Source organism: Nonomuraea marmarensis (assembly GCF_043197025.1).
In the GTDB taxonomy this organism is placed as follows: Bacteria; Actinomycetota; Actinomycetes; order Streptosporangiales; family Streptosporangiaceae; genus Nonomuraea; species Nonomuraea marmarensis.
Genome location: NZ_JBICRM010000019.1, coordinates 1 through 113,095, shown reverse-complemented (window position 1 = coordinate 113,095; position 113,095 = coordinate 1). Strand labels below are relative to the sequence as shown.

Genomic DNA, 113,095 nt, shown 5'->3' with positions numbered 1-113,095 from the left:
CGGGCCGACACGCTGACCGTCGACTGTGACGGGCCCGCGTTCCGGATCGGCGACGAGCACGCGTTGTGGGGCGGCGAGAGCCTCTACCGGCTCTACGAACGTGCCCACACGCCCTGGGAGTGGCACGAGCCGATCTTCGACCGGGCGCGTTCCCATGGGCTCGTCGCCTTCTCCTCGCCCTTCGACCCGACCGCCGTCGAGCTGCTGGAGAAGCTCGGCGTGCCGGCGTACAAGATCGCTTCTTCGGAGATCGTGGACCTGCCGCTGATCAGGCTGGCGGCGGCCACGGGCAAGCCGCTGATCATCTCCACGGGGATGGCATCGGCCGGTGAGATCCACGCCGCCGTGACCGCGGCCAGGGAGGCGGGTTGCAGCCGGCTCGCCGTGTTGTCGTGCACGGCCTCCTACCCGGCCTCGCCCGCCGAGAGCAACCTGCGGGCGTTGCCGCTGCTGGCCGCGCTCACGGGGGAGGTCGTCGGGATCTCCGACCACACGCCGGGGCTGGGCGCCGCGCTGGCCGGGGTGGCGCTGGGCGCCTGCCTGATCGAGAAGCACGTCACCAGGTCGCGGGCGGAAGGCGGGGTGGACGCGGCCTTCTCGCTGGAGCCGGACGAGCTGGCGGCACTGGTGGTGGAGAGTGAGCGGGCCTGGCAGTCGCTGGGGAGCCCGGTGATCGGGCCGCGCGACTCGGAGCGCGAAGGTCTGCGCTTCCGCCGGTCCCTGTACGTGGTGCGCGACGTGCGCGCGGGCGAGCCGGTGACCCCGGACAACGTACGGTCGATCCGGCCCACGGGTGGGTTGCCGCCCGATGCCGCCGCCGACGTGATGGGCCGGCACTTCATCCGGGACGTGCCTTTCGGCACCCCGCTGACCTGGGATCTGATCTAAGGAAGCTTGAGGAGCGCGTCGGCGACGCGTTCCCTGCCCTTGCCGTCCACCAGGCCGCCGCCCCGCCTGCCGTGCTCCTCGCGGACGGCGGGATGGGTGAGCAGACGGGCGAGCAGGTCGACGGCGTCCGCTCCGGGCGCGCGCCCGAGCCCGGCCGCCGCCCCCCGGCCGACGAGCTCCCGGTAGCCGATGAGCTGGTTGTCCGCCACCCAGCTCAGCGCCGTCGGCACGCCCAGGTAGAGCAGCTCCCAGACGGCCGATCCGGCCGCGGTGACCACGAGGTCGGCGCCGGCCATGAGCTCGGGCAGCCGGTCGGTCGGCGGGATCACGGTGATCGGGCCGCCCGCCGCGAACGGCGCCGGGCTGACCACCGTGCCCTGGAACGGCACCCCGGTCGCCCGCAGCGCCTCGGCCCAGGCGGGGGCCACGCCGGCACTGTCGGTGCCGCCGAAGAAGCACAACACGCGTGGCACCGGGCCTGCTCGCGGCGCCCGCCTGCGCCGCCGCACACTGTCACGCAGCAACACGTAACGCGCCCCCGCCAGGCGCCGGCTCAATGGCAAGTCGCGGTGCTCGGCACCGAGGTTCTGGTCGAGGTAGAGGTCGGCTTCCTGGCCCAGCGGGTCGCCGTCGACGATCGCCAGCACCGGGAACCCCGCGTCCCTCAGCACCGCCCCCGTGTCCTGCGGCAGGTGGTAGGAGTCGAGGACCACGGCGTCCAGGCGGAGCTCGCGAGCCAGCGCGGCCAGCCGTACCGGTGCTGGAGGGGCGGCCACCAGCGGGAACCCGCGCTCCCGCAACTGCGCCCGCGCCCACTCCGAGCCGGACACATCGCCGAGGAAGACCACCTCGACGCCCCGGGCCCGCAGCTCCTCGGCCAGCGCCACGCAACGCACCAGATGCCCGGCCCCGCTCGCGGCCCCGGCATCGCACCGGAATCCGACTATCACGCCTCTTGCAGTGCTTTCTGCCGCACGTGGGCGTTGAGCTCGCGCACCTCGGGCCGGGCCCGCAGCCAGCTCACCAGCGTCCTGACCGGCACGCACCGGTCGCCCAGCCCGTCCACCACCCGGGAGATGAGCCGCCAGTCGTCCTCGGTGTCGAGCGTGACCCGCAGATCGTCGGCGACCGGCAGGTACGCCAGCCCGAGCAGCCGCGTGTCACCGGGATTCCGGTAGACGTAGGAGGTCACGTGCGTGCGATGGTAGGCGACCGCCTCCACGTCGGCCCGCTCCAGCGCTCCCCGGCTGACGATCTCCACGTCCAGCCCGCGCGGCAGCGTGCGCGCCAGGCTGGTGCTCAGGTAGCCGAGCCCGGGAACGGCGCGGAAGACCAGCGCCGCCTCCCTGATCACGGCGGGGTCGAGCAACGGGCAGTCCGCGGTGAACCTCATCACCGCCTCCCCCTCCCGCCCCGCCATCGCCTCCATGAACCGCGTCAGCACGTCGTCCACGGGCCCCCGATACCACGCCACGCCGAGCCGGCGGCACTCGGCGACCACCGCGTCGTCGGCCGCCTCCGTCGTGGTGGCGACCACGAGGTCGTCGAGCGCGTGCGCCTCGCGTACGGCCCGGACCACCCACCCCAGCACGGAACGGCCGCCCAGCTCCCGCAGCACCTTCCCCGGCAGCCGCGTGGAGCCCATACGAGCTTGAATAATTCCGACAATACGCACCGAAGCCCCATTCCCCTGTGTGACCGTGCGTCGCTGACCGATCGCGCTATGCTACCGGCTGCTTGAACGACGACAGCGCGCAAGCGCGATTTCAGGGGGCCACGTGAGCATTCTCAGTGGATCGTCCATTCTGGTCACCGGGGGAACGGGGTCCTTCGGCAAGGCCTTCATCCGCCACTCGCTCGACTCGCTCGGGGTGCGCCGCCTGGTGGTCTTCTCCCGAGACGAGCTCAAGCAGTACGAGCTCAGGCAGCTCTTCGGCGACGACGAGCGGCTGCGCTGGTTCATCGGCGACGTCAGGGACCGCGACCGGCTGACCCGCGCCATGCACGGCGTCGACCACGTGGTCCACGCGGCGGCGCTCAAGCAGGTGGACACGGCCGAGTACAACCCGTTCGAGTACGTCCGCACCAACGTCGCCGGATCCCAGAACGTCGTGGAGGCCGCGATCGACTGCGGCGTACGCAAGGTGGTCGCGCTCTCCACCGACAAGGCCTCCAGCCCGATCAACCTGTACGGCGCCACGAAACTGGTCGCCGACAAGCTGTTCGTGTCGGCCAACCACTACGCCGCCGCGCACGAGACCCGCTTCGCCGTCGTCCGCTACGGCAATGTCGTGGGCAGCAGGGGCTCGGTGGTGCCGTTCTTCCAGCGGCTGGCCGAGCAGGGCGGCGGCCTGCCGATCACCGACAAGCGCATGACCAGGTTCTGGATCACGCTCGACCAGGCCGTCAGGTTCGTGGTCGACTCGTTCGACCTGATGCAGGGCGGCGAGCTGTACGTGCCGCGCATCCCCAGCATGCGCATCACCGACCTGGCAGAGGCCCTGGCACCGAACAACTCGATCTACGAGATCGGCGTCCGACCCGGCGAGAAGCTGCACGAGGAGATGATCGGGCCGGACGACGGCCGCAGGACGTTGCGCCTGGCCGACCGATACGTGGTCCAGCCGACGATCGCCACCTGGGGCTACGCGCCGCCGGGCACCGGCGAGCAGTTGCCCGAGGGCTTCGCCTACCGCTCCGACACCAACGACCAGTGGCTCTCGGTGGACGACCTGCGCGACATGGTGGCCGGCTGATGCTCCCCTACGGACGGCAGTCGATCGCGGACTCCGACGTCGAGGCGGTGGCCGAGGTGCTGCGCGGCGACTGGCTGACGACCGGGCCCGCGGTCGCCCGGTTCGAGGCGGAGCTGGCCCGGTGGACGGGCGGCGTGCCCTGCGTGTCGGTCACCTCGGGCACCGCGGCGCTGCACGTCGCCTACGTGGCGGCCGGGGTGCGGGCGGGCGACGAGGTGGTGACGTCGCCGCTGACGTTCGTGGCCACCGCCGCCACGGCCGCGCTGCTGGGCGCGCGGGTGGTCTTCGCCGACGTGCAGGACGACACCGGCAACCTCGATCCGGACGCCGCCGCGGCACTGATCACGCCCCGGACGCGGGTGATCACCGCGGTGGACTACGCGGGCCATCCGGCCGACTACGACGAGCTGCGCACGGTGTCGGAACGGGCCGGCGCGCTGCTGATGAGCGACGCGGCGCATTCGATCGGGTCGGCGTACAAGGACCGGCCGGTGGGGGCGCTGGCGGACCTGACGACGTTCTCGTTCTTCCCGACCAAGACCGTGACGACGGCGGAGGGCGGGGCGGTGGCGGCGGCCGACCCCGAGCGGCTCGGGCTGGCCGCTCGCTTCCGGAACCACGGCCTGGTCAGGGAGCCCGCCGAGCAGCGCCATCCCGGCGAGGGCGGGTGGCATCAGGAGGTGCACGAGTTCGGGCTCAACTACCGGCTGCCCGACGTGTTGTGCGCGCTCGGGCTCAGCCAGCTGCGGCGGCTGGAGCGGTTCAGGGCGCGCAGGACGGAGCTGGTCGCGCGCTACCACACGCTGCTGCGCGATGTGCCCGGCCTCAGGCTGCCTGCCCAGCGGGCGTACGTGGCGCCGAGCTGGCACCTGTATCCGGTCCGGATCCTCGGCGGTCGCCGACGCGAAGTTTACGAACGCATGCGGGCCGCCGGGATCGGGGTGCAGGTCAACTACCTCCCGGCGTACTGGCATCCGGTGTTCGAGGACCTGGGTTACCGGCGTGGGCTCTGCCCGCGGGCCGAGGCGTACTACGCCGAGGAGTTGTCGCTGCCGCTCTTCCCCGGCCTGTCCTATGTCGAGCAGGAGCAGGTCGTGGAGACGCTCGCAGGCATCCTTGCTTGATTCATCAGGGGCCTGATCAGCGTTCGGCGAGGAGCAGGCAGCCGTCCTCGGCCCGGTCGACCAGGAAGCGGCGGTCCGCGACGGTGGCGACCGGGCGGCCCCGGGTGCGTACCAGCGGGCGGATGGGTTTGCCCTGGTCGATGACGACCTCCCACCACGACTCCAGGCCGACGCTCTCGTCGATGTCGGCCAGCGGCACGCGGGCGTGGAAGTCCCGGCCCGCCAGCGCCACCGGGAAGTACATCTCCTCGCCGTCGCTCCTGCGTCTCAGCCTGAGCACCGGCTCGCCGTCGCCGACGTCGGAGATCTTCCCCGAGAACAGCAGGTCCCCGCCGTCCACCCGGCACTCGCCGATGACCGCCTGGGCCCGGCGCAGCCGTACGCCCCAGGCGCCCCTGGCATTGCGCACCGGCACCAGCCACACGCCCGACCTGCGCCGCGGCGCCGGAACCAGGGGCGGCGACCAGCGCGGCCCGGCCACCCTGCCGTCGAGCTTCAGCCCCTGGCTCCTGAGCTGGATCCGCAGGTCCCAGTGACCCCGCCGGGCGAGCTGCGCGCCCGACAACACGGCCGGATCGAACCCGAACCGGAACGGGAACGCGTGCTCCGGATGCGTGCCGCCGCCCTCCTGCTCCACGCTCTCCCAGGTGGCCGCGGTGTCCGCGTCGGAGAGCTGCACGGTCTCGCCGGTCCTGCGCTCCTCCATCCAGACGCGTACGCGCACCCGCCGCAACGCGCCCACGTCGAACCTGCCGACGGACACCCGGCCCGCGCCCCTGAGCACGCCGTCCCGCCAGTCGAGGCTCACCAGCCTGGCCGTCAGACCCAGCTCCTGGGAGATCTCGGACAGGTGGGCCGGCATCGACGGGTGCGTGCCGTACCAGCGTCTTCGCAGGAACCCGGCCGAACTGACCTGGGGTTGCAACCGCCCCGTGCGGGCCTGGTGGAAGACCTCGGCCAGCTCGTCCAGGCGGCGCTGGTGCAGCAGGTGCACCTGGAGGCGGTGCTCGAACGGGATGCTCTGCCACGCCTCGCGCGACACGCCGTCGAGATAACGGACGATCAGGTCGAGCAGCCCACGGTCCACCAGCGGTCCCATGGTGGCCATGGCCTCCACGGCCACGCCCATGTCGATGTCCAGAGTGTCGCGGTCGAAATCCGGCTTGAGCATGGGCGCTCCCCTGCTGAGCAGGGCGGACGTCTCCAGCACCGACAGCAGGCGGTCACGCAGGTTGCCCGGCTCCAGCCGGCGCTGGGTGATCGAGGAAGCCGGCTCGTCGCGTTGCCGCCAGTGGTAGACGATCCCGGCCAGCACGTCCACGGCGCGCGCACCGACGTGGGCGGCCATGGCGACGGGCTGGTCCTCGTACATGCGCTCGGGGAAGCTCAGGCCGAGCTCGTCCCAGAAGGAGCGGCGGTAGACCTTGTTCCACAACATGCGGTCGCGGATCAGCAGGCGGTGGCGGGTGATGTGGGTGCCCTTGATCGGCCTGGCGAACGCCTCCCGGTGCGCCCACGACGGGATGAGCAGGTTGTTGTGCAGGCGCATGACGTTTCCGCAGGCCAGATCGGAGCCGGTGGACTGGAGCGAGGACACCAGGTTCTTGAACGCGTTGCGCGGCACGGTGTCGTCACCGTCCACGAAGGCCAGGTAGTGGCCCATGGCGTGCCGTACGCCGACGTTGCGGGCCCGGCCGACGCCCTGGTTGTCCTGCCTGATGAGGCTGATCCGGGGGTCGGCCGACTGCCTGGCCGCGACCACGGCGGGGCCTCCGTCGCCGCTGCCGTCGTCCACGCAGATCACCTCCAGGTCCGCCAGCGTCTGGGCGGCGATGGAGTCCAGGCAGGGTCCGATGTACTTCTCGACGTTGTAGAACGGGACGATCACCGAAAGAACCGGCACATGCATTCACTCCTCATCTTGGTCAGCTCATCTTGGTCAGCCGGACAGGAGGCGGATGAATCGGCGGGCGACCTTGCGGGGCCGGGCCAGGCGGCGGGAGAGGCGGTATCCGAGGGTTCTGCGGTAGGCGGTGGCCTTGCGCTGGGTCCTTCTCAGCTTGGCCTTGGCCCTGACCAGCTCGCGTTCACGGTAGGAGAGCTTGGTCTCCAGCCGCGAGATCCGGGCCAGGGCGGCGGTGAGCTGGTCGGCCAGGCGGTCGCGGGAGCCGAGCAGGTCGCGGTAGGTGGGCGCCTGCTCGGCCAGCTCGGCGGGCTGGCCGAGCTCGGCGTCGAGCTTCCGGGCCAGGTCGAGGTCGCCCGGGTCGCACGGGCGGTCCGCCATGCCGCACAGGGTCAGCGTGAGCTGGTCGGCCTCCAGCGGCCACGGCCACGGGTGGTGGTGTCCGGCCGCCAGCAGTCTGACCGCGAACCGCCACAGGATCCGGCACAACACGACGCGCGGCTCCGGTGTCGTGGCCGGTGGCGCCGCCGGGCTGATGGCCGCGAACCGTTCGCCGTCGTAGACCAGGCTGTCGGTCGCGGCCGACACGCCGCCGCCCGCCTCCAACCAGGTGGCCAGGTCGGCCAGCAGCTCGCGTACCGTTCTGACGTCCTCGCGGGCGCACGCCTCGACCAGGATCTCCTCGACCACCCTGCCCGCGGGTATCGGGCGTTCCTCGCCGTCGGGCAGGCGTCTGGTGCCTGTGTGGGTGAGCTCGTACAGGGCCGCGCCCTCCTCGATGAGCCCGAGCGGCAACCCTTCTTCCTCGGCCGGGTCGTGGTGCGGCGGGCGGGTGGCCACGGCGAGCCAGAGCGGGGCGAGCTCCTCCCCCAGGCGGTGCCTGAACACCAGGCGGGTCAGCCGCAGCGGGTCGGCCACCAGCATCCGATCGCCGCCCCTCGCGCTCAGCGGGAACGTGAGCGCCTCCGGCAGGTCGAACGCCAGCGCCTCGCGGGCCAGCAACGCCCGCGGCGCCTGCCTGCCCGGGTAGGCCGCGTAGCACCGCTGCACGCTCAGCCCCGCGGACTCCAGCCCGCCGTCGAGCGCCCCGGGCCCGCTGGGGTAACTCGGGTCGAAGCCGTGCGGCGCCCACTGGTCGTCGGCGCCCTCCCTGTCTGCGGGCCTGGCCTCGAGGAACCGGTCGACACCCAGGTCGTTGCGTACGCCCAGGGCCAGCCGCCCGCCGGGCGCGACCAGGGCGGCCAGCGCGTCGAGCGACTCGATCCAGGCCGCGGCGGGCGCCTCGGCGGAATGGGTGCGCGACAGCCCGTCGAGCGCCAGCACCAGATCATACGGCTCCTCCGCGTGGAACACCTCCAGCCGCCCGCAGAACACCTCCAGCTCCGGATGCCGTTCGCCGAGAGCACAGGCGTCAGGGTAGGAGCGCAGCAGCACGGCGGCGGTAGGCGCCCGCGCGACCACGTCGTCCACCAGCAGCTGCGGATGCGGCCCGACCAGCAACACCCTGCCGCTTTCCGGGATCATCCGGTTGATCAGCTCCAGTGCCGCGCCCCGCCAGTCCGTTATGCCGCCCATATTGGACATGTCGGACCACAGCAGCATCTCCCCGCCGATCAACCGGACGTTCTCGGGTGCCTCATTCATGCGCGCACCCGCTTCCAACCGAACATTCGCCGTAGCTCCTCCGGTGTCGCCTGATATTCGAATCCCAGCTCGCGCCGCGCCACCTCCGCCGCCAGCCCGGGATCGACGCTCGTGCCGTGCAGTTCGGGCCAGAGCCGTTGCCGGCGCGCCGTGCCGCCGTACTCGGGACGCTCGTCCTCGAACTGCATCGGATCCCCGTACACGGCCACCTCACACCCCACCGAGGCGCCGTAGAACAGGGCGCTGCCGAGCCGGTTGGAGGCCACCTTCCGGTGGCGCCGCAACGCGGCCAGTTGCTTGCGCAGGAAGTCGCGTCCCGTTCCCTCCCAGCGGGAGCCGCGCTCGCCATGACAGATGACCCGGAAGCCCTTGGATTCGTACACTCGCCGAATGTCCGGATTCGCGAATTCCAGCCAATAAAGGCAGACCGTGACCGGACCAGTCTCGACATTTCCGATTTCGTCGGCGAGCCGAGTGTGGTCACCCCTGACGGAATGCTTCTCCCAGCCGTGGAAGGGATACCAGATCGTACCCTTCCGTTCGCGTACCGTGCCCAGCTCGGGCTCGAGGTAAAGGAGGTAAATCCAGGGCGCGCCGATGAGATAGTGCCCTCTCCTGCCCATCGACCAGCCTCGGCGGCGTAGCACGTCAGACCAGATGAAACGGGGATAGCCGGGGCTGCACCAGTGGTCGTTCGGGGGAAATCCGTGGAGATAGTTCCATCCGTGTTGGAGGAATCCTTGGATTCGTTTTGGCGCCTCGTCCAGGAGGCCACAGTATCTGCCGAGTATGCGCGAGTGCCCGTACCAGTGATTGGATTCGTCCATCATTCCCCCTGTACGGTTGACGTGTCCCATCCGACATTCCCAGCCATCAACGTTCGCCACGCGTCGTTATACGGTTCCATTACTCGGGACGGGGTCTTGGTTTCTCATCGCGCCCGATTGCCGCTACACTGCGTCGTGGTCTGAGGACAGAGAGTGAGTGATCATGAGTCATCTCGATCGCCTGCGGGCCGTCTTCCGCATGGCGCTGAACCTTCCGCCCGACACCGACGTCGACGGCCTCGAATACCGTGCCATCCCCCAGTGGGACTCCCTGGCGCACATGGCGTTGATCGCCGCGATGGAGGACGAGTTCTCCGTCATGATCGACACCGATGAGATGATCGACATGAGCTCGTTCGCGAAAGCGGCCGGGCTGCTGGAGAAGCATGGCATCGGCGCTGCCGCCGTCTGAGGCCAGGGTCGCGCTGGTCACGGGGTCGACTTCGGGGATCGGCCGGGCCGTCGCGGCCAGGCTGGCCGCGACCGGTCACGACGTCGTGCTGCACGGCCGCGACCAGGAGCGGGCCGCGAAGGCCGCCGCCGAGGTGGCGGCCGAGACCGGCGGTCTGACCGACTCCGTCCACGGCGACGTGGCCGACTACGGGGTGGTCTCGGCCATGATGCGGCAGATCTACCAGCGACACGGCCGACTCGACTCCCTGGTGATCAACGCCGGCATCCACGCGGCCGGCCTGCTCGGCATGATGCGCCACGACACGGTCAGCAGGCTCTTCGAGGTCAACGCCATGGGCGCCACGCACACCCTGCAGGCCTCGCTCAGGCTGCTGCGCCGGGGCACCGGCCCCGCCGTGGTGCTCGTCTCCTCGATCATGGGCCGCGCGGGCGGCCCCGGCCAGGCGGTCTACTCCGCCACCAAGGCGTCGGTCATCGGCCTCACCCTGGCCGCGGCCAAGGAGCTGGGGCCGACCGGGATCAGGGTCAACGCGGTGGCCCCTGGCTACATCCAGACCGACATGCTCTCCACGCTCGGCGAACAGGCCCGCACGGCCACGGTCGCGGCGACCCCGCTCGGCCGCCTCGGCAGGCCCGACGACGTCGCCCGCGCCACCGCGTTCCTGCTCTCGCCCGACGCGGATTTCGTCACCGGCCAGGTCATCGGTGTGGATGGCGGGCTGGTGTTGTGATGTTGTTCCCACACCCACAAGCCCGGCTCGTCGTCGCTGGAGAACCGGAGGGCCTCACCGGCGACGAGCTGGACGACCACATCACCCGCACCGCGGAGGCGCTGGCCCGGCTGCGGCCCGGGCCGCTGTTCTGCGGGATGCGCAACAACCTCACGTCGGTGTTGCGCTATCTCGCCGCGTGGCAGTCCGGCCGGTCGATCGCGCTGCTCGACCCCGACCTGTCCGCCGGGGCGCTGGCCGACCTGGCGGGGCGGTTCAGGCCTGCCGCGTTGCTCGGGTTCACGCACGCGACCGACGGCTCACCGCCGTCCCGCCGCGACGCTCCCGATCCGCATCCCGACCTGGCGGTGCTGCTGGCCACCTCGGGTTCGACGGGCAACCCCAGGCTCGTACGCCTTTCGCGCCAGGCCGTGCTGGCCAACGCCGCCGCCATCGCCACGGTGTTGTCCATCGTCCCCGGCGAGATCGCGCCCACGAGCCTGCCGTTGCACTACAGCTACGGCCTGTCGGTGCTCAACAGCCATCTGGCCGCGGGCGCGACCGTGGTGCTGACGGAGGCGGGGCTGCTGGAGCGGTCGTTCTGGACCCATCTGGACGCTCATCGGTGCACGTCGCTGGCCGCTGTGCCGTACCAGTACGAGATGTTGCGCCGCCTTCGCTTCGACCGCTCCGAGCACCCGACGCTCGCCACGCTCACGCAGGCGGGCGGGCGGCTCAGCCCGGTGCTGGCGACGGAGTTCGCGGGGCAGGCGGATCGGTTCTTCGTCATGTACGGGCAGACGGAGGCCACGGCCCGCATCGCCGTCCTGCCGCCGGACCGGCTCGCCGGCAAGCCCGGCTCGGTCGGGCCGGCCATCCCCGGCGGGCGGCTGACCGTCGACGACGGGGAGGTCGTCTACCACGGGCCCAACGTCATGATGGGCTACGCAGAAACGGCCGCCGACCTGGCCCGGGGGGATGACCTGGGCGGGGTGTTGCGCACGGGGGATCTCGGCCGGCTGGACTCGGAGGGGTTCCTCTACATCACCGGCCGGCTCAAGCGAATCGCCAAGATCTTCGGCGTGCGGGTCAACCTGGACGACGTCGAACGCCTGCTCCGCGACGCGGGCCCGGTGGCCGCCACGAGCGGGGACGACCGGGTGACGGTGTGGGCCGAAGGGCTGGACGCGGCGGGGTGCGTGGGGCTGGCCCGGCGGTTGGGGGCCGAGCTGCGGGTGCACTGGAGCGGGTTCGACGTACGCGGCATCGAACGCCTGCCCCTGCTGGCCACCGGCAAGATCGACTACCGCGCCCTGGAGTCCCGCACATGACCGGCCCTGCGGGGCGGGGCGTGAGCGTTTTCAGCTTGGCGGCGGCTGAGCGGGAAGCGGTGCTGGTCAGCGAGTTGGCGGCGTTGACCGAGCGGCACCGGGAGGCGTGCCTGCCGTACCGGAGGATTCTTGACGCCATCGGCGCGGCGCCCCCCTATGAGCGGGTGGTGGATCTGCCGTGGTTGCCGGTGCGGCTGTTCAAGACGCACGAGTTGCGTAGCGTGCCCGGCGAGCAGGTGTTCAGGGTGTTGACCTCCAGTGGGACCAGCGGGCAGCGGCCGAGCAGGATCTTTCTCGATCGGGAAGCGGCGGCGGCGCAGACGCGGATGCTGGCGGCCACGCTCAGATCGGTGCTGGGAGAGCGGCGGTTGCCGATGCTGGTCGTCGACAGCCGATCCGTGGTGCGCGACCCGACGTTGAGCGCTCGCGGGGCTGGGGTGCTCGGGATGATGAACTTCGGCCGGGATCACACGTTCGTGCTGGACGAGCAGGGGCGGGTGGACGCCGAGGCGGTCAAGGGGTTCCTGGCGCGGCACGGGGGCGAGCGGTTTCTGATCTTCGGGTTCACCTTCATGGCCTGGCTCTACCTGCGTGATCTCGGTGCGGATCTGTCGCACGGCGTGCTGATCCACTCCGGAGGGTGGAAGAAGCTGACGGAGCAGGCGGTGGACAATGCCGAGTTCCGGCGGCGGCTGGCGGCGGAGTGCGGGCTGGCCAGGGTGCACAACTTCTACGGGATGGTCGAACAGATCGGGACCGTGTTCCTGGAAGGACCCGATGGGGATGGGCTCTACTGCCCCGATTTCGCCAATGTCGTGATCCGTGATCCGGAGACCTGGCGGGAGGCGCCGCCCGGCGTGCCGGGGCTGATCGAGGTGGTCAGCACGTTGCCCACGTCATACCCGGGCCACGTGCTGCTGACCGAGGACCTGGGTGTGGTGCGCGGCGTCGACGACGGGTGCTGGCCGGGGAAGCGGTTCGAGGTGCTCGGCAGGCTGCCGCAGGCAGAGGCGCGCGGTTGTAGTGACACCTTTGGGCAGGGCTGATGCCGGACGACCGCAGCACGCCCGATGGCCCCGCGGTGGAGGTCCGGTTTCCCGCCGCCGCGGCCGTGCCCGTTGAGGTGCTGCTCGGGCAGGTGGGCGGTGGGCTCGCGATGGGTGATGAGCGGGTACGCGAGTTCCTGGCGGCCTTCGGGAAGCGGCTGCTGCGCCCCGCGCTGGCGCGGCGGCACCCCGAGCTCGGCTCGCTCGGCTTCTTCCTGCGGCCCAGCGAGCTGGCCCGGACGATCGAAGGGCTGGCCAACGAGCACGTACGCGTCCCGCGCGGCCTGATCTTCCACATCCCGCCCGCGAACGTGGACACCGTCTTCGTCTACTCCTGGGCCCTGTCGGCGCTGATGGGCAACCGCAACGTCGTACGCCTCTCGCCCCGCGCGGGTGCGGTCGCCAAGGTCATCCTGGAGACGCTGCACGAGGCGCTGGCCCATGCCGATCCGGTCATCGCGGCCACGCAGCGGATCGTCTCCTACGACCGTTCCGAGGCCGTCACCGCCGCGCTCTCGGCGGCCTGCGATCTGCGGGTGGTGTGGGGCGGCGACCGTACCGTGCACGAGATCCGGCGGCATCCGCTCTCGCCGCACGCCCGGGACCTGGTCTTTCCCGATCGTTCCTCGTTCGCCGTGGTGCGCGCGGCGGCGTGGCTCTGCGCGCCGCGTGCCCAGCGGGTCACCGTGGCCGAGGGGTTCGTCAACGACGCCTACTGGTTCGACCAGGCGGCCTGCTCCTCGCCGCGAACCGTGTTCTGGGTGGGGGCGCAGGGCGACTGCGAGACCGCCCGGGCCGACTTCAACGATCACGTCGAGCGGGTGGTGACCGTGCGCGGGTGGGGGGTCGATGCGGCGATGGCCGTGGAGAAGCGGGTCTCCACCTACGGGCTGGCCGCCGACGGGCTGGCGGAGAGTGTGGAGTTCCGGGGGAACGCGCTGGCCAACGTGACGCTGGCCGCCGCGGCCGCCGCACCGAGGCGGTGGCTGGGGGCGGGGACGTTCGCGCATGCCCGGCTGGAGGCGCTGGCGGAGCTGGTCGCGCTGGTCGAGCGGCGGGATCAGACGATGACGCATTTCGGGTTCGGCACGGCCGAGCTGGAGGAGCTGGCCAGGGGGCTGGCCGGACGCGGGGTCGATCGCATGGTGCCGGTGGGCAGCGCGTTGAGCTTCCATCGGGTTTGGGATGGGGTTGATCTTCCGGCCGAGTTCACACGGCTGGTCACCGTCATCAGATGACGCTCGCGCCACCCAAGCTCACGCCCGCCCGCCTGCCGATAGGGCGGAAGGGCTCCGGGTGGGTGCCTGCCGCAGTGGTTTGTGCCGGTGCCGTGGTCGTGTTCCTGTGGTGTGGGGTTTCCGTGCGCGATCTCGCCGCCTTCGGGGCGTATGCCGGGATCGGGGTGGCGCTGCCTGGGACGTTGTTGTGGCGGGCGCTGGCCGGGGGCGGGAGGTCGGCGGCCGAGGACGTCGCGGCGGGGCTGGCACTCGGGTACGCGGTCGAGGTGCTGGCCTACATTCCCGCGCGGGCGGCCGGGGTGCCGTTGCTCGTCCTGGTCCCACACATGATCGTCATCGGGACCTTCATCGCGGTGCCCGGGCTGCGGCGGCACTGGCGGGGTGACGTCGCCAAGGAGCGCATGCCAGGGTGGTGTGCCTGGGCGCTCGCGGGGGTGGTCGGTTATCTGATCACGTGGAGCACGCTCCACCTGTATCGGGTGCCGATCGCCGGTGCGTACGTGGACATGCCGTACCATCTGGCGCTGGTCGGCGAGATCAAGAACCACCTGCCGCCGACGCTGCCGACCGTGCTGGGTGAGCGGCTTTCGTACCACTGGTTCGTCTATGCCGAGATGGCCGCCACGAGCTGGGTCACCGGGATCGAGCCGACCACGCTGGTCTACCGGTTGTCCACGTTGCCCATGATGGCGGCCATGGTGGTGCTGGTCGCGGTGATCGGGCGGCGGCTGGGCGGGCGGTGGGGGGCCGGGGTCGCGGCGGTGGGGGTGACGTACTTCCTGTTCGGGCCGGTGCTTCAGGAGGGAGTGGTTTTTCCGTCGCGGTCGATGTTCACCGCTTGGGCCAGTCCTACGCAGACGTTCGGGGCCTTGTTGTTCGCTCCCGTGGTGCTTTTGCTTGCCGGCAGGCGGCGGGGCTGGGTGGTGCTGGCTCTTCTGCTACTGGCGTTGACCGGGGCTAAGGCCACATTCCTGCCGCTGCTGCTCGCCGGGTTGGTGTTGGTGCTGGTCGTGCGGGGGTTGCGGCGGGAGTGGGCAGTGCCCGCGGTGATCACGATGGTCTGTCTGCTGGTCGCGCATTTGGTGGTCTTCGGGCGGGGGGCTCAGGGGATGGCCGTCGCGCCGTTTGCGACGATGCGGGCGCTCTGGGGGGTGGTGGCGGGTGTCCGGATGCCTGAGTTGGCGTCCGTGTCGGTGGGGCCGCTGGTGGTGCTGACCGTGGTGCACCTGTTCTGCCTGGCCTGCGTGTGGGGCGGGGTGGCGGGGTTGGGGGCTCGGGTGCTGGATCCGCCCGTGCTGCTCCTGGTCGGGATCGGCCTGGCGGGGATCGGCGCGGTCGTGTTGCTGGGGCATCCAGCGGACTCGCAGCTGTACTTCCTGGAAAGTGCCCGGCCCTACCTGTCGATCGCCGCCGTGTGCGGCGTGCTGGCGGCGCGGCGGCAGCCGTTGGTGCTGGTCGGGTGCATGGTGGTGCTGGGCGCGGGTGCCGCCGTGGTCGCCTCGGCGGTCGAGGTCTCCGGTGGGGCGGTGGTGGTGCCGTACCTGGTGCTCGGGGTGGGGGCGCTGGTGTTGTGGCGGCGCGGGTTCGTGCTGGCCGTGGTGGCGTTGCTGGCGGGATACGGCGTTCCGGCCTCTGTACGGGAGGTGGTCGGGCATGTCATGCCCGACGAGGAGAGACGGGAGCGGCTGATCCCCAAGGGGGCGCTGGAGGCGGGGAGGTGGTTGCGCGAGCACTCGTCGCCCGGCGACGTGGTGGCCACCGACCTGCACTGCCGTTTCCCCGGATGGCGTCTGTGCGACAGCAGGCATTTCTGGGTGTCGGGGTTCAGCGAGCGGCGGGTGCTGGTGGAGGGGTGGGGGTACGCCGAGAGCACGCAGTCCAGGACCGAGCTGTTCGTGACGTCGTATCTGGGGGTGCCGTTCGCGGACCCGGCGCGGCTGGCGGCGAACGATGCGGTGTTCCGGGCGCCTTCGACGGAGAACGTCCGGCATCTCGCCCGGAAATATGGCGTTAAATGGCTTTTCACCGGAATAAATCCGGAACTGGGGGAATTTGCCCGGTTGCGGTTCCGGAACGCGACGTCCTCGGTTTATCAGCTCGCCGGACGGTAAAGGAATTCCCCGTTCGTGGAATGGTGAAGAGAAACAGCACGCGCCCCTCCGGACGTCCCCAGCACCATTTCCGTGGACCCACGGCCACGAGCGAGATCAGGGGATTCTATGGACACGCGTGCCGCCATGGAGCCGCGCCCCCGCGTTCTCGACACCGGCACCGGACTGGCGAGTGTCGACATCGTCATCCCCGTGCTCAATGAGGAGCGTGCGCTGCCGGGCTGCGTGCGGACGCTGGCGGGGTTCCTCGACGGCGCCTTCCCGCTGCCGTGGCGCATCACGATCGTGGACAACGGCTCCACCGACGCCACCTGGCCGGTCGCGACCACGCTGGCCGGGGAGTTCGAGCGGGTACACGCCCGCAGGCTCGACATCCGCGGCCGGGGCGCGGCGTTGCGGGCGGCCTGGCAGGACAGCCCGGCCGACATCGTCGCGTACATGGACGTCGATCTCTCCACCGACCTCGGCGCCCTGTTCCCGCTGGTCGCGTCGGTGGCCAGCGGACATTCCGAGATCGCCGTCGGCACCCGGCTGGCGCACAGCGCGCGCACCCGCCGCTCGCTGCGCCGCGAGGTGGTCTCGCGCGGCTACAACACCCTGCTCAGGTACGGCTTCGGCGTACGGTTCAGCGACGCCCAATGCGGCTTCAAAGCGGCCAGGACCGACGTGGTCAGGCCGCTGATGGCCAAGATCGAGGACGACTCCTGGTTCTTCGACACCGAGCTGCTCCTGCTGGCCGAGCACAACGGGCTGCGCGTGCACGAGGTGCCCGTCGACTGGATCGAGGACCTCGACTCCCGCGTGCGGATCGTCAGGACGGCGATCGACGACCTGAAGGGGCTGGCCAGGGTCGCCTGGTCGATGTCGCTGGGCCGGGCCCGCGTCGAGGTGGCCAGGTCCGAGCCGACGCCCACGCATCCGGACGCGATGGTCGCCAGGCGCCGGACGGTGTTTCCGCCGTTCGCCGCGGTAGGCGTTCTTTCCGGAATCCTGTACGCGCTCACTTACCTTCCGCTGCGTGAAATGTGGTCGCCGGAGATGACGAATCTCGGTGCGCTCGTACTGACCGGGATCGTCACCATCGAGGCCAATCGCCGGTGGGCCAGACGTACCGCGATGCATTTCCGCGCGGCGGCGCTTTTCGTGCTCACCTACGCGCTCACCACCACGGCCGTGCTCGCGGTGCCCGCCGGCGCCGGGCGATTGGTGGAGGTCGGCGCGGTCGTGGCCACGTACTGCCTGCTCACCCTGATCCGCTGGGCCTTCTCCCGGACGAGGAGCTATGGAAAGCACTGAGATCCGCCGCCTGATCGCGCTCGAGGACACCCACTGGTGGTACCGCGAGCGCCGGGCCATCCTGCGCAGGGAGCTGCGCGGGCTGGGCCGTCCCGGGCGGGCGCTGGACGTCGGCGCCGCGGGCGGCGGGAACACCAGGGTGCTGGTCGAGGCGGGCTGGGACGCGACGGCGACCGACAATTGCGAGACGGCGGTGGAGATGGCCAGGAAACGCGGGCTCAAGGCGGTCCGGGCGGATGCTCGGGCGCTGCCGTTCGAGCCGGGGAGCGTGGACCTGGTGACCGCTTTCGACGTGCTGGAGCACATTCGCGAGGACCACCTGGTCGCCGAGGAGATCGCCAGGGTGCTCGCGCCGGGCGGGCACGCGTTGATCGCGGTGCCGTGCGACATGGCGCTGTGGTCGGCCCACGACGACGCCGTCGGCCATGTACGCCGCTACGCCCGCGAGTCGCTGACCGTCGTGGTCGAGCGGGCCGGGCTGGAGGTCGATCACGTCTGGAGCTGGAACGTGCTGCTCCGCCCCCTCGTGGTACGCCACCGCCGCCGATCCCAGGGCAGCGACCTGCGCAAGACGCCGCTCCTGGTCAACGCGGGCCTGTCGGCGATCGTACGGGCGGAAAGGTACCTGCCGGTCAAGTCGCTCAAGGGCGTGACGTTGTTCCTGCGTGCCCGACTGGTGTCCGGAAAGAGACGTTAGGCCGTTCTGTTGGCTCTAGGCTGTCGGATGTGGTGATTCACGCCCTACTCGCGGCCTCGCTGGCCATGACCTCGCTGACCTCGCTGCCCGCCCAGGCGACCGTCGACTGCGCCCGGGTCAAGTGCCTGGCACTGACGTTCGACGACGGCCCGGGGGCCGGGACGCCCACCCTGCTCAAGGCGCTCAAGAAGGAGGGTGCCAAGGCCACCTTCTTCCTGGTGGGCAAGCAGGTGGAGAAGCATGCGGCGATCGCCAGGAAGACGCTCGCGCAGGGGCACGCGATCGGCAACCACACCTATTCTCACGCTCGGCTCCCGTCGCTGCTCGACGACGAGATCCTCGACGAGATCAAGACGACGCAGGAGATCATCGAGGACGCCACAGGGCTGCGGCCGAAGATGTTCCGGCCGCCCTATGGGGCCACCGACGACCGCGTGCTGGGGCTGGCCGATCAGACGGACCTCGCGCAGATCTTATGGACGGGCACGACGCTCGACTGGAGTCTGCGTGACGCCAAGAAGATCAAGGCGGCGGTCCTCAGGCTGGCCAAGCGCGACGGCGTGATCCTCATGCACGACACGGTTCCCGCCACCGTCAAGGCCATGCCTGGCATCCTCAAGGAGCTCAAGAAGCGCGGCTACCACCTCGTCACGGTGCCGACGCTGCTCCGCGGCAAGGGGCCGGCGTCCGGGGTGAGCTACTTCTAGCGCTTATCCCGGCAACTCGGGATTGGAACCATGGGCGACACCACAACCGTTGCGAAGCCCAGGCCGTGGGTCGCGCTCGCGACCTTCCTGATCGTCCAGGCGGTGCTCGCCTGCTGGTGGGCGGCGCTCTACCCCGGCCTGTTCAGCCGCGACTCGGTCCTCTACCTCAGCCACACCCTGGTCGGGCCGTGGGTGAGCGATCATTCGGTGGCCTACGACGCGCTGTTGTGGCTGAGCTTCACCAAGACCGGTGACCTGGGCGCCGTCACGTTCGCTCAGACGACGGCCATGGCGCTGGCGCTGACGTACCTGGCGGAGTCGCTCAAGAGGCTCGGCGCGCCGCGCCTGGCGACCACCGTCGTCGCGATGCTGATGCCGCTGGCGCCTCCGGTGGGGGCGTTCTCGGTGACGTTGTGGAAGGACGTGCCGTTCACGATCTGCGCGGTGGCGATCGCGGGGGTCTGCGCGCGGATCGCGGCTCGGCGGGCCGTCACCTTGCCCACGCTGGTCGGGCTCGGGGTTTTGCTGACGGCGCTCGGGTTGTTCCGCGCGAACGGCTTCCTCGTCGTGGGTGTCGCCGTCGTGGCGCTGCTGGTGATCGTCACGACCATGCGGGTACGGTTGCTGCTCGTCGGCACCTTCGCCGCCGCCCTTCCGCTCTTGCTCACCACTCTGGTGTTTCCGCAGTTCGGGATCATGGCGCCGTCCAAGACATACGTTTATCACACGACATTTGGCGATATAGCGGTCGCTTTCCGGGATCGTCCGGATTTGTTCAGCAAGCAGGACGAGGCTCTTCTGGCCTCCGTCGCGCCGTTGACGCGCTGGTTGGAAGGGGGGACCTGTTACACGGTCAATCCGCTGATCTGGCGGCGAGACTTCAGCTGGCAGGCGGCGGACGCGCATGCCGACCAGCTGTTGGAGCTATGGACGCGGCTGCTGGTGGCCGACCCTCGGATGATCGTGGACACCCGGTTGTGCCGGGGAGCGATCGCCTGGCGGCCGGTGCAGGATGCGCTGGCGGTCGGGGGGATGACGTACCGGTTCTCGCGGCAGCCGAACGCCGACTCGTATGTGGGGCCCGCGAAGGTGGCCGACTTCCCGGGGCGGTGGGTTTTTTCGCTGCGGCCGTTGTCGCTGGAGCTCAATGCGGTTGCCGATCCATGGCTGACTGGAGCTCTGGCTCCTGAGTACGACTGGGTGCTTTGGCGGGGGGCTGTGTGGTCGTACTTGTCTTATCTGGCTGTGGGCTTGGCTGCCTGGGCGCTGCGAAATCGGTATGTGGTGGGGGTGGCGGCTGTGGTGGCCGGGCAGCAGCTCGCCATTCTGGCCAACATCTCGGCGCAGGACTTTCGCTACATGGCCTCCCCGATCTTCATCGGGGTGCTGCTGGTGCCGTTGCTGATCGGGAGTATGGGGCGGGTGGTGGTCTCGCTGGTACGGGGGGTCGGTCGGCGGCCCGCACGATCTGCGCCGCCCGTACCGGAACCGGCGGGACCGGAACCGGCGGGACCCGAGCCCTCGTCCGAACCCGAGCCGGCGCAAGCCGAACCGGCGCAGCCATCGCGAGCCGAACCCCGACCGCCGGAAGCCGAACCCACCGAGCCCGAACCCACCGAGCCTGAGCTGCCGCCTGGGCGGGAGCAGGCCTGATGGTCAGACAGCGGCACGCTGGGCCAGGGCCGGCGTGCCCGCGGTGGCCTGGCGGGCGTCGTAGCGCTCCCGGGAGGCGGCGACGCAGGCGCTGTGCTTGCGTGACCAGTTGGTGAGCGTCTGTGGGGTACTGTCCGAGACGACTACGACTCTGCTGGCCGGTTGGATGCTTCAGGGGGCAGTCGTCGTGCTGAGCCGAGACGCGGTAGTTGGAACCTGGCCATGATTGTTGGCACTGCTCCCCGGCTAACCACCACACCGACCGTCCCAGCATGCCCGCGCTGTCCGCGTGGCGGCCACTACACAGTGTAAGCATGATGAATACTAAACGTTATGCGCGTCGACTTCGATCCCGAGGCCATGGGCGGGGCGGCTTTCTTCCGGTTCATGACCTCGGTTGTCGTTCCGCGTCCGATCGCGTGGGTCTCCACCGTCACACCCGACGGATCGGTGGAGAACCTCGCTCCGCACTCTTTCTTCAGCATCGCCAGTACTGATCCGCCGATCGTGCAGTTCACCTCGATCGGCCGCAAGGATTCCCTGCGCAATGTCGAGGACACCGGAGAGTTCGTCGTCAACCTCACCTCCGAACCGCTGCTGCACCTGATCAACGCCACCGCCACCGATTTCCCTCGGTCCGTCAGCGAATTCGGCTTCGCGGGAATCGAACGCGAAGCCAGCCGTCATGTGCGGCCGCCCCGGGTGGCCGCCTCTCCCGTTGTCCTAGAGTGCCGTTCGCACACCACTCTGCGCATGGGCAACTCCACCCTGGTTTTCGGCAGGGTCTTCCTTGCGGCAGTGCACGAGAACTACCTCGTCAACGGCCGGCCTGACGCCGAGCGGCTGCGCCCGTTGACCAAGCTCGGCAGCGACGAGTGGGGGACGCTGGGCGAGATCTTGCACCTGAACCGCATACCTTACGAGGAGCCGCAGGCCGAATAATTCATTGAGTCCAGGCCCTTTGCATGTCGTTCATCTGTCCCGCGGCGAGGCCGGCCATGAACCATATCCCCTGCACCCGGCTCTGCATATCAGGCAGCGACAGCGAACCAACGGGAAGCGCTCACAAAAGCCGCAGCTTACTGGGGCCGCTGCTTCAGCTGGGCGTTTTCGTCGTTGAACCTTCGCCACGTGCGGCGGTTGGCGCGACTTGGCTCCGCCGTACAGGATGGGTTTGTGCCCCATTGAACAGAGCCCACACGGGATCCGGGACGGTCACCCGCACGAACTCAAAGAATCTTATCGATGTGACCGTCAGGAAGCCTCACAGAGGAGCGGGAGGGCTGCCTAGACGTCCGTAGGCGAAGGCGGTGCTTCTCGAACAGCGAAGGCGACCAAGGAAAGCAACTCACCGCTTGTTCTGACCTCCCAGACATAGCGTCTGCCAGGCTCCAATGGGAGCTCCGGCACAGTGACGGCGAAGCTGTTGTGCACATCCACCAGCTTGGCGGCCGGATCCGTGTCGGCTGCGGACTCGTTGAGCTGGAGGGTGCCACCGTATTCGATCGGGCGTTCCTCTCCCGGCTCGCCTATGCGAACCTGCTTGCCCGTGTCATCCACAAGACGCAGGGTGAACGACCGTCCTTCAGTGGCCTCCTCCCAACTCAGTCTGATGAACATGGCGACTGCGGTCTGTGTCGGCCTGGCATCCGTGACGGACCAATCACCACCAAGAACGTTGATCTTCCCGCTTGCGACATCGTGTTGAGCTGCGTCGCACAGCACAATGAAGGCTTCCATCACGCACTTGCCCGGCGCGAGATGCGCCCTGAGCTGAGACGCGGCTTCTGTCGTTGGGTGCCACCGACAGTCACTCTCAGTGGGCCAGACACATGTTCGGTGATCGAAAGTATGCCTGGCAATGACGTGGCCGCCGCTTCCGGGAGTGGATATACAACACGGTAAATCAGCACTTCCGGGTCAATCCAGCCGCTTAGGCGAGCCTCCACAAGTCGCTCGACATCCGGCAGGCATCGCCCATGCTCTCGTAGGCGTCGGAGCTGTGGCGACGTAGCAGTCCAGGTCCCATCAGCGTTCTCACGGTAGGTGATCTCTACTGCGCGCCGCGGACGTTCCGGACACTGTGCCGTGCCTCTCTGGGCCAAGCGGTCAGCAGCCTGCCTGTATGTCAGTTCGTCGCTCACATCAGCCATCATGCCCAGAATCCCTTCCCATGCCTACGACTTGACGAAGGCAGTCCGGAGAACGAACGTCCCCTCATTTGGATCATTCGGATTGCGTGGATCAAGGTACGCCACGAACGGACGGCCGTTCCAGAACACGGCTTTCGCCTCAACGCGCTCGCCGTGTATATCGTCGTCGACCCACTCTGCGACGACGTCCATCCCGTAGATCAGGGCCTCGCGCACGTCATCACCGGTACAGTCGTGTTTCTTGCGGATCTTCTCCTCCTTCTCTGGAGGGATGATGACTTCGGCGATGTAGACCCGATCCACGGCTATGGAGTCTTCCAGACTGGAAACAGGCACGCAGCCCAACCACCTGCTGCGGTCCCACTCGAGCCGACCGTCTCGGTGGAGAGCGCTTTACCGCTCGGACGGTGAAGAAGGGCGCCGTTGCGGCGGCCGGCCACGTGCGGGTCAGCGGGCGTCACCCTGGAGGCCCTTCGCCACGTGCGGCGGTCGGCGTGACCTTGGCTCCGCCGTACAGGATGGAGGTTTTGTGCCGCGACCGGACCTGCGCGGGACCCCGAAGGGGAACCCGCGGCAGGCCCGGTTTTGGCCCGCACAACACATACGAGAGCGGCGAACGCGCCGGTGCGGGCCAGGCCCGCACCGGCGCGTTCGAGTGGTTTCTACCAGCCGCCCTTGTAGAGCTGGCCGCGGACCGCGCCGCCGGGGAACTCGGAGGTGTGCAGGTTGGCGTACCAGCCCTTGGGGTTGTGCCTGATGCCGCTGGCGACCTTGGCCGAGGCCTTGCCGGTGCCGGCGATGCCGTTGATGCCGGCGGGCAGGCCGTTCTTGGCAGCGAAGAAGTCCACCACCACCGGACCGTTCTTGCCCTTCACGCCGCGGTGGATGTGGCCGTTGGTCGGCGCGGCGATGTTCTTCCAGGCGGTGGCGAAGTGCACCTGGGTGCCGCTCACCCAGATGAGCCACGCCGCGCGCCCGTTCTTGTCGCCGACCTTCGTGCCGGGCGCCGGGACCTCCTGGCGACCGTCGGCCGACGCGGTGATCGTGGAGTGCGACCCGGTGGCCAGCACCGACTCGAGCGACACGGGGTGGATCCGGTGCAGCTGAGCGCGTACGGCGCCGCCGGGGAACTCACTCGTGTGCAGGTTGGCGTACCAGCCCTTGGGGTTGCTGCTGATCCCCCTGAGCAGCCCGGAGTCCTTGACCGTGACCGTGCCCTTGACGGCGCTGAGATTGCCGGGCAGCGCCTCGCCGAAGAACGGGATCTTGACGTCGCCGTTCTTGCCGGCCTTGCCCTGGTGGATGTGGAACGCCGTCGGAGCGGCCACCTTCTGCCACCGGATGGCGTAGTCGACCTGCTTGCCATGAATGCGGAACACGGCGATCGCGCTGCCGTTCTTGTCACCGACCTTCACCCCGGGGGCGGGCACTTCGTTCTTGCCCGAGAGCGTGGCCGCCAGGTACACGTCACTGCTCGTCTCCGTGCTCGCCTGCGCCATGGCAGGGGTGAAGGAGGCGGCGACCAAAGCTGTGGCAAGCGCGAGGCCGGGGACGGTGAGGATGCGCTTCGTCATGATTGACCCTTTCAGTGGCCTCGGGTTGTGAGGCCCAATGGCGGTGTTGACGCACTGTTGTACGGCATGAGTCTTGCGCCGAGTTCAATCCGGCAATATGGACAAATACGCATTCGATGAACAGGAAGTTGACCGTGGTGCCGTTGCGGCGGCCGGCCATGTGCGGGTCAGCGGGCGTCACCCTGGAAGTCACGCGCCACGTGCGGCGGGTGGGGTGACCTTGGCTCTGCCGTACAGGATGGGTTTTGCGCCACGAACGAGCCCGCACAGGCGCCACCCGCGGCACGACGCGGCGGCGCAGGCTTTCACTCACGGACGAGCCCGCACGGGAGCCACGAGGGCACTCCGCGCGGGCTCAAGAACCCGTTACTCCCACTCGATGGTGCCTGGGGGCTTGCTCGTCACGTCGACCACCACGCGGTTGATCTCGCGGACCTCGTTCGTGATCCGCGTCGAGATCCGTGACAGGACGTCGTAAGGCACCCGTGCCCAGTCCGCCGTCATCGCGTCCTCCGACGTCACCGGCCGCAGCACCACCGGGTGCCCGTACGTGCGCCCGTCCCCCTGCACCCCCACCGACCGTACGTCCGCCAGCAGCACCACCGGGCACTGCCAGATCTGCCGGTCGAGACCCGCACGCGACAGCTCCTCGCGGGCGATGGCGTCGGCCTCGCGCAGCAACGCAAGCCGGTCGCGGGTGACCTCCCCGACGATGCGGATCCCCAGGCCGGGGCCGGGGAACGGCTGGCGCCAGACCATGGCGGCCGGGAGGCCCAACTCCTCGCCCGCCCGCCGGACCTCGTCCTTGAACAGCGCCCGCAGCGGCTCCACCAGCTTGAACTGGAGGTCCTCCGGCAGGCCGCCGACGTTGTGGTGGGACTTGATGTTGGCGGTGCCGGTGCCGCCGCCCGACTCCACCACGTCGGGATAGAGGGTGCCCTGGACCAGGAACTCCACCGGGCCGTCGGCCATGATGGCGCGCTGCTCGTCCTCGAAGACGCGGATGAACTCGCGGCCGATGATCTTTCGCTTGTCCTCCGGGTCCGAGACGCCTTCGAGGGCCTTCAGGAAGCGGTCGGCGGCGTCCACGACGCGGAGTTTCACGCCCGTGACGGCCACGAAGTCGCGCTCGACCTGCTCGGCCTCGCCCTTGCGCAGCAGGCCATGGTCGACGAAGACGCAGGTCAGCCGGTCGCCGATGGCACGCTGGACGATCGCGGCGGCCACCGCCGAGTCGACCCCGCCGGACAGCGCGCAGATGGCGTGGCCGTCGCCGACCTGGCGGCGTACGGCCTGGACGGAGTCGTCGACGATGTTGAGCATCGTCCACGACGGGCGGCAGCCGGCCGCGTCGAGGAAGTGCTTGAGCACCACCTGACCGTGCTCCGAGTGCAGCACCTCCGGATGGAACTGCACGCCGTAGAGGCCGCGCTCGACGTGCTCGAAGGCGGCGACCGGGGTCTCCAGGGTCGAGGCGGTCACCTTGAAACCCTCGGGAGCGGCCGCGACGCTGTCGCCGTGGGACATCCAAACCGTCTGGTTGGCAGGCAATCCCGCGAAGATGACGCCCTCGTTGAGCACCTCCAGCGACGTGCCGCCGTATTCGGCGACGCCCGTGCGGGCGACCTCGCCGCCCAGCGCCTGGGCCATCGCCTGGAAGCCGTAGCAAATGCCGAACGTGGGTACGCCCGTGGCGAACAACCCGTGCGGCACGGGCGGCGCGCCCTCGGTGTAGACCGAGGAGGGCCCGCCGGACAGGATGATCGCCTTCGGCTTCTTCGCCATCATCTCCTCGACCGGCATCGTCGAGGGGACGATCTCGGAGTAGACGTGGCACTCGCGCACCCGCCTGGCGATCAGCTGCGCGTATTGCGCGCCGAAGTCGACCACCAGCACTGTGTCGAATTCAGACACCGAGAGAACCCCCCAAAGGCGAAATGCGGTGTACACAGTCTATCGACGCCTGGCCTGACACCGGCACTCGTGCTAACACAGAACGATGGATCTTGTCTGGCCGGCGACTGCGTGGGCGCTCTGGGTCGCCGCGCTGGCCGCCGCCTTCAAGTTGTCCAGCCGGGACAGCACGTCGGGGACGCCTGAGGCGCCCCCGCCCGTGATCGAGCTCTTACGCGGGATGCGGGCTCAGGACGTGTTCCATGCGGCGCTGTTCGACCTGGCCGGGCGCGGGTGGGCGACGATTGAGGGCGACCGCCTGTCGGCGGCCCAGCCAGGACAGGAGCCGTTGCTGCCGTACGAGCGGTGGGTGCTGGAACGGGTGACCGCACGCCTGGCAGGAGCCCAGAAGGCGCCGGTGATCACCCTCATGCCCGAAAGCGCCGAGCTGGAGGGCGGTTTCGTCCCCTTGGTCCGCCAGAGCGCCATCGACCTCGGTCTGGCTCGGCGGCGCTGGCCGACCATGATCGTGCCGGTGCTCCTGGCGGCCGGGCTCGTCATCCCCTGGTACGCCACCGTGTCCGCGGCCGGCCTGTCGTGGCCGGGGATGATCGCGACGATGGTGTCGTTGGTGGCGGGGCCGGGGCTGATCATGGCCGGGCGGGGGTTCCTGCCGACCGCGCGGGGCCGGGAGGTCGCCGGGCCGGGTCCTGCACCCCGGGAGGAGTGGATCTTCACGGGCAGCGGCTGGCAGGGCGAGCGGATCGAGCCCGCCGGCTCGTCAGGTCGCAGGCGGCAGGAGATCGCTGGGTACGTGGTCAAACGCTGGGTCGACGCCGAATCCTGGAAGTGCTACATCGCCGTTCACGACGGTCGTTCGGAGCAGGCCACAGCGTTCCAGGTCAAGCAGGGCCTCTATCAGGACGTGCTGCCGGGCGACTCCGTACGGCTGCTGGTCAAGCCCAGCGGCACGGTGGTGCGGGTGCTGGCCCACGAACGTCACTGGTGACCGGGGAGGTCGCCGGTGAGCAGGGTCTCGGTCTGCCGGCGTAACCGGGCGGCGTACTTGGGGTCGGTCAGCAGCAGGAACCGCTCCTCCCGGATGGCCTGCACGACCAGGTCCGCGACCTGGGACGGTTCGATGCCGCGCTCGGCGCCCCTGGCGACCGCAGCCAGGGAGTCCACCTCGTCCTGGGTCGGGGTGTTGACCAGGCCAGGAGGGCGTACGCGCGCCGGCTCCCCGATGCGGGTCCTGACCGCCCCGGGGCAGAGCGCGGTCACCCGCAGCTTGGCTCCCGTGGCGGCCAGGTCCTGGGCCAGCGCCTGGGAGGCGGCCAGCGCGGCGTGCTTGGTGACCGCGTACCCGCCCGCCCCCGGCGCCGCGAACAGCCCGGCCACCGACACCGTGTTCACGATGTGCCCCTCGGTGTCCTGCTCGATCATGCGTGGCACGAACGCGTGGATGCCGTGCAACACGCCCCACAGGTTCACGCCGAGCAGCCAGGCGAAGTCCTCCTCGCCGCGGGTCCACATGTGGCCGCCCTGGAAGACGCCGGCGTTGTTGCAGAGCACGTGTACGGCACCCAGCTCCCCGAAACACCGGTTGGCCAGATGCCGTACGGACGCCGCGTCGGACACGTCGGTCACCTGAGTGAGCACCTCGGCGTCCCCGGCCAGCGCGGCCGTCTCCGCGAGCCCGCCGGGATCGACGTCGGCGAGCATCAACGTCATGCCCTCGGCCGCGAACCTGACAGCCAGCGCCCGCCCGATGCCGCTGGCCGCGCCGGTCACCACGGCGACCTTCCCGGAGAGCTCGCGCACGGGGAAACCTCCCTACAGAATGTTCCCGATCAGGCCCAGGGGCGGCGAGCCCAGGTCGAGCAGCGCCTTGTGGAAGCGTTGCAGGCTGAAGCCCGCACCCCACTCCTTGCGCGCCTGCTCGCGCAGGTCGAGGATGAGCAGCTTGCCCCAGGTGTAACGCCCGTACGTCGGGTCGAACGACGCCCGCCTGGCCTCCGACAACGCCGCAGGGCCCGCCAGGTGCGTGTCGGACTCGAAGCGCCTGGCGCCGTCCTCGACCGTCATCTGCCCGGTGTGCACGCCGATCGCGCAGGCCAGCCGGGTGACCCGGATCAGGGCCTCCACCCAGACGCCGATCTCGAAGCGCGGGTCGTCGGCCTCGAAGCCCTCCTCGACGCACAACTCCTCGGCATAGTGCGCCCACCCCTCGACGAACGCCATCGACTGCAGCAGCCGCCGCACCTCCGACGGCGCCCGCCGCAACGCCCTGGCGTGCGAGAAATGTCCAGGAGCCACCTCGTGTACGTTGATCGCCGGCAACGTCGTACGGCTGAAGACCTCCAGCCATTCCTCCTGGTCCTGGGCAGGCCAGGACGGCTCGGGCGGCGTGATGTAGTACCAGGACGGGCCCTCGGGCTCGCCGGGCGAGTTCCACGCCATCATGGCCATCGCCCACCGGCGCGACTCCGGCGCCAGCCCGACCAGGCACTCACCGTCGTGGTAGGGCACGAGATCCTTCTCGCGGGTGAACGCGATGGCCTTCTCCGTGCCGATCCTGGCGGCCTCGATCACCCCGTCGGCGTCCGGATGATCCTTGACCAGCTCCCGTACCACCTCCAGCGGCGCCCTGCCCCGCTCCCCCAGCTTGGCGCAGGATTCGGCGAGCAGCGCCATCAGCCGGTCCCGCTCGGCGTCGGCCCGCTCCGCCAGCCTGCCCAGATCGACGGGCAGCCCCTCGGCCGTGCCCATCAGCCTGGCCAGCGCCGCGCCGCCGAGCGCCGCGTCGGGGTCGCCCTCGGCGGCGGCGCGCTCGATGTGGGCGACCAGCCGGCCGTGCGCCTCCAGCGCGGCCTCGTCCGTGATCCCGGCGGACAACCCCCTGACCGCGCCGACCAGGGATTTCGCGACGGGGGCCGCGACCTGGTCGAGCGAGTCGAGCGCGTCGCGTACGGCGTCGGGCCAGAGCGCGAGGTGGGCCGCCTTGGCCGCGGCGCGCTCCTCCTCGGGGCCGTAGTCGCGGTCGTAGCAGGCGAGGTCGAGGTTCGAGAGGTGGATCAGCGGGTTCTTGCGATGCAACTCCAGCTCGCCGAACTGGTTGCGCAGGCTCTCCTCGAACACCTGTAGGTGCTTCGCGTCATGCGCTTCCGCGGGCGGGATTCCCTCACCGAGCCGCGCCAGCCCGGCCCGTACGCCGTCGGGCGACAGGTCCTGGATCTGGCCGTCGTACTCGTGCCTGCCACCGCCCTCGCGCGCCTCGGCCACGGTCAGGTCGGTGATGGCCCGCAGCCTGGCGTCAAGTTCTGTCATGCCGCCGACGCTAGCGCACGGCTTTTCGGGGGGTTAATGACGCGCGTACCAGTCAACCGGAATGTGACAATGATCCACATGCCCCTCCAGATCACGACACTCGCGGAACGTCCGGAGTTCGCGGCGTCGTTGTGGGACATGGACCATACGTGGCACGAGTTCATGTTCAACGATCCGCTCGCCGACCTGTTCTACCCCTTCGCCACCACGACCTACTCCGAGTACGTGCTCGTGGCCGACGACGACGCGGATCCCGGTCGGCTGGTGGCGCGGGGCTGCATGATCCCGTTCCTCTCGAACGGCTCCGACCTGCCCGACGACGGCTGGGACGGGGCGATCCGGTCCGGCTGGCTGGCCCGCCAGCGGGGCACCCGGCCCGACGACATCTCCGCCCTGGAGATCAGCGTGCGCCGCGACCTGCAGGGCACGGGACTGTCCGCCCTGATGGTCGCGGCGATGCGCGACCACGCCACGCGCCTCGGCTACGCCAGGCTGGTGGCGCCGGTCCGGCCCAACGGCAAACACCTCGAACCACACACCCCCATGACCGAGTACGCCTTCAGGACCCGCTCCGACGGCCTGCCCCACGACGCCTGGCTACGGGTGCACGTGCGGGCCGGCGGGGAGATCGTCAAAGTGGCGCCGCGGTCGATGGTGGTCGCGGGCACGCTGGCGGAATGGCGGCGGTGGACGGACCTGCCGTTCGACCGCTCGGGGGCGATCGAGGTGACAGGTGCGCTCAGCCCGGTGCACTGCGACGTGGAGCACGACCACGCCGTCTACGTGGAGCCGAACGTCTGGGTCAACCACGCCTTGAGCTGAGCACTGGTGGCACGAGCAGCCGCTCAGAGGAGGCGCGCCCGCTCGCCGGGTCCCAGCAGGCGCAGCCGGTCGCCGTATCCGGCGAACGCCTTCTCCACCGTGTCCCTGCCCTGCGTGAAGTGCGCCCAGTGCTCGAAGTGCAGCGGCACCACGTACCGGGCTCCGAGGATCTCGGCGGCCGTGACGGCGTCGTCGCTGGGCAGCGTCAGATAACCGTCCACCAGCGGCGTCCTGGCCCCGCCCGCGAACAGCACCGCCACGTCCACGGGACCGACCCGCCCCGCCACGTGCGAGAGCAGCACGGCGTCAACCGCCACGACCGGTTATTCCGCGTGCTCTCTTCCATCCAGGGCCGCGACGACCTTCCGGACGCCATCAGCATCCGATATTGGCAGCTCAGCAAGGGTTTCGCCGGTAAAGGGGGCGATGATGCGCCGTGTCCTACCGGGGGATGCCAGAAGAATATTCCGCGCAACTACCCGCCGGTAATTTTTGCGGATGCGTGGCATAGGGCCAGAATCCCTTCATGGCATCCTTCGCTCCGCTACGACCCGGAGATCCACAGCGGCTGGGGGGCCTGGATATCCTCGGCCGGCTCGGCGAGGGCGGCCAGGGCGTCGTCTACCTCGCTCAAGGTCACAATGACACCCACGTGGCCATCAAGTGGCTGCGGCCGGACCTGTCGGGTGATCAGGTGAGCGTCGAGCGGTTCCTGCGGGAGGTCCAGGTGGCCCAGCAGGTGGCGCCGTTCTGCACCGCCGCCGTCCTGGGCACCGGAGTCGAGCTGGACCGGCCGTACATCATCAGCGAGTTCATCGAGGGGCCCTCGTTACACAGGGTCGTGCAGGAGGAGGGGCCGCGCACGGGGTCCGTCCTGCACCGGCTGGCCATCGGCACCGCCACCGCGCTGGCCGCCATCCACCAGGCCGGGATCGTGCACCGCGACTTCAAACCGGCCAATGTGATCATCGGGGCCGACGGGCCGCGAGTGATCGACTTCGGCATCGCGCGGGCGCTGAACGCCACCGCGACGATCAGCAGCATGGTCGTGGGGACGCCCGCGTACATGCCACCCGAGCAGATCATGGGCCACACCGTCGGACCGGCCGCCGACATGTTCGCCTGGGGCAGCGCGATGGTCTTCGCCGCCTCCGGCCGGGCGCCGTTCGGCAGCGACACGATGCCCGCGGTGATCAACCGGGTTCTCAACCAGCAGCCCGACCTGGGCACGCTGGAGGGGCAACTGCGTGACGTGGTGGCCGCCTGCCTGTCCAAGGACCCGGCGCAGCGGCCGACGGCCGAGCAGGTGATCATGCGCCTGCTGCAGCACCCCGCCCCCAACTCCGGCATCCTCGCGCAGGCCGCCGCCGAGGCCGCCCCCAGCCCGCCCTTCACGCCACCCTCGGGCCCGCCTTCCGGCCCTGTCCCCTATTCCGGTCCTGTCGCGCATTCCGGTCCTGTTCCGCATTCTGGGCCCGTTCCGCACACCGGCTCCGTCGCCCCGCATCCCCAGGCGCATTGGCAACCCCCGGCGCCGCCCTACGGGCAGGCCACATATCCCAGCACATACGGCCGGCCGCCGCAGAAGCGCAGCAAGGCCCCGTTGATCGCCGGCATCACGGTGGCGGTCGCGCTGCTGCTGCTCGCCGGCGTGGTCGTGATCATCCAGCTCGACAAGGCGTCGGTGGCGGGACCGTCCGAATCCCCGGCGCCCAGATCGACGAGCAGCACGAAACGACCCCCCAGCCCGTCCCCGACCCTGGCGGCCGTGCCGAAGACGGGCACCCAGAGGACGCTCCCCGGCCCCGGCGGGATGTCGGTCTACGAGAACCCGGCCGACGCGGTCGTCCTGACCTCCTACGAGATCTACGACAAGAAGAAGGACGACTGGATCGACTACGCCAGGGGATCGTTGCGCGGGACGTTCACGAAATACTCCGGCAACTGGGAGTCGATGGTCTCGCCCGACGGCCGCTACCTGGCGAGCAGGGGCCGCAGCTACAGCTCCGACGACTTCGACTTCATCGTCATCGCCGACAGGCAGTCCGGTGACCACACCACGATCAAGACCGTCAAGGAGCCGCTGATCAGCAGCATCAGGGGCTGGTCGAAGGACGGCTCGAAGATCCTGCTGAACATCGAGAAGAAGAGCGGCGACGACTGGATCTACCTGGGCTTCGTCCTCGTGGACGTGGCCACGAGGAAATCCACCACGGTCAACGTGTCCGACAGCTCCATCCGCCAGACGGCCTTCGGCTTCGACGGCGACGACGAGGGCGCGGTCAACGTCTACGGCGACGAGAAGAACAGGGGCCTGCGCTTCTTCGACGCCGAGGGCAAGGCCACGAGCTCCCTGCCGGGCATCGGCACGCTGTCCGCCGGCACGCAGGACATCTTCTCGCCCTCGGGCAAGTCGTTCGTCACCAACTGCCCCAACGGCGGCGACGGCGACCACTGCGTCTGGGACTCCGCCTCGGGCAAGCGCCTGCGCAAGTTCTACTCCGACTGTGACAAGGTCCTCGGCTTCTACGACGAAACCCATCTCTACTGCTGGGAACAGGACAACAACGCCAACGACGAGGTCCAGGTCATCGACTTCAACGGAAAGCTGCTGCGCAAGCTGCTGGAAGTGCCGGACGAGATCGACTTCAGCCCGGTGTTCACCATCAATCCGAACAAGGGCTCCTGAACCATCCGACCCGGGCAGCCGTCAATGAGGTCATGAAGACGCTGATCCGAACGGCTGTGACCGCCGCGGCACTCGCGACGGTCACAGCCGCCTGCACCTCTTCGACAGGAGGAACGGCGCCGCCCCCGAAGACCAACCTCGGTGCCGTCCGCCTGGTCGCCTACGACAGCTGCGACGACCTGCTGTCCGGCCTGCGCGAACACGCCGCCCAGAACGTCACCGCGTACGGCTTCGGCAACATCATGCCCTTCGCCGCCATCGAGGACTCCAGGTCGGCGCTCCCTCAGGCGAAGAGCATGGTGGACACCCCGGAGCACTCCACGACCAACGTGCACGAGGCCGGCGTGGACGAGCCTGACCTGGTCAAGACGGACGGCAACCGGGTCATCACGGTCACGGACGGCACCCTGCGGATCATCGACACCGCCACCAGGAAGATCACCGGCTCGCTCAAGCTGTCGGAAGGCGACCAGCGCGTCGTTGCCCCAGCCGACCTGCTGGTGTCCGGCGACCGGGCGCTGGTGCTCTTCCGCGACGGCGACATCATGTTCAAGTCCTCCGTCCCGCGCGGCGACACGAGATACGTCGTGGTCGACCTGGCCGGCCAGCCCAAGGTCCTGAGCACGATCAAGCCCCGGGGCACGTACGTGGACGCCAGGATGGTCGGCTCCACGGTCAGGCTCATCACCCGCAGCCAGCCGGACATCATGTTCCCGCAGCCCATGGATAACTTCTCGGAGACCGAGCAGCTCAAGGCCAACCAGGCCGCGGTACGCCAGGCCCCGGCCGGCGCCTGGCTGCCCGAGATCGAGATCACGGACGCGTCCGGGACCGTCAGGAAGGACGCGGTCAAGTGCGAGCGGGTCAGCCACCCCGCCGACTACACCGGCACCTCGCTGCTGACCGTGCACACCATCGACCTGGCGCAGGGCGTCACCGCGGCGGGCACCGACCCGATCAGCCTGGCGGCCGACGGCGACATCGTGTACGGCACCGGCACCAGCCTCTACGTGGCCAGCAACCCGCGCTGGTGGCTCCCGATCCGCCCGATCGACGACACGCCCTCCTCGGTGACCACGCCCTCTTCGGGCACCGCGGCCCCGGCCGAAGAGCCCACCCCCACGGACCCCACCGTCTCCCTTGAGCCCAGCCCGTCGACCACGGTGTCCGCGCCCCCAGAGCCCAGCCCTCGGCCGACCCCCACGATCCCGCCGGAGGAGACGGAGATCCACAGGTTCGACATCGCCTCGCCCGGCCCGCCCGCCTACGTGGCCTCGGGCAAGGTGCCGGGACGGCTGCTGAACCAGTACTCCCTCTCGGAGTACGAAGGCCACCTCCGCGTCGCCACCACCCTCAACTCCCAGGACGGCAGATCCAGCTCCAGTACCGTCCACGTCCTCAGGACCGACACCCTGGCCAAGGCGGGCGAAGTCGGCGGCCTCGGCGAGGGCGAGCGTATCTACTCGGTCAGGTTCATCGGCCCGGTCGGCTACTGCGTGACGTTCAAGCAGGTAGACCCCCTCTACACGCTGGACCTGCGCGACCCGGCGGCCCCCAAGGTGACCGGCGAGCTGAAGATCACCGGCTACTCGGCCTACCTGCATCCCGGCGCCGAGGGCAGGCTGATCGGCATCGGCCAGGAGGCCAGCGAGGAGGGCAGGACGCTCGGCACGCAGGTCTCGTTGTTCGACGTCAGCGACCCGGCCAGCCCGCGCAGGTTGTCGCAGTTGTTCCAGAAGGACTCGGGCTCCGGGGCCGAGTGGGACCCGCACGCGTTCCTGTACTGGCCCAAGACCGGCCTGTCGGTGATCCCGCTGACCCAGCAGACCGAGTCGGGCGCGCTCGTACTGAAGATCGACGACGCGGGCGTGACGAAACTCGGCATGATCAAGCATCCAACGCAGCGTCAGGAGAACGAGTACACGTACCAGCCGGGCATCGAACGTTCGATGGTGATCGGCAATGCGATCTGGACGGTCTCGTACGAAGGCATCCAGGTCAACGACGCCACCACCCTCGCCGAACAAGCCTGGATTCCCACCCGGTAATACCAATAGGCGTCCTTTCTATGGACACGCCCTCACAAATGGTGAAAAATCACCTGACAATGTGTTGTCGGGCCGGGCGGGTGCGTCATGCCTTTCGTGGGACGAGAGCGCGAGCTCCGTCAGCTCGCCGCCGCTCTCGCCCGCCCCCCGGTCGTCGTCCTGATCGAGGGCGAGGCGGGCGTCGGCAAGACCCGCCTGCTCCATGAGCTGACCGGCCACCCCATGTTGTCCGGCAGCTGCCACCCCATGCGCTTCCCGTACGGCCCGATCGTGGAAGCCCTGCGCGAAGCGCGCCCGACCGAGGAGCTCAACCCGGTCACCGGGGCGTTGCGCCCGCTGCTGCCGGAATGCGCCCACTTCCTCCCGCCGGCGCCACCCCCGCCGCAGAACGCCCAGGTCGAACGGCACCGCCTGTTCAGGGCGATCCTGTCGCTGCTCGACTCGCTGCGCCCCATCACGCTCGTCGTGGAGGACGTGCACTGGATCGACCAGGACACCAGGGAACTGCTCGCGTTCCTGGCCCGCTGCCTGCCGGAGTCGGTCAACCTCGTGCTCACCTACCGCGCGGAGGACCTGCGCCACCCGGTGGGCGAGCTGATCGCGCACCTGCCGCCGCACATCGACCACGCCGAGCTGGTCCTGGCGCCGCTCGACAGGGAGGAGACCGCGCTGCTGGCCAAGCACCTGCTACCGGGGTCGGCCGACCTCTGGCCGCTCACCGGCGGCCTGCCGCTGGCGATCGAGGAGCTGGCCCGCATGCTGGTCGAGGGCAGGGAGCCGGGCACGCCGACCGCGCTGCGTGACGCCGTACGGCTCAAACTGGACGCGCTGCCGCCCGCGGCGCGCAGGATCGTGCAGGCGGCGGCCATGCTGGAGCAGCCGGCCTGCGTGCGAACGCTGGCCACCGTCGCCGGCGTGCCACCCGAGCAGGGCGAGCGCGGGCTCGCCGAGGCGGTGCGGCGCGGCCTGCTGCGCGAGTGGACCCCCGGCACGTACGGCCTGCGCCAGCCTCTGACCAGGCAGGCGGTCCGCGAGTCGATCACCCCGATGGTCCGGCGCAGGCTGACCCGCAGGATCGAGGCCCCCAGCGAGCCCGTGGGGGTCCTGTCGCCAAGGGAGGAGCAGGTGATCGGGCTGGCCGCGGACGGGCTCACGAACAAGGAGATCGCCGAGAGCCTGTTCCTGTCGCGCCGCACGGTCGAAGTGCACGTGGCCAACGGCTTACGCAAGCTCGGGCTCACGTCGCGACGGCAACTCAATCGGACATGAGTAATCGCACCTAAGTAGTCGCAATACGTGTCGGATACGTATGGCGGCGAGCCTGATTCTGGCTCATGTTTTCAAGGGTCCGGACCTATTACTCCAGGCACCCAGAAAGGGCCCACGCTGTCATGCGAACACACACCCCCCTGCTCGCATTGCTCATCAGCGCGCTGGCGTTACTCACTGCGCCACTCCCGGTCTCCGCTACCGCAGCGCCGCAGGAGACGTACATCGTCCAGCTCAACCCCGCGCTCCGCGCGGCGCCTCGCGACTCGGCGCAGGACCAGGTCGGCAGGTACGGCGGCCAGCTCATCGGCGTCTACGAGCACGCGTTCAAGGGCTACACCGCCCGCCTGAGCGCGGCCGCCGCCGAGCAGCTCAGGCAGAGCCCGAACGTGCTCAGCGTCGAACCCGACGCCGTGGTCACCGCCTTCCCCCAGACGACGCCCACCGGCGTCCGGCGGATCTTCGGCCCGAACAACCCGAACCTGGACATCGACGGCATCGACGACGTGCGCATCAACGTGGACGTGGCCGTCGTCGACACCGGCGTGGACAACACCCACCCCGACCTGAACGTGGCCGCCCGCGCCAACTGCGTGACCGGCGTCTGCGTGAACAACACGGGCACCGACGACAACGGCCACGGCTCGCACGTCGCGGGCACGGTCGGCGCGCTCGACAACAACATCGGCCCGGTCGGGGTCGCGCCCGGCGCCCGCATCCACGGCGTCAAGGTGCTCAACGCGGCGGGCTCGGGCACCCTGTCCGCCATCGCCGCCGGCCTCAACTGGGTGGTGGCGCGCGCGTCCACCATCGAGGTGATCAACCTCAGCCTGGGCTGCAGCGGCTGCACGAGCAGCGCCATCAGCACCGCGATCACGAACGCCGTCAACGCCGGCATCGTGGTCGTCGTGGCCGCGGGCAACAGCCACGCGAACACCTCAACGTTCTTCCCCGCCAACCACCCCGACGTGGTCACCGTATCGGCGATCACCGACAACGACGGCCTGCCCGGCGGCGCCGGCGGCAGCACCCTGTCCTGCCGCAGCGAGACCGATCAGGACGACACCTCGGCGTTCTACTCCAACTTCGGCGCCACCGTCGAGATCGCCGCGCCGGGCACCTGCATCTACTCGACCTACATGGCCGGCGGCTACGCCACGATCAGCGGCACCTCGATGGCCAGCCCGCACGTGGCCGGCGCGGCGGGCATCCTGACCTCGGGCACCCGCAAGCCGACGACCAGGGCGGGCGCGCTGGCCGTACGCAGCACGCTGATCTCCACGGGCAACTTCAACTGGACCGACGACTCCGGCGACGGCGTCAAGGAGCCGCTGCTCGACGTGCACGACGCCACGCGGTACTAGCCGCCGGCGTAGTCAGCTCGGGCGGCCCGCGGATCCCGCAGCACCGCGGGCCGCCCCTGCTACGGCGCCTCGGCCAGCTCCCTGGCGATGTCCAGATGACCGGCGTGCCGCATGTACTCCTCCAGTACGTGGAACATGATCCAGCCCAGCGTCGGCGGCTCCATGGGCGGCCGGAACCGGCCGATCCGCGAGGCCACGTCGGACAACCGCGCCTTGGCCACGACCTGCCGGGACCTCTCGCACTGCGCCAGGTAGACGACCCTGATCTCCTCGAACGACTCCGTCGCGACCAGTCCGCCGTCCTCGTCGCGGTCGCCCCGCGGATCGTCCACCCGCTCGCCCGCGAAGTCCCAGACGAACCACCGCCGCTCCATGTAGGCCAGGTGCTTGAGCAGCGCCAGCGGCGTCCACCCGGACGGCACGCGGCTCACCCCGGGCGAAGGGAACCCGTCGAGCTTGCGCAGGATCTCCTCGCGGTAGTGGTCGAGGTACCCCTCCAGCAGCTCGCGGGGGTCGGACAACTGCCCTGACGGCTCGCTCATGAGTGCTCCGGCACGACGACGGGGACGATTTCCGGCGCGCCGAGCCTGATCGCGTCGGCCTCCTGGTCGGAGTCCTGCTCCTGGGAGCGGCGTTCGGCCTCCACACGCTTGGCGTAGTATTCGACCTCCCTCTTGACCTGCTCGCCGTCCCAGTCGAGCGTCTCGGCCAGCAGCTCGGCGGCCTCCTGCGCGACGGCCAGGCCGCGGTGGAAGGTCTCGATGGAGATGTGCGTACGCCGGGTCAGCACGTCGTTGAGATGCCTGGCGCCCTCATGGGTGGCGGCATAGACGATCTCGGCCCGCAGGTAGTCGTCGGCCCCCGACAGCGGCCTGGCCAGCGTCGGGTCGCGCTCGACCAGCTCCAGCACCTCGTCGATCAGCGAGCCGTAGCGCTGGAGGAGATGCTCGATCCTGGCCACGTGCAGCCCGGAGGTCTGGGCGAGCCGGTACCTGGTGTTCCACAACGCCTGGTAGCCCTCGGCCCCGACGAGCGGGATGCTGTCGGTGCACGAGCGCGGCACCCGCTGGTCGAGCCCGTGCGCCACGGCGTCCACGGCATCCTCGGCCATGACCCGATAAGTCGTATATTTCCCCCCGGCGATCATCACCAGGCCCGGCACCGGATGGGCCACCACGTGCTCCCTGGACAACTTGGACGTCTCGTCCGACTCGCCCGACAGCAGCGGCCGCAGCCCCGCGTAGACGCCTTCGACGTCGTCGCGGGTCAGGGGCACCGACAGGACGGCGTTGACGTGGTCGAGCAGGTAGTCGATGTCGATCCGGGAGGCGGCGGGGTGGCTCTTGTCGAGCGTCCACTCGGTGTCGGTGGTGCCGATGATCCAGTGCCGGCCCCACGGGATCACGAAGAGCACCGACTTCTCCGTACGCAGGATGATCCCGGTCAGCGAGTGGATCCGGTCCCTGGGCACGACCAGGTGGATGCCCTTGGAGGCGCGTACGTGGATCTGGCCGCGGCCGCCGACCAGTTCCTGGATGTCGTCGGTCCAGACGCCGGTGGCGTTCACGACCTGCCGGGCGCGTACCTCGAACTGGTGGCCGTTCTCCAGGTCGCGCACGCGCACGCCGGTGACCCGCTCCCCCTCCCGCAGGAACCCCACCACCTGCGCCCTCGGCGCGACGCGGGCGCCGTAGGTGGCCGCGGTGCGCAGCATGGTCATCACGTAGCGCGCGTCGTCCACCTGCGCGTCCCAGTATTGGATGGCGCCTGTGAACGCGGCCTTCTTCAGCGCGGGAGCCAGCCGCAGCGCTCGCGACCTGGACAGGTGCCGGTGCCCCGGCACGCCCCTGGTGACGCCGGACGCGTAGCCCAGCGTGTCGTAGAGCGCCACGCCGGCGCCGACGTAGGGACGTTCCCACCCGTAGTGGGTCATCGGGAACAGGAACGGCACCGGCCTGACGAGGTGCGGCGCGATCCGCCGCAGCAGCAGCGCCCGCTCCCGCAACGCCTCGCGTACCAGCTCGAAGTTGAGCTGCTCCAGGTAGCGCAGGCCGCCGTGGATGAGCTTGGACGAGCGCGAGGAGGTGCCGGAGGCGAAGTCCCTGGCCTCGACCAGGCCCACGTCGAGCCCGCGCGTCGCGGCGTCGAGCGCGATCCCCGCCCCGACGACGCCGCCGCCGACCACGACCACGTCGAGCTCCTGCGCGGCCATGCGCTCCAACGCCTCGGCCCGCTCCGCGGGCCCGAGCCGGGCCACGCCCCTTCCCGACGCCATGACTCCCCCTGGGATCGCCTGCGATGCATACCTACCCTCGCGCGCCTCGGCCTATAACGACCCAGGCCCGTACGACCTTGACCCCGCGACCGTGATCCGGTCGGATCAGGCACGTACGACCTTGACCCCCGCGTCCGTGAGCTGGTTGGCGAGGGAGTCGGACAACTGGGCGTCGGTGACGAGCGTGTCGATCTGGTTGATCGGGCAGATGCGGGAGAAGGCCCGCTTGCCCACCTTCGAGGAGTCGGCCACCACCACGACCTGGGCGGCGCGGCTGATCAGCAGGTGGTTGACGCTGGCCTCGCCCTCGTGGTGGGCCGACGCGCCCAGCTCGACGTCCAGCGCGTCCACCCCGAGGAACGCCACGTCCAGCGTCACCTGCTCCAGCACCCCGCTCGCCAGCGGCCCGATCAGCTCGTACGACTGCTGCCTGGCCACCCCGCCGGTCACCACGATCTTGACGTGCTGGCGGACGGTGAGCTCGGCGGCGATGTTGAGCGCGTTCGTGACGATCGTGAAGCCGCTCTCCAGCGTGGACTGCGTGGCGAGGACGCGGGCGAGCTCCGAGGTGGTGGTGCCGCCGTTGAGCCCCACCACGGCGCCAGGCGTGACCAGCTCGGCCGCCGCGGCCGCGATCCGGTGCTTCTCGCCGGCGTGCCTGGCGGTCTTGTACCGCAGCGGCAGGTCGTAACTCACGCTCTGCGCGACCGCGCCCCCCCGCGTGCGCATGAGCATCTGCTGCTGGGCGAGCTGGTCGAAGTCCCGCCGGATCGTCGCGGTGGAGACGTCGAGCGCCTGAGCGGCCTCCTCCACCGACAACCTGCCCTCCTGGGCCAGCAGCTCGAGGATGGCGTTCCAGCGGTCGTAGCGGGACACGAAGGCCTCCCTGGGGGATGCGGTCGAGAGGCAAGCGTGGCACAACCCGGCAGGCCAGAGCCAACAGTGTTCATTGCTGCACTCTCCTGGTATAAAAACAGCAGAAACAATCAATCACGGGAGGCAAGTGGTGACCACCCACACCGAGGCCGAGATCGCGTCCCAGCCGGACTGCTGGCGCCGCGCCGTCGCGAACGTTCCCGCCGACGCGCTGCCGCGCCGGGGCGAGCGGGTCGCCGTCGTCGGCTGCGGTACGTCGTGGTTCATCGCGATGGCGTACGCGGCGCTGCGGGAGCGGGCCGGGCACGGCGAGACCGACGCCTTCGCCGCCTCCGAGGCCCCGATCGGGCGTTCGTACGACCGCGTGCTCGCGCTCAGCCGCTCCGGCACCACGACCGAGGTGCTGGAGCTGCTGGCCAGGACGACCACGAGGACCACGGCCATCACCGCCGACCCCGACACGCCGATCATGTCGGCCGCCGACGAGGTCATCGTGCTCGACTACGCCGACGAGCGGTCGGTCGTGCAGACCAGGTTCGCCACCACGCAGCTGGCCATGTTGCGCGCGGGGCTCGGCGAGGACCTCACCCAGGCGATCGACGACGCCGAGCAGGCCGTGGCCGCGCCGCTCCCCGGCAAGCTGGTCGACGCCGAGCAGTTCAGCTTCCTCGGCACCGGCTGGTCGGTCGGCCTGGCCCAGGAGGCCGCGCTGAAGATGCGTGAGGCGTCGCGTTCGTGGACGGAGGCGTACCCGGCGATGGAATACCGGCACGGCCCGATCAGCATCGCCGCTCCAGGGCGCGTCACATGGATGCTCGGCGCCGCGCCCGACGGCCTGCGGGCGCAGGTCGAGGAGATCGGCGGCACGTTCTTCGAGAGCGGGCTCGACCCGATGGCCGAGCTGATCCGGGCCCAGCGGGTGGCCGTCGCCAGGGCCTTCGCCCGCGCGCTGAACCCCGACGAGCCCATGCACCTCACGCGATCTGTGATCCTTTCTTCATGAGCCTTACTCTTGCCGACGCCAGGATCGTGACTCCCGAGGGAGTTCACGAGGGGTGGCTGACCATCGAAGACGGCCGCATCACGCATGTCGGCCACGGATCCGCCCCAGGGTCGGGCCTGAGCCTGGGCGGGCGGCACGTCGTGCCGGGGTTCGTGGACATCCACAACCACGGCGGCGCGGGCGGCTCCTTCCCGACCGGCGAGCAGGACCAGGCACGTGACGCGGTGGCACTGCACCGGCGGCACGGCACCACGACGACGATGGCCAGCCTGGTCACCGCCTCGATCGACGAGCTGACCAGGGCCGCGTCGGCGCTGGCCGAGTTGTGCGAGGAAGGGTTGCTGGCCGGGATCCACTTCGAGGGCCCGTACATCTCCAAGGCCCGCTGCGGCGCGCATAACCCGACGCTGTTGCGCGAGCCGTCGCCGCAGGAGTTCGCGGGACTGATGAAGGCCGGGCGCGGGCATGTGCGGATGGTGACCATCGCGACCGAGTTGCCCGGCGCGCTCGACACGATCCGGCTGGCCGCGGCGGAGGGCGTGATCGCGGCCCTGGGGCACAGCGACGCCGACTACGACCAGACACTGGCGGGCATCGAGGCGGGCGGGAGCGTGGCCACGCACCTCTACAACGCGATGCCGCCGCTGGGGCACCGCGCTCCCGGGCCGGTGGTGGCGCTGCTTGAGGACGAGCGGGTTACGGTCGAGCTGATCAACGACGGCGTGCACGTGCATCCGGCCATGTTGCGGCTGGCGTACGAGGTGGCGGGGCCCGGCCGGACCACGTTGATCACGGACGCGATGGCGGCCACCGGCCTGGGCGACGGCGACTACGTGCTTGGCTCCATGCGGGTGCGGGTGGACGACGGCGTGGCCAGGCTAGTCGAGGGCGGCTCCATCGCGGGTGCCACGCTGACCATGGACGTGGCGTTCCGGCGCAGCGTCCAGGAGGTGGGCATGTCGTTGCCCGACGCGGTCCAGGTGGCCTCGCTGACGCCCGCCCGGGTGCTCGGCCTGGCCGATCGCATTGGCTCGATCGCCGTCGGCAAGGCGGCCGACCTGGTGGTGTTGTCCGACTCGCTGGAGGTGGCCGGGGTGATGAAGGACGGCGTCTGGATCACGGAGCCCCGATGATCCTCACGGTGACGCTCAACGCCGCCCTCGACGTGACGTACCAGGTGCCCGGCGTGGACTGGGACGGGGTCAACCGGGTCAGCGCGGTGCACAGGCGCGCCGGTGGCAAGGGCGTCAACGTGGCCCGCGTACTCGCCGCGCTCGGGCAGGACGTGCTGGTCAGCGGGCTGGCAGGCGGGCCCACCGGGCGGGCGATCGAGGCGGATCTGCGGGCGGCGGGGCTGCCGAGCGCGCTGACCGGCATCGCCGCCGACTCCCGCACGACACTGACGGTCTCGGAGACGACCGTCCGGCGCACCGCGTTGTTCAACGAGCCGGGCCCTGAGGTCACGCCCGTCGAGCTCCGACATTTCGTGACAACGTATGAAGCCCTGCTGGCAACGGCGCAGGCGGTGGTGATCTCGGGTAGCCTGCCGCGCGGCGTGCCCGCCGACACCTACGCCACCCTGGCCGCCATCGCCGCGGACCAGGGCGTTCCGGCCATCGTGGACGCCGACGGCGACCCGCTGCGCCACGCCCCCAAGGGCCGTCCCACGGTCGTCAAGCCCAACGCGGAGGAGCTGGCCAGAGCCGTGCCGGGCGGTACCCCGGCCGCGGGCGCGCAGGCGTTGCGCAGCCAGGGCGCGGAGTCCGTGGTGGTGTCCATGGGCGCCGAAGGGCTGCTGGCGGTCACCGGGGAGGGAACATTCGCGGCGCGGATGCCGTACACAGTCCTGGGCAACCCCACCGGGGCGGGCGACTCCCTCGTCGCAGGGCTGGCACTCGGCCTGGTGGAGCCGGCGCCGTGGCCGGACCGGCTCAGACGGGCCGCGGCGCTCGGCGCCGCGGCCGTGGCCGCGCCGGTGGCCGGTGAGTTCGACCCAGACGTGTACGCCGACATACACCCCCAGATCATCATCACGTAAGGAGCACTTCATGCCCCTCGCCGCCATCGGCGACATCGTCCGCAGCTCGCCCGCAGGGGTTGGCGCGTTCAACGTGATCCAGCTCGAACACGCCACCGCCATCGTGACCGGCGCCGAGGCCCTGGGCCTGCCGGTCGTGCTGCAGATCAGCGAGAACTGCGTGCGGTACCACGGCGCGCTGGAGCCCGTCGCGCTGGCCGCGCTCGCGGTCGCCAGGCGAGCCGAGGTGCCGGTCGCGGTCCACCTGGACCACGCCACCGGCCGCGCGCTCGTGGAGGAGGCGGTGGAGCTGGGGCTGGGCTCGGTGATGTACGACGCCTCGGCACTGCCCGACGAGGAGAACGTACGCGCCACGGCCGAGGTGGCGGCCTGGTGCCACGAGCGCGGGGTGTGGGTGGAGGCCGAGCTGGGCGAGGTCGGGGGCAAGGACGGCGTGCACGCGCCCGGTGCCCGCACCAAGCCGCACGAGGCGGTCGACTACGTGGCCAGGACCGGCGTGGACGCGCTGGCCGTGGCCGTGGGCACCTCGCACGCGATGACCACCAAGGACGCGGTGCTGGACCTGGAGCTCATCGCCGAGTTGCGGACCGCGGTGCCGGTGCCGCTGGTGCTGCACGGCTCGTCGGGGGTGCCCGACGACGTGCTGCGCGAGGCCGTACGGCACGGCATGAAGAAGATCAACATCGCGACCCACCTGAACAAGGCGTTCACCGGCGCCGTACGCGACTACCTGATCCACGACGAGCGCGTGGTCGACTCCCGCAAATACCTCAAAGCCGGCCGGGACGCGGTGGCCAGAGAGGTCACGCACCTGCTCGGCGTCCTCACGGGCTGAGCTCCTTGCGCATCATCACGGCGGAGCGGCCCTTGACTCCCTGACGGCCGGTCTCGACATAGCCGAGGGATTCGTACAGGGCGATGTTCGAGGCCATCTTGACGTTCGTGTAGAGGCGCAGGGCGGGCAGTCCCAGCCTGCGCGCCTCCTCCTCGGCGTAGGCCATCAGCCCGCGCCCGAGGCCCCTGCCGTGGCGCTCGGGGTCTACGGCGACGTTCTCCACCAGCAGGACGCCGTCCTCGGGGACGAGCACGATCAGCCCGTCGAGGTCATCGGTGACGTGCACCAGACCCGCGCCGACGAGCGCGCCGTAGTCGGCCTCCATCGGCACCGGCCGCATGCCGACGACCTCGATCCACGGCGAGTAGGCGTCGTGCACGAGCCGCTCGACGGCGGCCTGATCCTCGGGGCAGGCCAGTCTCATGCGCCCAATGTTGTCAGGACCCGTTCGACCTGCCGCTGGAAGGTGCCCGGCGGGTTGCGCGGGTGCTCGTGCGACAGCAGGAACAGCCAGATGAGCGCCTGCACCTTGCGGCATTCGCGCATCCGCCGCTCCTCCTGCGGATTCAGCTCGAACCGGTGCGCGATCTCCACCTCGCCGTCCACCCACATGGACACGTGCTCGGCCAGCTCGGCCAGCTCGAACGCCAGGTCGCTGCGCCCGGAGTCCTCGAAGTCGACGATGCGGACGCGAGTGCCGTCCCACAGGAAGTTGGCCAGGTTGCCGTCGCCGGCCCCGAACACCGGCGTGACCCCCGACTCGCCCGGCGACCACCTCTCCAGCCAGCGCAGGCCCTCCTTCACGGCCCGGTCCGCCGCCGGATCTCTCGGCTCCCAGGCCGCGCTCCGCCGCCTGACCCAGTCGACGACCGCCTCGCGCTGCCACGGGCGTACCGGGACGATCTGGAGCACGTCGGGCGGCACCGCCGTGTGCAACTCGGTGAGTGCCTCGACCAGAGCCGACACGTGCACGGCCTGCGTGAACAGCCCGCGTAGCGGCACCCCGTCGATCCTGGACATCGTCACCACGCCGTCCTCGTAGCCGATCGGCTCGGGGGCCAGGCCGGGGGCGTGCTCGGCCAGCAGGTGCAGCGCGCGCCATTCGCGCTCGGCCGCGCCCGGCTTGCTGTCGATGTACCGCTTGATCACGACGTCGCCGGCGAAGGCCAGCTCATGCGTGTGCCGTAGATCGGCCATACCCGCATGCTAGGGCAAAAGGCGTTCGACAGCGCTGGTCACGAGCGTGTGGATCTCCTTCTCGCCGAACAGGCCGGGCAACGTGAGCCGCTCGACGATCAGCCAGTTCATCTAGTCGTGCCCCGCCCGCCGCCGCAGGAAGTCCCGCTCCACCTCGTTGCCCGCCCGCGCGATCGCAGCCACGTACGCCTGCGCCGCCTCGGACTCGCGCCCAACCCGCCGCAGCAGATCGGCCCGTACGGCATGGAACAGGTAGTAGTCATCAGGCCCCTCGAGCAGCCCCAACGCCACCTCGGGCCCGTCCACCTCGGCCACCGCCGCTGCCCGGTGCACCGCCACGACAGGGCTGGGATCGAACGCCAGCAGCAGGTCGTAGAGCTGCACGATCTGCCCCCAATCCGTGTCCCCCACGGTCGCCGCGTCGCTGTGGACGGCATTGATGGCCGCCTGGATCTGGTAGGGGCCAGGCTGATCCCGGCGCAGGCACCGCCGTACGATGCCCTGCCCCTCCTCGATGAGCCCCCGGTCCCACAACCCCCGATCCTGTTCGCCCAGCAACACCAGCTCACCGCTCCGAGCCGTCCGTGCGGGACGCCGCGCCTCGATGAGCAACATCAGCGCCAGCAACCCCATGACCTCGGGCTCGTCAGGCATCAGCGTGGCCAGCACGCGCCCGAGCCTGATCGCCTCGGCGCAGAGATCCTCCCGGACGAGCCGATCGCCCGAGCTGGCCGTGTACCCCTCGTTGAAGATCAGATAAACCACGGCCAGCACCGCCCGCAGCCGATCGGGCAGGTCGTCCTCCTCCGGAATCCGGTACGGGATCCCCGCGTCCCGGATCTTGTTCTTGGCCCGCACCAGCCGCTGGGCCATGGTGGGTTCGGGCACCAGGAACGCGCGAGCGATCTCCGCCGTGGTCAGCCCACCGAGCAACCGCAAAGTAAGTGCAACCCGCACATTGGTGGCCAGTGCGGGGTGACAACAGGTGAAAATCAACCGCAACCGATCGTCACGCACGGGTCCCTCCTCAGGAGGTTCGTCCGCGGCCTGCAACAGCGCGGCCTGCGCGTGTTTGCCGGGCCGCGCCGACTCCCTGCGCAGCCGGTCGATCGCCCGGTTGCGCGCGGTCGTGATGATCCACCCGGCCGGGCTCGGCGGCACCCCGGCGGCCGGCCACTGCCGCACCGCCACGGCAAACGCCTCCTGCACCGCCTCCTCAGCGAGGTCGATGTCCCCGAAGATACGCACCAGCACGGCGACCGCCCGCCCGTACTCCTCGCGGAACACCCGCTCCACCCCGGAAACGGCTGACATGTCCCCTCCCGCTGGAAGCGCCGAAACCCGACATGTCACCAGCGCGTGACACGACCCGGCTCAGGAACCGCCCGCCGCCGGTCAGCCGCGGGCGCTGCGCTCCATGTCCTCGACCGCGTTCTTGGCCGTGAGCAGGGAGGCCCCGGTCGCCTTCCGGTAGATCTTGATGGCCAGAATGGTCTTCCCGTCCCGCAACGCCCGGTAGAAGTCCGGCGGCAGGGCCGGCCCGTTGGCATCGGCGGCGACCAGCTCGGGATCGACGCCGAGATGCCGCTGCAGAAAGGCGACCTGCTCCTCAAGCCGGGCAACTCTATCCTCAAGGGATTCCATGCCCGGAACCCTACTGCGGGTGCTCACCGCTGGATCGGCGCGACCACGACCTCGACGCGCTGGAACTCCTTGATGTCCGAATAACCGGTCGAAGCCATGGTCCGCTTCAGCGCGCCCATCAGGTTCATCGAGCCGTCCGCCACGCTCGACGGCCCGTGCAGGATCTGCTCCAGCGTCCCCACCGTCCCGAACTCGACCCGCCGTCCCCGCGGCAGATCCGGGTGGTGCGCCTCCGACCCCCAGTGGAAGCCGTGCCCGGGCGCCTCGGCCGCCCGGGCCAGCGGCGACCCCACCATCACGGCGTCGGCCCCGCACGCGATCGCCTTGGCGATGTCTCCCGACGTGCCCATGCCGCCGTCCGCGATCACATGCACGTAGCGCCCGCCCGACTCGTCCATGTAGTCCCGCCGCGCCGCCGCCACGTCCGAGATCGCCGTGGCCATCGGCACGGCCACCCCCAGTACGTTGCGCGTCGTGTGCGAGGCCCCGCCGCCGAAGCCGACCAGCACACCGGCCGCACCGGTGCGCATCAGGTGCAGGGCGGCCGTATACGTGGCACACCCGCCCACGATGACCGGTACGTCCAGCTCGTAGATGAACTGCTTGAGGTTGAGCGGCTCGGCCCGCCCCGACACGTGCTCGGCGGAAACCGTCGTGCCGCGGATGACGAAGATGTCCACACCCGCGTCGATCACGGTCTTGTGGTACTGCACGGTACGCTGCGGCGACAACCGCACGGCCGTGGTCACCCCGGAGGCCCGGATCTCCTCGATCCTGCGGCCGATCAGCTCCTCCTGGATCGGTGCCGCGTAGATCTCCTGGAGCCGCCTGGTGGCCGCCGCCGAGTCGAGGGCCGCGCACTCCTCCAGCAGCGGCGACGGGTCCTCGTACCGGGTCCAGAGCCCTTCGAGGTCGAGCGGCGCCAGCCCGCCGAGCCGGCCGATCTCGATCGCGGTGGCGGGGGAGACCACGCTGTCCATGGGAGCGACGACCACGGGCAGCTCGAACCGGTAGGCGTCGATCTGCCAGGCGATCGAGACCTCTTCCGGGTCACGGGTGCGCCGCGAGGGCACCAGGCCGATCTCGTCCAGCGAGTACGCCCGCCGCCCGCTCTTCCCCCGGCCGATCTCCACCTGCTGAGTCATGGACTTACCTTCTGTGATAGTTCGGAGCTTCCACGGTCATCTGGATGTCGTGGGGATGGCTCTCCTTGAGACCCGCCGCCGTGATCGGCATGAGCTCGCAGTCGGTGTGCATCTGGGTGATCGTGCGGCAGCCGGCGTACCACATGCCCTGCCGCAACCCGCCGATGAGCTGGTGCGCGACGGCCGCGACCGGCCCGCGGTAGGGCACCTGACCCTCGATGCCCTCGGGGATGTACTTGTCCTCGCCGCCGACGTCCGCCTGGGCGTAGCGGTCCTTGCTGAAAGAGGTGCCGCCGCGCTCGCGATTGCGTACGGCGCCGAGCGACCCCATCCCCCGGTACGACTTGAACTGCTTGCCGTTGATGAAGATCAGCTCACCGGGCGACTCCTCGCACCCGGCGAGCAACGAGCCCAGCATGACCGTGTCCGCACCGGCCGCGATGGCCTTGACGATGTCCCCGGAATACTGCAGCCCGCCGTCCCCGATGACCGGCACACCGGCGGGCGCACACGCTTGGGAAGCCTCGTAAATGGCCGTGACCTGCGGCGCCCCGACCCCGGCCACCACCCGGGTGGTGCAGATGGACCCCGGCCCCACGCCCACCTTGACCGCGTCCGCCCCGGCGTCGACCAGCATCTGCGCCCCGGCCCTGGTCGCGATGTTGCCGCCGATGACCTCGACCTTGCTGTTGGCCTTGACCTTCGCGATCATCTCGGCCAGCCCCCTGGAGTGCCCGTGGGCCACGTCCACGACCACCACGTCGACCCCGGCCTCGATCAGCGCCTTGGCCCTGACCTCGGCGTCGCCGCCGACGCCCACGGCCGCCCCCACGACCAGACGGCCGTCGGCGTCTTTGGTGGACAGGGGATACTGCTCGCTCTTGGTGAAGTCCTTGACCGTGATCAGCCCGCGCAACCGGCCGTCGGAGTCGACCAGCGGCAGCTTCTCGATCTTGTTCGCCCTGAGCAGGGCGAACGCGTCGTCGCGCGACACCCCCACCGGCGCGGTGACCAGCGGCATCTTGGTCATGACCGCGCGCACGGGCCGCGACTGGTCGGTCTCGAACCGCATATCACGATTTGTCACGATCCCAAGCAGTGTGCCCGACATGTCCGTCACAGGCACACCCGAGATCCGGTACGTCGCGCACAACCGCTCGACGTCGGCCAGCGTGTCGTCCGGGCTGCAGGTCACCGGATTGGTGACCATCCCGGCCTCGGACCGCTTGACCAGGTCAACCTGCTGGGCCTGCTCCTCGACCGACAGGTTGCGATGCAGGATGCCGATGCCGCCCTGCCGCGCCATGGCGACCGCCATGCGGGCCTCGGTAACGGTGTCCATGGCCGCGGAGACCAGCGGGATGGATAGCGTGATGCCCCGGGACAGGCGCGACCTGGTGTCGGCCTCCCCCGGCTGGAGGTCTGAATATCCGGGCACCAGCAGCACATCATCGAAGGTCAGACCCGTCTCGGTGAACTTGGACATGCCGCGGCCCCTCCTGCCTCTGCACTGATTCAGCCAAGTCTAGGGCCTGCCTCCAAAACGCGTTTCACGGCCTCACTCCGTGAGGCGGGCTCGGTCGCCAGACGCCGCCGCCGGATGCCGGGAGCACGATGACCCCCACGGCCCGTCGTACTCCCGGCATCGAAAGAGCCGGAGGATGGGACGGTCGGTGATCCGTCCCATCCTCCGGCCACCGGCACCCGGGCGAGGCGGCGCATCGCGCCACCGAACCCCCCTCCGCGTCCTGATGGCTAAGCGCTTCCGCGCCCTTCAGGATGCCGACGCTAGGTAAAGACTGCGTTACTCAACGGAACAACGCAATGTGAAAACGTGCAATTGCACGAAGTTGCACGTCCCATCCGGCGAGTCATCGGAACGAGCGGACACAAGCGTAATGCGGAGTTATCCTCGCGGCACGCCCGTGTCCCCCCAACGGAGCCGCCCCTAATGCGCAACGACCCCACAACCGTGTCCGATCCCTTCGAGACGCTGGGCCTCGACCCTGCCCAGACCGCGCTCTACTCGGCGATCCTGCGTCTGCACAGAGCCACCCGCACCGATCTCGCGCAGGCCATGGACGGACCCGTCGAGAAGATCGCCCGCCAGCTCGACGACCTGGTCAAGCTGGGGGTGGTGGACGAGCAGTCCGGGGAATACCTGGCCAGGCACCCCGCCGCGGCGCTCGGCCGGCTGATCGCCGAGCGGCTCGACCGGCTGGCCGAGGAGAGCCGCATGATCGACTCCGCGCTCGGCTCGATCCGCGGCCTGATCCGCGACTACGACGCCGGGCGTGACTACCAGAGCGGCCATTTCACGGTGGAGATGGTGAGCGGGGCGGACGTGCTGTACGAGAGCGTGGTGGGCATCGCCGTACAGTCCCCGCCAATGGCATTACTCACCGGCATTCCCGACGAGCGCACCATGACCGACTTTGCCCGGAAATTTGCGGATCCATGGATTGATGCGCAGAAACGAGACCTCCTCACGGTCCAAGCGATCATCCCAGTCACCACCCTCCTGTTGCCGGGCGTCCGCGACATGCTCACCCGCCTGCTCGAAACCGGCGGCAAAGTACGCACGCTGGACCGGGTGCCGAGCTGGTTCATGACCGCGGGCTCCGAGGTCGCCGGCCTACCCGCGCTGTGGGGCGGCAACCTGCCCGACCACGCGTACAACTTCTATCTCGTACGCACCCCGATCGTCGTGGGCGTGCTCCGCGCGCTCTTCAACGAGCTGTGGGGCAGAGCCGTACCCCTGCCATGGAGCCGCGGGGGCGACGGGATGGTGCAGGTGCTGCGCCTGGCGGCACAGGGCATGTGCGACGACTCGATAGCCCGCCAGCTGGGCGTCTCGGTCAGGACGGTCCGGGCCAGATTCGCGGACGCCATAGCCCAACTGGGCGCCCAATCACGCTTCCACGCGGGGGTGGAGGCGACCAGACGCGGATGGCTGAGCTAACGGCTCGCAGACCCGGAACCTGGCACCCCGTCAGCCCCTACTGCCCCTGCACCGGAACGTCCCCACCAGCGGGACGACGCCACTGATCCGCCACAAGCTCGCGGACGGCTGAGCCTGCAACCTGCGGATGGCTGATCCGTCATGCGGCGGATGGCTGAGCCAATACCCACCGCTCGAGCCGCTTCGGTCATATGGTGGGAAGGTGCTGGAAGACGTCCCCCGCGACCCGTTCGCGGACGACCCGAACGACCCTTCCTCGGCGATGGACGCGCTCGACGACGCCGAGCCACTCACCGCGGCCGAGCGCGACGAGGCCATCACCGACCTCGCCGACGTCGAGGTCTTTCGCTCCCTGCTCGAACCGCAGGGCGTGCTCGGCCTCGTGCTCGACTGCCCGGAATGCGGCGAGCAGCACTTCTTCGACTGGGAGCTGCTGCGCGGCAACCTACGACAGATGATCGAGAAAGGCCAGCCGCAGGTCCACGAGCCGGCCTTTCACCCGGACCCGGCCGACTATGTCAGCTGGGAGTACGCCAGAGGCTATGTCGATGGCGTCATCGACACGGAGGAACGCCGCTGACCGACATCATCCAGCAGCACGGCCAGCAACCGCACCGCTGGATCGCCTGAGTCAGGCACCTCTCCACGACCGAGCGCGTCGAGCAGCGCATCGGTCTCGTCCTCTGGCGTCAAGCCGACTCCAGCTCGGCCATCTGCCGCAACCTGGCCAGCGCCCGATGCTGAGCGACGCGGACCGCACCTGGTGACATACCGAGTACATTACCGGTCTCCTCAGCCGACAGCCCCGACACCACCCGCATCAGCAGCAACTCCCTCTGATTCTCGGGCAGCCTGGCCAGCAACCTGCGCGCGTACTCGACCTCGATGTAGCGGACCACCGTCTCCTCTGGCCCGGGCCCGTCGTCCGGCCCATCGGGCAGATCCTGAGTAGGTACGGCCGAACGCACGGAACTCCGCAGCGCATCGGCCACTTTGTGCGAGGCGATCCCGAACACGAAGGAGGCGAAGGGCCGCCCCATGTCCCGGTATCGCGGCAGCGCGGACAGGACCGCGATGCACACCTCCTGGGCTACGTCATCGGCAATGTGATATTGCCCTGAAACCCTGCCCAGCCTGGCACGGCAATACCGCACCACCATCGGACGCAACTCACCTAGCAAGGATTCGATCGCACTGCGATCTCCCTGCACGGCGAGGCTTGTCAGTTCCCTAAGGTCGGAGTCATCCGTCCGTGCCGGAAGTCTCGACGCGAGCCTTACCCCAATTTTGGCGTCGGCGACGCTTCCCTCGCTCACGTTAGGCATGATGCCCGCACTGATCGGGCCTGTCGTCATGGCGAACGGCTACGGATTGGTCACATTGAAGCGACGATAACAAACAGTAATCGAACGACCACACTAAGCCTTAACTACTGACATAATATTTCATCCGATAACCCGCAATGCACGACAATTGTCAGACCATAGACGCTTATCACCCACTCCCGGTTTACTCCAATAACCCACCTTCTCCCCCACTTTCCCCCAAACCGCCAGGAGCTCCAGACGGGATCCCGGCGGACAAGCGAGGGCCCGCCCGTCAACGGGAATCCGATCGTTCATCGTGTACGTCGAGCAGATCCAGATACCCCTGAACGGCCTCCCACAGGTGATGCTCCGGATACCGGCCGAGCCCGCGATGCTCCCGACGCCACTGGCGGTCCCAGTACGAGCCGTGTACAGCGCGCAAGTGGTCCAGGGCCGTCTGGAGCTCACCGGCGACCTGGGCCCGCTCCTCCTCAGCATCAGGCGTCACCCGGCGCAGCAGGTTGAAGCGACGCCCGGCCAGCGCATCGAGCACGGCTTTCTCGGGCCCACCCAGTGACCAGAACCGGACCGGGCTACGGATGAGGTGGTTCCCCACCGGATCCTGGAAGGAGCGCCACCAGTAGGCGATTCCACCTTTGTCCAGCCGCAGGAAGTCGACCAGCCACGCGGTGCCCGGCGGATGAGACCCCCAAGCCACCTTCTCCGGCGGCAGGTTCAGCACGAAGACGACCTCGATGTGATCAATGGGATCGGCTCCGTCCAGCAGGTCGCCGAAGACGTACGCCTCGCGCAGGAACGGCTCTTCCGTCGGTACGCGTTTGGTCTGCTCACACGCCTCGGCGAGCATCCGCAACCGCTCCGCCGCCCGCCCGTATCGCATCCTCCACCGCCTCCTCACACTCGATTCCGGTACGGCACCACAAAACCCGCACGGCCCGCACCCCCTCCGAAGGGGTGCGGGCCGTGGCGAGAGGGACGGGGACCGGTCAGTGGCCGTGGCCGTGACCGTGACCCTGGCCGTTGGCCGGGGCCTCCTCCTCGGGCTTGTCCACCACGAGCACCTCGGTGGTGAGCAGCATGCCCGCGATCGAAGCCGCGTTCTGCACGGCCGACCGCGTGACCTTCACCGGGTCGATGACACCCTGGTCGATCAGGTTGCCGTATTCGCCGGTGGCCGCGTTGAGGCCCTCGCCGGGCGACAGCTCGGCGATCTTGTGCGTCACCACGTAGCCCTCGAGGCCGGCGTTCTCGGCGATCCAGCGGGCCGGCTCCACCAGGGCGCGGCGTACGACGCCGACACCCGTGGCCTCGTCGCCCGTCAGGCCGAGGTCGTCGAGGTCCTTGGAGACGTGGATCAGCGCGGAGCCACCGCCGGAGACGATGCCCTCCTCGATGGCGGCGCGCGTCGCGGAGATCGCGTCCTCCAGGCGGTGCTTCTTCTCCTTCAGCTCCACCTCGGTGGCGGCGCCGACACGCAGCACGCACACACCGCCGGCGAGCTTGGCCAGCCGCTCCTGCAGCTTCTCGCGGTCCCAGTCGGAGTCGGACTGCTCGATGGCAATCTTGATCTCCTTGACGCGGTCCTCGATGGCCTGCGCGTCGCCGGCGCCGTCGACAATGGTCGTGGCGTCCTTGGTGACGACGACGCGGCGGGCCTGGCCGAGCACCTCGAGGCCGACGTGCTCGAGCTTGAGGCCGACCTCCTCGCTGACGACCTGGCCGCCGGTGAGGATGGCCATGTCCTGCAGCATCGCCTTGCGGCGGTCGCCGAAGCCGGGGGCTTTGACGCCCACGGAGGTGAACGTGCCGCGGATCTTGTTGGTGACCAGGACGGCCAGGGCCTCGCCCTCGACGTCCTCGGCGACCACGAGCAGCGGCTTCTTCGTCTGGGCGATCTGCTCCAGCAGCGGCAGGAAGTCCGCGATGGAGGCGATCTTGCTCTGGGTGAGCAGGATGTAGGCGTCCTCGAGGACGGACTCCATCCGCTCGGGGTCGGTCACCATGTAGGCCGACAGGTAGCCCTTGTCGAACTGCATGCCCTCGGTGAACTCGAGCTCCATGCCCATGGCGTTGGACTCTTCGACGGTGAGGACACCGTCCTTGCCCACCTTGTCGAACGCCTCGGCGATCAGGTCGCCGATCTGCGCGTCCTGAGCGGAGATCGTCGCGACGTTGGCGATCTCCTTCTTGTCCTCGACCGGGCGGGCGCTGGCGAGCAGCTTGTCGCTGATCACCTTGGCGGCCTTGTCGATGCCGCGCTTGAGCGACAGCGGCGACGCGCCGGCGGCCACGTTGCGCAGGCCCTCGCGGACCATGGCCTGGGCCAGGACGGTCGCGGTGGTGGTGCCGTCGCCCGCGATGTCGTTGGTCTTGGTGGCAACTTCCTTGGCGAGCTGGGCGCCGAGGTTTTCGTAGCGCTCCTCCAGCTCGATCTCACGAGCGATGGTCACACCATCGTTCGTGATCGTCGGAGCACCGAACTTCTTGTCGATGACGACGTTGCGGCCACGCGGGCCGAGGGTAACCTTCACGGCGTCCGCGAGGGCGTTCACACCACGCTCAAGAGCGCGGCGGGCGTCCTCGTTGAACTCCAGGATCTTCGCCATTGCTGAATGTCCTCTCCTAGCGTCGAAAGCCCCGGCCGCCCTCACAAGCGCCCGGGGCTCGACACATCCGGCTTACTTCTCGATGATCGCGAGAACATCGCGGGCGGAGAGCACGAGGTACTCCTCGCCGCCGTACTTGACCTCGGTGCCGCCGTACTTGCTGTAGAGGACGATGTCGCCCTCCGAGACGTCGAGCGGAATCCGCTTGTCGCCGTCCTCGTCCCAGTTGCCAGGGCCCACCGCGAGGACCTTGCCCTCTTGCGGCTTCTCCTTGGCGGTGTCCGGGATGACCAGGCCGGAAGCGGTGGTCTGCTCGGCCTCTAGCGGCTGAACCACAATGCGGTCGCCGAGCGGCTTAACGGGAACCTTGGTGGCGGTCGTCACGATCGGACCTCCCCTTCAGATTTGTTTGATCTAGAAGAGGCGACCAGCTGGGCCTGCCGTCGCGGGTGTCAGACCTGCCTCGTCGCACGTTGGCACTCTCAAGGGGAGAGTGCCAACAGGAAACATATGCAAGAGGGGCTTGACAGTCAACACGAACGCGTCTGCTGAGAGCGATCAGACCCAGGGACCTTCCCCTAGACACCTACCACTTGACCTCTCATGGCGCGTCGGTACGAGCGCTCCCGCAGGGCGATAACGTCGTGTGATGTGGACCTCGACGCCTTCACCGCACTGCTGACCCCGCTCGGGCAGCGAGCGCTCGCCGAGGCCCAGGAGCTGACCGCCGCCGACCCGGTCGCCGCCGCCACGAAACTCCGCAAGACGTACGACGCCGCGCTCACCTCCGCCGCCCTCACCCAGGCCGGGCTCAGGGAACGGGCCAGGGCCAAGTTCGGCGAGGACGCCGGGCGGATGTACTTCACGCCGCACGGCCTGGAGCAGGCCACCCGGACCGAGGTGGCCGAGCACCGCGCCCGCCGCATCATCGCCGCGTCCCCGGCGGACGGGCCGAGGGTGGTGGATGCCTGTTGCGGCATCGGTGGCGACTTCCTCGCGCTGGCCCGGGCCGGCTGCACCGTGACAGCCGTGGACACCGACCCACTGACCGTGGCCGTGGCCAGGGCCAACGCCGAGGCGCTCGGGCTGGGGACCAGGATCACGGTGACCGTGGGGGACGCGGCGAGCATCAGGCCCGAAGAGTACGACGTCCTGTTCGCCGACCCGGCCCGGCGTACGAGCAGGGGCAGGACGTTCGACCCCATGGCCTACTCACCGCCGTGGCCCGTGGTGCTGGACCTGCTCTCCGGGGCCCGCAGGGCGTGCCTCAAGGTCGCCCCCGGCATCCCGTACGAGTTCATCCCCGAAGGCGCCGAGACCGAATGGGTCTCGTTCAAGGGCGAGGTCAAGGAAGCGACCCTCTGGAACTGGCCGAAGACCGACCAGAAGGCCGACCAGGAGGGCGGCCGGAGCGGCGGGCAGGAGGGCGGTGGGAGGCGGGCCACGCTGCTGCCGGGCGGGCACACCCTGACGGCCACCGGAGCCCAGGCCCCCGTCGGCCCCGTCGGGCGCTACCTCTTCGAGCCGGACGGCGCCGCGATCCGCGCGCACCTCGTCGGCGAGGTGGCCGAAATGGTCGACGGCCGCCTGCCCGACCCGATGATCGCCTACATCACCGGCGATGACCCGATAGAAACCCCATGGGCCGCGAGATACGAAATAGCGGAAGTCCTGCCGTTCTCGCTAAAAAGGCTCCGGGCCGAACTCCGAAGGCGGCAAATCGGTAATGTCACCATCAAGAAGCGCGGCTCCGCCATCGACATCGAACGCCTGCGCACCGACCTCCGACTAAACGGCGACAAGTCTGCAGTAATCATCTTGACCCGGATTATCGATAAACCATCGGTACTCATCTGCAACACGCCCCCACCAGCCTGAACGCCACCGAAACCGGTCATTGAGCGGCTAAGCGCGATCTTTCAATTCACCCCTGACGGACCTTGATCGAGAGGCTAAGGTGGGCGGGCGGGAGTTCTTCCCCCTAATGCGGTTAACCGCGTTCTCGCTCTTTCATCTGCAAACCGGACCTACCCCACCGCTGCGCGGCAGACCGTCGGCGAGCGAAGGAGCTTTCGGTGGACAATTCCAACCACACCACCCTTCTTCAGGCAGGCGCCCATACCGCCGTCTCCGAGCGAATGCGAGATCTGCTCAACCGCGCCGCCCAAGACCACGTGTACGAGCAGCGCACGCAGGGAGCCGTGCTCGACGAGATCCGCCAGCGGCTCGAAGGCATGGAGTGGCTGCTGCGCGAGGTCCGCGAACGCGAGCTCGGCGGCCTCAGCGGCACCCTGGAGGCGGTCAGCGGGCGGCTGGACGACATCACCGCCAAGCCGCCGATGTGGGCGGAGGGGCTGGCACAGCACGTGGAGGCCGTACGCGACCATGTGGACGCCGTCGGGGAGCGGGTGGGCAACGTGGACGCCCGCGTGGCGCCGGTCTCCGAGTTGCCGAGTCTCTGGGCCGACCTCGGCACCGTGGGCGAGAGCGTGGACGAAGCGCTCAACCGGCTGCAGTCCGTACTCGACACCACTGATGGCATCACCAGGGGGATGTCGGACTTCGCCACCAAGCTGGCCAGTCTCAACTCCAGCATGGAGGCCGCCGCCGGCCGCTTCACCAGGCTCGACAAGTCAATGTCGGAGCTGACCGCCCGCACCGACCGCGTGGAGATCGTGGTCAGCGAGGTGTCGGAGGGCGTCGCCGGCACGGCCGAGCAGGTGGCCATCAAGATGGACGCCGCCGAGCAACGGCTCACCGCCCGCCTCGACGAGACCGACCAAGGTCTCACCGTACGGCTGGAGCAGACCGACCAGAGCCTCAACGCACGCCTGGAAGAGACTGACCAGCGAATCACTGCCCGGCTGCACGAAACCGACAAAGGGCTCACCGCCCGGCTGGACGAGACCGACCAGCGCCTGGCCAGGAGCCTCCTCGAGGCGGACGACCGGCTCGTCACCCGGCTCAAGGAGGCCGACGATCAGGTCGCGGCCCGCCTGGCCGACGTCGAGCAACGCCTCACGACCAGGCTGGACGAGACCGACCAGCACCTCGCCGTGCAACTCGGCGAGAGCGAGCAGCGCCTGACGGCCAGGCTCAGCGGCGTGGACGCCCGGCTCGACCGGGCCGAGGGCAAGCTCACGGGCCTGGACAGCAGGCTGACCGGCTTCGACAGCCGTCTGGAGTCCGCCGACGAGTGCCTGGCCGACATCGACACCAGGCTCGACGGCATCGACGGCAGGGTGGGCGGCGTCGACAAGCGGCTCACGTCCATGGACAGCCAGCTCGGCGCGGTCAACAAGCGGCTGGGCACCGTGGACGGCCACCTCGGGCGCCACGACGACCGCTTCGACGCGCTCGACGTACGCGTCGATGCCCGCTTCACCACGCTCGACGAGCGCTTGGCGACCACCGACCAGCACCTCAGCGAGGGCGCCACCCGCAACGAGGGCCGCTTCAACAAGCTCGACACCCAGATGGACGCCATCGACGAGCGGCTGGTCGAGGCCGAGGAGCACCTGAGCGGCCGCTTCGACTCCGTGGACACCCGCTTCAACGGCCTCGAAACCCACATGAACGGCCTGGCCACCCGCGCCGAGCAGGCCGGTGAGCACCTTGAGGCCGTGGACGACCGCATCGAGGCCGTCGGCCAGCGGGTGGGCCAGCTCCCCGCCGCCCTGGCCATCCCCGAGCGGGTCGGCGAGCTGATCCGGTCGCAGGCCGGCGACCAGGCCGAGCGCCTCACCGCCGCCGCCGACGCCCTCACCGAGCTCGTACGTTCCCGCCCCGACCGCGACGAGCTGGCCGACACGGTCACCGGCATCGTCCACCCCGCGACCAACGACCTGACCAAGCGCCTCGGCGCCCTGGAGGAGACCATGCTGGCCCTGGCCGAGGCCCTCCTGCGCCCGTCCAGGGCCAAGGACTGACCGCTCGGACGGTGCAGCAGGCGCCGTTGCGGCGGCCTGCCACGTGCGGGTCAGCGGGCGTCGCCCTGGAGGCGCTGTGCCACGTGCGGCGGTTGGCGTGACCTTGGCTCCGCCGTACAAGATGGGGTTTTAGGGACGTCCGCGCGGCTCAGACGTGCACCGTGGTGATCGGCAGCGAGGAGTCGGCCGGGATCTCCAGCGTCGACGGCGTGATGCCGGCCGCCACCAGGTCGGAGCCCAGGGCGGCGACCATGGCGCCGTTGTCGGTGCACAACCCGGGACGCGGCACCCGCAGGCGTACGCCGGCCGCGTCGCACCGCTCCTGGGCCAGCGCGCGCAGCCGGGAGTTGGCCGCCACGCCGCCGCCGATCAGCAGGTCGCCCACGTCGTATCGCTTGCACGCCTGCAGTGCCTTGCGGGTCAGCACGTCGACCACGGCCTCCTGGAAGGAGGCGGCCACGTCGGGCACGTGGATGGTCTGCCCCGACGCCTCCCGGGCCTCGACCCAGCGCGCCACGGCCGTCTTGAGCCCGGAGAAGGAGAAGTCCAGCGTGCCGTCGTCGACCTTGCCCCTGGGGAACGCGATCGCCGTGCCCGAGCCGTCGCGAGCCGCCCGGTCGATGTGCGGCCCGCCGGGGAACGGCAGCCCCAGCACCCGCGCCACCTTGTCGAACGCCTCGCCGGCCGCGTCGTCGACCGTGGACCCGAGCGAGATCACGTCCGCGGCCACGTCGGGCACCAGCAGCAGCGACGAGTGGCCGCCCGACACCAGCATGGCGACGCAGGGCTTCGGCAGCGGCCCGTGTTCCAGCTGGTCGACGGCGACGTGGGCGGCCAGGTGGTTGACGCCGTAGAGGGGCACGCCGAGGCCGAGCGCGTAGGACTTGGCGGCGGCCACGCCGACCAGCAGCGCCCCGGCCAGCCCCGGGCCCGCGGTGACGGCGATGGCGTCGATGTCGGAGAACTTCAGCCCGGCCTCGGCCAGCGCGGCCTCCACGGTCGGCGTCATGGCCTCCAGGTGCGCCCGCGAGGCCACCTCGGGCACCACGCCACCGAACCTGGCGTGCTCGTCCATGCTGGAGGCGATCGTGTCGGCCAGCAGCGTGTGGCCCCTGACGATGCCGATGCCGGTCTCGTCGCAGGACGTCTCGATCCCCAGGACCAGGGGTTCGTCAGTCATCGAGCTTCCTTCTCATCATGATCGCGTCGGTGCCGTCGTCGTAGTAGCGGCGGCGGGTACCGATGTCCTCGAACCCGAAATGCCGGTAAACCGTCTGCGCCCGCGGGTTGTCCGCGCGTACTTCCAGGAAGATCTCCCGAGCGCCCCTGCGGCGCGCCTCGGCCAGCAGCTCGGTCAGCATCGCGCTGCCGATGCCCGTGCCCTGGTGCTTGTCCAGCACCGCGATGGTCTGCACGTCGGCCTGGTCGGCCGCGGCGGCGAGCCCCGCGTACGCGACGATCACGTCGTCCACCAGGGCCACCACGTAGTGCCGCGAGCGTGGCATCTCGGACAGCTCGCCGCGCATCATGCCCTCGCTCCACGCGTCGAGCGGGAACGTGGCCCGCTCGATCACCATGACCGCCGGCAGATCCGCCTCGGTCATCTGCCTCAGCTTCACGCCGTCACCCTCTTGGGCGCGCCCGGCACCACGGCGTCGGGTCTGCGCAGGTAGATCGGGCGCGGCGGGTCGAGCGGCGTGCCCTCGGCGAGCCGCTCGGCCGCCAGGGCGCCCAGAGCCCCCGCGAACGGGTACGGCGGCACGTCACCCCGGTGTCCCAATATTTCGGGATAAAGAGCGGCACCGGCCCCCACGACCGGCAACCCCTCGATCGGCACCTCGGCCGGCCGGTCCACGAACGGCCCGTCGAGCCGGGTGCGCATGTCCGCGTATCGCGCCCAGAACACCTCTTTGCGCCGCGCGTCGGTCGCCACCAGGAACGGCTCGCCGAGCCCGCTGCCGTAGGCGACCGCGTCGAGCGTGCACACGCCGTAGGCGGGCACTCCGAGCGTGGTGGCGAGCCCCTGCGCGGTCATCAGCCCCACGCGCAACCCGGTGTACGGCCCGGGGCCGCTGCCCGCCACGATGGCCGTCACGTCGCGCAACACCGCGCCCGCCTCGCTCAGCACGAGCTCGATGGTGGGCACGAGCAGCTCGCCGTGGCGCCGGGCGTCGATCGTCGTCGACTCGGCGAGCACCCGCTCCCCGTCGTGCAGCGCGGCGGTGACGGCGGGCGTCGCGGTATCAAAGGCCAGGACCAGCACGACTGCTTAGCCTACCCGCCGGACAGGTCACACCCAGCCGGTACGCTGCTTCAGCCAGTCGAGCGCGACCACGCCCTGAGCCCGCTGGAACGCGCGCACCGTGGGCAGCCCCGGCGGGTCCGGCAGGCGGCCGTGCCGCACGAGATAGCCGGTCAACGCGGCGACCACCGCGGTCACGGCGGGATCGGGGTCGGTGAACAGCTCGTACGGCCGCGGCCCGCCCTGCATCCCGACCGACGGCAACATGCCCACCAGATCGACCCAGGGAGCGCCGACGCAGGCCCACGGCCAGTCCACCACGTAGACGCGGTCGCCGGTGAGCAGGATGTTGTCGGCCCGCAGGTCGGCATGGACCAGGCTGTCGCCCACCGCCGCCGCGGCCCAGCCGGACTCCAGTTCGGCCAGCTCCTTGAGGTGCCGCACCGCCCACGGGTCGAGCCCGTCGGTGTCCTCCTCCAGCAGCTCGCGCCAGCCGCGGAACGCCTGGCCGAGGGCCTCGCCGATCGGCGGCGCGTCGATCGGGGAAGGGGTGAGCGCGGCCGACATCCGTTCGATGGCGCCGAGCACCCGGTCGAGCTCGTCGCGCCGCCACGGCATCTCGGGATGCCGGCCCTCGATGTCCTCGAAGACCAGCGCCACCCAGCCCTCCATCTCCAACCCGGTCAGCAGCCGGGGAGCGGGCACCGACTCCGGCAGGGCCGCGGCGATCTCGAGCTCGGCCCGGTAGATGCGCACGGAGTCGGGATTCGGCTCGGGGCCGACGGCCTTGACGAAGGCGCGCCGGCCGCCTTCGGTGCGCAACCGGACCGCGGCCGCCGGGGAGAAGCCGCCGGGCTGGGTGTTCGCCTCGACGACGGGCCCGCCGAGGAACTCCTCCACCGCCTCGCGCACCAGCGGATGGACCTCCTGCCAGGGCACGCGGGCGCCGGACGCGGGCGGGTTGGTGTCTACGCTCATGCCTCCATCGTCCCGCCGGACGCAATGCGTTTTTCAGGCCTTGGAGGCGTACACGATGATGTTGTCCAGGTATTCGCCCTTGGCGTAGTCGAACTTGCCCCCGCAGGTCACCAGCTTGAGGCCGTCTTCGACGTACACGCGCCTGGCCGGGAAGCTGTCCTTGTGCACCTGTTCGATGGAGTCCACCTTGAACCGCACGACCTTGCCGTCGCTGCGTTCGACCTCGACGGTCTCGCCCTTGCGTAGCTGCCTGAGCTTGTAGAACACGGCGGGGGCCGTCTTGGTGTCCACGTGGCCGATGATCACCGAGGCGCCCTTCTCGCCGGGGACGGCGCTGCCGGAGAACCAGCCGGCGACCTTCGGCTTCTCATAAGGGGGCAGCTCGACGTCGCCGTTCTTCGCCAGGCCGAGCTTCATCAGCGGGGCCTCGACGTCGATCGAGGGGATGTCGATGCTCTGGGGCACGACGACTGCGGCTGGGGCGGTGGTGCCGGTCTGCATGCTCCTGCCGAACGCGACCAGCAGCAGGCCCGTGACGGCACCCGCGAGCACCACCCGTCCTGGGCGGGCCATGTCCTACGACCGGCGACGCTTGATCGCCACGCCGATGCCCGCGGCCAGCGCCAGCCCGATCAGCGCGGCCGCCGGACCCATCGGGATCGAGGACTCGTCGCTGGCGTCCTGCGCGTACGTGCCGCCGCCGCCCGCCCTGGGCGCCCTGGTCGGCACGCCGGTAGGCTGCGCCTCGGCCGCGACGACCCTGAGCGTGGCCTGGCCCATGTCGTTGGTGCCGTCGCACTTGACGTCGACGCGGTACGAGCCGCGCCGGACCGTTCCCGAGACCCGCGCCTCGCCGCGTACCCAGGGTGAGCCGGCGGCCGGGGTGCTGGTCGGAGTGGGGGTGATCGACGCCGCGGGGACCTGGTTGAGCGGGACGCCGTTGACGAACGCCTTGGACTCGGCCGTGCCGGTGTGCGCGGGACCGCCGCTCGGAACCGGGCAGTTGGCCAGGACCCACACGCTGGACATCTCGCCTGCCGTGACGCGGTCGGGGTTGAGCTCGACCTTGATCGCGGGCCTGGTGGCGGTCGGCTGCGCGCTGCCGGTGACGGTGCCCGTGGGAGAGCTGGTGGGGGAGGTCGTGCCGCTGGCGGTGGGTGTCGGTGTCTGTGTCGGCGTGGTTTCCGCCGAGGCTGTGCAGCCGGTCAGACCGACCATGACGATGGCTCCCGCGTACGCGACTCGCCTGACCCTGAGCACCGGCCGCACCCCACTTTGCCGTCTTGCACCAAGCATCCACCAAAATTGGGGATGTCGCCCCTCCTGATACCCAGAAATTCTGGGCGAATCCCAAGCCAACGATCATGATTTACGTCTTTGGCCGGGTACGTCAAGGGTGCCAGCATTGCCGGTAATTGAGCTGGATTTTAGCCTTCTAGCGGATCAGACGGCGTGTCGGCCCAGCGCTGACCGACGCCGCGCAGGGTCACGACGCGGGCCTCGTCGCCGGCCTCGCGATCGATGTGGATCTCCAGCCGGTCGTCGGCCAGCCCCTCGACCAGCCCCTCGCCCCACTCGACGACGGTGACGGACTCCTCCAGCGAGGCGTCCAGGTCGAGGTCGTCCACCTCCAGGCCGCCGCCGAGCCGGTAGGCGTCGACGTGTACGAGCGGTGGGCCCTGGTGCAACGAAGGGTGCACTCTGGCGATCACGAACGTGGGCGAGGTGATCGGGCCGCGTACTTTGAGGCCTTCGGCGATGCCCTGCACGAGCGTCGTCTTGCCCGCGCCGAGCGGGCCCGACAGGACGAGCAGGTCACCTGGGCGCAGGCGCGCGGCCAAGCGCGCTCCATAGGCGCGCGTGTCCTCGGCGGTCGCCAGCCTCACTCCAGCTCCACCCGCTTGACCAGGTCGCGCAGCGCGTCGTTGACGATGCCGGGACGCTCCAGCTGGATCAGGTGCGAGGTGTCGGGCACCTCGGTCAGCTGCGCCTTGGGCAGCGCCGCGGCGATGGCCCTGCTGTGGTCGGGCGGGGTCAGCCAGTCGCGGTCGCCCACCAGGATGGCGGTGGGCACGGGGTCGAGCACGTGCAGCGCGGAGAGCTTGTCGTGGTTCATCAGCGCCGGGTAGAAGTCGGCGAACACCTCGGTCGGCGTCTCCCTGATCATCGACTCGGCGAAGTCGACCACGGTCGGGCTGATGTTCTTGGAGTCGCCGAAGCCCATGAGGCGGGTGATCAGGAAGGCGATGTCGCTGCCCACGTGGCGGGTCCTGTCGACCAGCGCGCCCCGCTTGCCGAGCATGGAGACCGTGGAGGGCGCGACCTTGTGCACAGCCCTGGACAACATCGCGGGCAGGCCCAGCGTGAGCTCGGCCAGCTTGCCCGCCGAGGTCGAGATGAGCGCCACCGCGCGGATCTTGTCGCCGAACAGCTCGGGGTGGCGGTCGGCCAGCGCCATGATCGTCATGCCGCCCATGGAGTGGCCGACCAGCACGCAGGGGCCGGGCACGAACCGCTCGATCACCTCCGCCAGGTCATCGCCCAGCCGGTCGATCGTGCTGTCGTCGGCGCCCGCGCGCTGCGATCGCCCGTGGGAGCGCTGGTCCCACAACACCATGCGGTAGTTTTCCCGCAGGTCCTTGCGCTGGTAGTGCCAGGACTCCAGGTTGAGGCAGTAGCCGTGACAGAACACGATGGTCAGCGGCGCGCCGTGCTCATGGTCGCGACCGCTTCGGGGCTCGTTGGCATCGCTGCTCTCGCTCTCTCCCCCCGAGCTCCTTCGCTCCTCGGGGCCGTCGATCTCGATGTGCAGCGCCTTGCCGTCGGAGGTGACGAGCGTGCGCTCCCTGCCCCGCAACTCGCCGAACGGCTCGCTCGCCTCGGCGTCGGGGCGCAGCCTGATCCGGCCTACCGCATAGCGCTTGGCCAGCGCCGCCGCGGCGACACCGGCGGAAGCCGCACCGACGAGCGCGCCGGCGATCCCTACCCTGCGCCGTGTTGTCGTCGTCATGTCCCCGATCCTTCTCCGCTCATGGCCGCCGCGAAGTGCCCTTCGTCATCGCTCGTAGACCCGTGGCACGCGCGAGCCGATCCTGGTCACGATCTCATGCGTGATCGTGCCGAGAGTATCCGCCCACTCCTGAGCGGTCGGCTCGCCCCCGTCACCCGGCCCGAACAGCACGACCTCGTCGCCTGCCGACAGCGGGTCATCGTCCATGTCGATCATGAACTGGTCCATGCACACCCGGCCGACGATCACCCTGCGCCGCCCGCCCGCCAGCACCTCGGCCTGCCCGCCCGCGTGCCTGAGTATGCCGTCCGCGTAGCCCAGCGGGACGAGCCCGAGTGTGGTCTCACGGTCGGTGATGTAGAGGTGGGCGTAGGAGACCCCGGAGCCCTCGGGGACCCGCTTGACCAGACCGGCCTGGGCCACCAGCGTCATCGCCTGCCTGAGGCCGAAGTCGCCCAGCTCGGGGATCGGGCTCAGGCCGTACATCGCGATGCCCGGCCTGACCAGGTCGTAGCGGGCGTCGGGGAGGCTCACGATGGCGGCGGAGTTGGAGATGTGCCTGATCACGTGGGACCCGGCGGCGCCTGCCTGCTCGGCCAGCTTCAGCGCCGCCTCGAACGCCTCCAGCTGCCGCCCGATCGACGGATGGCCCGGGATGTCGGCGCAGGCGAAGTGGGACCAGAGCCCGACGATGTCGATGACGCCCTCGGCCCGCAACTCCAGCGCCCTGGCCAGCAGCGCCGGCCAGGCGGCCAGCGGGCAGCCGCCCCTGCTCATGCCGGTGTCGGCCTCCAGGTGCAGCTTCGCGGTGATCCCGGTGCGCCTGGCGGCGCCGGCGATCTCGTCCAGCAGCCGCTCGTCGGAGGCCGACAACTCGATGTCGTTTTCGAGCGCCTCGTCGAGCGGCTCGCCCGCGGTGATGAGCCAGGACAGGATCGGCGCGGTCACGCCGCCCTCGCGCAGCGCGAGCGCCTCCCTGACGAACGCGGTGCCCAGCCGGCTCGCCCCTCCCTCCAGCGCGGCCTCGGAGCACGGCACCAGGCCGTGCCCGTAGGCGTCGGCCTTGACTGCGCCCATCAGCTCGGCGCCGCCCGCCCGCTCCTTGAGCAGAGCCACGTTGTGCCTGATCGCGGCCAGGTCGACTCGGGCCTGCGCGGGGGTGGCCATCGGGGAGTACATCCCTCTAGTGTGGCAGGTCACGCGCGTGATCGAGCGTGATTTTCACCGCATGCGGACAGGACGACGGATACTTTCGCCACCCCGCCCGCCCCGCCTGCCGCCCCAGGTCACATGATGCCCGGCCGGTCACAACCGTCCGGCGCGATCCGGCTTACGCGCTCTCGCCGGTTACGGCGCGGATGGCCGCCGGGACGGCCGAGGCCACGTCCGCGGCCACCAGCGGCGCGCCCGCGGCGGCCAGCCGCCCGGCGAGCCCGTGCACGTAGGCCGCGCACGAGGCGGCGTCGTAGCAGCTCAGCCCCGCCGCGAGCAGCGCCCCTGCGACGCCCGACAACACGTCGCCGGTGCCGCCGGTGGCCAGCCAGGGCGTGCCGGTGACGTTGACCCGCACCGGCCTGGAGTCCTGCGCCACGACCGTGGTCGAGCCCTTGAGCAGCACGGTCACGCCCAGCTCCGCCGCCGCCCTGCGGGCGTGCTCCAGCCTGGCCGCCTCGATGTCGTCGCGGTCGGCCCTGATCAGCCGCGCCAGCTCCCCGGCGTGCGGCGTGATCAGCACAGGCGCGGTACGCCGCAGCAACCCGCGGTCCTTGGCCACCAGCGTCAGCCCGTCGGCGTCGATCAGCACGGGAACGTCGGAGCCGAGCACCCTGGCCGCCAGCTCGTGCGCCCAGTCCCCGGTGCCGAGCCCAGGCCCGAGCACCCATGCCTGCACCCGCCCGACGCCGTCGAGGGAGGGCCGTTCCAGCTCGGTGACCACCGCCTCCGGCCAGTGCGCCCGCACCTGCGCGACCGGCGCGTCCGGCCCGACGTACCGCACCATGCCCGCCCCGGCCCGCAACGCACCCCCCACGGCCAGCACGGCGGCTCCGGTGAACAGATCGCTGCCCGCCGCGACCCCCAGCACTCCTCTGCGGTATTTGTCCGACTCATTCGCCGGCCGCGGCAGCAGGACGTCCACGTCGCCGCCGGTCAGCGCGGCGACGTCGGGATCGGGCAGGTAGTCCCCCAGCCCGATGTCCACCAGTTCCAGGGCCCCCGCGTAGGCCGCGCCGGGATCGACGAGCAGCCCCGTCTTGTAGGCCCCCATGGTCACGGTCACCCGGGCGCGGACGGCCGCCCCCTGCACCCGGCCGCTGCTCGCGTCCACCCCGCTCGGCACGTCCACCGCGACGATCGCTCCGCGCGCCGCGTTCGCCTCCGCCACAAGCGGTATGTACGGCTCCCGCAACGCCCCCGCCACCCCGATCCCGACGAGCCCGTCGATGATCAGGTCGGCCCGCGGGATCTCGGCCCGGTCGACCACCCGCCCACCGGCCTGAAGCAGCGCCGCAAGCCCCGCCTCGTGCGTCTTGGACCCGGCCAGGACGGCGCCCACCCAAGCTCCCCGCCTAGCCAGGCGTTCACCGGCGTAGAGCGCGTCTCCGCCGTTGTCGCCGCTGCCGACGAGGAGCACGACACGTTTGCCGTACACCCTCCCGAGCAGGTCGGCGCAGACGGCGGCGAGCCCCGAGGCGGCCCGTTGCATGAGCGTGCCCTCGGGCAACCGGGCCATGAGCACGTGCTCGGCGCCCCGGATCTGGTCGGCGGTGTAGGCAGTGCGCATGGTCCGAAGCTATCCCTCCGCGATCACATAGGCCACGGCGACTCCCGCGTCGTGGCTGAGAGAGATGTGCCAGCGCTTGACCCCGAGCCCGTACGCGACCTCGGCGACCTTCCCGGTGACCCGCAACTCGGGCTTGCCCAGGTCGTCGCAGCGCACCTCGGCCTCCAGGTGCCCCAGCCCCTTGGGCGCGCCGAGCGCCTTGGCCACGGCCTCCTTGGCGGCGAACCTGGCGGCCAGCGAGTGGGTCGGCAGCGGCTTCTCGACCTCGGTGAACAGCCGGTCACGGAGCTGCGGCGTGCGCTCCAGGGCGGCCTCGAAGCGGGCGATGTCCACGACGTCCACGCCGATACCCAGGATCATCACCCAAGGGTACTCAGAACAGGCCACGCTCCCACGGACCCCAGATGGCGATGGAGGTGCCCTGCTTGGCCTGGATGTTGACGTACAGCGTGTGGCCGCCAGGGCCGAACGTGGAGCCCGCGAACTCCGCGCCCGGGTCGCCGTCGATCGGCTGCAGGCGGCAGAAGTCGAAGATCTCGCCCGACCTGGTGAGACCGCGCAGGTAGTTGTCGCCGTCGCCGTCCTCGCACAACACCAGCGTGCCGTGCTTGCTGGCGGTCACGTTGTCCGGCAGGTCGAGCGCCGACGAGCGGGGCGACTCGTAGGCGAGCCTGAGCCGCTCGCTCGACGTCTCGTACGCCCACACCTGCCCCCGCCCCTTCCCGAACCCCGAAGGCGGCGTGTCGCCCGGCGCGGTGGCCCCGCCCTGGGTGGAGACGAAGTAGACCACGCCCTGATGGAATACCGCCCCCTCCAGCCTGGAGAAGATCGCCGCGCCCTCCTCACGACCCTGCCGGCCCACGGCCTGGACGACCACGTCGTTGGCCGGTCTGCCGGTGAACTTCGGGTCGGGATCGTCGATGTCCACCCAGGTGACGCGATAGGTGGCCGCAGGCTGCTGCCCGACGGACAGGTCCTTGCGCTTGGCGCCCTTGACGGCGAGCATCTGCAGCCTGCCGCCGTCGAGCAGCCGCCCGGCCTGTACGGGGTGCTTCGTCGGGAGGTACCGGTAGAACCCGGACGGGAAGCCGAAGTTGTCCTCGGTCAGGTAGAGCGCGCCCGTCGAGGGGTCGAACGCCGCCGACTCGTGCGCGAACCGGCCCGCCGACCTGATCGGCCTGCCGGTGGCGGCGCGGTTGACCGGCACCTCGAAGATGTAGCCGTGTTTCCGGGTGAGCTTGGAGTTGTCGCCGCCGGAGAAGTCGTCGGCCACGTCGGGGCCGTTGACCGTCTCCTCGCAGCTCACCCAGGCCCGCCACACCATGGGGCCGCCTGAGCAGTTCATCATGGTGCCGTTCAGCGAGGGGGCGCTCTTGAGCACCTCTCCGTACCGGGTGACCCGCAAGGTGGACGTGCCGCCCCCGGCCATCGGGTCGTACGCCTTGTCCTTGTCGCCGAACGCGCCGACAGGGCCGTTGACCTCGTGGTTGCGTACGAGGATGGCGGTGCCGTCCGGCCCCGAGAACGCCGCCATCCCGTCGTGCCGGCCCGGCACGAGGGAGCCGTCGGTGAACTTCTCCCCTGCGGCGCTGAACGACCGGTATTGGAACCCGTCGGGCAGATGCAGCCGCACCTTCCCGTCGCGCAGATCCCGTACGGGACGCAACGGCCCGTAACCACTAGGCGAAGGCTTGGCGCCCCCCTGGACTCCCGCGCATGCGACACCGGCGAACGGCCCGGCGATCCCGGCAGCCACATTGGTGATGAAGCGACGACGATCCACGCTGAAACTGTAGTAGTTCCCCCGAACTGAGTCTCAGTAATCCCAACCTGCGGGGGGCTAGCCCCCCGCATACCCCCCAAAAAGCGAGGAAGAGGCGTCTACCCCACGCGGTGAGCAAGCTCACCGCGTCGCTACGCTGCCTAGGTGAACAACGGCTACGTGGAATTGAGCAGGGAGCAGTGGAGCGAGCTCCGCAAGAACACGCCCTTGACTCTCACCGCAGACGAGCTGGAAGAGCTACGCGGCGTCGACGACCCCATCGACCTCACCGAGGTCACCGACATCTACCTCCCTCTGACTAGGCTGCTCAACCTGCACTTCACCGGGTCCAAGAAACGCAGCAGCGTGCTGAGCGCGTTCCTGGGCCATCCCGAGCAGCGCGTCCCGTACATCCTGGGCATCGCGGGCAGCGTCGCGGTCGGCAAGTCGACCACGGCGCGGTTGCTGCACACGCTGCTGGCCCGCTGGCCCGAGCACCCGCACGTGGAGTTGGTCACCACCGACAGCTTCCTCTTCCCGAACAAGGTGCTGGAGGCCGAGGGGATCATGCATCGCAAGGGCTTCCCCGAGAGCTATGACCGGCGGGCGCTGGTCAGGTTCGTGGCGGAAGTGAAGGCGGGGTTGCCGGAGGCGTACGCACCGGTCTACAGCCACCTTGAGTACGACATAGTCCCCGGCGCGACCCAATCCGTGAAAAATCCGGATATCTTGATCATCGAGGGCCTCAACGTCCTCCAGCCCGCCCCGCCCACCTCCCTCGCGGTCAACGACTACTTCGACTTCTCCATCTACGTCGACGCCAAGGTCGAGGACATCCGCACCTGGTACGTCGACCGCTTCCACAAGCTCCGCCGCACCGCCTTCGAAGACCCGAAGTCCTACTTCAGACACATCGCGGAGCTCTCGTACGACGAGGCGACCGCCTTCGCCGTCAACGTCTGGCGCGACATCAACGAGCGCAACCTGGTCGAGAACATCGCCCCCACCAGGGGCCGCGCCGACCTCGTGCTCCAGAAGGGCGCCGACCACTCGGTCCGCCGGGTGCGGCTCCGCCGAACCTGACCGCCTCCTCGACCACGTAACGGCCGAACCTGCCCCCGCACTCCTGGTCGTCGATATCGGCGAACCAGCACTCCTCACCGTCGTCGTGACACCTGAACCGGATCATGTGAGCCAGACTCGCGAACGGGTGTCAAAACCACGTCAACGTCCGATGGACAACAATGGCTGCGTGCTACATCTGCGACTGATCAGTCCGGCGGCGCGCACCGACGAGGCGACGGCGGTGTTAGAGGACTGCCCGGGCGTCACCAACATCGTCGTCCTGCCCGGCGCCGCCCGCGAGCCGAAGGGCGACCTGATCCTCTGCGACGCGGCCAGGGAGTCGGCCAACGAGGTGCTGGGCAAGCTCAAATGGCTGCAGCAGGAGGGCTCCATCGCCATCGAGCAGGTCGACCTCTCGCTCTCGAAGGCGGCGACCGACGCGATCGAGGAGGCGCCGGGCGAGCCGGACGACGCGGTGGTGTGGGAGGAGCTGGCGTACAAGCTGCATTCCGACTCCCACATCACGTGGGCGTACCTCGCCTTCCTCGCCATCGCCACCCAGCTCGCGGGCATCGGCGTGTTGCAGAACTCTCCTATCCTGATCGTCGGCGCGATGGTGCTCGGGCCGGAGTTCGGCGCGGTCGCGGCCGTCTGCTTCGGCCTGCTGCACCTGCGGTGGCACCTGATCATCAACTCGTTCAAGACGCTGGTCATCGGGTTCACGGTGGCGATCGCGATCACGTTCGCCTGCGCGCTCGTCTCGAACTGGCTCGGCTGGATCGACCTCGGCAACCTCCGCGTCAACGAGGAGGTCCAGTTCATCGTCAAGCCGGACCGCTGGTCGTTCATCGTGGCGCTGCTGGCCGGCGTGGCCGGGGTGCTGTCGATCACGGCGGGCAAGTCGTCGGCCCTGGTCGGCGTCTTCATCTCGGTCACCACGGTGCCCGCGGCCGGCTACCTCGCCGTCGCGCTGGCGCTGGCCGACTGGCCGGAGGTCGCGGGCTCGGTCTCGCAGCTCGCGGTCAACATCCTCGGCATGATCATCGCAGGCACCGCGACGCTCCTGGTCCAGCGGAAATTCTGGCCTCAAGTAGGACGCCGTTCATCCGTCTGAACGAGGCGGCGGCCCTGGTGCGGCGGGTAGGGTCCGGCACATGCACATCCTCGCTACCGAGGGGCTGACCAAACGTTTCCCCACCGTCACCGCGATCGACCAGCTCTCGGTCACCGTGGGACCCGGCGTCACCGGTCTGGTGGGGGCGAACGGCGCGGGCAAGTCGACCCTGATCAAGATCCTGCTCGGCCTGCTGCCGCCCACCGGCGGCACGGCCAAGGTGCTCGATCTGGACGTGACCGCGCAGGGGGCCGAGATCCGCAGGCTCGTCGGCTACATGCCCGAGCACGAGTGTCTCCCTCCCGACGTCTCCGCCACCGAGTTAGTCGTCCACCTCGCACAGATGTCCGGGCTGCCGCGCACCGCCGCCCGCGAACGTGCCGCCGACGTGTTGCGCCACGTCGGTCTGGCAGAAGAGCGTTACCGCGCCGTCGGCGGCTACTCCACGGGCATGAAGCAGCGGGTCAAGCTGGCCCAGGCCCTGGTGCACGACCCCAAGCTGATCTTCCTCGACGAGCCCACCAACGGGCTCGACCCCCGGGGCCGCGACGAGATGCTGACGCTGATCAGGCGCATCGGCACCGAGTTCGGCATCAGCGTGCTGGTCACCTCCCACCTGCTGGGCGAACTGGAACGAATCTGCGACCACGTGATCGTCATCGACGCCGGACGGCTGCTGCGCTCGTCGGCGATCGGCGAGTTCACCCAGGCCACGCAGACGGTCACGGTCGAGGTCGACGAGGGCCTGGAGCCGCTGGCCGCCCGGCTGACCGCCGACGGGCAGACCGTCTCGCAGCAGGGCCGCATGCTGGTGGTCAAGGTGCTGGGGCCCGGAACGTTCGACGCGATCCGCGACGCGGCCGTCGACCTGGACCTCTGCCTCATCCGCCTCGAACAGGGACGTCACCGCATCGAGGACGTCTTCAGGGAGGAGGTGGCAGGTGTCTGAGATCTACGACATCGGCTATCGGCACTACGACGGGCCCAGGCTGGGGCGGGGCTACTCGACGCGGGCGCTGGCCGTACACAGCCTGCGCGGCATCTTCGGCCTCGGGCGCACGGCCCGCAGCAAGATCGTGCCGTTCTCCCTGGCCGCGATCATGCTCCTGCCGGCGATCGTGTCCATCGCGCTGATGGCGCTGGCCAAGCAGCGCGGCATTCCCTACAGCGGGTTCGCCGTCATCATGCAGGCCGTGGTGGCGATCTTCCTGGCCGCGCAGGCCCCCACCGTCGTCGCGCCGGACCTGCGCTACCGCGTGTTGCCCCTCTACCTGTCGCGTCCCGTCGCGACCGTCGAATACGTCGGCGCCAAGGTGGCGGCCATGACCGTGGCGCTGTTCCTGCTGGTGGCGGTGCCGCTGACGCTGATGTACGCGGGTGAGCTGCTGGTGGACCTGGACGGGCCGCCTCTGACCCAGGAATACCTCGGCTCCGTGCTCATGGCGCTGGTGCTGGCGCTGTTGTTGTCGGCGTTCGGGCTGGCCATCGCCTCGTTCACGCCGCGCCGCGGGCTCGGCGTGGCCTCGGTCACCGCCGTCTACCTGCTGTCCTCCGCGTCCGTCCCGGTGGTCTACGGGACTCTCTACTCCTCGGGCAACGAGTCGGCGGCCGCCTGGGCGTGGCTGGCGAACCCGTTCTGGCTGGTCGATTCCGTACAGTCCTGGTTGTTCGGCACGCCGCCCCACTCGATCGAGAGCGCCGCCTACCCCAATGGCCCGGCATCCCTGGTCGTCCTGGTGGTGCTGGTCGCCGTCGGCCTCCTCGCTCTCGCGCTGCGCTACAGGAAGGCGGCCTCGCGGTGAAGATCGAGCTCACCCAGGTTTCCCGCTGGTACGGCAACGTCGTGGCGGTCAACGACGTGACGATGACCATCGGCCCGGGCGTCACGGGCCTGCTCGGCCCCAACGGCGCCGGCAAGTCGACGCTCCTGCACATGATGGCCGGCTTCCTGGCCCCGTCGGGCGGCGCGGTGACGCTGAACGGCACCCAGGTCTGGAAAAATCACCATATTTACCGAAATATCGGCCTAGTTCCGGAACGGGAGGGCGTGTATGGCTTCCTGACCGGCTGGCAGTTCGTCCTCTCGGCCGCCAGGCTCCACGGCCTGCCCAACCCCGTCGAAGCCGCCCAGAAGGCTCTGGCCACGGTCGAGATGGAGGAGCCGAAGGATCGCCGCGTGGAGACGTACTCGAAGGGCATGCGCCAGCGCGTCAAGGTGGCGGCCGCTCTCGTCCACGACCCACCGGTCCTCCTCCTGGACGAGCCGTTCAACGGCATGGACCCCCGCCAGCGCCTCCACCTCATGGACCTGATCCGCGCCATGGGCACGGCGGGCAAGACGATCCTGTTCAGCTCCCACATCCTGGAGGAGGTCGAACGGGTCGCCCAGCACATCGAGGTCCTGGTGGCGGGCCGGCACGCGGCATCGGGCAACTTCCGCGAGATCAGACGCCTGATGACCGACAGGCCCCACCTGTTCATGATCCGTTCCAGCGACGACAGGAAGCTCGCCGCCGCCCTCATCCGCGACGACTCGGCCGGCGGCATCACCCTGCGCCCCGACGGCCTGGAGGTCCAGGCCACCGAGTTCCGCCGCTTCACCAGGCTCCTGCCCCGGATCGCCAGGGACGAGGGCGTACACCTGCACCAGGTCTCCCCTGCGGACGAGGACCTGGAGAGCGTCTTCTCCTACCTGATCACCCGGAGCACCTGATGAATCCGCGAGGAAGCGCCGCCGCCTGGACTGAGGAGCGACGGGAGCGCAGCGACCAGAGCGACGAGGGAAGGCGGCGGATCCCAGCGACCGAGCCGCCGAACGGAGTGAGGCCATGAATACCGTGGTAGCGGGCATCACCTACCGGGCCTTGCTCGGCCGCAGGCGCATCATCCTGCTTCTGCTGCTCCCAGCGGCCCTGATCGGCCTGGCCGTGCTGCTCCTCCTGGTGGGCGGCGGAGACCAGCGCTCGGCCGTGCTGCTCATGCAGAACTTCGCCATCGGCACCATGCTCCCGCTGCTCGGCCTCATCACCGGCACGGGCGTCATCGCCCCGGAGATCGACGACGGCACCATCATCCACCTGATGTCCAAGCCGATCTCCCGGCCGATGATCGCCCAGACGAAGTTCCTGGTGGCGGCCTCGCTGCTGGCGCTGTTCGCGGCCGTGCCGACGTACTTCTCGGCCTGGCTCCTGGTCCGCAACGAGGACGGCATAGCTACGGGCTTCGCACTCGGCGCCCTCGTGGCCGGCTTCGCCTACGCCGCCGTCTTCCTGCTGCTGGGCGTCATCACCCGGCACGCGGTCACGATCGGCATCATCTACGCGCTGGTCTGGGAGAGCCTCGTGGGCAACCTTCTGCCGGGGGCCCGCAAGTTCTCGATCCAGCAGTGGGCCCAGTCGATCGCCGACCAGATCTCCGGCTCGCCGTTCCTGAAGACCGACGTCAGCCTCGGCTTCGCCGTACCAGCCATCATCATCGTCACGGCGGGCGCCGTCTTCTGGGCCGGCCGCCGGCTCCGCGCCTTCTCCCTCACAGGCGACGAGTAGACGTGGGTACGGCCCCGCGGGCCGTACCCACATCAAGAAGCGCAGGCCGTACGCACCACGTCGGCGAGTCGCCCGGCCACCTGAGTGGCGTGCTCCTCCGAGGCGGCCTCGACCATCACGCGGATCATCGGCTCCGTCCCGCTGGGCCTGATCAGGACCCGGCCCGTCTCCCCCAGCTCCGCCTCGGCCTGGGCCACGGCGGCGATGAGCTCGGGGACGGAGGCCTTGCCCTTGTCCACATCCTTGACGTTGATCAGGACCTGCGGCAGCGGCGTCATCACCGAGGCCAACTCCTTCAGCGGCACTCCCGACTTGGCCACCACGCCCAGCAAATGGAGCGAGGTGAGCAGGCCGTCGCCCGTGGTCGCGTGGTCGAGCATGATGACGTGCCCCGACTGCTCGCCACCGAGGTTGTAGCCGTCCGACTTCATGCGCTCAAGCACATAGCGGTCCCCGACCGAGGTCTCCACCACGGTGATTCCCGCATCGCGCATCGCGAGCTTGAAGCCCAGGTTGGACATCACGGTCGCCACCACGGTGTCCTTCGACAGCAGGCCCTCGCCGTGCATGGCGCCGGCCAGGACGGCCATGATGTGGTCGCCGTCGATGATCGAGCCCGTGTGGTCGACCGCCAGGCAGCGGTCGGCGTCGCCGTCGTAGGCCACGCCCAGGTCGGCCCCCCGCGACACGACCACCTGCTGGAGCTTGTCCAGGTGGGTGGAGCCGTGGCCGGAGTTGATGTTGAGGCCGTCGGGCCTGGCGCCGATGGCCTCGACCCTGGCACCCGCACGTACCAGCGCCTCGGGAGCGACCATGTGGGCGGCCCCGTGCGCGCAGTCGACCACGATGGACAGGCCGTCGAGCGCGGCGTTCATCGTGGTCAGCACGTGGGAGATGTAGCGGTCGGCCTCACCGTACGCGTCCCGCACCCGCCCCACGGCCGAGCCCACGGGAAAGCTCCACTCCTCACCCAGCCGCCGCTCGATCTCGTCCTCGACCACGTCGGACAGCTTGAAGCCACCACGAGCCAGGAACTTGATGCCGTTGTCCGGCGCCGGATTGTGCGAGGCCGACAACATGACGCCGAGGTCGGCGCCGAGCGCGGCGGTGAGGTGGGCGACGGCCGGGGTGGGCAGCACGCCGAGGCGCAGCACGTCCACTCCAGACGCCGCGAGGCCGGCGACCACGGCCGCCTCGAGAAACTCTCCCGAGGCACGCGGATCCCGGCCCACGACCGCTACCGGACGACGTCCGGTAGCGGCGAACGCGCCCGCATCGCCGAGGACGTGAGCCGCCGCGACCGAGAGGTCCATGGCGCGCTCGGCGGTGAGGTCGCGGCCCGCGACCCCACGTACCCCGTCGGTGCCGAAAAGGCGCGCCACTTAGCGCTTGCTGTACTGCGGAGCCTTGCGGGCCTTCTTGAGGCCGTACTTCTTCCGCTCCGTGGCGCGGGCGTCACGGGTGAGGAAGCCGGCCTTCTTCAGCGGCGCGCGGTTGACCTCGACGTCCAGGATCGACAGGGCGCGGGACAGGCCCATGCGCAGCGCGCCGGCCTGGCCGGTCACGCCGCCGCCGTCGATACGCGCGATGACGTCGAACGCCTCCTCGGCGCCGAGCACCACGAAGGGCTCGTTGACGATCTGCTGGTGGACCTTGTTCGGGAAGTAGACGTCCAGCGAACGCCCGTTGATCGTCCACTTGCCGCTGCCCGGGACGATGCGCACGCGGGCGATCGCCTCCTTGCGGCGGCCGGTGCCGTACGAGTTGCCCGTGGTGATGGGCTTGCGCACGGGAGCGTCAGCGCTGGCGGTGGACTCGGTGGTGTACTCGGAAGGGAAATCCTCGCCGGAGAGGTCTTCCACCTCGGCCTCGACGGCCGTCTCGACACCGGTGGGCTCAGCCACGGTTCTCCTCTAACTCTTTCGTATGCCCCCGAAGGGGGCATATAAGGGGTTGACCCCCTATAGGTCTTCAACACTCGGTCCCCCCCGCTTGCTAAGGGGGTACGGGGGAAATCCCCCGTAGATCTTTGCTTTTTTTTGGGGGGGCATGCGGGGGTATCCCCCGCAGGTCTACTGGGCGATCTGGGTGATCTGGAACGGCACCGGCTGCTGGGCCTGGTGCGGGTGCTCAGGACCCGCGTAGACCTTCAGCTTCCTGGCCATCTTCCGGCCGAGGGAGTTTTTCGGCAGCATGCCCTTGACGGCCTTCTCGACGGCCTTGTCCGGCCGCTTCTCCATGAGCTCGCCGTACGTGACAGAACGCAGACCGCCCGGGTAGCCCGAGTGGCGGTAGGCCTTCTTCTGCTCAAGCTTGTTGCCGCTCAGCGCGATCTTGTCCGCGTTGATGACGATGACGAAGTCACCGGTGTCGACGTGGTTGGCGAAGATCGGCTTGTGCTTGCCGCGGAGCAGGATCGCGACGTGGCTGGCCAGCCGGCCCAGCACGACATCGGTCGCGTCGATGACGTACCACTGACGCTGAACGTCGGCGGGCTTCGGTGAGTACGTGCGCACGGTCGTAGCCTTCTTTATGCTCGCGTCTTCGGCGCTGTCGGATGCGACAGCTACATTTGTCGGTCGGTGCGGGCACACGACAGCCCGGACCTTCCGTCTCCACGACACGGGAGATGACGCCGGACGCGCCGCGCAATGGTCACACTGGACCTGTGCACACAACGATTGACCAGGCTACCCGCCCGGAGGCGAGCTGGTCAAAAGACCGGTAACCCTGTGCGAGTTTACCCGACACCAGAACGGTTCGGTTTCGGTTCCCTGGAACCTCTTCTTTCCCAGGACCAGACATCCCTATCGTTGACGGCGGTATGTGGCAGAACTCTCACACCCGGCCAACCCAGCGGGGCGCCCGGCGCCGGAATCACCTGGGCGTGCTGGCCTGCCTCCTGGCGGTCCTGTTCACGGGCGTGCTGATCGGCCGGCTGACCGACGACTCCGAGCCGGCCCGCCACGTCTACCTCAACGAGACCGCCCCGCCCGCGGCCGCCACGGCCAACCCCGCGCCGACGGCGGCCAAGAAGGCGCAACCGCGGGCCGACCGGATCCCCAGGGAGGCCACGACCAGGACCCTCCCGCGCGGCACGGCCACCCCCAGGCCCACCAGGTCGTCCAAGGACCAGATCCCCGGCTTCTACTCGCAGGACGCCCCCGCCCACGTGCTCGGCGACGAGGACGACTCCGTCCGGCTGCTGGGCGGCATGGCGGGCAAGGTCGTCTCCCTCACCAACTCCGCCAGGGCCAGGCAAGGCTGCGGGCCGCTCAGGGTGAACGCCGCGCTCACCCGCTCCGCGCGTACACACTCGCTGGAGATGGCCCGCAGCGGGCAACTCGTGCACAACTCCCCCAACGGCGCGTCCCCGTGGGACCGGATGGAGCGCGCCGGATACCACTGGGGCGCCGCCGAGAACATCGGCGCCGGCTACACCTCCCCGGACGAGGCGGTACGCGGCTGGCTCGACAGCCGCGACCACCGCAAGAACATGCTGGACTGCCGCCTGAAGGTCATCGGCGTCGGCGTCGCGTCCGGCCCGAACGGCCTGTGGTGGACTCAGGACTTCGGAACCCAATGACGCACATCACGGTAATGTCGCCGCATGGCTTTTCCCGAGGAACGTGAAAAGGGCCCGGGCGGCGCCCCCTACGGGATGGGGGTCCCTCCCCAGGGAATGAACAACGGCCCGCCCCAGGGGCCGGGCGGTCTTTTCCAGGGGGCGGGCAACGCTTCTCCCGGACCGGGCGGCGCCTATCCCGGGGCCGGCGACGCCTTTCCCGGCGCGGGTCCCGGACCGAACGGCGCTTTCCCCGGACCGGGCGGCACTCCCCCCGACGCCGGCGGCGCTCCCCCCGAGAAGGGCCGCGGCTCCCGCGGCTCCCGCGGCTCTCGCCGCTCCCGCAAGCAACGCGCCGCCGACGCCGCCGAGCAGACGCCGCAGAGCAAGAAGGACGATTCCGAGAAGGCACCCCAGAGCAAGATCGGGTGGAGTCCCTACGACGAGGGCACCCGCTCGCGCGCGCCGCTGTGGTTCGCGATCGGCGGCATCGCGGTGCTCGGCCTGCTCGGCGGCGGCCTCGCGCTGATGTGGAACGCCGGCGCCCCCGACACCGCCCAGACCGCCACCCCGCGCCAGACCTCCGCGCCGCTGCCGTCAGCCCCGCCCGGAAAGTACGGCTTCGCGGCCGAACGCACCACGGACCCCGACCCGATCACGGTCAAGGAGGTCTTCGGCGCGAAGAAGAAGCTCACGGTCTCGGGCCGCGGCTACGAGATGACGATCACCAGCAAGGACAAGAAGTGCACTGACGGCGCCCTGGGCGACGCGCTCCAGAAGGCGCTCAAGGACGGCAAGTGCAACCAGTTCGTACGCGCGAGCTTCCGCGACAAGGCCGGCAAGGTGATCGGCACGGTCGGCGTGGCCAACCTCAAGACGAGCAAGAACGCGAGCAAGGTGGCCAAGAGCGGCGACACGAAGAACTACGTGAAGCCGCTGGCGGGCAAGGACACCGTCACCAAGTTCCTCGGCTCGGGCAGCGGCGGCGCCAAGATCCTCACGCACGGCCACTACGCGATCATGGTGTGGTTCCAGAACAAGGACGGCACGAAGCCGGACTCCAAGGGCTCGAAGCGGTTCATCGAGGCCATCACCGACATCACCAAGGCCACCGTGTTCAAGGCCCTGGACAACCGTACGTTGACCGGCAGCCCCCTGAGCTAAACGGGCTTTGAGGGCGTTATGCCAGCAAAGGGGATGCCGGATGCTTCTGGGAACGCCCATACCGACATAACGATCTCGCTACTCTCGCTAGGCTCCCACTATGCGTGGCCAGGAACCCGGGTCTGAGCACGATCGCAGGGAAGCCGACGGCTCGGCCGCACCAGCGACGCCACCGCCGAGCTTCGGCCAGACCAGCGGGCGAGACATACCACCGGCGCCGACTCCGTCCGACGAGACCGCCGAGGGGCGGCCTGCCATCCCCGCCTTCCACGGATCGCCGGAGCCGGGCGAGCCGACCGGGGCACAGCCGTGGGAGGTGTCGGACGACGACGCCGCCCCGTACGACTGGTTCGCCGACCACACCGACCCCGCACAACCCGACCACCCGCAACAGGACCGGGAACGGTCCGGCCACGCCCAGGCGGACCACGCGGCTCCCGGCTCTCCACCCGCCGACCAGACGCATCCGAGCCTTCTGCCCGCCGATCAGGCACGCCCCGGCCACCCACAGGCCGACCACGCGCGTCCCGATCATCCGCAGGCCGACCATGCACGGCCCGATCACCCCCAGACCGACCGGGAGCAGGCCGTGCACCCTTGGTCGGAGGGGGACCTTCCGGCCTGGCCCGCCGAGCCGGTGGTGCCCGGCGCGCCGCCGTGGGAGCCGCCTCCGGCGTTCACTGCCGCCGCCGCGGGCATGCCGGTCTGGCCCGCACCCGTCACCGAGCCGAACGCCATGCCGCCGTGGCCCGCCGCGACGGGCGAACTGGTGGCCGAGCCCGACGCCGACGACGGCCACACCCCCGATTTCGACCCGAACGCCACCAACCCGGAAGGCTTCACCCGACCGGCCCACTATTTCCCCCCAGAGGCCGCAAACCGGGAACCCGCCCAGCCCGACGCCGCTCAACCCGGCGCCCAAGAGGGAGCCGCCCAGGAGCCCACGCCGCAGCCGGAAGGCACCCAGCCCCCGAACACCCCCCTCCCCGCCCCCATAGCACCGCAGCGGGAAGACACCCAGCCGTTCGCCCACGACGACATCGCCCGGCAGATCGGCAACGACAACACGCAGTCCCCGCACCCGGCCCACTACTTCGACCCGGACGCCAGGAAACGGGACGCCACCGACCACGCACCCCTGTTCGACCCCCACCCCACCAACCCGTCGGCCCGTGCCCCCGAGCCCGGCGACGTACCCGTCTGGCCGCCCACCCCCCACGCCGGGGAGAAGCTCCCAGACCTCCCGTTCTCCAGAGAAACCTGGGGCCAGCAGCGCCCCACGACCTCGCTCGACCTGCCCGCGGGCGGTCCTGCGTTCCCGCCTGGAGCGTTCAAACAACCGCCGTTCCAGACCCCGCCCCCGCCCGCCGCGCCGCCGGGCAGGAGCAAGCGGGCCCTGTTCGTCACGCTCGGCGCGCTGGCCCTGGCCGGCGTGGCGACCGGCGGCTTCTTCGCCTACCAGGCCGTGAGCGCCCCCACGCCCACGACGGCCGCCGCCCGCCCCACCGCGTCCGCATCCGCGCCGCCCAGCGAAGTGGCGACCGCCAGCCCACCCGTCGACGTCCCGGGCACGTCCATGCTCAACTCCGAGCAGACCGACCCGCAGAAGTTGTCGTTGTCAGAGGCGTTCCCGAAGAAGAAGGTGAGCGCGGCGGGCACGACGTTCACCAGGGTCAAGGCCGACATGGAGACGAACTGCGACAAGGCGGCCACGGGGGCGTTCGCCGACGCGCTGCAGGAGCAGAAGTGCACCCGCGTCCTGAGAGCCACCTACGTCGACAACAAGCGCCGCTACGCCGTCACCACCGGCATCGCCGTGTTGCCGACCAAGGACGCGGCCGCGACCGCCGACCAGGCGAAGAGCCTCACCCGCAACGTCTGGTTCCGCCCCCTCCCCGGCGCCGCGGGCTCAGGCAGCGAGCGCGTGGACATCGCGGGCGGCTACGCGGCGGGCCTGGTGTGGGGCCGCTACATCGTCTTCAGCTACGCCACCCACGCCGACGGCCACACCCCGGTGGCCAAGGAGAAGACGTTGCCCAAGGTCAGCGGGGCGTTCAGGGACCAGACCTCACTCGTCCTCGAGCGCCGCATCACCAGGGGCTGAGGGCACACGCACCCGCCGCGTGGCCTCGGCCCGCGCGGCGAGCTCCTCCTCCGGCGGGTAGCCGACCTCCTCCAGGCACAGCCCGTGCGCGGGCGCGACATGCACCCCGGAATCCCGTACGGCCCCCGCCAGCACCTCGCCCGGCCACTCCACCGGCCGGCGCCCGTCACCGGCGGCCAGCAACGAGCCGACCAGCGCCCGCACCATCGAGTGGCAGAACGCGTCGGCCACGACGGCGGCCACCAGCACCCCGTCGGGCTCGCGGGCCCACTCCAGCCGCTGCAGTTCCCTGATCGTGGTGGCCCCTTCGCGCTTCTTGCAGAACGCCGCGAAGTCGTGCTCGCCGAGCAGCCGAGCAGCCGCCGCGTTGAGCGCGCCGAGATCCAGCGGCCGGTTGTGCCAGACCACCTCCCGCCGCCGCAGCGGATCGACGCCGCCCTCGGCATCGCTCACCCGGTACGCATACCGCCGGAACATCGCCGAGAATCGCGCGTCAAAGCCCCCAGGAGCCACCGAGACCCGATAAACCCGTACATCTGGGGCCAGGACCCCACCCAGCCGTCTAACGAGCGCAGAGAGCCGCTCATCGACGTCCAGCGGCCCCCGGTTCCCGTCGAGCTCGGCCAGCGAGCCATCCGGCACGTCCACGTGGGCGACCTGGCCACGCGCGTGCACCCCCGCATCGGTACGGCCGGCCACGGTCAGCATGGCGGGCTCGCCGAGGCGCAGGATCCTGCCGAGCGCCTGCTCGACCTCGCCCTGGACCGTTCGGCGCCCCGGCTGCTTCGCCCATCCGGAGAAGTCGGTCCCGTCGTATGCGAGGTCGAGGCGGAGCCGTACCACGATGATCCTCCTTGATGCGAAACGGGCCCGGTCCCCCGCGAGGGGATCCGGGCCCGTTCCATCCAGCCTGAAAGATCAGGCCTCGTCCTTCTTCGCCTCAGCCTCGGCGGCGGGGGTCTCCTCGGCCTTGGTCTCCTCGACCTCGGCCGCGGGGGCCTCGCTCTCCTCGGCCGTGCTCTCCTCTACCGGGGCCTCCTCCGCGGCCGGAGCCGGAGCCGCAGCAGCGGCCGGCGCCTCGACGCGGCGGGTGGTGACGCCACTCAGCGGCTCGGCCACCAGCTCGATGACCGCCATCGGAGCGTTGTCGCCCTTGCGCGCGCCGACCTTGGTGATCCGGGTGTAGCCGCCGGGACGCTCGGCGAACGTCGTCGCGATCTCGGTGAAGAGGTGGTGCACGACGCCCTTGTCCTTGACGACGGCCAGGACCTGGCGACGGTTGTGGATGTCGCCCTTCTTCGCCTTGGTGATCAGGCGCTCCGCCACCGGACGCAGGCGCTTGGCCTTGGCGACCGTCGTGCGGATCCGGCCGTGGCGGAACAGATCGGTGGCGAGGTTCGCCAGGATCAGCCGCTCGTGCGCCGGGCTACCGCCAAGACGTGCACCCTTGGTGGGCTTGGGCATTTCATCTCTCCTTGTGGATTGACCCGCCCCGGCCGTACCAGGTACCGGAGTCAGGGTCGTGGGGAATCGCGAAGCCATTCCCCACGACGGAAAAACAGCCCCGAAGGGCCCAAGCCTTTCGGGGTCGTTAGGAATCGCAAAGCCATCCCTAACGACGGAAAACAGCCCCGAAGGGCCCAAGCTCTTCGGGGTCGTTAGGAATCGCGAAGCCATTCCTAACGACAGAAGACAGCCCCGAAGGGCCCAAGCTTTTCGGGGGGGAACGCGGGGGGCAGAGCCCCCCGCGGGTTTAATATTGCTCGGTCTCCACGTAAGCGCTGTCGTCGTCGTCATAGCCGCCCCCGGCCACCGCGCTCGGGTCGAACCCGGGCGGGGAGTCCTTGAGCGCCAGCGTCATCTCGTGCAGCTTCTGCTTGACCTCTTCGATCGACTTGGCGCCGAAGTTCCTTATGTCGAGCAGGTCCTGCTCGCTGCGCGCCACGAGCTCACCCACGGTGTGGATGCCCTCGCGCTTGAGGCAGTTGTACGAGCGAACCGTCAGGTTCAGCTCCTCGATCGGCAGCGCCAGGTCGGCGGCCAGGGCGGCGTCGGTCGGCGACGGGCCGATGTCGATGCCCTCGGCCTCGACATTGAGCTCGCGGGCCAGCCCGAAGAGCTCGACGAGCGTCTTACCGGCGGAGGCCACCGCGTCGCGGGGCTTCATCGCGGGCTTGGTCTCGACGTCGAGGATGAGGCGGTCGAAGTCGGTACGCTGCTCGACTCGGGTCGCCTCGACCTTGTAGGTGACCTTGAGCACCGGGGAGTAGATCGAGTCGATCGGGATGCGGCCGATCTCCTGGCCCGGCTGCTTGTTCTGGGCTGCGGAGACGTAGCCGCGACCGCGCTCGACGGTCAGCTCCATCTCCAGCTTCGCCTTGCCGTTGAGCGTGGCGATGCGAAGCTCGGGGTTGTGCACCTCGACACCGGCTGGCGGCGCGATGTCGGCGGCGGTGACCTCACCCGGGCCCTGCTTGCGCAGGTACATCACGACCGGCTCGTCGTGCTCGGAGGAGACGACCAGTTCCTTGAGGTTGAGGATGATGTCGGTGACGTCTTCCTTGACCCCGGGAACGGTCGAGAACTCGTGCAGCACGCCCTCGACGCGAATGCTCGTCACGGCCGCGCCCGGGATGGACGACAGCAGCGTGCGGCGCAGAGAGTTGCCGATGGTGTAGCCGAAGCCCGGCTCCAGCGGCTCGATGACGAACCGGGACCGAGTGTCGTCGATCGACTCTTCGAGAAGAGTCGGACGCTGAGCGATCAGCATGACGGGATCTCCCCTTTTTCGTGTGGCACCCGCTATATGACGCCACTCCGATGAACAGCCTAGTCCGGGTATGGAATTCCACACCCGGACCGATCACAGGAAATCCGCCAAAAGGACAGATTTCCCGTGAGGACAGCGAGTGACTACTTCGAGTAGTACTCGACGATGAGCTGCTCCTGGACCTGGGTGTCGATCTGCTGGCGAACCGGCAGCTGGTGAACCAGGACGCGGAGCTTGTCCGGCACGACGCCGAGCCACGCGGGAACGGTGCGCTCGCCGGCGGTGGCGCGAGCCACCTCGTACGGCAGCAGGTTGCGCTTGGTCTCGCGGACCTCGATGATGTCGTGCTCGCGAACGCGGTAGGACGGGATGTCGACCTTCTTGCCGTTCACCAGGAGGTGCCCGTGACGGACCTGCTGGCGGGCGGCGTCACGCGACTGCGCGAACCCGGCGCGGTAGACCACGTTGTCGAGCCGGCTCTCCAGGATCTGGAGCAGCACCTCGCCCGACTTGCCGGTCTTGCCCGCGGCTTCCTCGTAGTAGTTGTGGAACTGCTTCTCGAGGACGCCGTAGATGCGGCGGGTCTTCTGCTTCTCGCGAAGCTGAAGCTGGTACTCGGACTCCTTGGGACGTCCGCGGCCGTGCTCACCCGGCGGGTAAGGACGGATCTCGATGGGGCACTTGGCGGACTCACACTTGCTGCCCTTGAGGAAGAGCTTGGTCTTCTCGCGACGGCAGAGCTTGCAGTCCGCGCCCGTGTAACGAGCCATTTCTCAATATCTCCTGGATTCAGACGCGGCGGCGCTTCGGAGGCCGGCAACCGTTGTGCGGAACCGGGGTGACGTCCTGGATCGAGCCCACTTCGAGGCCGGTGGCCTGGAGCGAGCGGATCGCGGTCTCACGGCCGGAGCCGGGGCCCTTGACGAAGACGTCGACCTTGCGCATGCCGTGCTCCATGGCGCGGCGAGCGGCGTTTTCCGCGGCCATCTGAGCGGCGAACGGGGTGGACTTCCGGGAGCCCTTGAAACCCACGTGGCCGGCGCTGGCCCAGGAGATCACGTTCCCGTTGGGGTCGGTGATCGAGACGATCGTGTTGTTGAACGTGCTCTTGATGTGGGCGTGCCCGTGAGCGACGTTCTTCTTTTCCTTGCGGCGCACCTTCTTGGGCGCACCCTGGCGGCTCTTAGGAGGCATTGCTTGCCTTCACTCCTGAGGTCTTCGGTCCCGCGGCTGCGTGGACTACTTCTTACCGGGCTTCTTCTTGCCGGCGACGGTCTTCTTCTTGCCCTTGCGGGTGCGCGCGTTGGTCTGCGTGCGCTGACCGTGCACGGGCAGGCCCTTGCGGTGCCGGATGCCCTGGTAGCAACCGATCTCGATCTTGCGGCGGATGTCGGCCTGAACCTCGCGGCGCAGGTCACCCTCGATCTTGTAGTTCGCCTCGATGTAGTCACGCATCGGGACGAGCTCGGTGTCGGTGAGCTGGTGCACGCGCATGTCGCCGCTGACACCGGTGGCCTCGAGGACCTCGTGGGCGCGGGTGCGGCCGATTCCGAAAATGTAGGTGAGAGCGATCTCCAGCCGCTTTTCGCGGGGGAGGTCGACGCCAACCAGGCGAGCCATGGTCGGGCATTCTCCTTCTTTGTGGCGGAGGTCTTGCGCCTCACTGCCCCTCCCCAATGCCCGGGGTGAGGGCCCCGGCCTCCGACCGGGGGTCTCCCGAGTGGTTCGGGCCTTTCGGAAAAGGACCGCCTGCTCAGGTGTGAAACGCGATTACTGGCTCAGGCTTCTCATGCGTCGAGCCCGCTCCCTGGTGGGGCGGACTCGGAGAAGCCTTGCGGCGACCTAACCCTGACGCTGCTTGTGGCGCAGGTTGTCGCAGATCACCATGACGCGACCGTGCCGGCGGATCACCTTGCACTTGTCGCAGATCTTCTTGACGCTCGGCTTTACCTTCATTGTCCTTCGTGTTCCTCAGACGTCTTACTTGTATCGGTAGACGATCCGCCCACGACTCAGGTCGTAGGGGCTCAGTTCAACGACTACCCGGTCGTCAGGCAGGATCCGGATGTAGTGCATCCGCATCCGTCCGCTGATGTGGGCCAGGACCTTATGGCCGTTGTCGAGCTGCACCCGGAACATGGCGTTCGGGAGCGACTCGACCACAGTGCCCTCGATCTCGATGGCGCCGTCTTTCTTGGCCAAAATTCCTCGCGTTTCACTGATCGATCGTCTGAGGCTCCGGTTCACTAAGCAGCCGCGACCTCACGCTTCGAAGAGAGCGGCGACCGCAACGATCGCCGACGCATGATAGTCATAGTGAGCCGACTAAGGAGTGTACGACACCTGAGCCTAGAACGCGAAACGCGTGCCAGGTGTCCTGACACAACCATGTAAGAGTCTACCCCACGATTCCCGCGCCCAGGGCCAACAGCGGAAGGCCCGCCGGGGAGTCCCGGCGGGCCCAGGGATGGGTCCTAGAAGGGGTAGATGCGGTGCTTCGGGCCGCAGTACTTGAACTTGCCGCCCCAGCAGGTCCACGTGTCCAGGTACTTGATGCCGCCCTTGGCCCAGGTCTCGTTGTACGACCCGTTCCACTCGCGGTAGAACTGGTGCCAGCTGCCGTTCGAGTAGTACTTGAACCACACGTAGCCGTGCTTCGGCGAGAACTCCTTGCCGTACCACTTCGTGTAGACCTTGCCGTTCTGCTTCCACGTCTTGCCGTAGGTGTAGGCCTTGTGGTTGCTGGAGTAGTACTTGCCCCAGTCGTTGAAGCGGGTGGCCTGCGTCGCGGTGGCAGTCGCGGTAGACGCCTGGGCGGCGGGGGCGGCGACCGCGAGGCCGGTGACGGCAAGCGAGCCGGCGAGGGCGGCGGCTGCGAGGACCTTGCGCATTTGGGTGTCCTTTGTGAGTTGTGTTCCCGACACAGCTCACGTTAGGAATCCGGACGTATCCGTACTGCGCACGAATGCACACAGTGCACTAGTGCACAAACGCCTACCGGCGCTTGGGCTGGCCACCGCCGAAGACGGTGCTCATCAGCAGGATCACGCCCCACGGGCCCATGACCCACAGCGGCCAGGGGTAGACCAGGTGGTCCGACGTAATGCTCACGATCAGCCAGATCCCCCAGTTGATGCCGCTGGCCATGGCCCAGGCACCCCAGGCCGCTCGCATGCCCGGGTGCAGGCCGCCCTGCGGTGCGGGGGTCGGCTTCGCCTTGGCTGGAAGGTGGCGCAGGTCCACGTCGGGCAGGTCGGCCGTCAGCTTGGCCAACTCGCCGTAGGTCTTGCTCTTGTAGAGCGATTCGAGCCGCTCGTTGAACTCGTCCATGGTGATGCGGCCCTGCGCGGTGTGTTCGCGGAGGATGGCGGCGACTCGATCGCGGTCGACGTCGGAGGCTCGCATTTCGGGGCTGTTCGCCATCCCACCCACTCCTGGCTAGTTCTGCAGTTGGGCCAGGCGCTCTTTGCCCCCATCTAGGGCGGTCAGCACCCAAGGACCATTATGTGTCACGGCGACGCTGTGCTCGAAGTGTGCGGACTGCTTGCCGTCGATCGTCACCACGGTCCAGTCGTCGGCCAGCACGCGGGTGCGCTCCGTGCCCAGGTTGACCATGGGCTCGATGGCCAGGCACATGCCCTCCTCCAGCACCGGGCCCCTGCCGGACTTGCCGTGGTTGGCGATCCACGGGTCCATGTGCATCTCGGTGCCGATGCCGTGGCCGCCGTACTCGGGAGGGATGCCGAAGCGGCCCTGCGACCTGACGTACCGCTCCACCTCGTGGCCGATGTTCGACAGGTGGCGGCCGACGGCCAGCGCGGCGATGCCGCGCCACATGGCCTCCTCCGTGATCCGCATCAGCTCCGTCAGCTTGGGGTCCACCTCGCCGATCGGGACCGTGACGGCCGAGTCGCCATGCCAGCCCTCCAGGATCGCGCCGCAGTCGATCGAAATGATGTCGCCCTCGCGCAGCTTGCGCGCATTGGTCGGGATGCCGTGCACCACCTCGTCGTTGACCGACGCGCAGATCGTCGCGGGGAAGCCCTGGTAGCCCTTGAACGACGGGATCGCGCCCTCGTCCCTGATCGCCTTCTCGGCGATGCCGTCGAGGTCGAGCGGCGTCATGCCGGGCTCGACCGAGCGCTTCAGCAGGTCAAGCGTGCGCCCGACCACCAGACCCGCGGCCCGCATCTTCTCGAGCTGCTCGGGCGACTTGATCTGGATCCCGTGCCTGTTACGTTTGAACATCATTTGCCCCCCTGGGTCGCAAACGGGCCACCTGGGAGCCCAATTCCCCCACAATAGCCGCGAGGTGGCACGGAAACCCGCGCCACCTCCGCAAATCGGTCGTACTCGGACTAACCCATGAACGGGCGGATCGCCTCCATCGCCCGCTGGGTGACCTCTTCGACCGGGCCCGTCGCGTCGACCCCCACGAGAATGCCCTCGTCGGCGTAGTAGGAGACCAGCGGCGCCGTCTGCTCCTGGTAGACCTCCAGGCGATGCCTGACCGTCTGCTCCTTGTCGTCGTCACGCTGGAACAGCGGCCCCCCGCAGGCGTCGCACTTGTCATCCTTCTTGTCATCGAACTCGACATGCCAGATGCGGCCGCACTGGCTGCAGGTGCGCCGGCCGGCCAGCCGCCTGACGACCTCGTCGTCGTCGACGACGAGCTCCAGCACGAGGTCGAGCGCCTGGCCCCAGTCCTTGAGCATGTCGCGCAGGATCTCGGCCTGCGCGACGTTCCTGGGGAAGCCGTCGAGCAGGAAACCGTCCTGCGCGTCGTCCTCCGACAGACGGTCACGGACCATGGCGATGGTCACCTCGTCGGGCACCAGGTCGCCACGGTCCATGTACGTCTTGGCCAGCCTGCCAAGGTCCGTGCCGCCCGAAACGTTGGCACGGAAGATGTCACCTGTCGAGATCTTCGGGATGGACAGGTTGGATGCGATGTACTGGGCCTGCGTCCCCTTACCCGCTCCGGGGGGCCCGACCAGAACGAGACGCACTACCGCAGGAAACCTTCGTAGTTACGCTGCTGCAGCTGGCTCTCGATCTGCTTCACCGTGTCCAGGCCGACGCCTACCATGATCAGAATGCTCGTCCCTCCGAACGGGAAGTTCTGGCTCGCACCAGACACCGCCAGCGCGACGATCGGGACCATGGAGATCAGACCCAGATAGAGCGAGCCCGGCGCGGTCAGGCGGTTGAGCACGAAGTTCAGGTATTCAGCCGTCGGACGGCCGGGACGGATGCCCGGAATGAAACCACCGTACTTCTTCATGTTGTCGGCGACTTCAGTGGGGTTGAACGTGATGGACACGTAGAAGTACGTGAAGAAGATGATCAGCAGGAAGAACGTGGTCATGTAGATGGGCGTGTCGCCCGTGGCCAGGTTCTGTGAGATCCAGCGGATGGCCGCGTTGTCCGTGGCCTGGAACAGCGAGGTGATCAGCTGCGGCAGGTAGAGCAGGGACGAGGCGAAGATGACCGGGATGATGCCGGCCTGGTTGACCTTGAGCGGAATGTACGTGGACGTGCCGCCGTACATCCTGCGGCCCACCATGCGCTTGGCGTACTGGACCGGGATGCGCCGCTGCGCCTGCTCGACGAAGACCACCGCGGCGATCATGAAGATGCCGACGATCATGACCACCGCGAAGGTGAACTTGTTCGCCTGGAAGATGTTGGTCAGCTCGGACGGGAAGACCGCGACGACCTGCGTGAAGATGAGGATGGACATGCCGTTGCCGACGCCGCGGTCGGTGATGAGCTCACCGAGCCACATGATCACCGACGTGCCGGCCGTCATGATGACGACCATCGTGACGATGCCGAAGATGTTGTCGGGGTCGAGCAGGACATCCTGCTGACAGTTCGGGAAGAGCTGGCCGGTGCGGGCCAGCGCGATGAAGGCGGTCGACTGCAGGATGGCGAGCCCGATGGTCAGATAACGCGTATACTGCGTGATCTTGGTCTGACCGGCCTGGCCTTCCTTCTTGAGCGCCTCGAGGCGTGGGATCACCACGACGAGCAGCTGGAGGATGATGCTCGCGGTGATGTACGGCATGATGCCCAGCGCGAACACTGACAACTTCAGGAGCGCGCCACCGCTGAAAAGCTGCACCATCCCATAGATGTTGCCGGCGGCTCCACTACGGGCCTGATCGAAACAGGCCGCGAGATTCTGGACGTGAACACCCGGAGTCGGAAGAACCGAGCCGAGTCGGAACAGCGCGATGATGCCCAGGGTGAAGAGCAACTTCTTGCGCAGGTCCGGTGTCCGGAACGCCCGGGTAAACGCGGTCAGCACGGTCCCTCCTGCGCGCCTTTACGGCGGTATGAGTATGCGATGGTGCGGGGATCTGCCATCTGAAGTCTCAGGTCAAACGAGCCGGACAGAATCCTGCCGTCTCGCGAACTCTAACGCACTACGGGCGTGGGGGCATTTGTCAAAGCCCCCACGCCTCGTAATTGCTCTTACAGCTCGGTAACGGAACCACCGGCGGCGGCGATCTTCTCCTTCGCGGCGGACGAGAAGGCGTGAGCCTGGACGTTCACCGCGACCGAGATCTCACCGGTGCCGAGGACCTTGACGAGCTGGTTCTTGCGAACGGCGCCCCTGGCGACCAGCGCCGCGACGGTGACCTCGCCACCCTCGGGGAACAGCTCGCCGAGCCGGTCGAGGTTGACGACCTGGTAGGTCGTCTTGAACAGCGCGTTGGAGAAGCCCTTGAGCTTCGGCAGACGCCTCTGCAGCGGCACCTGGCCACCCTCGAAGCCGAGGGGGACCGTCGTACGGGCGTGGCTGCCCTTGGTGCCGCGACCGGCCGTCTTGCCCTTCGACGCCTCGCCGCGACCCTTACGGATCTTGGCCTTGTTGGCGCCGGGGGCCGGACGCAAGTCGTGGATCTTGAGCGGAGCCTTGTCAGTCATGACTAGTCGACCTCTTCCACCTCGACGAGGTGCGTCACCACGGCGACCATCCCGCGAATCTCGGGCCGGTCCTCCTTGACGACGACATCGCCGATTCGCTTCAGGCCAAGCGAACGCAGCGAGTCACGCTGGTTCTGCTTGCCACCGATCTTCGAGCGAGTCTGAGTGATCTTCAGACGTGCCATGACTAGCTCACCGCCTTGGCCGCCGCGGCCTCCGCGATACCCTCGCGCTGAGCCTTCAGCATCCGGGCTGGGGCGACATCCTCGATCGGCAGGCCACGGCGGGCGGCGATCTCCTCGGGCCGCGAGAGGCCCTTCAGAGCCGCCACGGTGGCATGCACGATGTTGATCGGATTGTCCGAGCCGAGCGACTTGGACAGCACGTCGTGGATGCCGGCGCACTCCAGCACCGCACGCACCGGGCCACCGGCGATGACGCCGGTACCGGCCGAGGCCGGACGCAGGAAGACGACGCCGGCCGCCTCCTCGCCCTGCACCGTGTGCGGGATGGTGCCCTGGATCCTGGGCACCTTGAAGAAGTGCTTCTTCGCCTCTTCGACGCCCTTGGCGATGGCCGCGGGCACTTCCTTGGCCTTGCCGTAGCCGACGCCGACCAGGCCGTTGCCGTCACCGACGATGACGAGGGCGGTGAAGCTGAAGCGACGACCACCCTTCACGACCTTGGCCACTCGGTTGATCTTCACTACGCGCTCGATGTACGAGACGCCCTTGTCGGCGGCGCCGCCGCGGCGATCGTCACGACGGTCCCGCCGCTCGCCACCGGTGCCGCCACCGCGACGCGGAGCTGCAGCCATCAGTGGTTCCTCATCTCAGTTGCCATTAGTTGCGATCCCCGGGCCCTCATCAGAACTCGAGCCCGCCCTCGCGAGCGCTGTCGGCCAGCGCCGCGATTCGACCTGCATACCGGTTGCCGCCACGGTCGAACACGACCGCCGTGATCCCGGCTTCCTTGGCCCGCTGAGCGAGGAGCTCGCCGACCTTCTTCGCCTTCTCGGTCTTGTCCGCCTCGACCGTACGCAGCGCGGGGTCCATGGTGGACGCGCTCACCAGCGTGTGGCCGACGGAGTCGTCCACGATCTGCACGAACAGGTGACGAGTCGAACGGTTGACGACCAGGCGCGGACGCGCGGCCGTACCGACGACGTTCTTGCGGACGCGGCGGTGACGGCGGGCCCGCGAGACGGTGCGGGCAGCCGTGTGCTTGCCGAACGCAGTCTTCGGAGCCATGCCTACTTACCAGCCTTTCCGACCTTGCGGCGGATCTGTTCGCCCTGGTAACGCACGCCCTTGCCCTTGTACGGGTCGGGCTTGCGCAACTTGCGGATGTTGGCCGCGACCTCGCCGACCTTCTGCTTGTCGATGCCGTCCACGTGGAACAGGGTCGGCCGCTCGACGCGGAAGGAGACGCCCTCGGGGGCGTTGACGATGACCGGGTGGCTGAAGCCCAGAGAGAACTCCAGCTGCGTCGAGCCCTTGGCCTGGACACGATAACCGACGCCGACGATCTCCAGGGTCTTGGAGTAACCCTGGGTGACGCCCTGCACCATGTTGGCGATGAGCGTCCTGGACAGGCCGTGCAGCGCACGGACCTTGTTCTCGTCGTTGGGGCGGCTGACGGCGACGGCGCCGTCGTCGTCGCGGGCCACCGTGATGGGGTCCGCGACCTTGTGAGAAAGCGTGCCCTTCGGTCCCTTGACCTGGACATCCTGGCCGGTGATCGTGATGTCTACGCCACTTGGCACAGGGATGGGCAGCCGTCCGATTCGCGACATGCTGTGTTCCTCCCCTCTACCAGACGTAGGCGAGGACTTCCCCGCCCACACCACGCTTGCCGGCCTGCTTGTCGGTCATGAGACCGGCGGACGTCGAGATGATCGCGACGCCCAGCCCCCCCAGGACTCGAGGCAGGTTGTCCTTCTTCGCATAAACGCGCAGACCGGGCTTGGAAACCCGGCGCACGCCCGCGAGCGACCGCTCACGGGTAGGGCCGAACTTGAGCTCCACCACGAGGTTCTTGCCAACCTTGGCGTCCTCGACGGTCCAAGCCTGGATGTAGCCCTCCTGCTGGAGGATCTCGGCGATATGCGCCTTGATCTTCGAGTACGGCATCGACACACTCTCGTGGTACGCCGAGTTCGCGTTACGCAGACGTGTGAGCATGTCTGCGATCGGGTCGGTCATCGTCATGGCCAGTGGCCTTCCTCGCCGCGGTTTCCAGTCGGTGAAGCAGCTCTAATGGTCGAGTCCGCCTCAGCTTGCACCCTGAGGTCTGCTTCGCATCCCTCAGTGTCCGCTTCGGCTACCTCTCCGTGCTCTACCGGTGGACCTTCGGCGCGGTCACGGGCGCAAAGTGCGCCCTGCCTTCTACTGAATATGTGTGGCTGGTGATCACCTGGGAGGGCGACGCAGGGCCGCCCCCAGGGTAACTACCAGCTCGACTTGGTGATGCCGGGCAGCTCGCCCCGGTGCGCCATCTCGCGGAAGCACACGCGGCAGAGCCCGAACTTGCGGTAGACGGCGCGCGGCCGACCACAGCGTGTGCAACGAGTGTATGCCCGGACCTCGAACTTCGGCTTGCGCCCTGCCTTGGCGATCAGTGACTTCTTCGCCATGATCAGGCCTCCTTGAAGGGGAACCCGAGGAGCTTCAGCAGCGCCCGGCCCTGGTCGTCGTTCTTCGCGGTGGTCACGACCGTGATGTCCATGCCCCGCGGCCGGTCGACCTTGTCCTGGTCGACCTCGTGGAACATGACCTGCTCGGTCAGACCGAACGTGTAGTTGCCGTTGCCGTCGAACTGCTTGGGCGACAGGCCGCGGAAGTCCCTGATGCGGGGCAGCGCCAGCGCCAGCAGCCGGTCGAGGAACTCCCACATGCGGTCGCCGCGCAGCGTGACGTGCGCGCCGATCGGCATGCCCTCGCGCAGCTTGAACTGGGCGATGGACTTGCGGGCCCGGACGACGGCCGGCTTCTGGCCGGTGATCGCGGTGAGGTCGCGGACGGCGCCTTCGATGAGCTTGGAGTCGCGAGCCGCCTCGCCGACGCCCATGTTGACCTTGATCTTGGTCAGGGCCGGGATCTGCATGACGTTCTCGATGCCGAACTGCTCGCGAAGCTGGGCCGCGATCTCCTCGCGGTACTTCGTCTTCAGGCGCGGCGTCGGGCGCTCGGTCTCAGTGGTCGTGGCAGTCATCAGCTGTCCTCACCCGTCTCGTCGGCCTTCTTGTCCTCGGCCTTCTTCTCGGCGGGCTTGTCGTCCTTGAGCTTCTTCACGTTCGACACGTGGATCGAAGCCTCCATGGTCTGCACGCCGCCGGTCTTGGCGCCACGCGGGCCCTGGTGGGTCTCCTTGGTGTGCTTCTTGATCATGTTGACGCCCTCGACCACCACGCGGTCCTCGCGCGGGAACGTGGCGATCACGTGACCCTTGGCACCCTTGTCCTTGCCGGCGATGACCTGGACCAGGTCACCCTTCTTCACATGCAACGACTTCGGCATCACAGCACCTCCGGGGCGAGCGAGATGATGCGCATGAACTTCTTGTCGCGCAGTTCCCGGCCGACCGGGCCGAAGATACGGGTGCCGCGAGGGTCACCGCTGTCCTTGATGATGACGGCGGCGTTCTCGTCGAAGCGGATGTAGGAGCCGTCGGGCCGGCGGCGCTCCTTGACCGTGCGGACGATGACGGCCTTGACCACATCGCCCTTCTTGACGCCCGTGCTGCCGGGCAGCGCGTCCTTGACAGTGGCGACGATGACGTCACCGATACCGGCGTAGCGTCGGCCCGAGCCACCGAGAACGCGGATGCAAAGGATCTCCTTCGCGCCCGTGTTGTCGGCGACCTTGAGCCGCGACTCCTGCTGGATCACTTTTCACTCCTGGTTAGTCGCGCCGGTTCTCTTCTCGCTCGAAGAGCCTGGCGGAACTCTCTGTTTTCTTGGTCCTCCGCCACAACCCTCGGGGGGCTCCGCCCCCCAAGTGCCCCCGAAAACCCCGGGGGCTTCGCCCCCCATGGTCTCCAAACGGTCTCTTGAGGGCTTCGCCCCCAAGAGCCCCCCGAAAACCCCGGGGGCTTCGCCCCCCATGGTCTCCAAACGGTCTCTTGAGGGCTCCGCCCCCAAGAGCCCCCCGAAAACCCCGGGGGCTTCGCCCCCCATGGTCTCCAAACGGTCTCTTGAGGGCTTCGCCCCCAAGAGCCCCCCGGAAACCCTGGGGGCTTTGCCCCCCGTGGTGTTCAGGCGGCCCCATGGGCCGCGCCGGAGGCGACGCGAGGTCCTAGCGGACCTCGCGTCCTTGGACGCCGTCGTGGGGGTCTGAGAGCCCCCACGAGGCGCGGCATATCCGAGAAGGAGAGTTACTTGGCCTTCTCGAGGATCTCCACGACCCTCCACCGCTTGGTGGCGGAGAGGGGGCGGGTCTCCATCAGCAGCACGCGGTCACCAACGCCACAGGCGTTGGCCTCGTCGTGCGCCTTGTACTTGGTCGTACGGCGGATGACCTTGCCGTACAGGCGGTGCTTCACGCGGTCCTCGACGGCGACGACGACGGTCTTGTCCATCTTGTCGCTGACGACGAGGCCCTCACGGACCTTGCGGAAGTTCCGCCCGGCCTCGGTGGTCGTCTCGGTAGTCGTCTCAGTGGTCTCGGTCTCAGCCATCGCTCGTCTCCTTCTCGACCGTGACGATGCCCAGCTCGCGCTCGCGCATCACGGTGTAGATACGGGCGATCTCGCGGCGGACGGCACGCAGCCGCCCGTGGCTCTCCAACTGACCGGTCGCCGCCTGGAAGCGGAGGTTGAACAGCTCCTCCTTCGCCTCCTTGAGCTTCTGGACCAGGGTGTCCTGGTCCTCCACCCGCAGCTCGCCGGCGGTCAGGCTCTTAGCCATCACGCCTCACCCATTTCACGCTTAACGATCTTGCACTTCATCGGCAGCTTGTGAATCGCCCTGGTGAGCGCCTCACGCGCGACCTCTTCAGAGACACCCGACAGCTCGAACATCACGCGTCCGGGCTTGACGTTGGCGATCCACCACTCCGGCGAACCCTTACCGGAACCCATGCGGGTCTCGGCGGGCTTCTTGGTGAGGGGACGGTCCGGGTAGATGTTGATCCAGACCTTGCCGCCACGCTTGATGTGACGGGTCATGGCGATACGAGCCGACTCGATCTGGCGGTTGGTCACATAGGAGTGCTCCATCGCCTGAATGCCGAACTCGCCGAACACGACCCTGGTGCCGCCCTTGGCGGCACCACTGCGGTCGGGCCGGTGCTGCTTACGGTGCTTGACCCTGCGCGGGATCAGCATGGTCAGCTCCCTTCAGCACCCGGCTGCGCAGCCGGGCCGGTCTCGGGGGCGGTCGTCTGTGCGGCCGCCTCGGTGCGGGGGGCACGGTCGCCGCGGCCGCCACCACGACGGGGGCGGTCACCGCCACCGCGACGGGGACGGTCTCCGCCGCCACCGCCACCACCACCGCGACGGTCGTCGCGGTCGCGGCGCTGGCCGGCACGAGCGCCTGCGGCGGCCGCCTCACGCTCGGCGCGGCTCGTCGGAGCCTCGCCCTTGTAGATCCAGACCTTCACGCCGATCCGGCCGAAGGTGGTACGGGCCTCGTAGAAGCCGTAGTCGATGTCCGCGCGGAGCGTGTGCAGCGGCACGCGGCCCTCGCGGTAGAACTCCGACCGCGACATCTCGGCGCCGCCCAGACGACCGGAGCACTGGACACGGATGCCCTTGGCGCCGGACTTCATGGCCGACTGCATCGCCTTGCGCATGGCACGGCGGAACGAGACCCGGCTGGACAGCTGCTCGGCGACGCCCTGCGCGACGAGCTGGGCGTCGATCTCAGGGTTCTTGACCTCGAGGATGTTGAGCTGGACCTGCTTCTTGGTCAGCTTCTCCAGGTCGCCACGGATACGGTCCGCCTCGGCGCCGCGCCGGCCGATCACGATGCCCGGACGCGCGGTGTGGATGTCCACCTGTACGCGGTCCGTGGTGCGCTCGATCTCGACCTTGGAGATGCCGGCCCGCTCCATGCCCTTCTGCAGCATGCGGCGGATCGACACGTCCTCGGCGACGTACGACTTGTACAGCTTGTCGGCGTACCACCGGCTCTTGAAGTCGGTCGTGATGCCGAGGCGGAACCCGTGCGGGTTAACCTTCTGGCCCACTATCGGGTCCTTCCCTTCGGCTCGCGGGACTCCACGATCACGGTGATGTGGCTCGTCCGCTTGTTGATCCGATAGGCGCGACCCTGTGCACGCGGACGGAACCGCTTCAGCGTCGGGCCTTCGTCGACCCACGCCCGGCTCACGAAGAGCGTCTGGGGGTCGAGATCGAAGTTGTGCTCAGCATTCGCCATCGCGCTGCTCAGCACCTTGTAGATCGGCTCGCTCGCCGACTGGGGAGCGAACTGCAGCACGGCCTGCGCCTCCGAAGCGGGCAGCCCGCGAATAAGGTCCACCACACGGCGGGCCTTGAGGGGCGTGACGCGGACGAACCGCGCCTGAGCCCTGGCTTCCATCGCTTACTCCTCTAACTGCTTCTGAAGGCGTCTATCGCCGGCTGCGCCGGTCGTCCTTGACGTGGCTGCGGAATGTCCGCGTGGGCGCGAACTCTCCGAGCTTGTGGCCGATCATCGACTCGGTGATGAACACCGGGACGTGCTTGCGGCCGTCGTGCACGGCGATCGTGTGACCCAGCATGTCGGGCACGATCATGGAGCGCCGCGACCACGTCTTGATGACGGTCTTGGTGCCCTTCTCGTTCTGGACGTCGACCTTCTTCTGAAGGTGGTCGTCCACGAAGGGACCCTTCTTAAGGCTACGTGGCATCTCGGCTGCTCCTACCGCTTCTTCCTCTTGCTCCGACGACGGATGATCAGCCGGTCGCTGGACTTGTTGGCCTGGCGGGTGCGACCCTCGGGCTTGCCCTTCGGGTTCACCGGGTGGCGACCACCGGAGGTCTTACCCTCACCACCACCGTGCGGGTGGTCGACGGGGTTCATGGCGACACCGCGTACGGTCGGGCGCTTGCCCTTCCACCGCATGCGGCCGGCCTTGCCCCAGTTGATGTTGGCCTGCTCGGCGTTGCCGACCTGACCCACCGAGGCCCGGCAGCGCACGTCCACCATGCGCATCTCACCGGACGGCATACGCAGCGTGGCGTACGTGCCTTCCTTGGCGAGCAGCTGGATCTGGGCGCCCGCGGAACGGCCGAGCTTGGCGCCGCCGCCCGGACGGAGCTCCACCGCGTGGATGAAGGTACCGGTCGGGATGTTGCGCAGCGGCAGGCAGTTGCCCGGCTTGATGTCGGCCCCGGGGCCGTTCTCGATACGGTCGCCCTGCTTGAGGCCCGTCGGCGCGATGATGTAGCGCTTCTCGCCGTCGGCGTAGTGGAGCAGAGCGATATTGGCGGTGCGGTTGGGGTCGTACTCGATGTGAGCGACCTTCGCCGGAATGCCGTCCTTGTCATGCCTACGGAAGTCAATGATCCGGTAGGCGCGCTTGTGACCGCCGCCTTGGTGGCGCGCGGTGACCCGGCCGTGTACGTTGCGGCCGCCCTTGCTGTGAAGGGGCGCAAGCAACGACTTCTCGGGCGTGCTGCGGGTGATCTCGGAGAAGTCCGAGACACTCGATCCGCGGCGACCCGGAGTCGTCGGCTTGTACTTACGGATGCCCATCTTTTTCGTTCATCCTTCGATCTACCTCAGAATCCAAAGGATTCTGAGGTGTCCCTAAATATTTCGCGCGAAGCGCCTAACCTGCGGGGGGCGAGCCCCCCGCATGCCCCCCAACTGCTTGGGCCTTCGGGCCTTCTGCTTGGAAATCATCGCTTCGCGATGATTTCCGCGGGTTAGCCGATCTGACCGAAGATGTCGATCCGATCGCCTTCCACCAGGCTCACGATCGCGCGCTTGGTGTCGGGACGCTTGCCGTAACCGGTACGGGTGCGCTTGCGCTTACCCTGCCGGTTGATGGTGTTCACGCTGGTGACCTTGACCCCGAAGATCTGCTCAACAGCGATCTTGACCTGGGTCTTGTTCGCAGTGTTCTTCACCAGGAACGTGTACTTGTTGTTCTCATCGATCAGGCCGTAGCTCTTCTCAGAGACGACCGGCTTGATGATGATGTCGCGCGGGTCGGCGATCTTCTCCATCAGGCCTCTTCCTTCCCGCTATTGCTCAGGCGAGCAACGACCTGGTCGTACGCCTCCTGCGTGAAGACCACGTCGTCGGCCACGAGCACGTCGTACGTGTTGAGCTGCCCGGAGTCCAGCAGGTGGACCTCGGGAGCGTTACGCAGGCTCAGCCAGGTCAGCTCGTCGGCCTCGTCTACCACGACGAGGACGCGGGGCGACTGGGTGATCTTGCGCAGGGCCTCCAGGGCAGCCTTGGTCTTGGGGGTCTCCCCCGCGACCAGCGTGCTGACCACGTGGACGCGACCGCCGCCGGCCCTGTCGGAGAGGGCGCCACGCAGGGCGGCGACCTTCATCTTCTTGGGCGTCCGCTGCGAGTAGTCACGCGGAACCGGACCGTGGACAACGCCACCGCCGGTGAACTGCGGCGCGCGGGTCGAGCCCTGACGGGCGCGACCAGTGCCCTTCTGGCGGTACGGCTTCTTACCGCCACCACGGACCTCACCACGGGTCTTGGCCTTGTGCGTGCCCTGCCGGCGAGCGGCGAGCTGGGCCACGACCACCTGGTGGATCAGTGGAACGTTGACCTTGGCGCCGAAGACGTCTTCGGGCAGGTCAACCGTGCCGGTCTTGGCGCCGCTAGGGTCGAGGACGTCAATGCTGGTCACTTCGCAGCCCCCTTCTTGGCGGCGGTGCGGACGAGGACGAGGCTGCCATTGGCGCCGGGGATCGCACCCTTGATCAGGATGAGACCGTTCTCGGCGTCGATGGCGTGAACCTTGAGGCTCTGCACAGTGGTGCGGACGTTACCCATCCGGCCAGCCATGCGCAGACCCTTGAAAACGCGGCCCGGGGTGGCGCAGCCACCGATGGAACCCGGCGAACGGTGCTTGCGCTGCGTACCGTGCGACGCGCTCAGGCCCTTGAAGCCGTGCCGCTTCATGACACCAGCGAAGCCCTTGCCCTTGCTCTTGCCCGTCACGTCGACGAACTGGCCGGCCTCGAAGGTGTCGGCCAGCAGCTCCTGGCCCAGGGTGTAGTCGCTCGCGTCGTCGGTGCGGATCTCCGCGAAGTAACGGCGCGGGGTGATGTCGTGCTTACGCAGGTAGTCGCCGAGCGGCTTGTTGACCTTCCGGGGGTCGACCTGCCCGAACCCGAGCTGGATGGCGGAGTAGCCGTCCTTGTCGGCGGTGCGGACGCGGGTCACCACGCACGGACCGGCCTCGACCACGGTCACCGGCACCATCCGGTTGTCCGCGTCGAAGACCTGGGTCATGCCGAGCTTCTTGCCCAGGACGCCCTTGATCGTCTTAGCCATGTCAGTGCGTTCCCTCAGAGCTTGATCGAAATGTCGACACCCGCTGGGAGGTCGAGCCGCATGAGCGAGTCAACCGTCTTGGGAGTCGGATCGATGATGTCAATCAGCCGCTTGTGCGTGCGCATCTCGAAGTGCTCGCGGCTGTCCTTGTACTTGTGCGGCGAACGGATGACGCAGTACACGTTCTTCTCGGTCGGCAGCGGCACCGGGCCCGCGACCTTCGCGCCAGTCCGCGTCACCGTCTCGACGATTTTCTTGGCCGAGCTATCGATGACCTCGTGGTCATAGGCCTTAAGCCGAATGCGGATCTTCTGTCCCGCCATAGTGGCCTCGGTGTCCTTCGCTGTCGTCTGAAAAAGTATCGTGCGGCCTTTTGCCGCTGTATTGCTGCAGGTCAGGACCTGCGTGACCCCACGAGGCAGACGCGGTGGAGCTGCCTTCTTCTTCCGTGATCCGGCAGTGACTTCGGTCACATGTCCTTCGGCCGAAGTGACTGCTGGATCACGGCGCTGTGCATGGAGCCCTTGTACGTGGTTCGGCGGCCGGCTCCAGAGTGCGGGGGCCGGCCGCCGTCCCAGCTACTTGATGATCTTCACGACCCGGCCGGCGCCGACGGTGCGGCCACCCTCACGGATCGCGAACTTGAGGCCTTCCTCCATGGCGATGGGCTGGATCAGCTCAACGCGCATTTCGGTGTTGTCGCCCGGCATGACCATCTCCGTGCCCTCGGGGAGGTTCACGACACCGGTCACGTCAGTCGTACGGAAGTAGAACTGCGGGCGGTAGTTGTTGAAGAACGGCGTGTGGCGGCCGCCCTCGTCCTTGGACAGGATGTAGACCTGGCCGGTGAACTCGGTGTGCGGGGTGGTCGTGCCCGGCTTGATGATGCACTGGCCGCGCTCGACCTCGTCGCGCTTGATGCCGCGGAGCAGCAGGGCGGCGTTGTCGCCCGCCTCGCCCGTGTCCAGCATCTTGTTGAACATCTCGATGCTGGTGACGGTGGTGGTCGTCTTCTCCGGCTTGATGCCGATGATGTCGACCTGCTCGTTGACCTTGACGACACCGCGCTCGATACGACCGGTGACGACGGTGCCGCGACCGGTGATCGAGAAGACGTCCTCGACCGGCATGAGGAACGGCTTGTCCGTCTCACGCGGCGGCTCGGGCACGTTCTCGTCCACGGCGTTCATGAGCTCGACGATGCTGTCGGCCCACTTCTCGTCGCCCTCGAGTGCCTTGAGGGCGGAGACGCGTACGACGGGCAGGTCGTCGCCGGGGAACTCCTGAGCGGACAGGAGCTCGCGGACCTCGAGCTCGACGAGCTCGAGGATCTCCTCGTCGTCGACCATGTCGGCCTTGTTGAGGGCCACGACGATGTAGGGGACGCCGACCTGGCGGGCCAGGAGGACGTGCTCCTTCGTCTGCGGCATCGGGCCGTCGGTGGCGGCGACCACCAGGATGGCGCCGTCCATCTGAGCTGCACCGGTGATCATGTTCTTCACATAGTCGGCGTGCCCGGGGCAGTCAACGTGCGCGTAGTGACGCTTCTCGGTCTGGTACTCGACGTGCGCGATCGAGATCGTGATGCCGCGAGCCTTCTCCTCCGGCGCCTTGTCGATCTTGTCGAACGGGGTCGCCTTGTTGATCTCCGGGAAACGGTCGTGAAGCACCTTGGTGATCGCCGCGGTCAGCGTGGTCTTGCCGTGGTCGATGTGTCCAATGGTGCCGATGTTCATGTGCGGCTTAGTCCGCTCGAACTTGGCCTTGCCCACTGGTTCTCTCCTTGAGAATCTGACTGACTTTCGTCTACACACTCGGGCCCGGGAACTCCCGAACCCCTTGGCGGTGAGGTGGCTCGCGCCACCCCACCAGGGACCAGGACAGAAGTCCTGGTACGACCCGTCACCGGGTCGGACCAGGAACTATTCGCCCCGGGCCTTCGCGACGATCTCCTTGGCGATGCCGGGCGGCACCTCCGCGTAGGAGTCGAACTGCATGCTGTAGCTCGCCCGCCCCTGCGTCTTGCTACGCAGGTCGCCCACGTAGCCGAACATCTCAGACAGCGGTACGAGCGCCTGAACGACCCGGGCGCCGGCCCGCTCGTCCATCGCCTGGATCTGCCCCCGGCGACCGTTGAGGTCGCCGATGACGTCACCCATGTAATCCTCGGGCGTGGTGACCTCGACGGCCATCATCGGCTCGAGGAGCACGGCGTCCGCCCTGCGCGCGGCCTCCTTGAAGGCCATCGAGCCGGCGATCTTGAAGGCCATTTCCGAGGAGTCGACGTCGTGCGCGGCGCCGTCGGTCAGCGTAACCTTCACGCCGACCATCGGGTAACCGGCCAGCACACCGAACTCGGCGGCCTCTTGAGCGCCCGCGTCGACCGAAGGGATGTACTCCCTCGGGACGCGGCCACCCGTGACCTTGTTCTCGAACTCGTAGCCGTCGTTGCCTTCGCCCAGCGGCTCGAGGTTGATGATCACCCGCGCGAACTGGCCGGAACCACCGGTCTGCTTCTTGTGGGTGTAGTCCAGCTTCTCCACCTTGCGGCGGATGGTCTCGCGGTAGGCGACCTGAGGACGGCCGACGTTGGCCTCGACCCGGAACTCGCGGCGCATCCGGTCGACGAGGATCTCCAGGTGGAGTTCGCCCATGCCCCAGATGACCGTCTGGCCGGTCTCCTCGTCACGGCGGACCTGGAAGGACGGGTCCTCCTCGGCCAGCCGCTGGATCGCGGTCGACAGCTTCTCCTGGTCGCCCTTGGTCTTGGGCTCGATGGCGACGTTGATGACCGGAGCCGGGAACGTCATCGACTCGAGCACGACCTGGTTCGACGGGTCGGACAGGGTGTCGCCGGTCGTGGTGTCCTTCAGACCCATGACCGCGACGATCTGGCCGGCGATGGCCGTCGGCCGCTCCTCACGCTTGTTGGCGTGCATCTGGTAGATCTTGCCGATCCGCTCTTTCTTGCCCTTCACAGAGTTGACGACCTGTGAACCGGTCTCGAGCGTGCCCGAGTAGATGCGGATGTAGGTGAGCTTGCCCAGGTGCGGGTCGCTGGCGATCTTGAAGGCCAGAGCGGAGAACGGCTCGGTCGGGTCCGCGTGCCGCTCGATGACCTTGTCCTCGTTGCCGACCGCGTGGCCCTTGAAGGCCGGGATGTCGGTCGGCGCGGGCAGGTAGGCGACGATCGCGTCGAGCAGGGGCTGCACGCCCTTGTTCTTGAACGCGGTGCCGCAGAGCACCGGGTTGATGGCGCTGGACACCGTCGCGCGGCGGATGGCCGCGACCAGCTGCTCCTCGGTGGGCTCGGTGCCCTCGAGGTAGAGCTCCATCAGCTCGTCGTCGTTCTCGGCGACGGTCTCGATCAGGCGGTCCCGCCACTCGCGAGCGGCCTCGGCGTGGTCGGCCGGGATCTCGACGGTGTCGTACATCTCGCCCTTGGCGGCCTCGGCGCTCCAGATGAGACCCTGCATCTTGATGAGGTCGATGATGCCCTTGAAGTCGGCCTCGACGCCCCAGGGAAGCTGGATGACCGCCGGGGTCGCGGCCAGACGGCTGACCATCATCTCGACGCAGCGGTGGAACTCCGCGCCGACCCGGTCCATCTTGTTCACGAAGCAAATGCGCGGGACGTTGTAGCGGTCAGCCTGGCGCCACACCGTCTCCGACTGCGGCTCGACACCCGCGACGCCGTCGAACACGGCGACGGCACCGTCGAGGACGCGGAGCGAACGCTCCACCTCGATGGTGAAGTCGACGTGACCCGGGGTGTCGATGATGTTGATGGTGTGACCGAGCCACTCGCAAGTCGTCGCGGCAGACGTGATCGTGATGCCGCGCTCCTGCTCCTGCTCCATCCAGTCCATCGTGGCAGCGCCCTCGTGGACTTCACCGATCTTGTAGTTGATGCCGGTGTAGAACAGGATGCGCTCGGTCGTGGTGGTCTTGCCCGCGTCGATATGGGCCATGATCCCGATGTTGCGGACCTTGGCCAGGTCAAGAGCGGTCGTGGTGGCCACTTCTCTCGCGTCCTCGTCGTCTCGTCGAACCCGCCGGGGTTACCAGCGGTAGTGGGCGAAGGCCTTATTGGACTCGGCCATCTTGTGGGTGTCCTCGCGCTTCTTCACGCTCGCCCCGAGGCCGTTGCTGGCGTCGAGGAGCTCGTTCATGAGGCGCTCGGTCATGGTCTTCTCGCGGCGGGCGCGGGAGTACTGCACCAGCCAGCGCAGGGCCAGGGTGGTGCTGCGCGCGGCGCGCACCTCGACCGGCACCTGGTAGGTCGCGCCACCGACACGACGGCTGCGGACCTCGAGGGTCGGCTTGACGTTGTCAAGCGCGCGCTTCAGAGTCACGACCGGGTCGTTGCCCGTCTTCTCCTTGCAGCCTTCGAGGGCGCCGTAGACGATCGACTGCGCGATGGAGCGCTTGCCGTCCAGGAGCACCTTGTTGATCAGGGCGGTCACCAGAGGGGAGCTGTAAACCGGGTCAGACATCAGCTGACGACGGCCAGGAGAACCCTTACGAGGCATGGTTAGCTCTTCTCCTTCTTCGCGCCGTAGCGGCTACGGGCCTGCTTGCGGTTGCGCACACCCTGAGTGTCGAGCGAACCGCGGATGATCTTGTAGCGAACACCAGGCAGGTCCTTCACACGACCGCCACGCACGAGCACGATGGAGTGCTCCTGCAGGTTGTGGCCCACACCGGGGATGTAGGCCGTGACCTCGATGCCGTTCGTGAGCCGAACGCGAGCCACCTTGCGCAGTGCCGAGTTGGGCTTCTTCGGGGTGGTGGTGTAAACGCGCTGGCACACGCCGCGCCGCTGCGGACTCCCCTTGAGGGCAGGAGTCTTGGTCTTGGAGACCTTGTCCTGCCGGCCCTTGCGGACCAACTGCTGAATAGTGGGCACTGCCACTCCGTTTCGTGCCTTGGCCGGTGCTACGTCATTGGGTCTTGCATTTCGCAGGTTCTGCCGGTGTCATGACCTGCTGGTTTTCCCCGTCTCGGCGCCCCCGCGCTCGGGCGTGTCGCGCTATTCACACAGACACATCCGTGAGGATTACGAGCCAGGAAGCCGTCCTACGCCCGCAATGAGCGCACGGTCGAGGGCCCGCATAGAGACGGGCACGATGTCCAAGACTACCCAGGCCCATGCGACACGTCAAAACGGCGCGACAAAGCCGATAAGCCTTGCCACTCCGGATCGCCGGGGCCTACTTCATCCAGCCCATCTACAGCTCCACAGCCATGGTATCCGCCCACCACAGCATTCCGCACAGAGATCCCAGTACGAGCACCACAGGCCTCAGAGCCGCACCCGACCACCGGCTCAGCCAATCTCGCCACACCCAAGGGCCAGGCTTACCCAGCACCCCCGTAAGAGAGCCCGCGCAACGACTCACAACGCACCACGTGGCCCCGGCCCACGACGCACCACGTCCCCTGGCCCACAATGCGTCGTAGCGGCGCCCAGCCCCGCACAGGGTCAGAGGCCGTCCCCCTGGAAGGCCCTCAGCCCCGTGCGGCGTTTGGGGTCACCACGGCAGCGCGTAACGGATAAGGGGCCTGAACGCGACGCGCCCGGGCCCTCGAAACGAGAGACCCGGGCGCATCACCTAGAAACTGAAATTTCACCGATTGTACTGGCCGAAGTCGTATTCCTCGAGAGGAACCGCCTCGCCACTGCCGGTGCCGAAGGTATAGTCGGCGGCGGAGCCGTCGTAGCCGCCGACGGTGTACATGGCCGCCTTCGCCTCCTCGGTCGGCTCCACCCGGATGTTGCGGTACTGCGGCATACCGGTGCCGGCCGGGATGAGCTTGCCGATGATGACGTTCTCCTTCAGGCCCAGGAGCGAGTCGGACTTGGCGTGGATCGCCGCGTCCGTCAGGACCCTGGTCGTCTCCTGGAAGGAGGCCGCCGACAACCACGACTCGGTCGCGAGCGACGCCTTCGTGATGCCCATGAGCACCGGACGGCCGGCGGCCGGGGAGCCGCTCTCCGCCACCGTCTCGCGGTTCATCAGCTCGAAGCGCGGACGCTCCACGAGCTCGCCGGGCAGCAGGTCGGTGTCACCGGACTCCAGCACGTTCACGCGCTTGAGCATCTGCCGCACGATGATCTCGATGTGCTTGTCGTGGATCGACACACCCTGCGACCGGTAGACCTGCTGGACCTCCGCCACCAGGTGCAGCTGCACGGCCCGCGGGCCGAGGATGCGCAGCACCTCGTTGGGGTTGACCGCACCGGCGACGAGCTGCTGGCCGACCGTGACACGCTGGCCGTCCTGCACGAGCAGGCGCGACCGCATCGACACCGGGTAGGCGATCTCCTCCGAACCGTCGTCGGGGGTGATCACGATCTTCCTGGTCTTGTCGGTCTCGTCGATCCGCGCCCGGCCCTCGGTCTCGGAGATCGGGGCGACACCCTTGGGGATGCGCGCCTCGAACAGCTCCGTGACACGGGGCAGGCCGTGGGTGATGTCGGCGCCGGCCACACCACCGGTGTGGAACGTACGCATCGTCAGCTGCGTGCCCGGCTCGCCGATCGACTGGGCGGCGATGATGCCGACCGCCTCGCCGACGTCCACGAGCTTGCCGGTGGCCAGCGAGCGGCCGTAGCAGGTCGCGCAGACACCGATCTTGGCCTCGCAGACGAGCGCGCTGCGGGTACGCACGGTCTCGACGCCGGCCTCGACCAGCTTCGTCACGTGGATGTCGTTGATGTCGACGCCCGCCGCGACGATGACCTTGCCGTCGACCTCGACGTCCTCGGCCAGGATGCGGCCGTGCACGTTGGACTCGGCGTTCTCTGCCTTGACCAGGTTGCCCGACGCGTCACGGTCGGCGACGTGCAGCGGGACCGCGCGGTCGGTGCCGCAGTCGATCTCGCGCACGATGACGTCCTGCGCCACGTCCACCAGACGCCGGGTCAGGTAACCCGAGTCCGCGGTACGCAGCGCCGTGTCGGCCAGACCCTTCCGCTGACCGTGGGTGGAGATGAAGTACTCCAGCACCGACAGGCCCTCGCGGAACGAGGCCTTGATCGGCCGCGGGATCGTCTCACCCTTGGTGTTGGACACCAGGCCGCGGATGCCGGCGATCTGCCGGACCTGCATCTTGTTACCGCGGGCGCCGGAGTTGACCATCATCCAGACCGGGTTGGTCGCCGGGAAGGCGTTGACCATGTCGGTCTCGACGTCGGCCGTCGCGTGCGTCCAGATCTCGATGAGCTCCTGACGGCGCTCCTCGTCGGTGATCAGACCGCGCTCGTACTCGCGCTGGACCTTGTCCGCCCGGCGCTCGTAGTTTTCCATGATGTCGATCTTGTTCGGGGGCGCGACGACGTCCTCGATCGAGATCGTGACACCGGAGCGGGTCGCCCAGCGGAAGCCCGCGTCCTTGAGCGCGTCGAGCGAGTTGGCGACCTCGATCTTGGGATAGGTCTCCGCCAGCTCGTTCACGATCGTGGACAGCTGCTTCTTGCCGACCTGGAAGTCGACGAACGGGTAGCTCTCGGGCAGCGTCTGGTTGAACAGGCACCGCCCGAACGTCGTCTCCAGCCGGATCGGGTCGCCCTGCTCCCAGCCCTCGGGAGCGACCCACTCGCGCGGCGGCAGGACGTCCTTCAGCCGGATCTGGATCTTCGCCTGGATCTCCAGCTCACCGCGGTCGAAGGCCATCTGCGACTCGGCGATCGAGCCGAACACGCGGCCCTCGCCGATCGCCCCGTCCTTCTGGGTGGTCAGCCAGTAGAGGCCGATGACCATGTCCTGGGTGGGCATCGTCACGGGCTTGCCGTCGGCCGGCTTGAGGATGTTGTTGGTCGAGAGCATCAGGATGCGTGCCTCGGCCTGGGCCTCAGCCGACAGCGGCAGGTGCACGGCCATCTGGTCGCCGTCGAAGTCCGCGTTGAACGCGGTGCAGACGAGCGGGTGGATCTGGATGGCCTTGCCCTCGACCAGCTGCGGCTCGAACGCCTGGATGCCCAGGCGGTGGAGCGTCGGAGCGCGGTTGAGCAGCACCGGGTGCTCGGTGATGACCTCTTCGAGCACGTCCCACACCACAGGGCGGGCGCGCTCGACCATCCGCTTGGCCGACTTGATGTTCTGGGCGTGGTTGAGGTCGACCAGCCGCTTCATCACGAACGGCTTGAACAGCTCCAGCGCCATCTGCTTGGGCAGGCCGCACTGGTGCAGCTTGAGCTGCGGGCCGACGACGATGACCGAACGGCCCGAGTAGTCGACTCGCTTGCCCAGCAGGTTCTGACGGAACCGGCCCTGCTTGCCCTTCAGCATGTCGCTGAGGGACTTCAACGGCCGGTTGCCGGGACCGGTGACCGGGCGACCGCGGCGGCCGTTGTCGAACAGCGCGTCCACGGCCTCCTGCAGCATCCGCTTCTCGTTGTTCACGATGATCTCGGGCGCGCCGAGGTCGAGCAGTCGCTTGAGGCGGTTGTTGCGGTTGATGACCCGGCGGTAGAGGTCGTTGAGGTCGGAGGTCGCGAACCGGCCACCGTCGAGCTGCACCATCGGGCGCAGGTCCGGCGGGATGACCGGGATGCAGTCGAGCACCATGCCGCGCGGCGAGTTGGTCGTGTTGAGGAACGCCGACACGACCTTGAGCCGCTTGAGCGCGCGGGCCTTCTTCTGGCCCTTGCCGCTGCGGATGGTCTCGCGCAGGTTCTCCGACTCGACGTCGAGGTCGAAGCTGATCAGACGGTCCTGGATCGCCTGCGCGCCCATGCCGCCCTTGAAGTAGCGGCCGAAGCGGTCGCGCATCTCGCGGTAGAGCAGCTCGTCGCCCTCGAGGTCCTGGACCTTGAGGTTCTTGAAGCGGCTCCAGACCTCGTCGAGCCGGTCCAGCTCGCGCTGGGCCCGGTCGCGGAGCTGACGCATCTCACGCTCGGCGCCCTCGCGGACCTTACGGCGCTGGTCGCCCTTGGCGCCCGCCGCCTCGAGCTCGGCCAGGTCGCCCTCGAGCTTCTTCTGCCTGGTTTCGACGTCGGAGTCGCGGCGCTGCTCGATGTGCTGCCGCTCGACGGAGATCTTCGCCTCCAGCGAGGGCAGGTCACGCTCACGCATCTCGGTGTCGACATGCGTGATCATGTACGCCGCGAAGTAGATGACCTTCTCCAGGTCCTTCGGGGCCAGGTCGAGCAGGTAGCCGAGGCGTGACGGGACGCCCTTGAAGTACCAGATGTGGGTGACCGGCGCGGCCAGCTCGATGTGGCCCATCCGCTCACGACGCACCTTGGCGCGAGTCACCTCGACGCCACAGCGCTCACAGATGATGCCCTTGAACCGGACGCGCTTGTACTTGCCGCAGTAGCACTCCCAGTCGCGGGTCGGACCGAAGATCTTCTCGCAGAAGAGCCCGTCCTTTTCCGGCTTGAGAGTCCGGTAGTTGATGGTCTCCGGCTTCTTGACCTCGCCGTGCGACCACTGACGGATGTCGTCGGCGGTCGCGAGACCGATCCTGAGCTCGTCGAAGAAGTTGACGTCTAGCATTTTTGCGATCTCCCCCTCAGACTTCTTCCACGCTGCTCGGCTCACGCCGGGACAGATCGATGCCGAGCTCCTCCGCGGCGCGGAAGACGTCCTCGTCGGTGTCACGCATCTCGATGGACATGCCGTCGCTGGAGAGCACCTCGACGTTGAGGCACAGCGACTGCATCTCCTTGATGAGCACCTTGAAGGACTCCGGAATGCCCGGCTCGGGAATGTTCTCGCCCTTGACGATCGCCTCGTAGACCTTCACGCGGCCCAGGACGTCGTCGGACTTGATGGTCAGCAGCTCCTGCAGGGCGTAGGCGGCGCCGTACGCCTCCAGCGCCCACACCTCCATCTCACCGAAGCGCTGGCCACCGAACTGGGCCTTACCGCCGAGCGGCTGCTGAGTGATCATGGAGTACGGGCCGGTCGAACGAGCGTGGATCTTGTCGTCGACCAGGTGCAGGAGCTTGAGGATGTAGATGTAGCCGACCGAGATCGGGTAGGGGAACGGCTCACCACTGCGCCCGTCGAACAGCCGGGCCTTGCCGCTCTGCTGCACCATCCGGTCGCCGTCACGGTTGGCCACGGTGCTGTCGAGCAGCCCGACGATCTCCTCCTCGTGGGCGCCGTCGAAGACCGGGGTGGCCATGTTGGTGCGCGGGGCGACCTTGTCGAAGCCCTTGTCACGCAGCCGCTCGGCCCACGCCTCCTGAACGCCCGAGATGTCCCAGCCGCGCGCGGCGATCCAGCCCAGGTGGGTCTCCAGCACCTGGCCGACGTTCATCCGGCCGGGCACGCCCAGCGGGTTGAGGATGATGTCGACCGGGGTGCCGTCCTCCAGGAACGGCATGTCCTCGACCGGCAGGATCTTGGAGATGACGCCCTTGTTGCCGTGCCGGCCGGCCAGCTTGTCACCGTCGGTGATCTTACGCTTCTGCGCCACGTAGACGCGCACCAGCTCGTTGACGCCGGGCGGCAGCTCGTCGCCCTCCTCACGGCTGAACACGCGGACGCCGATGACCTTGCCCTGCTCGCCGTGCGGCACCTTCAGCGAGGTGTCGCGGACTTCGCGGGCCTTCTCCCCGAAGATCGCGCGCAGCAGCCGCTCCTCCGGCGTCAGCTCGGTCTCCCCCTTCGGGGTGACCTTGCCGACCAGGATGTCACCGGGCACCACCTCGGCGCCGATCCGGATGATGCCGCGCTCGTCGAGGTCGGCCAGGACCTCCTCGGAGACGTTCGGGATGTCCCGGGTGATCTCCTCGGGACCCAGCTTGGTGTCACGGGCGTCGACCTCGTGCTCCTCGATGTGGATCGAGGACAGGACGTCGTCCTGGACCAGGCGCTGGGACAGGATGATGGCGTCTTCGTAGTTGTGGCCCTCCCACGGCATGAACGCCACGAGCAGGTTCTTGCCGAGCGCCATCTCACCGTTCTCGGTGCAGGGGCCGTCGGCGATGACCTGGTTGACCTCGACCCGGTCGCCTTCGACGACGATGGGCTTCTGGTTGAAGGAGGTGCCCTGGTTGGAGCGCTTGAACTTGGCGACGCGGTACGTCGTCCGCGTGCCGTCGTCGTTCATGACGGTGATGTAGTCGGCGGAGACCTCCTCCACCACACCGGCCTTCTCGGCGCTGATCACGTCGCCGGCGTCGGTCGCGGCACGGTATTCCATGCCGGTGCCGACCAGCGGCGCCTCGCTCTTGAGCAGCGGCACCGACTGGCGCTGCATGTTGGAGCCCATGAGCGCGCGGTTGGCGTCGTCGTGCTCGAGGA

General features: G+C 68.8%; 117 protein-coding genes (1 of these 117 cut by a window edge). 37 read left to right on the top strand and 80 right to left on the bottom strand.

Going from position 1 to position 113,095, the window contains the following annotated elements:
- On the top strand, positions 1–888 hold the 3' portion of the coding sequence (pseI, locus tag ACFLIM_RS28670) for a pseudaminic acid synthase (RefSeq protein ID WP_393170633.1). The gene continues 156 nt to the left of window position 1, outside the view; the window shows 888 of its 1,044 coding nt (coding positions 157–1,044); its start codon lies beyond the left edge, outside the window; it ends in the stop codon at positions 886–888.
- Here pseI and ACFLIM_RS28665 read toward each other — a convergent pair.
- Both ACFLIM_RS28665 and ACFLIM_RS28660 read right to left on the bottom strand, forming a co-directional pair.
- Positions 885–1,838 carry a PseG/SpsG family protein gene (locus tag ACFLIM_RS28665; RefSeq protein ID WP_393170631.1) on the bottom strand — a complete coding sequence of 318 codons (954 nt, stop codon included), beginning with the start codon at positions 1,836–1,838 and terminating at the stop codon, positions 885–887. The two genes, pseI and ACFLIM_RS28665, sit on opposite strands and share 4 nt — an antisense overlap.
- Complete coding sequence (locus ACFLIM_RS28660) at positions 1,835–2,563, bottom strand: cytidylyltransferase domain-containing protein (protein WP_393170629.1); 729 nt, start codon at positions 2,561–2,563, stop codon at positions 1,835–1,837. The genes ACFLIM_RS28665 and ACFLIM_RS28660 overlap by 4 nt, the downstream gene beginning before the upstream one ends.
- A 103-nt stretch (positions 2,564–2,666) precedes the next feature.
- On the opposite strand from ACFLIM_RS28660, the gene pseB reads away from it, so the two are divergent.
- The gene (pseB, locus tag ACFLIM_RS28655; RefSeq protein ID WP_393170627.1) at positions 2,667–3,644 is read left to right on the top strand and encodes a UDP-N-acetylglucosamine 4,6-dehydratase (inverting); all 978 of its coding nucleotides are present in this window, start codon (positions 2,667–2,669) and stop codon (positions 3,642–3,644) included.
- On the top strand, positions 3,644–4,768 hold the full coding sequence (locus tag ACFLIM_RS28650; protein ID WP_393170625.1) for a DegT/DnrJ/EryC1/StrS family aminotransferase: 1,125 nt from the start codon (positions 3,644–3,646) through the stop codon (positions 4,766–4,768). The genes pseB and ACFLIM_RS28650 overlap by 1 nt, the downstream gene beginning before the upstream one ends.
- 16 nt (positions 4,769–4,784) lie before the next feature.
- Here ACFLIM_RS28650 and ACFLIM_RS28645 read toward each other — a convergent pair whose 3' ends face one another.
- From ACFLIM_RS28645 to ACFLIM_RS28635, 3 genes are read right to left on the bottom strand one after another with little or no spacing between them, the layout of a single operon-like run.
- Positions 4,785–6,671 carry a glycosyltransferase gene (locus ACFLIM_RS28645; protein ID WP_393170623.1) on the bottom strand — a complete coding sequence of 629 codons (1,887 nt, stop codon included), beginning with the start codon at positions 6,669–6,671 and terminating at the stop codon, positions 4,785–4,787.
- Positions 6,672–6,707: 36 nt separating this feature from the next.
- The gene (locus ACFLIM_RS28640) at positions 6,708–8,315 is read right to left on the bottom strand and encodes a hypothetical protein (RefSeq protein WP_393170621.1); all 1,608 of its coding nucleotides are present in this window, start codon (positions 8,313–8,315) and stop codon (positions 6,708–6,710) included.
- Positions 8,312–8,698, bottom strand: coding sequence for a hypothetical protein (locus ACFLIM_RS28635; RefSeq protein ID WP_393170619.1), 387 nt, complete (start codon positions 8,696–8,698; stop codon positions 8,312–8,314). The genes ACFLIM_RS28640 and ACFLIM_RS28635 overlap by 4 nt, the downstream gene beginning before the upstream one ends.
- A 607-nt stretch (positions 8,699–9,305) precedes the next feature.
- On the opposite strand from ACFLIM_RS28635, the gene ACFLIM_RS28630 reads away from it, so the two are divergent.
- The 11 genes from ACFLIM_RS28630 to ACFLIM_RS28580 all read left to right on the top strand — a co-directional run bounded on the left by ACFLIM_RS28630 (position 9,306) and on the right by ACFLIM_RS28580 (position 21,287).
- The gene (locus ACFLIM_RS28630) at positions 9,306–9,554 is read left to right on the top strand and encodes an acyl carrier protein (protein WP_393170617.1); all 249 of its coding nucleotides are present in this window, start codon (positions 9,306–9,308) and stop codon (positions 9,552–9,554) included.
- Positions 9,529–10,287: an SDR family NAD(P)-dependent oxidoreductase gene (locus ACFLIM_RS28625; protein ID WP_393170615.1), complete on the top strand. Its 759-nt coding sequence runs from the start codon at positions 9,529–9,531 to the stop codon at positions 10,285–10,287. Before ACFLIM_RS28630 ends, ACFLIM_RS28625 begins: the two co-directional genes overlap by 26 nt.
- Entirely contained in the window at positions 10,287–11,597 is a 1,311-nt protein-coding gene (locus ACFLIM_RS28620) for an AMP-binding protein (RefSeq protein WP_393170613.1), read from the top strand. Before ACFLIM_RS28625 ends, ACFLIM_RS28620 begins: the two co-directional genes overlap by 1 nt.
- Before the next feature lie 20 nt (positions 11,598–11,617).
- Positions 11,618–12,643: a LuxE/PaaK family acyltransferase gene (locus ACFLIM_RS28615; protein WP_393170611.1), complete on the top strand. Its 1,026-nt coding sequence runs from the start codon at positions 11,618–11,620 to the stop codon at positions 12,641–12,643.
- Positions 12,643–13,881 (top strand): acyl-CoA reductase, encoded by a 1,239-nt coding sequence (locus tag ACFLIM_RS28610; protein ID WP_393170609.1) that lies wholly within the window; start codon positions 12,643–12,645, stop codon positions 13,879–13,881. Before ACFLIM_RS28615 ends, ACFLIM_RS28610 begins: the two co-directional genes overlap by 1 nt.
- A 122-nt stretch (positions 13,882–14,003) precedes the next feature.
- Positions 14,004–15,992 carry a hypothetical protein gene (locus tag ACFLIM_RS28605; protein ID WP_393170607.1) on the top strand — a complete coding sequence of 663 codons (1,989 nt, stop codon included), beginning with the start codon at positions 14,004–14,006 and terminating at the stop codon, positions 15,990–15,992.
- Between the two features lie 108 nt (positions 15,993–16,100).
- Entirely contained in the window at positions 16,101–17,288 is a 1,188-nt protein-coding gene (locus tag ACFLIM_RS28600; RefSeq protein WP_393170605.1) for a glycosyltransferase, read from the top strand.
- A complete protein-coding gene (locus ACFLIM_RS28595) occupies positions 17,275–17,985 on the top strand; it encodes a class I SAM-dependent methyltransferase (RefSeq protein ID WP_393170603.1) in 711 nt (236 codons plus the stop codon). Before ACFLIM_RS28600 ends, ACFLIM_RS28595 begins: the two co-directional genes overlap by 14 nt.
- A 29-nt stretch (positions 17,986–18,014) precedes the next feature.
- Positions 18,015–18,692, top strand: coding sequence for a polysaccharide deacetylase family protein (locus ACFLIM_RS28590; protein ID WP_393170601.1), 678 nt, complete (start codon positions 18,015–18,017; stop codon positions 18,690–18,692).
- A gap of 30 nt (positions 18,693–18,722) precedes the next feature.
- Positions 18,723–20,345: a hypothetical protein gene (locus ACFLIM_RS28585; protein WP_393170598.1), complete on the top strand. Its 1,623-nt coding sequence runs from the start codon at positions 18,723–18,725 to the stop codon at positions 20,343–20,345.
- A 333-nt stretch (positions 20,346–20,678) separates the two neighbouring features.
- Entirely contained in the window at positions 20,679–21,287 is a 609-nt protein-coding gene (locus ACFLIM_RS28580; RefSeq protein WP_393170596.1) for a flavin reductase family protein, read from the top strand.
- Positions 21,288–21,632: 345 nt separating this feature from the next.
- Here ACFLIM_RS28580 and ACFLIM_RS28575 read toward each other — a convergent pair whose 3' ends face one another.
- The 4 genes from ACFLIM_RS28575 to guaA form a co-directional block, all read right to left on the bottom strand.
- Positions 21,633–22,085 carry a DUF6941 family protein gene (locus ACFLIM_RS28575; protein ID WP_393170595.1) on the bottom strand — a complete coding sequence of 151 codons (453 nt, stop codon included), beginning with the start codon at positions 22,083–22,085 and terminating at the stop codon, positions 21,633–21,635.
- 437 nt (positions 22,086–22,522) lie between these two features.
- Positions 22,523–22,834, bottom strand: a complete 312-nt coding sequence (locus ACFLIM_RS28570) for a hypothetical protein (RefSeq protein ID WP_393170593.1) — start codon at positions 22,832–22,834, stop codon at positions 22,523–22,525.
- A 326-nt stretch (positions 22,835–23,160) separates the two neighbouring features.
- Positions 23,161–24,072, bottom strand: coding sequence for a CHRD domain-containing protein (locus tag ACFLIM_RS28565; protein WP_393170592.1), 912 nt, complete (start codon positions 24,070–24,072; stop codon positions 23,161–23,163).
- A 366-nt stretch (positions 24,073–24,438) separates the two neighbouring features.
- On the bottom strand, positions 24,439–25,986 hold the full coding sequence (gene guaA, locus ACFLIM_RS28560; RefSeq protein WP_393170591.1) for a glutamine-hydrolyzing GMP synthase: 1,548 nt from the start codon (positions 25,984–25,986) through the stop codon (positions 24,439–24,441).
- A gap of 85 nt (positions 25,987–26,071) precedes the next feature.
- On the opposite strand from guaA, the gene ACFLIM_RS28555 reads away from it, so the two are divergent.
- Positions 26,072–26,974, top strand: a complete 903-nt coding sequence (locus tag ACFLIM_RS28555) for a hypothetical protein (RefSeq protein ID WP_393170590.1) — start codon at positions 26,072–26,074, stop codon at positions 26,972–26,974.
- Here the strand turns inward: ACFLIM_RS28555 and ACFLIM_RS28550 are convergent.
- Both ACFLIM_RS28550 and ACFLIM_RS28545 read right to left on the bottom strand, forming a co-directional pair.
- Positions 26,965–27,786, bottom strand: a complete 822-nt coding sequence (locus ACFLIM_RS28550; protein ID WP_393170589.1) for an SDR family NAD(P)-dependent oxidoreductase — start codon at positions 27,784–27,786, stop codon at positions 26,965–26,967. The two genes, ACFLIM_RS28555 and ACFLIM_RS28550, sit on opposite strands and share 10 nt — an antisense overlap.
- Positions 27,787–27,798: 12 nt before the next feature.
- The gene (locus tag ACFLIM_RS28545) at positions 27,799–29,292 is read right to left on the bottom strand and encodes a DUF885 family protein (RefSeq protein ID WP_393170588.1); all 1,494 of its coding nucleotides are present in this window, start codon (positions 29,290–29,292) and stop codon (positions 27,799–27,801) included.
- A 78-nt stretch (positions 29,293–29,370) separates the two neighbouring features.
- Here ACFLIM_RS28545 and ACFLIM_RS28540 point away from each other — a divergent pair, with 78 nt between their 5' ends.
- A complete protein-coding gene (locus ACFLIM_RS28540; RefSeq protein WP_393170587.1) occupies positions 29,371–30,114 on the top strand; it encodes an N-acetyltransferase in 744 nt (247 codons plus the stop codon).
- A 23-nt stretch (positions 30,115–30,137) separates the two neighbouring features.
- Here ACFLIM_RS28540 and ACFLIM_RS28535 read toward each other — a convergent pair whose 3' ends face one another.
- Positions 30,138–30,431 carry a hypothetical protein gene (locus tag ACFLIM_RS28535; RefSeq protein ID WP_393170586.1) on the bottom strand — a complete coding sequence of 98 codons (294 nt, stop codon included), beginning with the start codon at positions 30,429–30,431 and terminating at the stop codon, positions 30,138–30,140.
- Positions 30,432–30,640: 209 nt separating this feature from the next.
- Here ACFLIM_RS28535 and ACFLIM_RS28530 point away from each other — a divergent pair, with 209 nt between their 5' ends.
- The 4 genes from ACFLIM_RS28530 to ACFLIM_RS28515 all read left to right on the top strand — a co-directional run bounded on the left by ACFLIM_RS28530 (position 30,641) and on the right by ACFLIM_RS28515 (position 37,484).
- On the top strand, positions 30,641–32,803 hold the full coding sequence (locus ACFLIM_RS28530) for a protein kinase domain-containing protein (RefSeq protein WP_393170584.1): 2,163 nt from the start codon (positions 30,641–30,643) through the stop codon (positions 32,801–32,803).
- A 32-nt stretch (positions 32,804–32,835) separates the two neighbouring features.
- Positions 32,836–34,851: a beta-propeller domain-containing protein gene (locus ACFLIM_RS28525; protein WP_393170583.1), complete on the top strand. Its 2,016-nt coding sequence runs from the start codon at positions 32,836–32,838 to the stop codon at positions 34,849–34,851.
- A gap of 96 nt (positions 34,852–34,947) precedes the next feature.
- Positions 34,948–36,120 (top strand): helix-turn-helix transcriptional regulator, encoded by a 1,173-nt coding sequence (locus ACFLIM_RS28520; protein WP_393170581.1) that lies wholly within the window; start codon positions 34,948–34,950, stop codon positions 36,118–36,120.
- A gap of 122 nt (positions 36,121–36,242) precedes the next feature.
- A complete protein-coding gene (locus ACFLIM_RS28515) occupies positions 36,243–37,484 on the top strand; it encodes a S8 family peptidase (RefSeq protein WP_393170580.1) in 1,242 nt (413 codons plus the stop codon).
- A gap of 59 nt (positions 37,485–37,543) precedes the next feature.
- On the opposite strand, the gene ACFLIM_RS28510 is transcribed toward ACFLIM_RS28515, so the two are convergent.
- From ACFLIM_RS28510 to ACFLIM_RS28500, 3 genes are all read right to left on the bottom strand, one after another.
- Positions 37,544–38,026 (bottom strand): DinB family protein, encoded by a 483-nt coding sequence (locus ACFLIM_RS28510; protein WP_393170579.1) that lies wholly within the window; start codon positions 38,024–38,026, stop codon positions 37,544–37,546.
- Complete coding sequence (locus ACFLIM_RS28505; RefSeq protein ID WP_393170577.1) at positions 38,023–39,759, bottom strand: glycerol-3-phosphate dehydrogenase/oxidase; 1,737 nt, start codon at positions 39,757–39,759, stop codon at positions 38,023–38,025. Before ACFLIM_RS28505 ends, ACFLIM_RS28510 begins: the two co-directional genes overlap by 4 nt.
- A 105-nt stretch (positions 39,760–39,864) precedes the next feature.
- A complete protein-coding gene (locus tag ACFLIM_RS28500) occupies positions 39,865–40,635 on the bottom strand; it encodes a DeoR/GlpR family DNA-binding transcription regulator (RefSeq protein WP_393170575.1) in 771 nt (256 codons plus the stop codon).
- A gap of 130 nt (positions 40,636–40,765) precedes the next feature.
- Between ACFLIM_RS28500 and ACFLIM_RS28495 the strand changes: the two genes are divergently transcribed.
- The 4 genes from ACFLIM_RS28495 to ACFLIM_RS28480 are packed head-to-tail and all read left to right on the top strand — an operon-like array spanning position 40,766 to position 44,511.
- Complete coding sequence (locus tag ACFLIM_RS28495) at positions 40,766–41,638, top strand: SIS domain-containing protein (protein ID WP_393170573.1); 873 nt, start codon at positions 40,766–40,768, stop codon at positions 41,636–41,638.
- Positions 41,635–42,771 carry an N-acetylglucosamine-6-phosphate deacetylase gene (gene nagA / locus ACFLIM_RS28490; RefSeq protein WP_393170572.1) on the top strand — a complete coding sequence of 379 codons (1,137 nt, stop codon included), beginning with the start codon at positions 41,635–41,637 and terminating at the stop codon, positions 42,769–42,771. The genes ACFLIM_RS28495 and nagA overlap by 4 nt, the downstream gene beginning before the upstream one ends.
- Positions 42,768–43,676: a 1-phosphofructokinase family hexose kinase gene (locus tag ACFLIM_RS28485; RefSeq protein WP_393170570.1), complete on the top strand. Its 909-nt coding sequence runs from the start codon at positions 42,768–42,770 to the stop codon at positions 43,674–43,676. The genes nagA and ACFLIM_RS28485 overlap by 4 nt, the downstream gene beginning before the upstream one ends.
- A gap of 10 nt (positions 43,677–43,686) precedes the next feature.
- Complete coding sequence (locus ACFLIM_RS28480; protein WP_393170568.1) at positions 43,687–44,511, top strand: class II fructose-bisphosphate aldolase; 825 nt, start codon at positions 43,687–43,689, stop codon at positions 44,509–44,511.
- Here the strand turns inward: ACFLIM_RS28480 and ACFLIM_RS28475 are convergent.
- The 6 genes from ACFLIM_RS28475 to guaB all read right to left on the bottom strand — a co-directional run bounded on the left by ACFLIM_RS28475 (position 44,501) and on the right by guaB (position 49,983).
- Positions 44,501–44,935 carry a GNAT family N-acetyltransferase gene (locus ACFLIM_RS28475; RefSeq protein WP_393170566.1) on the bottom strand — a complete coding sequence of 145 codons (435 nt, stop codon included), beginning with the start codon at positions 44,933–44,935 and terminating at the stop codon, positions 44,501–44,503. The genes ACFLIM_RS28480 and ACFLIM_RS28475 overlap by 11 nt on opposite strands.
- Positions 44,932–45,708, bottom strand: a complete 777-nt coding sequence (locus tag ACFLIM_RS28470) for a phosphotransferase family protein (protein ID WP_393170564.1) — start codon at positions 45,706–45,708, stop codon at positions 44,932–44,934. Before ACFLIM_RS28470 ends, ACFLIM_RS28475 begins: the two co-directional genes overlap by 4 nt.
- Positions 45,709–45,819: 111 nt before the next feature.
- Entirely contained in the window at positions 45,820–47,022 is a 1,203-nt protein-coding gene (locus ACFLIM_RS28465; protein WP_393170562.1) for an RNA polymerase sigma factor, read from the bottom strand.
- An 81-nt stretch (positions 47,023–47,103) separates the two neighbouring features.
- Positions 47,104–47,352, bottom strand: a complete 249-nt coding sequence (locus tag ACFLIM_RS28460; RefSeq protein WP_393170560.1) for a hypothetical protein — start codon at positions 47,350–47,352, stop codon at positions 47,104–47,106.
- A gap of 23 nt (positions 47,353–47,375) precedes the next feature.
- Positions 47,376–48,497 (bottom strand): GuaB3 family IMP dehydrogenase-related protein, encoded by a 1,122-nt coding sequence (locus ACFLIM_RS28455; RefSeq protein WP_393170559.1) that lies wholly within the window; start codon positions 48,495–48,497, stop codon positions 47,376–47,378.
- Positions 48,498–48,501: 4 nt separating this feature from the next.
- On the bottom strand, positions 48,502–49,983 hold the full coding sequence (gene guaB / locus ACFLIM_RS28450; RefSeq protein WP_393170557.1) for an IMP dehydrogenase: 1,482 nt from the start codon (positions 49,981–49,983) through the stop codon (positions 48,502–48,504).
- A gap of 465 nt (positions 49,984–50,448) precedes the next feature.
- Here guaB and ACFLIM_RS28445 point away from each other — a divergent pair, with 465 nt between their 5' ends.
- Positions 50,449–51,459 (top strand): helix-turn-helix transcriptional regulator, encoded by a 1,011-nt coding sequence (locus tag ACFLIM_RS28445; RefSeq protein ID WP_393170556.1) that lies wholly within the window; start codon positions 50,449–50,451, stop codon positions 51,457–51,459.
- A gap of 202 nt (positions 51,460–51,661) precedes the next feature.
- On the top strand, positions 51,662–52,039 hold the full coding sequence (locus ACFLIM_RS28440; RefSeq protein ID WP_393170555.1) for a DUF5319 domain-containing protein: 378 nt from the start codon (positions 51,662–51,664) through the stop codon (positions 52,037–52,039).
- A 109-nt stretch (positions 52,040–52,148) separates the two neighbouring features.
- Here the strand turns inward: ACFLIM_RS28440 and ACFLIM_RS28435 are convergent, their stop codons facing one another.
- The 4 genes from ACFLIM_RS28435 to groES all read right to left on the bottom strand — a co-directional run bounded on the left by ACFLIM_RS28435 (position 52,149) and on the right by groES (position 55,777).
- Complete coding sequence (locus ACFLIM_RS28435; protein ID WP_393170792.1) at positions 52,149–52,784, bottom strand: sigma-70 family RNA polymerase sigma factor; 636 nt, start codon at positions 52,782–52,784, stop codon at positions 52,149–52,151.
- Between the two features lie 274 nt (positions 52,785–53,058).
- A complete protein-coding gene (locus ACFLIM_RS28430) occupies positions 53,059–53,667 on the bottom strand; it encodes a DUF7711 family protein (RefSeq protein WP_393170553.1) in 609 nt (202 codons plus the stop codon).
- Positions 53,668–53,773: 106 nt separating this feature from the next.
- Complete coding sequence (gene groL / locus ACFLIM_RS28425; protein ID WP_393170551.1) at positions 53,774–55,393, bottom strand: chaperonin GroEL; 1,620 nt, start codon at positions 55,391–55,393, stop codon at positions 53,774–53,776.
- Between the two features lie 72 nt (positions 55,394–55,465).
- On the bottom strand, positions 55,466–55,777 hold the full coding sequence (gene groES / locus ACFLIM_RS28420) for a co-chaperone GroES (protein WP_043623565.1): 312 nt from the start codon (positions 55,775–55,777) through the stop codon (positions 55,466–55,468).
- 267 nt (positions 55,778–56,044) lie between these two features.
- Here groES and ACFLIM_RS28415 point away from each other — a divergent pair, with 267 nt between their 5' ends.
- Entirely contained in the window at positions 56,045–57,271 is a 1,227-nt protein-coding gene (locus ACFLIM_RS28415; RefSeq protein ID WP_393170549.1) for a THUMP-like domain-containing protein, read from the top strand.
- A 197-nt stretch (positions 57,272–57,468) separates the two neighbouring features.
- On the top strand, positions 57,469–59,322 hold the full coding sequence (locus ACFLIM_RS28410) for a hypothetical protein (protein WP_393170547.1): 1,854 nt from the start codon (positions 57,469–57,471) through the stop codon (positions 59,320–59,322).
- A gap of 148 nt (positions 59,323–59,470) precedes the next feature.
- On the opposite strand, the gene tsaD is transcribed toward ACFLIM_RS28410, so the two are convergent.
- From tsaD to ACFLIM_RS28350, 12 genes are all read right to left on the bottom strand, one after another.
- Positions 59,471–60,502: a tRNA (adenosine(37)-N6)-threonylcarbamoyltransferase complex transferase subunit TsaD gene (gene tsaD / locus ACFLIM_RS28405; protein WP_393170545.1), complete on the bottom strand. Its 1,032-nt coding sequence runs from the start codon at positions 60,500–60,502 to the stop codon at positions 59,471–59,473.
- Complete coding sequence (gene rimI / locus ACFLIM_RS28400; RefSeq protein WP_393170790.1) at positions 60,495–60,926, bottom strand: ribosomal protein S18-alanine N-acetyltransferase; 432 nt, start codon at positions 60,924–60,926, stop codon at positions 60,495–60,497. The genes tsaD and rimI overlap by 8 nt, the downstream gene beginning before the upstream one ends.
- Positions 60,927–60,937: 11 nt before the next feature.
- Positions 60,938–61,585, bottom strand: coding sequence for a tRNA (adenosine(37)-N6)-threonylcarbamoyltransferase complex dimerization subunit type 1 TsaB (gene tsaB, locus ACFLIM_RS28395; protein WP_393170544.1), 648 nt, complete (start codon positions 61,583–61,585; stop codon positions 60,938–60,940).
- Positions 61,586–61,612: 27 nt separating this feature from the next.
- A complete protein-coding gene (locus ACFLIM_RS28390) occupies positions 61,613–62,542 on the bottom strand; it encodes an aminoglycoside phosphotransferase family protein (protein WP_393170542.1) in 930 nt (309 codons plus the stop codon).
- A gap of 33 nt (positions 62,543–62,575) precedes the next feature.
- Positions 62,576–63,115 (bottom strand): class F sortase, encoded by a 540-nt coding sequence (locus ACFLIM_RS28385; protein WP_393170540.1) that lies wholly within the window; start codon positions 63,113–63,115, stop codon positions 62,576–62,578.
- Positions 63,116–63,118: 3 nt separating this feature from the next.
- On the bottom strand, positions 63,119–63,802 hold the full coding sequence (locus ACFLIM_RS28380; RefSeq protein ID WP_393170538.1) for a hypothetical protein: 684 nt from the start codon (positions 63,800–63,802) through the stop codon (positions 63,119–63,121).
- 167 nt (positions 63,803–63,969) lie between these two features.
- Positions 63,970–64,428: a tRNA (adenosine(37)-N6)-threonylcarbamoyltransferase complex ATPase subunit type 1 TsaE gene (gene tsaE / locus ACFLIM_RS28375; protein ID WP_393170536.1), complete on the bottom strand. Its 459-nt coding sequence runs from the start codon at positions 64,426–64,428 to the stop codon at positions 63,970–63,972.
- Positions 64,425–65,552, bottom strand: coding sequence for an alpha/beta fold hydrolase (locus ACFLIM_RS28370; RefSeq protein WP_393170534.1), 1,128 nt, complete (start codon positions 65,550–65,552; stop codon positions 64,425–64,427). Before ACFLIM_RS28370 ends, tsaE begins: the two co-directional genes overlap by 4 nt.
- A 45-nt stretch (positions 65,553–65,597) precedes the next feature.
- Complete coding sequence (alr, locus tag ACFLIM_RS28365; protein WP_393170789.1) at positions 65,598–66,719, bottom strand: alanine racemase; 1,122 nt, start codon at positions 66,717–66,719, stop codon at positions 65,598–65,600.
- A gap of 163 nt (positions 66,720–66,882) precedes the next feature.
- On the bottom strand, positions 66,883–68,334 hold the full coding sequence (locus ACFLIM_RS28360) for an NAD(P)H-hydrate dehydratase (RefSeq protein ID WP_393170533.1): 1,452 nt from the start codon (positions 68,332–68,334) through the stop codon (positions 66,883–66,885).
- Between the two features lie 9 nt (positions 68,335–68,343).
- Entirely contained in the window at positions 68,344–68,694 is a 351-nt protein-coding gene (locus ACFLIM_RS28355; RefSeq protein ID WP_393170532.1) for a holo-ACP synthase, read from the bottom strand.
- A 13-nt stretch (positions 68,695–68,707) separates the two neighbouring features.
- On the bottom strand, positions 68,708–70,117 hold the full coding sequence (locus ACFLIM_RS28350; protein WP_393170531.1) for an alkaline phosphatase PhoX: 1,410 nt from the start codon (positions 70,115–70,117) through the stop codon (positions 68,708–68,710).
- 159 nt (positions 70,118–70,276) lie between these two features.
- Here ACFLIM_RS28350 and coaA point away from each other — a divergent pair, with 159 nt between their 5' ends.
- The 6 genes from coaA (at position 70,277) to ACFLIM_RS28320 (ending at position 75,820) form a co-directional block, all read left to right on the top strand.
- Positions 70,277–71,179 carry a type I pantothenate kinase gene (coaA, locus tag ACFLIM_RS28345; protein WP_393170787.1) on the top strand — a complete coding sequence of 301 codons (903 nt, stop codon included), beginning with the start codon at positions 70,277–70,279 and terminating at the stop codon, positions 71,177–71,179.
- 169 nt (positions 71,180–71,348) lie between these two features.
- Positions 71,349–72,275, top strand: coding sequence for a DUF389 domain-containing protein (locus ACFLIM_RS28340; protein WP_393170529.1), 927 nt, complete (start codon positions 71,349–71,351; stop codon positions 72,273–72,275).
- A 40-nt stretch (positions 72,276–72,315) separates the two neighbouring features.
- Positions 72,316–73,224, top strand: coding sequence for an ABC transporter ATP-binding protein (locus ACFLIM_RS28335; protein ID WP_393170527.1), 909 nt, complete (start codon positions 72,316–72,318; stop codon positions 73,222–73,224).
- Positions 73,217–74,077 (top strand): ABC transporter permease, encoded by an 861-nt coding sequence (locus ACFLIM_RS28330; protein WP_393170525.1) that lies wholly within the window; start codon positions 73,217–73,219, stop codon positions 74,075–74,077. Before ACFLIM_RS28335 ends, ACFLIM_RS28330 begins: the two co-directional genes overlap by 8 nt.
- Positions 74,074–74,988, top strand: coding sequence for an ABC transporter ATP-binding protein (locus ACFLIM_RS28325; protein WP_393170523.1), 915 nt, complete (start codon positions 74,074–74,076; stop codon positions 74,986–74,988). The genes ACFLIM_RS28330 and ACFLIM_RS28325 overlap by 4 nt, the downstream gene beginning before the upstream one ends.
- Before the next feature lie 115 nt (positions 74,989–75,103).
- Positions 75,104–75,820, top strand: coding sequence for an ABC transporter permease subunit (locus tag ACFLIM_RS28320; protein ID WP_393170521.1), 717 nt, complete (start codon positions 75,104–75,106; stop codon positions 75,818–75,820).
- Between the two features lie 32 nt (positions 75,821–75,852).
- On the opposite strand, the gene glmM is transcribed toward ACFLIM_RS28320, so the two are convergent.
- From glmM to rplM, 3 genes are all read right to left on the bottom strand, one after another.
- On the bottom strand, positions 75,853–77,202 hold the full coding sequence (gene glmM / locus ACFLIM_RS28315; protein WP_393170519.1) for a phosphoglucosamine mutase: 1,350 nt from the start codon (positions 77,200–77,202) through the stop codon (positions 75,853–75,855).
- Positions 77,203–77,724 carry a 30S ribosomal protein S9 gene (gene rpsI, locus ACFLIM_RS28310; protein WP_393170518.1) on the bottom strand — a complete coding sequence of 174 codons (522 nt, stop codon included), beginning with the start codon at positions 77,722–77,724 and terminating at the stop codon, positions 77,203–77,205.
- Between the two features lie 168 nt (positions 77,725–77,892).
- Positions 77,893–78,336 (bottom strand): 50S ribosomal protein L13, encoded by a 444-nt coding sequence (rplM, locus tag ACFLIM_RS28305; RefSeq protein ID WP_347700763.1) that lies wholly within the window; start codon positions 78,334–78,336, stop codon positions 77,893–77,895.
- A 308-nt stretch (positions 78,337–78,644) separates the two neighbouring features.
- Between rplM and ACFLIM_RS28300 the strand changes: the two genes are divergently transcribed.
- The 3 genes from ACFLIM_RS28300 to ACFLIM_RS28290 all read left to right on the top strand — a co-directional run bounded on the left by ACFLIM_RS28300 (position 78,645) and on the right by ACFLIM_RS28290 (position 82,653).
- Positions 78,645–79,406 carry a CAP domain-containing protein gene (locus ACFLIM_RS28300; protein ID WP_393170517.1) on the top strand — a complete coding sequence of 254 codons (762 nt, stop codon included), beginning with the start codon at positions 78,645–78,647 and terminating at the stop codon, positions 79,404–79,406.
- A 24-nt stretch (positions 79,407–79,430) separates the two neighbouring features.
- Positions 79,431–80,549 (top strand): hypothetical protein, encoded by a 1,119-nt coding sequence (locus ACFLIM_RS28295; protein WP_393170515.1) that lies wholly within the window; start codon positions 79,431–79,433, stop codon positions 80,547–80,549.
- A 100-nt stretch (positions 80,550–80,649) separates the two neighbouring features.
- A complete protein-coding gene (locus ACFLIM_RS28290; RefSeq protein WP_393170513.1) occupies positions 80,650–82,653 on the top strand; it encodes a hypothetical protein in 2,004 nt (667 codons plus the stop codon).
- Here ACFLIM_RS28290 and truA read toward each other — a convergent pair.
- The 40 genes from truA to rpoB form a co-directional block, all read right to left on the bottom strand.
- Positions 82,618–83,496 (bottom strand): tRNA pseudouridine(38-40) synthase TruA, encoded by an 879-nt coding sequence (gene truA / locus ACFLIM_RS28285; RefSeq protein WP_393170511.1) that lies wholly within the window; start codon positions 83,494–83,496, stop codon positions 82,618–82,620. The two genes, ACFLIM_RS28290 and truA, sit on opposite strands and share 36 nt — an antisense overlap.
- A gap of 75 nt (positions 83,497–83,571) precedes the next feature.
- Positions 83,572–84,117, bottom strand: coding sequence for a 50S ribosomal protein L17 (rplQ, locus tag ACFLIM_RS28280; protein WP_393170509.1), 546 nt, complete (start codon positions 84,115–84,117; stop codon positions 83,572–83,574).
- Positions 84,118–84,406: 289 nt separating this feature from the next.
- The gene (locus ACFLIM_RS28275; protein WP_345558105.1) at positions 84,407–85,423 is read right to left on the bottom strand and encodes a DNA-directed RNA polymerase subunit alpha; all 1,017 of its coding nucleotides are present in this window, start codon (positions 85,421–85,423) and stop codon (positions 84,407–84,409) included.
- 143 nt (positions 85,424–85,566) lie between these two features.
- Positions 85,567–86,193 carry a 30S ribosomal protein S4 gene (rpsD, locus tag ACFLIM_RS28270; RefSeq protein WP_393170507.1) on the bottom strand — a complete coding sequence of 209 codons (627 nt, stop codon included), beginning with the start codon at positions 86,191–86,193 and terminating at the stop codon, positions 85,567–85,569.
- A 19-nt stretch (positions 86,194–86,212) separates the two neighbouring features.
- Positions 86,213–86,617, bottom strand: a complete 405-nt coding sequence (gene rpsK, locus ACFLIM_RS28265) for a 30S ribosomal protein S11 (protein WP_020542285.1) — start codon at positions 86,615–86,617, stop codon at positions 86,213–86,215.
- 45 nt (positions 86,618–86,662) lie between these two features.
- Positions 86,663–87,043: a 30S ribosomal protein S13 gene (gene rpsM / locus ACFLIM_RS28260; RefSeq protein WP_393170505.1), complete on the bottom strand. Its 381-nt coding sequence runs from the start codon at positions 87,041–87,043 to the stop codon at positions 86,663–86,665.
- A 222-nt stretch (positions 87,044–87,265) separates the two neighbouring features.
- Positions 87,266–87,379, bottom strand: a complete 114-nt coding sequence (gene rpmJ / locus ACFLIM_RS28255; RefSeq protein ID WP_003956441.1) for a 50S ribosomal protein L36 — start codon at positions 87,377–87,379, stop codon at positions 87,266–87,268.
- A 24-nt stretch (positions 87,380–87,403) separates the two neighbouring features.
- Entirely contained in the window at positions 87,404–87,625 is a 222-nt protein-coding gene (infA, locus tag ACFLIM_RS28250; protein ID WP_012887858.1) for a translation initiation factor IF-1, read from the bottom strand.
- A 272-nt stretch (positions 87,626–87,897) separates the two neighbouring features.
- Positions 87,898–88,314 (bottom strand): hypothetical protein, encoded by a 417-nt coding sequence (locus tag ACFLIM_RS28245; protein ID WP_393170502.1) that lies wholly within the window; start codon positions 88,312–88,314, stop codon positions 87,898–87,900.
- Positions 88,315–88,417: 103 nt separating this feature from the next.
- Positions 88,418–88,846, bottom strand: a complete 429-nt coding sequence (locus tag ACFLIM_RS28240; protein WP_393170500.1) for a DUF1707 SHOCT-like domain-containing protein — start codon at positions 88,844–88,846, stop codon at positions 88,418–88,420.
- Between the two features lie 15 nt (positions 88,847–88,861).
- Complete coding sequence (map, locus tag ACFLIM_RS28235; RefSeq protein ID WP_393170785.1) at positions 88,862–89,671, bottom strand: type I methionyl aminopeptidase; 810 nt, start codon at positions 89,669–89,671, stop codon at positions 88,862–88,864.
- Between the two features lie 110 nt (positions 89,672–89,781).
- The gene (locus ACFLIM_RS28230) at positions 89,782–90,432 is read right to left on the bottom strand and encodes an adenylate kinase (protein WP_393170499.1); all 651 of its coding nucleotides are present in this window, start codon (positions 90,430–90,432) and stop codon (positions 89,782–89,784) included.
- Positions 90,432–91,736, bottom strand: a complete 1,305-nt coding sequence (gene secY / locus ACFLIM_RS28225) for a preprotein translocase subunit SecY (protein WP_393170497.1) — start codon at positions 91,734–91,736, stop codon at positions 90,432–90,434. The genes ACFLIM_RS28230 and secY overlap by 1 nt, the downstream gene beginning before the upstream one ends.
- A gap of 167 nt (positions 91,737–91,903) precedes the next feature.
- On the bottom strand, positions 91,904–92,359 hold the full coding sequence (gene rplO, locus ACFLIM_RS28220) for a 50S ribosomal protein L15 (protein WP_393170496.1): 456 nt from the start codon (positions 92,357–92,359) through the stop codon (positions 91,904–91,906).
- Positions 92,360–92,361: 2 nt separating this feature from the next.
- Positions 92,362–92,544, bottom strand: a complete 183-nt coding sequence (gene rpmD / locus ACFLIM_RS28215) for a 50S ribosomal protein L30 (RefSeq protein ID WP_030451484.1) — start codon at positions 92,542–92,544, stop codon at positions 92,362–92,364.
- A 2-nt stretch (positions 92,545–92,546) separates the two neighbouring features.
- Positions 92,547–93,176 (bottom strand): 30S ribosomal protein S5, encoded by a 630-nt coding sequence (rpsE, locus tag ACFLIM_RS28210; protein WP_357705907.1) that lies wholly within the window; start codon positions 93,174–93,176, stop codon positions 92,547–92,549.
- Between the two features lie 49 nt (positions 93,177–93,225).
- Complete coding sequence (gene rplR, locus ACFLIM_RS28205) at positions 93,226–93,609, bottom strand: 50S ribosomal protein L18 (RefSeq protein WP_393170494.1); 384 nt, start codon at positions 93,607–93,609, stop codon at positions 93,226–93,228.
- 2 nt (positions 93,610–93,611) lie between these two features.
- On the bottom strand, positions 93,612–94,154 hold the full coding sequence (rplF, locus tag ACFLIM_RS28200) for a 50S ribosomal protein L6 (protein WP_393170492.1): 543 nt from the start codon (positions 94,152–94,154) through the stop codon (positions 93,612–93,614).
- Positions 94,155–94,170: 16 nt separating this feature from the next.
- Positions 94,171–94,569 (bottom strand): 30S ribosomal protein S8, encoded by a 399-nt coding sequence (rpsH, locus tag ACFLIM_RS28195; protein ID WP_393170490.1) that lies wholly within the window; start codon positions 94,567–94,569, stop codon positions 94,171–94,173.
- Positions 94,570–94,808: 239 nt separating this feature from the next.
- Positions 94,809–94,994 (bottom strand): type Z 30S ribosomal protein S14, encoded by a 186-nt coding sequence (locus tag ACFLIM_RS28190; RefSeq protein WP_393170488.1) that lies wholly within the window; start codon positions 94,992–94,994, stop codon positions 94,809–94,811.
- A gap of 2 nt (positions 94,995–94,996) precedes the next feature.
- Complete coding sequence (rplE, locus tag ACFLIM_RS28185) at positions 94,997–95,572, bottom strand: 50S ribosomal protein L5 (RefSeq protein WP_393170486.1); 576 nt, start codon at positions 95,570–95,572, stop codon at positions 94,997–94,999.
- Positions 95,572–95,877, bottom strand: coding sequence for a 50S ribosomal protein L24 (gene rplX / locus ACFLIM_RS28180; protein ID WP_449291483.1), 306 nt, complete (start codon positions 95,875–95,877; stop codon positions 95,572–95,574). Before rplX ends, rplE begins: the two co-directional genes overlap by 1 nt.
- Positions 95,877–96,248, bottom strand: coding sequence for a 50S ribosomal protein L14 (gene rplN / locus ACFLIM_RS28175; protein WP_026214151.1), 372 nt, complete (start codon positions 96,246–96,248; stop codon positions 95,877–95,879). Before rplN ends, rplX begins: the two co-directional genes overlap by 1 nt.
- 485 nt (positions 96,249–96,733) lie before the next feature.
- Positions 96,734–97,036, bottom strand: coding sequence for a 30S ribosomal protein S17 (rpsQ, locus tag ACFLIM_RS28170; protein WP_393170484.1), 303 nt, complete (start codon positions 97,034–97,036; stop codon positions 96,734–96,736).
- On the bottom strand, positions 97,029–97,265 hold the full coding sequence (gene rpmC / locus ACFLIM_RS28165) for a 50S ribosomal protein L29 (protein ID WP_336212882.1): 237 nt from the start codon (positions 97,263–97,265) through the stop codon (positions 97,029–97,031). The genes rpsQ and rpmC overlap by 8 nt, the downstream gene beginning before the upstream one ends.
- Entirely contained in the window at positions 97,265–97,684 is a 420-nt protein-coding gene (gene rplP, locus ACFLIM_RS28160; RefSeq protein WP_393170481.1) for a 50S ribosomal protein L16, read from the bottom strand. Before rplP ends, rpmC begins: the two co-directional genes overlap by 1 nt.
- 2 nt (positions 97,685–97,686) lie before the next feature.
- Entirely contained in the window at positions 97,687–98,547 is an 861-nt protein-coding gene (rpsC, locus tag ACFLIM_RS28155; protein ID WP_393170480.1) for a 30S ribosomal protein S3, read from the bottom strand.
- Positions 98,547–98,900, bottom strand: coding sequence for a 50S ribosomal protein L22 (gene rplV, locus ACFLIM_RS28150; protein ID WP_219539598.1), 354 nt, complete (start codon positions 98,898–98,900; stop codon positions 98,547–98,549). The genes rpsC and rplV overlap by 1 nt, the downstream gene beginning before the upstream one ends.
- 31 nt (positions 98,901–98,931) lie before the next feature.
- Positions 98,932–99,210 (bottom strand): 30S ribosomal protein S19, encoded by a 279-nt coding sequence (rpsS, locus tag ACFLIM_RS28145; RefSeq protein ID WP_195901242.1) that lies wholly within the window; start codon positions 99,208–99,210, stop codon positions 98,932–98,934.
- Positions 99,211–99,221: 11 nt separating this feature from the next.
- A complete protein-coding gene (gene rplB / locus ACFLIM_RS28140) occupies positions 99,222–100,058 on the bottom strand; it encodes a 50S ribosomal protein L2 (RefSeq protein WP_345558145.1) in 837 nt (278 codons plus the stop codon).
- A 173-nt stretch (positions 100,059–100,231) separates the two neighbouring features.
- Positions 100,232–100,534 (bottom strand): 50S ribosomal protein L23, encoded by a 303-nt coding sequence (rplW, locus tag ACFLIM_RS28135; RefSeq protein WP_393170477.1) that lies wholly within the window; start codon positions 100,532–100,534, stop codon positions 100,232–100,234.
- Positions 100,534–101,181: a 50S ribosomal protein L4 gene (rplD, locus tag ACFLIM_RS28130; protein WP_393170475.1), complete on the bottom strand. Its 648-nt coding sequence runs from the start codon at positions 101,179–101,181 to the stop codon at positions 100,534–100,536. Before rplD ends, rplW begins: the two co-directional genes overlap by 1 nt.
- A complete protein-coding gene (gene rplC, locus ACFLIM_RS28125) occupies positions 101,178–101,831 on the bottom strand; it encodes a 50S ribosomal protein L3 (RefSeq protein WP_393170473.1) in 654 nt (217 codons plus the stop codon). Before rplC ends, rplD begins: the two co-directional genes overlap by 4 nt.
- A gap of 14 nt (positions 101,832–101,845) precedes the next feature.
- Complete coding sequence (gene rpsJ, locus ACFLIM_RS28120; protein ID WP_012887830.1) at positions 101,846–102,154, bottom strand: 30S ribosomal protein S10; 309 nt, start codon at positions 102,152–102,154, stop codon at positions 101,846–101,848.
- 255 nt (positions 102,155–102,409) lie between these two features.
- A complete protein-coding gene (gene tuf, locus ACFLIM_RS28115; RefSeq protein WP_393170471.1) occupies positions 102,410–103,603 on the bottom strand; it encodes an elongation factor Tu in 1,194 nt (397 codons plus the stop codon).
- Between the two features lie 150 nt (positions 103,604–103,753).
- Positions 103,754–105,802, bottom strand: coding sequence for an elongation factor G (gene fusA / locus ACFLIM_RS28110; RefSeq protein ID WP_393170781.1), 2,049 nt, complete (start codon positions 105,800–105,802; stop codon positions 103,754–103,756).
- Positions 105,803–105,892: 90 nt separating this feature from the next.
- Positions 105,893–106,363 (bottom strand): 30S ribosomal protein S7, encoded by a 471-nt coding sequence (gene rpsG / locus ACFLIM_RS28105; RefSeq protein ID WP_393170469.1) that lies wholly within the window; start codon positions 106,361–106,363, stop codon positions 105,893–105,895.
- 2 nt (positions 106,364–106,365) lie between these two features.
- Positions 106,366–106,740 carry a 30S ribosomal protein S12 gene (gene rpsL, locus ACFLIM_RS28100; RefSeq protein ID WP_020542315.1) on the bottom strand — a complete coding sequence of 125 codons (375 nt, stop codon included), beginning with the start codon at positions 106,738–106,740 and terminating at the stop codon, positions 106,366–106,368.
- Between the two features lie 721 nt (positions 106,741–107,461).
- Positions 107,462–111,337 carry a DNA-directed RNA polymerase subunit beta' gene (locus ACFLIM_RS28095; RefSeq protein WP_393170467.1) on the bottom strand — a complete coding sequence of 1,292 codons (3,876 nt, stop codon included), beginning with the start codon at positions 111,335–111,337 and terminating at the stop codon, positions 107,462–107,464.
- A 16-nt stretch (positions 111,338–111,353) separates the two neighbouring features.
- The coding region (rpoB, locus tag ACFLIM_RS28090; RefSeq protein WP_393170465.1) for a DNA-directed RNA polymerase subunit beta at positions 111,354–113,095 on the bottom strand (1,742 nt) is incomplete at its 5' end.

Bases quoted from the DNA above. Each gene is read 5' to 3' on its own strand.
- ACFLIM_RS28585 (WP_393170598.1), top strand. From the start codon at position 18,723: ATGGGCGACACCACAACCGTTGCGAAGCCCAGGCCGTGGGTCGCGCTC.
- rpsM (WP_393170505.1), bottom strand. From the start codon at position 87,043: ATGGCTCGCCTGGTTGGCGTCGACCTCCCCCGCGAAAAGCGGCTGGAG.
- rplV (WP_219539598.1), bottom strand. From the start codon at position 98,900: ATGGAAGCCAGGGCTCAGGCGCGGTTCGTCCGCGTCACGCCCCTCAAG.
- ACFLIM_RS28575 (WP_393170595.1), bottom strand. From the start codon at position 22,085: ATGGAAGCCTTCATTGTGCTGTGCGACGCAGCTCAACACGATGTCGCA.
- ACFLIM_RS28555 (WP_393170590.1), top strand. From the start codon at position 26,072: ATGGATCTTGTCTGGCCGGCGACTGCGTGGGCGCTCTGGGTCGCCGCG.
- rimI (WP_393170790.1), bottom strand. From the start codon at position 60,926: ATGACCGAGGCGGATCTGCCGGCGGTCATGGTGATCGAGCGGGCCACG.
- ACFLIM_RS28275 (WP_345558105.1), bottom strand. From the start codon at position 85,423: ATGCTGATCGCTCAGCGTCCGACTCTTCTCGAAGAGTCGATCGACGAC.
- ACFLIM_RS28610 (WP_393170609.1), top strand. From the start codon at position 12,643: ATGCCGGACGACCGCAGCACGCCCGATGGCCCCGCGGTGGAGGTCCGG.
- ACFLIM_RS28465 (WP_393170562.1), bottom strand. From the start codon at position 47,022: ATGTCAGCCGTTTCCGGGGTGGAGCGGGTGTTCCGCGAGGAGTACGGG.
- ACFLIM_RS28475 (WP_393170566.1), bottom strand. From the start codon at position 44,935: ATGAGACTGGCCTGCCCCGAGGATCAGGCCGCCGTCGAGCGGCTCGTG.
- ACFLIM_RS28300 (WP_393170517.1), top strand. From the start codon at position 78,645: ATGTGGCAGAACTCTCACACCCGGCCAACCCAGCGGGGCGCCCGGCGC.
- ACFLIM_RS28390 (WP_393170542.1), bottom strand. From the start codon at position 62,542: ATGAGCGTAGACACCAACCCGCCCGCGTCCGGCGCCCGCGTGCCCTGG.
- ACFLIM_RS28435 (WP_393170792.1), bottom strand. From the start codon at position 52,784: ATGCCTAACGTGAGCGAGGGAAGCGTCGCCGACGCCAAAATTGGGGTA.
- ACFLIM_RS28335 (WP_393170527.1), top strand. From the start codon at position 72,316: ATGCACATCCTCGCTACCGAGGGGCTGACCAAACGTTTCCCCACCGTC.
- rplX (WP_449291483.1), bottom strand. From the start codon at position 95,877: ATGCCGAAGTCGTTGCATGTGAAGAAGGGTGACCTGGTCCAGGTCATC.
- rplF (WP_393170492.1), bottom strand. From the start codon at position 94,154: ATGTCGCGAATCGGACGGCTGCCCATCCCTGTGCCAAGTGGCGTAGAC.
- rplC (WP_393170473.1), bottom strand. From the start codon at position 101,831: ATGGCTAAGACGATCAAGGGCGTCCTGGGCAAGAAGCTCGGCATGACC.
- rpsJ (WP_012887830.1), bottom strand. From the start codon at position 102,154: ATGGCGGGACAGAAGATCCGCATTCGGCTTAAGGCCTATGACCACGAG.
- rpsE (WP_357705907.1), bottom strand. From the start codon at position 93,176: ATGGCTGCAGCTCCGCGTCGCGGTGGCGGCACCGGTGGCGAGCGGCGG.
- ACFLIM_RS28095 (WP_393170467.1), bottom strand. From the start codon at position 111,337: ATGCTAGACGTCAACTTCTTCGACGAGCTCAGGATCGGTCTCGCGACC.
- ACFLIM_RS28455 (WP_393170559.1), bottom strand. From the start codon at position 48,497: ATGACTCAGCAGGTGGAGATCGGCCGGGGGAAGAGCGGGCGGCGGGCG.
- ACFLIM_RS28290 (WP_393170513.1), top strand. From the start codon at position 80,650: ATGCGTGGCCAGGAACCCGGGTCTGAGCACGATCGCAGGGAAGCCGAC.
- ACFLIM_RS28360 (WP_393170533.1), bottom strand. From the start codon at position 68,334: ATGCGCACTGCCTACACCGCCGACCAGATCCGGGGCGCCGAGCACGTG.
- ACFLIM_RS28630 (WP_393170617.1), top strand. From the start codon at position 9,306: ATGAGTCATCTCGATCGCCTGCGGGCCGTCTTCCGCATGGCGCTGAAC.
- rpsK (WP_020542285.1), bottom strand. From the start codon at position 86,617: ATGCCTCCTAAGAGCCGCCAGGGTGCGCCCAAGAAGGTGCGCCGCAAG.
- rpsD (WP_393170507.1), bottom strand. From the start codon at position 86,193: ATGGCTCGTTACACGGGCGCGGACTGCAAGCTCTGCCGTCGCGAGAAG.
- tsaD (WP_393170545.1), bottom strand. From the start codon at position 60,502: ATGACTGACGAACCCCTGGTCCTGGGGATCGAGACGTCCTGCGACGAG.
- guaB (WP_393170557.1), bottom strand. From the start codon at position 49,983: ATGTCCAAGTTCACCGAGACGGGTCTGACCTTCGATGATGTGCTGCTG.
- ACFLIM_RS28445 (WP_393170556.1), top strand. From the start codon at position 50,449: ATGCGCAACGACCCCACAACCGTGTCCGATCCCTTCGAGACGCTGGGC.
- rpsQ (WP_393170484.1), bottom strand. From the start codon at position 97,036: ATGGCTGAGACCGAGACCACTGAGACGACTACCGAGACGACCACCGAG.
- rplW (WP_393170477.1), bottom strand. From the start codon at position 100,534: ATGGAGAAGATCGCCGACCCGCGCGACATCATCATCAAGCCGGTCGTC.
- rpmJ (WP_003956441.1), bottom strand. From the start codon at position 87,379: ATGAAGGTAAAGCCGAGCGTCAAGAAGATCTGCGACAAGTGCAAGGTG.
- rplQ (WP_393170509.1), bottom strand. From the start codon at position 84,117: ATGCCCAAGCCCACCAAGGGTGCACGTCTTGGCGGTAGCCCGGCGCAC.
- rpmC (WP_336212882.1), bottom strand. From the start codon at position 97,265: ATGGCTAAGAGCCTGACCGCCGGCGAGCTGCGGGTGGAGGACCAGGAC.
- ACFLIM_RS28625 (WP_393170615.1), top strand. From the start codon at position 9,529: ATGGCATCGGCGCTGCCGCCGTCTGAGGCCAGGGTCGCGCTGGTCACG.
- rpsH (WP_393170490.1), bottom strand. From the start codon at position 94,569: ATGACGATGACCGACCCGATCGCAGACATGCTCACACGTCTGCGTAAC.
- rplE (WP_393170486.1), bottom strand. From the start codon at position 95,572: ATGACTGCCACGACCACTGAGACCGAGCGCCCGACGCCGCGCCTGAAG.
- map (WP_393170785.1), bottom strand. From the start codon at position 89,671: ATGTTCAAACGTAACAGGCACGGGATCCAGATCAAGTCGCCCGAGCAG.
- ACFLIM_RS28650 (WP_393170625.1), top strand. From the start codon at position 3,644: ATGCTCCCCTACGGACGGCAGTCGATCGCGGACTCCGACGTCGAGGCG.
- groL (WP_393170551.1), bottom strand. From the start codon at position 55,393: ATGGCGAAGATCCTGGAGTTCAACGAGGACGCCCGCCGCGCTCTTGAG.
- ACFLIM_RS28320 (WP_393170521.1), top strand. From the start codon at position 75,104: ATGAATACCGTGGTAGCGGGCATCACCTACCGGGCCTTGCTCGGCCGC.
- ACFLIM_RS28505 (WP_393170577.1), bottom strand. From the start codon at position 39,759: ATGGCGTCGGGAAGGGGCGTGGCCCGGCTCGGGCCCGCGGAGCGGGCC.
- ACFLIM_RS28545 (WP_393170588.1), bottom strand. From the start codon at position 29,292: ATGACAGAACTTGACGCCAGGCTGCGGGCCATCACCGACCTGACCGTG.
- ACFLIM_RS28510 (WP_393170579.1), bottom strand. From the start codon at position 38,026: ATGAGCGAGCCGTCAGGGCAGTTGTCCGACCCCCGCGAGCTGCTGGAG.
- ACFLIM_RS28620 (WP_393170613.1), top strand. From the start codon at position 10,287: ATGTTGTTCCCACACCCACAAGCCCGGCTCGTCGTCGCTGGAGAACCG.
- ACFLIM_RS28640 (WP_393170621.1), bottom strand. From the start codon at position 8,315: ATGAATGAGGCACCCGAGAACGTCCGGTTGATCGGCGGGGAGATGCTG.
- ACFLIM_RS28245 (WP_393170502.1), bottom strand. From the start codon at position 88,314: ATGCGCAAGGTCCTCGCAGCCGCCGCCCTCGCCGGCTCGCTTGCCGTC.
- ACFLIM_RS28530 (WP_393170584.1), top strand. From the start codon at position 30,641: ATGGCATCCTTCGCTCCGCTACGACCCGGAGATCCACAGCGGCTGGGG.
- ACFLIM_RS28430 (WP_393170553.1), bottom strand. From the start codon at position 53,667: ATGCGATACGGGCGGGCGGCGGAGCGGTTGCGGATGCTCGCCGAGGCG.
- ACFLIM_RS28515 (WP_393170580.1), top strand. From the start codon at position 36,243: ATGCGAACACACACCCCCCTGCTCGCATTGCTCATCAGCGCGCTGGCG.
- ACFLIM_RS28295 (WP_393170515.1), top strand. From the start codon at position 79,431: ATGGCTTTTCCCGAGGAACGTGAAAAGGGCCCGGGCGGCGCCCCCTAC.
- ACFLIM_RS28355 (WP_393170532.1), bottom strand. From the start codon at position 68,694: ATGATCCTGGGTATCGGCGTGGACGTCGTGGACATCGCCCGCTTCGAG.
- ACFLIM_RS28385 (WP_393170540.1), bottom strand. From the start codon at position 63,115: ATGGCCCGCCCAGGACGGGTGGTGCTCGCGGGTGCCGTCACGGGCCTG.
- ACFLIM_RS28370 (WP_393170534.1), bottom strand. From the start codon at position 65,552: ATGACGACGACAACACGGCGCAGGGTAGGGATCGCCGGCGCGCTCGTC.
- ACFLIM_RS28600 (WP_393170605.1), top strand. From the start codon at position 16,101: ATGGACACGCGTGCCGCCATGGAGCCGCGCCCCCGCGTTCTCGACACC.
- rpsS (WP_195901242.1), bottom strand. From the start codon at position 99,210: ATGCCACGTAGCCTTAAGAAGGGTCCCTTCGTGGACGACCACCTTCAG.
- rplP (WP_393170481.1), bottom strand. From the start codon at position 97,684: ATGCTGATCCCGCGCAGGGTCAAGCACCGTAAGCAGCACCGGCCCGAC.
- ACFLIM_RS28470 (WP_393170564.1), bottom strand. From the start codon at position 45,708: ATGGCCGATCTACGGCACACGCATGAGCTGGCCTTCGCCGGCGACGTC.
- nagA (WP_393170572.1), top strand. From the start codon at position 41,635: ATGAGCCTTACTCTTGCCGACGCCAGGATCGTGACTCCCGAGGGAGTT.
- rplR (WP_393170494.1), bottom strand. From the start codon at position 93,609: ATGGCTCCGAAGACTGCGTTCGGCAAGCACACGGCTGCCCGCACCGTC.
- rplB (WP_345558145.1), bottom strand. From the start codon at position 100,058: ATGGGCATCCGTAAGTACAAGCCGACGACTCCGGGTCGCCGCGGATCG.
- fusA (WP_393170781.1), bottom strand. From the start codon at position 105,802: ATGGCCCATATCGACGCGGGCAAGACCACCACGACCGAGCGCATCCTG.
- alr (WP_393170789.1), bottom strand. From the start codon at position 66,719: ATGGCCACCCCCGCGCAGGCCCGAGTCGACCTGGCCGCGATCAGGCAC.
- ACFLIM_RS28595 (WP_393170603.1), top strand. From the start codon at position 17,275: ATGGAAAGCACTGAGATCCGCCGCCTGATCGCGCTCGAGGACACCCAC.
- ACFLIM_RS28190 (WP_393170488.1), bottom strand. From the start codon at position 94,994: ATGGCGAAGAAGTCACTGATCGCCAAGGCAGGGCGCAAGCCGAAGTTC.
- rpsG (WP_393170469.1), bottom strand. From the start codon at position 106,363: ATGCCTCGTAAGGGTTCTCCTGGCCGTCGTCAGCTGATGTCTGACCCG.
- ACFLIM_RS28485 (WP_393170570.1), top strand. From the start codon at position 42,768: ATGATCCTCACGGTGACGCTCAACGCCGCCCTCGACGTGACGTACCAG.
- ACFLIM_RS28565 (WP_393170592.1), bottom strand. From the start codon at position 24,072: ATGACGAAGCGCATCCTCACCGTCCCCGGCCTCGCGCTTGCCACAGCT.
- ACFLIM_RS28540 (WP_393170587.1), top strand. From the start codon at position 29,371: ATGCCCCTCCAGATCACGACACTCGCGGAACGTCCGGAGTTCGCGGCG.
- ACFLIM_RS28525 (WP_393170583.1), top strand. From the start codon at position 32,836: ATGAAGACGCTGATCCGAACGGCTGTGACCGCCGCGGCACTCGCGACG.
- rpmD (WP_030451484.1), bottom strand. From the start codon at position 92,544: ATGGCACGTCTGAAGATCACTCAGACTCGCTCGAAGATCGGTGGCAAG.
- ACFLIM_RS28580 (WP_393170596.1), top strand. From the start codon at position 20,679: ATGCGCGTCGACTTCGATCCCGAGGCCATGGGCGGGGCGGCTTTCTTC.
- rplO (WP_393170496.1), bottom strand. From the start codon at position 92,359: ATGACTGACAAGGCTCCGCTCAAGATCCACGACTTGCGTCCGGCCCCC.
- ACFLIM_RS28240 (WP_393170500.1), bottom strand. From the start codon at position 88,846: ATGGCGAACAGCCCCGAAATGCGAGCCTCCGACGTCGACCGCGATCGA.
- ACFLIM_RS28480 (WP_393170568.1), top strand. From the start codon at position 43,687: ATGCCCCTCGCCGCCATCGGCGACATCGTCCGCAGCTCGCCCGCAGGG.
- ACFLIM_RS28460 (WP_393170560.1), bottom strand. From the start codon at position 47,352: ATGGAATCCCTTGAGGATAGAGTTGCCCGGCTTGAGGAGCAGGTCGCC.